We start from the raw sequence: 80,747 nt of genomic DNA on the forward strand, positions 1-80,747 counted from the left end.
CGCCGACCACGATCACCGACGAGATCGCGTTGGTCACGCTCATCAGCGGCGTATGCAGCGCCGGCGTCACCGACCACACCACGAAATAGCCGACAAACACGGCGAGCACGAAAATCGACAGCCGGAACACGAACGGATCGACGGCCTGCGCGAGATGCTCCATGGCTTCTCTCCTTACTTCGGCTGGAAGTTGGGATGGATGACGGCGCCGTCCTTGGTCAGCGCGGTGGCCTTCACCAGTTCGTCGTCCCAATTGACCGCGAGCGCCTTGTTGGCCTTGTCGACCATCGTCTCGATGAACGAGAACAGGTTGCGCGCGTAGAGCCCCGAGGCCGACGCCGCAACACGGCCTGCGACATTGGTGTAGCCGACGATCTTGATGCCATCGGTCTCGACCACTTCGCCGGGCCTCGCGCCCTCGACATTGCCGCCGCGCTCGACCGCGAGATCGACCAGCACCGAGCCAGGCTTCATCGATTTCACCATCTCGCCGGTGACGAGCATTGGTGCCGGACGGCCGGGGATCAGCGCGGTCGTGATCACGATGTCCTGCTTCTTGATGTGCTCGGCGGTCAGCGCGGCCTGCTTGGCCTGGTACTCCTTGGACATTTCCTTGGCGTAGCCGCCGGCGGTCTGCGCGTTTCTTGAATTCCTCGTCCTCGACGGCGAGGAATTTCGCGCCGAGCGATTCGACCTGTTCCTTGGTGGCCGGGCGCACGTCGGTCGCGGTGACGACGGCCCCGAGCCGCCGCGCGGTCGCGATCGCCTGCAGGCCGGCGACGCCAACGCCCATCACGAACACCTTGGCGGCCGGAACGGTGCCGGCGGCGGTCATCATCATCGGGAAGGCGCGGCCAAAGGCCTCGGCGCCCTCGATCACGGCGCGGTAGCCGGCCAGATTGGCCTGCGAGGACAAGACGTCCATCACCTGCGCGCGGGTGATGCGCGGCATCAATTCCATCGCGAAGGCGGACACGCCGGCATCGGCCATCACCTTCAGCGCGGCCTCGTTGCCGTAGGGATCCATGATCGCGATGACGAGCGCGCCGCGCTTGTATTTGGACAGTTCGGAGGCTTCCGGCCGCTTCACCTTGATGATGATGTCGGCGTCCTTGAGCGCGTCCGCGCTGACGGTGGCGCCAACCGCGGTGAACTCCGAATCGGGAAGGCCCGACTTGATGCCCGCGCCCGGCTCGACCGCGACCTCGGCGCCGAGTGCCCTGAACTTCTTCACGGTATCGGGCGAGGCCGCAACCCGCGGCTCGGACGGATCAATTTCCTTGGCAACGGCAATCTTCATGGGCCCTCCGGCGGCGCGAGCGGCGCACGCGTCTTCAAACTAGCGTTATTTTCGCCAGATTTGGATACCCGGTTTTTAGATCCGGGTTTCGACAGGAAATTCCGGCACCGCCACAGGACGGCGGCGCCGCTAGCCGATCTGAGGATCAGACCAGGAAATAGGCCATCAAGGCGAGAATGATGGCGACGCTGATGGTGCCCCATTTGACCAGCATGAGAAACCCTTCATAGGTCTGCTCATGCGCCACGTAATCGTTGCCGTCGGCGGTCGTGTAGGCCACTTCGTTATGGTCTGCCATCGCTGTCCCCAGTCAGAAATTCGCGTTCCTCCGCGAGCCATTACCGCAAACGGATAGGCAGGGCAACGGCGCGGTCCCGATCGGGCGATTTGAAGCGCAAATCGTCCCCGATCCACGTTCGAGCGACGACGCCGCGCCAGCCCCTCGGCAGGATTGCCCTCCCAAACGCAGGCATCATGGAACGATCATGCCGCCAGGCGCAAAAAACGCCGAACGAAACTGGCACGGGACCGGCTGCCGCCCGGCCCGGCCGGACGCCGATGGGCCTCAGCCCATCGCCTCCAGTTCGTCGATCATGCCGGCGATGACGGACAGGCCGCCGTCCCAGAATTTGGGGTCCTTGGCGTCGAGCCCGAACGGCCGCAGCAGCTCGGAATAGTGCTTGGTGCCGCCGGCGGCGAGCATGTCGAGATAGCGCTCCGCAAAGCCTTCGGACGCGTGCTCATAGACCGCATAGAGCGAGTTCACGAGGCAATCCCCGAACGCATAGGCATAGACGTAGAACGGCGAGTGGATGAAGTGCGGAATGTACATCCAGAACGTCTCGTAGCCCGGCTTGATCTCGATCGCCGGCCCCAGGCTCTCGCCCTGCACGCTGAGCCAGATCTGGCCGATCCGCTCGGCGGTGAGTTCGCCGTTCTTGCGCTCGGTATGAACCGCGCGCTCGAATGAATAGAACGCGATCTGCCGCACCACGGTATTGATCATGTCCTCGACCTTGCCCGCGAGCAGCGCCTGGCGCTGCTTGGCGTTCCTGGTCTGGGACAATAGCCGCTTGAAGGTCAGCATCTCGCCGAACACGCTTGCGGTTTCCGCCAGCGTCAGCGGCGTCGGCGCCATCAGCGCGCCGTTCTTCGCCGCCAGCACCTGATGGACGCCGTGACCGAGCTCGTGCGCCAGCGTCATCACGTCGCGCGGTTTGCCCTGATAGTTCATCAGCACATAGGGATGCGCCGACGGCGTGGTCGGATGCGAGAACGCGCCGGGCGCCTTGCCGGGACGGACCGGCGCATCGATCCAGCGATCGTCGAAGAAGCGCTCGGCAATCTCGGCCATCCTGGGCGAGAAGCCGCTATAGGCCGACAGCACCATGTTGCGCGCCTCGGGCCAGGCGATGGTGCCGGTCGCCGCGAACGGCAGCGGGGCGTTGCGGTCCCAGTGCGGCAGCTTCTTCTTTTTGAACCAGCCGGCCTTCAGCGCGTAATAGCGGTGCGACAGCTTCGGATAGGCCGCGCGCACCGAGGCGACCAGCGCATCGACCACCTCGCGCTCGACGCGGTTGTTGAGATGGCGGGAGTCCGCGACATCCTGGAAGCCGCGCCAGCGGTCGGAGATTTCCTTGTCCTTGGCGAGCGTGTTGGTGATCAGCGCGAAGCTGCGCTCATTGTCCTTGAAGGTCTTGGCGAGCGCCTGCGCGGCAGCCTTGCGCTTGTCCCCCGCCTTGTCCTGCAGCAGGTTCAGCGTCGGCTCGATCGCGAGCTCCTTGCCGCCAATCTTGAAACGCAGACCGGAGATGGTCTGGTCGAACAGCCGGTTCCAGGCCGCGTAGCCGCTTTGCGCCTTTTCGTGGAACAGCTGCTCGACGCGATCCTCGAGCTGGTACGGCTTGTCCTTGCGCAGATCCTCGATCCATGGCCGGTAATGGCCGAGCTCGGGTTCGGCCATCGCGCGCTCGATCACGTCGTCGTCGACGCGATTGAGCTCGAGCGAGAAGAACAACAGATGCACCGACGCGGCGGTCAGCCGCTCGGAGACATCGCCGTAGAATTTCGAAATCGCGGGATCGACGCTGTCGCCGGCATGGACCAGGCCGGCGTAAGAGCCGAGACGGCCAGCCGAATCGTCGATCGCCTCATAGCGCCTGATCGCCTCGGCCAGCCACCTTCCGCCGCCTTCCTTGGCGGTATTTTCGGCAAGCTTGCCTTTGTAGTCGGTCTCAAACGCGACGCAATCTGCGTCCATTTTCTGCAAGTCGCGTGCGACCTCAGGCGCATCGATACCGGAGTAGAGATCTGCCAGATTCCATTCCGGAAGCTTGCCGGTCTTGCTGGCTGCCTTTCTCGCCGCCGGGCCGCCTGCGGACGACTTGCGTTGCGCGGCCGTCTTGCGCAACGCGGCTTCCTTGCGGAGAGCGGCCTTGCTGAGGGCAGACTTGTTGGATGCAGTTTTGGAGCGCGAGGTCATCTTGTTCGTAACCTTAGTTCAGTCGGAAAGATGTCAGCGGCGGCGGAATGAATGCGGGTTTGCAACATTTAAGAGTGCGTTAATCGGCATCGGCGACATTGCCCCGATTCGAGACAAATAAACGTAGCGTGCGGGGAAAACCATGGCTGCCACCATTTTGATCGCCGATGACGACGCAGTACAGCGCCGTTTGGTTGAAAACATGGTGCAGAAGTGCGGCTATGAGCCCCTCGTCGTGGACAGCGGCGACGCGGCGATCGCGGCCCTGACCGCATCCGAGACGCAGGCGATTGACGCCGTCGTGCTCGACCTCGTGATGCCGGGCCTCGACGGCCTTGGAGTCCTCGCAAAAATTCGTGAAGCTGGTTTGACCGTCCCGGTCATCGTGCAGACCGCGCATGGCGGCATCGACAATGTCGTGTCGGCGATGCGCGCCGGTGCCCAGGATTTCGTCGTCAAGCCGGTCGGCTTCGAGCGGCTGCAGGTTTCCCTGCGCAACGCCCTCAACGCCTCGGCGCTGAAGGGCGAATTGCAGCGGATCCGCCACAGCCGCGAGGGCCGGCTGACCTTCTCCGACATCATCACCCGCAGCGAGGCGATGGCCGGGGTGCTGCGCACCGCGCAAAAGGCTGCGTCCTCGACGATCCCGGTGCTGATCGAGGGCGAATCCGGCGTCGGCAAGGAACTGTTCGCGCGCGCCATTCACGGCAGCAGCGAGCGCAAGGCCAGGCCGTTCGTTGCGGTGAATTGCGGCGCGATCCCGGACAATCTCGTCGAATCGATCCTGTTCGGCCACGAGAAGGGCGCCTTCACCGGCGCCACCGAGCGCCATCAGGGCAAGTTCGTCGAAGCGCATGGCGGCACGCTGTTCCTCGACGAGGTCGGCGAATTGCCGCTGGCCACGCAGGTGAAATTGCTGCGCGCGCTGCAGGAAGGCACCGTCGAGGCGGTCGGCGGCCGCAAGCCGGTCAAGGTCGATGTTCGCATCATCTCGGCGACCAACCGCAAGCTGCTCGATCTCGTGAAAGGCGGCCAGTTCCGCGAGGACCTGTTCTATCGCCTGCACGTGCTGCCGCTGACCATTCCGGCGCTGCGGCAGCGGCGCGAAGACATCCCGCATCTGCTGCGGCATTTCCTGGCGCGATTCTGCGCCGAGGAGAACCGCAACATCACCGGCATCAGCGGCGAGGCGATGGCTCACCTCTCGCAGCTCGACTGGCCGGGCAACATCCGCCAGCTCGAGAACACCGTGTATCGCGCCGTGGTGATGAGCGACGGCGACCAGCTCGGGCTCGCCGATTTCCCGCAAGGAACGGCGCATCCGGCGCCGGATGGCAAATCGCTGCAGGGCGAGCCGCTGGTGGTGTCGCCTTCCACGGCCCCCGCCATGATTTCCGGTAATGAAATACCGGTTGCCACCTCCCTGCCCACCGCCGGCGGCCTTTCCATGCTCAATGCCGCGGGCGAGGTGCGCCCCCTGGAAGATCTCGAGAACGAGATCATCCGCTTCGCGATTTCGCATTATCGCGGACAGATGTCGGAGGTCGCGCGCCGCCTCAAGATCGGCCGCTCGACGCTCTATCGCAAGCTCGACGAAGCTGCGGCCGGCGCGCGCGCAAGCGACGCCACTTAGCTCTCGAGGCCGACAGGCCGCACCAGGGAACCTTTTGAACCGTGTCGTGGCGGTGACAGACAAAGGCTGTGCCGCGTGGCAAAAACGCACAGCCCGGAGTGAAATCAGCTGCTTCGAGGTCAGTTTGTCGTGAGTTGCCCCGCATGGCGCTGGCTGCATGAGAGGGGCAAAGGTATCGTCTGCGTTCGTTGTGTGCAGGCGTGCGAGTCGATCGAGAGGCCGGCGCTTCGCGCAAGCTATGAAACCAAATTCTGATTTGAACTGTTCCAGCTTGATGAGGGGCAGTTTCACCCAGGGGGTGTGACGATGCGTGACTGTTCGAACAACCGTCGAGGATTTGACCGCGTATTGATGGCCGTCGCGGCAACCTTCCTCACGGTGTCCGCGACCGCGGCCTTCGCGCAGGACACACCGCACTCCAGCGCCTCGGAACTCGCGATCGACGCGGCGATCCCGCGCCCCGAACCGGCCAACGTGCCGCCCCCCACCGCAAGCGATTTCAAGGCCGACACCACCGCCGCGCTGCCCGATGCAGCCAAGCCGGCCGACGTGAAGCCAGCGGATGTGCACGCCACCGAAGCCAAGCCTGCTGAGACAAAGCCGGTCGACGCCAAGCCGGCAGAGCCGAGCGCGACTGCAAAGGCCGTCGAGCCGAAGCCCGCCGATGCCGTAACCGCGCCGGCGACGAAGCCCGCCGACGCGCCAAAGACCGATACCGCCGTCGCGCCGGCGGCGGCCACCCCCGCCCCTGCAACGGCCACCGCGCCTGCCGCAAGCCCCGCGCCTGCAACGGCAGCGGCGCCGACCACAGCTCCTGCTCCCGCGACCGCCGCAGCGCCGGCGGGCGAACCGGCGAAGGCGGCAAGCAACGTTGCTGCCGAGGATCAGCCGGTTGCCGACAAGCTGCGCGAACTGCTCGCCAGCAAGTCGCTGCGTAGCTTTGACCGCAAGAACGAGCGCGCAGCGGCCGAGAAATTCTATTCGGCTCGCGAATACGCGCCGGTGTTCACCAAGGCCGGCAAGCTGACCGACGCCGGCAAGGGCGTCATCGCCCGCCTGAAGGACGCGGCCGCCGACGGCCTCGATGCATCAGACTATCCGGTGCCGGATTTCGCCGCGGCGACCTCGCCGGACGCGCTGGCCGACGCCGAGCTGAAGCTCGCCGCCAGCATGCTGGACTACGCCCGCCAGGCCCAGAGCGGCCGCATGCACTGGTCGCAGGTGTCGGCGGACATTCTCTATCCGGAGCACCCGATCGATCCGGCGGAAGTGTTCGCCAATGTGACCTCCGCCAAGGACGCCTCCGCCGCGCTCGACGGCTACAACCCGCCGCAGAAGCTCTACAAGGAGCTGAAGCAGAAGCTCGCCGAGCTGCGCGGCCAGGGCGACGGTCCGGTCATCACGATCGCGGACGGTCCGACGCTGAAATATTTGCCGGCGCGCAAGAAGCAGGCCGCGGTCGAGATGGACGATCCGCGCGTGCCGGACCTGCGCAACAAGCTCGGCATCACCGAGGATGCCGACAGCACCAAGTATGACGCGACGGTCGCGCGGGCGGTGGAGAAATTCCAGAGCAGCGTCGACCTCAAGCCAACCGGCGTTCTCGACGAGCGCACGGTCAAGGCGCTGAACAATCCGAAGCGCGACCGCCAGATCGACACCGTGATCGTCAACATGGAGCGCTGGCGCTGGCTGCCGCGCCAGCTCGGCGCCGCCAGTGTCGGCAATGCCTATGTGATCCTCAACATCCCGGACTACACGCTGAAGGTGATGCAGAACGGCGCGCCGGTCTGGACCACCCGCGTCGTCACCGGAAAGCCCGGCCAGCATGCCACGCCGCTTCTGACCGAGACGATGAAATACATCACGGTCAATCCGACCTGGAACGTGCCGCCGTCGATCATCTACAACGAATATCTGCCGGCCCTGCAGCAGGATCCGACGGTGCTGCAGCGCATGGGCCTCAGGCTCGAGCGCAACCGCGACGGCTCGATCCACATTTCGCAGCCGCCGGGTGAAGCCAACGCGCTCGGCCGCATCCGCTTCAACTTCCCGAACAAGTTCCTGGTCTATCAGCACGACACGCCGGACAAGTACCTGTTCGCGAAGGACGAGCGCGCTTTCAGCCACGGCTGCATGCGCGTGCAGAATCCCGATCAGTACGCCGCCGTCCTGCTCAACATTACCGAGCCGAACCAGCACTACACGCCGGAGCGGATCCGCAGCATGTACGGTTCGAGCGAGGTCGACCTGAAATTCCCGACGCCGATTCCGGTAAACATCACCTACCAGACCGCGTTCGTGGACGATGCCGGCAAGCTGCAATTGCGCAGGGACGTTTACGGCCGCGACGCCGCCATGCTGTCGCTGCTCAGGAACGGCCGCGGCAAGGATCTCGAGACGGTAGTGGCGCACGCCCAGCCGAGCTACTCGCGTCCGCCGAGCAGCAGCCTGCCCGCCGGCGTCAATGTCGCCGGCGACAACGGCTTTGGCTCCTCCGGACCAAACTTCTTCGAGCGCCTGTTCGGAGGATTCGGACAGCCGGAGCCGCAGCCGATTCGTCGCGGGCAGGCCCAGCAGCAGCGCCGGGTGATCACCCGCTAGTCTGCATTTCGGCCCGATTGGGATAAATTTTGAAGCAAAATCAACGATCTCGCTCAAAAGGCGAGATCGTTTACGTTAACCATTTCGGGTCTCGGCCGGGGAGCAGGGCTATCTTTTGCCACAGTCGCCCAGTTAGTTAAGCCTAACTTGGGGGCGGGTCGGTAAACCTCGGTTAACCCTCCCGCTTTAAGAAAGCGTTCACCGTCTTCCGCAGGGGGTCTGCGAAAGATGCCGACCGAACGCTCGTCGACTGGGTGGGCTCATAGTGCTGGCTGTCTTCGCACGCCGCTGCAATCCGCTGTCGTTGCCTAAGGCCGGATACCAAGTCGGCCTGACTGCGCTATTGCTGTTGGCGGGCGCAGGATCGGTGCACGATGCCACCGCGCTGAACCAGACCCGCACCCTCTCCTTCCACCACACCCATTCCGGCGAAGACCTCACCGTCACCTTCAAGCGCGAGGGCCGCTACGACGAAGGCGCGCTGAAGCAGCTCAACCACTTCCTGCGCGACTGGCGTTCCCAGGATGAAACGGTGATGGACCGTCACCTCTTCGACATCCTGTGGGACGTCTATAACGACGTCGGCGGCAAGCAGCCGATCCAGATCATCTCCGCCTATCGCGCCCCTGCCACCAACGCCATGCTCCGCCGCCGCTCCTCGGGCGTCGCGCGCCACAGCCAGCACATGCTGGGGCATGCGATGGACTTCTTCATCCCGGGCGTGCCGCTGGAGCAGATCCGCTACGCCGGCCTCCGCCTGCAGCGCGGCGGCGTCGGCTTCTATCCGACCTCGGGCTCGCCGTTCGTCCATCTCGACACCGGCAGCATCCGCCACTGGCCGCGCATGACCCGCGATCAGCTGGTCAGGGTGTTCCCCGACGGCCGCACCGTCCATGTCCCGACCGACGGCACGCCGCTCAAGGGCTATGAGCTTGCCAAGGCCGATATCGAGCGCCGCGGCAATGGTGACGATGCCGCGACCATCGGCAAGCCGAGCCTGTTCGCGAAGCTGTTCGGTGGCGGCAAGTCGAGTGACGATGAAGACGAAGGCGCGGCCAGCGCGAACGACAAGCCCGCCGCCAACACCGTGGTGGCTGCCGCCGCGCCCGCCAAAGCCGCCGATCCGGTTCCGCTGCCGCGCGCCAAGCCGCAGTTCGCCGCCGCCATCCAGCTCGCCGCCGCCGACGCCCAGCTCGTGCCGATGCCGAAGGCGAAGCCGGCGGTGCAAGTGGTGCAGGTGGCCGAGAACACCGCGCCGCAATCCCCTGCCGACATCATCAATGCCCGCGGCTTCTGGGGTGACGAGGGTGAGGCGCCGAAGCAGGCGTCGGCGGCGCAGATTGCCGCGCTGAAGGCCCGCGAGGCGGTCGGCGGTAGCGATCCGCAGACCACTGCGAGCACGACAACCGAAAACTTCAACAAGGCGCTGGCCTATGCGCCCGCGGCCTCGCCGGTCGATCGGGCCAACATCGTCGCAGCGACCGCGCCGATCCCGCGCAACGTGCGCCCGACGCGCAATGGTGCGGTCCCTAGCACCGAAATCAACACCGTCGTTGCCAAGGGCGCACCGAGCCAGGGCGTGATCACCACCTCCGCGCGGATCTCGGCTGCCAAGGGCAACGATATCTGGATGCGCGTGGTGATGCTGGCGCCGAGCGCCAGCAATGCCATGCTGACCACGGTGCTTGGCGACACCGACATGACCATGATGCGGGCTCATTTCGTGAAGCCGCAGGCCGCCGTCGTCATGACCTTCTCGGAAGATCCGATGATGGGCATGACCTGCGACCGCTTCTCGGGCTCGGCGACCGCCCTCCTGACGACCCAGTCCTTCGTGCTCCGCACCGCCTCGCTGCGCTGAGCCGCGCTTCTGCCGACAAGATAGCTTTCCGCCCCTTCAGGCCGGCAGCCCTGCCTTGAGCAGGCCGGCCTCGTAGCGTGCCCGATCGGGCTCATACTTGTAGCGCTGGGTTGTCAGATGCGCGGCAACCGAGAAGGTCGGCTCGCGCTTCAGCACCTCGGCGGCGTGGGCAGAGGCCGCCACCGTGTTGCCCATCTGCGCGAAGGTCGCCGCGAGGAAGGCATGATGGGTGTGATCGGGGCGCGTGATGCGCGAGAACGCCTCGACGGCGTCGGCGTATTTCTCGGCGCAATAGCAGGCCCGGCCGAGATGGCTCCAGAAGCGCTCCGGATGGAACGGATTGAGGCGCATCGCCCGCTTGATCCAGTCGATGCCCTCCTCGGGCCGCCCGAGCCAGGTCAGGAGCTCGCCCTGCTGCACGACCACGAGGTCGTAGTTCGGGTTCAGCGCGAGCGCGCGCTCCTGGTGGAAGGCCGCCTTGTCGTGGTCGTCGCGGTTAAGGTTCAGCGCGGCGAGGATCCGGTGCACGTCACTGTCATTGTCGTCGAGCTTGAGCGCGATCTCGAGCTCTGCGGCGACCTGCGCCATGGTCGCGTCGCGGTCGGTGCACCAGTTGTAGACCCAGGTCTGGCCGAGCACGCAGGCCCGCCAGGCGTGGGCATGGGCATAGTTTGGGTCAAGCACGATGGCCCGCTCGAGCAGGCGCTGCGCCTCCGCGTTGTCGTCCCGTGCCGAGCGATGATGCAGCACCTTGGCGGCAAGCACGCACTCGTAGGCCGCCATGTTGTCGGTCGGCTTGCGCTTGACGCGGTCATGCGCGGCAGCCTCGACGCGCCCCGGCAAGGTCGCCACGATCGCGCGCGTCATCTCGTCCTGGATCGCGAAGATGTCGGCAAGCTCGCGGTCGTAGCGTTCGGCCCAAACGTGCCGGTCGGCCACGGCGTCGATCAGCTGCACGGTGACGCGGATCCGGCCGCCCGCCTTCCGCACGCTGCCTTCCAGCACATAGTCGACGGCGAATTCCTTCGCGACGTCCTGCACCTTCACGGCCTTGCCCTTGTACACGAAGCTCGAGTTGCGCGAGATCACCAGCAGATCGTGGAAGCGCGACAGCTCGGTGATGATGTCCTCGGTGAGCCCGTCGGCGAAGAATTCCTGCTCGGGATCGCCGCTCATGTTGACGAGCGGCAGCACGGCGATGGAGGGCTTCTTGGCGACGACAGGGGCGGCCACCGCGCTCGGGTGCTCCGGAACGGGCCTGGCACCGGATTCGAGATGAACGCGAAAAACCCGGATCGGGCGCGCGATATTCTTGACGGTCTGGTCGCCGAGATCCTCGAAGCTCAGATCTTCCAGGCGATCGCCGACCTGATCGCGGACCGCGCCGGAAATGCAAATGCCGCCGGGCTCGGCCAGTGTCTCCAGACGGGACGCGACGTTGACGCCGTCGCCGAAGATATCGGCGCCGTCAACGATCACGTCGCCAAGATTGATGCCGATGCGAAACTGCATCCAGCGCGCCGGCGCGACGTCGGCGTTGCGCTTGGCCATCCGGCTCTGGACCTCGGCCGCGCACAGCACCGCATCGACGACGCTGTGGAATTCGACCAGCAGGCCGTCGCCGGTGGTCTTGATGATGCGGCCGCGATTCTTGGCGATGGCCGGATCGATCAGCTCGATGCGATGGGTTTTGAGGCGCGCAAGGGTGCCCGTCTCGTCAGCCTCCATCAGGCGGCTATAGCCGACCATGTCGGCGGCGAGGACCGCAGCGAGCCGGCGCTCTGGTCCTGGCACGTCCATCTGAACGATCTGCCCGGTTACCTCACCGCCAGTGTAGCAAATCCCGTGATTTCACCCAAGCCTCGACACGAGGCCTTCCAGGAGCATCGACCTGAGCCTTGGGGGGCTTGGAGCGCCTTGGCAAACGCCAGCAGGGGTGGCCGCTGGCCGCCTCAGAGCATCCCCAGCGCCTGCATGTAGGTCTCCAGGATGGTCTCCTGCTCCTGGCGCTCGTTCGGATCCTGCTTGCGCAGACGGATGATGGCGCGCAGCGCCTTGACGTCGAAGCCGTTGCCCTTGCTCTCGGCATAAACGTCGCGGATGTCGTCCGAGATCGTCTTCTTCTCTTCTTCCAGCCGCTCGATGCGCTCGATGATGGACTTGAGCTGGTCCTTGGCAAATCGCGTTGCGGGCTCTTCCTTGACGGCGGCAGACGTGGTGGCCATCGCGCACTCCTGAACTGGCATTGAAATGTTACGCGAATACGCGCCTTGCGCACCGCTTGCTGCGGGCGACCCTCGATTTTGGCGCGCGTTCCGTCAAGGAAACATCGCGCTCATCCACAGCGCGCCCACAGGAGATGCTGGTCTTTCAGGTATAAACGTCATTCCGGGGCGATGCGGCAGCATCGAACCCGGAATCTCGAGATTCCCCGATGCGCAATTGCGCATCTGAGGTCTGGTGCTAACGCACCATCCCGGAATGACGTTGCTCGGCTTAATGCCCGCTTTGGGCTTTCTTCATCGCCGCGAGTTGCTCCGGCGTCGCGCTGCCCTGATACTTCGCCTTCCATTCCTCATACGGCATACCGTAGACCGCCTCACGGCTCTCGTCCTTGCTCACGGCAAGGCCCTTGGCGTCGGCCTCTTCCTTCATCCAGTTGGACAGGCAGTTGCGGCAGAAGCCGGCGAGGTTCATCAGGTCGATGTTTTGCACATCGGTGCGGTTGCGCAGGTGACTGACGAGACGCCGGAAGACCGCGGCCTCGAGTTCCGTTCTGGTTTTGTCGTCAATGCTCATGATCGTGATCCCGTGTGTCGCGCTCACCATATTGATATCAGGTGGGAATTGTCACAGATTTTGCCATATCGGCGCGCAAAACGGACCGGTCCGGCCACCCCGGCCATGGTCCGACAGCGTCGCAGACGGGCGCCCGCCCGTTGACAGTGCCGGCCGGGCACGCGAAATCGTCCATGATTTGATATAGCTTCGCTGCATGAGCCCAACAGATTCCCTTGCCTCAGCTCCCCGCAATATCCGTCTGACGTTGGCCGGCCTCCTGCCGGTGCTGGCGCTGGTCGCGGCCTGCCTGTGGACGAGCCCGGCGGCGGCCGATTTCCGGCTCTGCAACAACACCTCGAGCCGCGTCGGCATCGCGCTCGGCTACAAGGACGCCGAGGGCTGGACCACCGAGGGCTGGTGGAATGTGTCGTCGCGCACCTGCGAGACCTTGCTGCGCGGCAACCTTGTGGCGCGCTACTACTACATCTACGCTCTCGACTATGATCGCGGCGGCGAATGGTCCGGCCAGGCCTTCATGTGCTCGCGCGACAAGGAATTCACCATCAAGGGCACCGAAAATTGCCTGGCGCGCGGGTTCGACCGCACCGGCTTCTTCGAGGTCGACACCGGCGAGCAGCGTGCATGGACCGTCCAGCTGACCGAAGCCAACGAACAACAGCCGCAGAAAGTACCGGGAATGCCGGGCGGCGTGGGTCCAGGAAGTCCCGGGGCGATGCCGGGCCTGCCCAACCCGCCGCCGGGCGCAGCGCCGCCGGGCGCGTCTGGTCTGCCGCCAGCCGCACCACCCGGAAACAAACCATGAGACGACTGCGTCGAATCAAGATCCTCGCAACGCTCGGCCCGGCCTCCTCAGACAGCGCGATGATCCGCAAGCTGTTCGAGGCGGGCGCCGACGTCTTCCGCATCAACATGAGCCATACCCCGCATGACAAGATGCGGGAGCTGGTCAAGACCATCCGCAATGTCGAATCGAGCTACGGCCGGCCGATCGGCATCCTGGTCGACCTGCAAGGGCCGAAGCTGCGGCTTGGCTCGTTCGCGGAAGGCGCGACCCAGCTCAAGAACGGCCAGAGCTTCATTCTGGATTCCGACAAGACGCCGGGCGACAACAGCCGCGTCCAGCTTCCGCATCCGGAGATCCTCGCGGCGCTCCGCCCGGGCCATGCGCTGTTGCTCGACGACGGCAAGGTGCGGCTGATCGCCGAGGAAACCTCGCCCGAGCGCGCGGTCACGCGCGTCGTGATCGGCGGCAAGATGTCGGACCGCAAGGGCGTCAGCCTGCCCGATACCGATCTGCCGGTGTCGGCGATGACCGCAAAGGACCGCGCCGACCTGGAAGCCGCGCTGCCGGAGGGGATCGACTGGGTCGCGCTGTCCTTCGTGCAGCGCGCCGAGGACGTGATCGAGGCCAAGAAGATGATCCGCGGCCGCGCCGCCGTGATGGCCAAGATCGAGAAGCCGCAGGCGATCGACCGCCTTGCCGACATCATCGAAGCGTCGGACGCGCTGATGGTGGCGCGCGGCGATCTCGGCGTCGAACTGCCGCTGGAACGGGTACCGAGCCTGCAGAAGCAGATGATCCGGATGGCGCGCCGCGCCGGCAGGCCGGTGGTGGTCGCAACCCAGATGCTGGAATCGATGATCCAGGCGCCGGTGCCGACGCGCGCCGAAGTCTCCGACGTCGCCACCGCCGTCTACGAAGGCGCCGACGCCATCATGCTGTCGGCGGAATCCGCCGCCGGCAAATTCCCGGTGGAGGCAGTCTCCACCATGAACCGCATCGGCGAGGAGGTCGAGCGCGACCCGACCTATCGCAACGTGATCAACGCGCAGCGCGTCGATCCCGAAGCGACGGTGGGTGACGCCATTGCCGACGCCGCGCGGCAGATCGCCGAGACGCTCGACCTGTCGGCGATCATCTGCTGGACGTCATCAGGCTCGACCGCGATCCGGGTGGCGCGCGAGCGGCCTAAGGTGCCGGTGGTCGCGATCACGCCGAACCTCGTCACCGGCCGCAAGCTGTCGGTGGTGTGGGGCGTCCATTGCGTGGTCGCCGAGGACGCCCACGATCTCGACGACATGGTCGACCGCGCCGGCTCGATTGCGTTCCGCGACGGTTTTGCCAAGGCCGGCCAGCGCGTCATCATCGTCGCCGGCGTGCCGCTCCGCGCCCCCGGCACCACCAACATGCTGCGTATCGCCTCGGTCGGCCCGAAGGGCGACGCGCAGCTCTAGATTCCTGTTTGGCGCGTTTTCTTCACGCGTACCGGTGCCTATTTCGCTCGAAAACGCTCTAACCCGCCGCGCCGCGATCAGCCCTGCAATGACGCGTCGAGCGTGATCTTGGTGTTGAGCAGCTTCGACACCGGACATCCGGCCTTCGCCTTGCCGGCCAGTTCCTGGAACGTCGCGTTGTCGGCGCCCGGGATCTTCGCCGACAGCGTCAGATGCACCGCGGTGATGGCGAAGCCGTCGGCAACCTTCTCCAGGGTCACATCGGCCTTGGTCTCCATATGCTCCGCCGTGAGCTTGGCTTCTCCCAGGATCAACGACAGCGCCATCGTGAAGCAGGCGGCATGCGCCGCGCCGATCAGCTCCTCCGGGTTCGAACCCGGTTTGCCCTCGAAACGGCTGGCGAAGCCGTAGGGGTAATCCGAGAGCGCGCCGCTCTTGGTCGAGATCGCGCCCTTGCCGTCCTTGATGCCGCCCTGCCATTTGGCCGAGCCATGGTTTGTCGTCATGGGTTGCTCCGTGAGGTTGGTTGAACCCAGCCCGCAAAACTACAACGCCAATGCGACAGAAGTGTTCTTCGCGCGCGTTGGCCTCATCCTGGACTCAGGCGCCGACCAGCGCCTTCGCCGGAGTCGTCGCCTGCACCACGAGGCCACGCGCGCGTGCGTCCATCACGCCGACCGCGCGCAGCGCTAGCAGCGTCACGGTCTGCACCGCGTCACGCAGCTTGATCGGATCGTCGAGATTGGCCGGCGCCAGCGGGCCGACCAGCGCTTCGTGCAGCGCGCCGAGCAAGGCGGTGGCGGCCAGCGCCGTGTCCTGCGCCGGCAGGTGCCCGGCGCGCACCGCGGCATCGATGCGCATGGCAAGCTCGCCGGAAATATCGCGGCGGCTGGCGAGGCGCGAGGCGGTGACGTCGACGTCGACCGGCTCGGCCAAAATGCCCCAGGCGAGCTTGCGCTGCGACAGCACGTGGACCGCGATCGTCGTCACCGCGGCGGCAAGCGCCGATGACGGCCCCGGCGCAGCATCGGCGGCACGCCGAATCGCCGTGAGCTCGTCGCGCGAGACTTCCGTGATCAATTCCGAGATCAGCTCGGCCTTCGACGGGAAATAGCGGTAGACTGTTCCCGCCGCGACATTGGCCCGCACCGCGACGGGTGCGATCTGGACCGCCGCCATGCCGCCCGCCGCCGCCGCGTCCCGCGCAGCCGACAGGATGGCGCTGCGCCGCGCGGCCAGCCGTTTCACGACCTGATGAGTTCGCCGGTAAACCATGGCGTTCCGTCCCCCCGCCGTGCGCCCCGGCCGGCGCCCACCGGCAGAACACACGAGTCTTCAACGTTTTGAGCGATTGATCCCGCAATCGCCTGAAGAAGTGAACAACTATTCAGACTGGTTGACAAGCTGGAATTGTAAGGATTTTTTTGCAACCTCTGGTACCACCTCTGATTGAGCCGGCGGTGCTTCGGGCCTCTCCCCGACCGGTTCAGGGCCGCGATGGTAAATCGCCGGCTAAGGTGATCGCTCGAAATCGAGACATCTGATCTTGCGCACACTCGCGATATCGCCGCGGCATTTACCCGAATTTATCGGAAGCCGTGGTCGAGTGCGCGCCAGCATCACGCGTGGCGTTGGCTCTGGATGCCCCCGGCCGAAACAAGCAAGAAAGCGCATGTCACTCTCCATCACCAGCAGCGTGAGCAGCCGTAGCGCGGCGCGAGGACTGGTGCCGCTGTGCGCCGCCGTGGGCGCCTATCTGTTTTATCTCTCGGCCGGCGAAATCCTGCTGCGCGATTCCGACACGATGTGGCAGATCCGGGTCGGACAGTGGATCCTCGAACACGGCGCGATGCCGACATCGGACGTGTTCTCGTTCACCCGTTTCGGCGAGCCCTGGATCTCGAGCTCGTGGCTGTCGCAGGTGGTGTACGCGCTCGTATACGGCGGCGATTGGGCCGGGCCGGTGATCCTGTCGTCGATGGCGATCGGCGCGACGGTCGCAATCTTCCTGCATCTGTTGAGCCCGTATTTCGATCCGGCGCGCGCGCTTCTGATCGCGGCGCTGGCGCTGCTGTTGTCGACGATCCACTTCTTGGCGCGGCCGCATGTGTTGGCGCTGCCGGTGCTGCTGGCGTTCATCGGCGGCCTGCTCGTGGCCGCGGATCGCCGCGCCTCACCGTCATGGTGGCTGCTGCCGCTGATGACGCTGTGGGCCAATCTGCATGGCGGCTTCGTTCTCGGCCTGGCGCTGATCGGACCGATCGGACTGGAGGCGGTGTGGAACGCGGAGCCCGGCCGCCGCCGCCAGCTTGTCGTGCGATGGGGCCTGTTCGGCCTCGCCGCGCTGGCCGCGAGCTGCCTGACGCCCTATGGCTGGAACAGCCTGCTCGGCGCGACCAAGATCCTCAGCCTCGGCAAATTGCTGACGCTGATCGGGGAATGGAAGCCGGCGGATTTCAGCAAGCCCAGCTTCTTCGAAGCCACGCTGCTCGGCCTGATCGGCCTGATCTGCTATCGCAGGCTGACGCTGTCGGTGCCGCGGATCCTGCTGCTGCTCGCGCTGATCTGGATGGCGCTGAGCCATGTCCGCAACATCGAGGTATTCGCGTTCATCGCTCCGCTGGTGCTCGCCAAGCCGATCGCCGAGCAATGGGGAACGGCAGGCGCCACCGCCGCCCGCTTCGGAGAAACGCGCGCATTCCCCGTCGTCACGATCCTGGCTGTGATCGCGATGGTGATCGGCGCGTGGGTGACGACGGGGATGTTCGTCGCGCAGCATCAGTTCAAATTCCTGCCGATGTTCTCGCCCGTTGCCGCGGTCGATGTGCTGCAGCAGCACAAGGCGCAGCGCGTGTTCAGCACCGCGCCGTTTGGCGGCTACATGGTCAGCCGCGACATGAAGGTGTTCATCGACGGCCGCGCCGAGCTCTATGGCGAGCAATTCGTGCTCGACTATTACGATGCGCTCGACGCCCGCGACGTCGGCCGGCTGCTGGGCCTGCTCGACAAATACCGGATCGATGCCACGCTGCTGAGCTCGGACTCGCCCGCCGGCAACGCGCTGGATCACCTGAAGGGCTGGAAGCGGCTGTACAAGGACGACATCGCCGTGATCCATGTACGCTCGGACGAGACGAAGACCGGCGCGGCGGCGGCGGGTCAGAGCACGAACTAACCGACGCCGCACAAGTCCAAAATCGCATCGTCGTCCCGTCATCCTGAGGTGCGAGCCTTGCGGCGCAATTGCGCCGCCGGGCGAGCCTCGAAGGATGAATCGGCCACCAGTCGGGCCGTCGATCCTTCGAGACGCCGCTGCGCGGCTCCTCAGGATGACGGGTTTGATCCCCGGCGCTCACAGTTCAAGCGCGATCAGCCCCACCCTCAATTCCCTGTCTGAAGCTCGCCGAAGCGATCCCAGGTCTTGCCGTTGAAGCGCATCAGTTGCATCTGATCGACCGGCACGTGGTCGGCCGGCGAGGTGTTGACCTTGATGCCCGGCAGCAACATCGGCAATTCCAGGCCCTTGATCGCGAATGCCTGACGCAGGATGTTCTCGGTCGAGAGATCGTCGCCGCAGGCCTTCAGCACCGCCTCCAGCGCCATCGCGCTGTTGTAGGCGTTGACGTAGTTGGTGTCGTGCTGGTCGCCTTCCGGCACGTATCTGGTCATGAACTCGCGCCAGCCCTTCATGCCGGGATCGTCGCTCCATGCCGGGTCGTCCGGATCCTTCACATAGGCCGTGGAGATGATGCCGGTGCCGGCCTCGAGGCCGGCAGGCTGCATCACGGTCGAGATCCACACCGCTGTGTTGGACAGGAAAGTCATCGGCCGCCAGCCGATCTCAAAGGCCTTGCGGATCGACTGCGCCGCGAATTTCGGCGTCGCCGCGATCACGAAGACGTCGGCATTGGTGGCCTTCAGCTTGACGATCTGGGAGTCGATCGTCGGGTCCGTGATCTCATAGGTCGCAACCGTGACCAGAGACTCATACTTCTCGCCGAGCACGTCCTTGAGGCCGGCGAGATAGTCGCGGCCGTAGTCGTCGTTCTGCGAGATGACGGCGAACCTTGCATTCGGATTCTTCGCCAGCGCATAGCGCGCATAGAGCCGTGCCTCGTAGCGGAACGGCGCCTGCACGCCCATCGTCGCCTGCGGGAATTGCGTGACGTCGCCGAATTTCGAGGCGCCGGAGGCCAGGAACAGCTGCGGGATGTTCTTGCCCTGCAGGTACTTTGCGATCGCGGTGTTGTGCGCGGTGCCGATCGAGGAGAAGATCAGCGCGACCTCGTCGCTCTCGACGAGGCGGCGCGTTTGCTCCACCGTCTTCGGCGGCGCGTAGGAATCGTCCAGCGAGATGAAGTTGATCTTGCGGCCATTGATGCCGCCGCGCTCGTTCAGCATCCTGAAATAGCCGGCTTCGCCCTTGCCGAGTGCGCCGAACGCCGACACCGGCCCGCTATAGGGCATGGTCTGGCCGATCCTGATTTCGGTTGATGTGACGCCCCGCATCTCGTCGGCGAGAGAAGACGTGGGCAGCAGCAGGAACGAAATGGCGCCAAGCGCGCCGAATGCCTTGCGCATCGGCCTCCCCTTCCCTTTTTCTTGCCGCGCCTTCAGACATCGCGGCTGTGCCGTTTGACGGCTTGGCGGGAGGATGCCACGGCGTTGCAGCGGAGGCCACGGATATTCGAAAGGCGCGATTTCAGCGCTTGCCGCGGTCCCTGACCGGGATCACGAATTTCAGCCCCGACCAGACGTTATCGACCGCACAGACCTTGACGTCGACCAAGCCGTTCGCGAGCCCGGTTGCGCGGACCTCCTTCTCCGTAAGGTCGGTCGCGACACCCGAACTCTTCTTCGGCCACGATACCCAGATCATGCCGTCAGGGGCGATCGCATGACGGTAACGCCGCAGCCTGGCCGCAAGCCCCTCGGCCTTGGCGGCGAACAGGTGCACGGCATCGAGCGGTGCCCGTGCGGTCTTCGCTACCAGCACATCGGCGGGCAGCTCGCCGACAACGTCGCCATAGGGAACGGACAACCCGTCGACAAAAATACAAAAGCCCGGCTTGAGGCCGAGCTTTTGCACAACTGGTCTGCCGGAAGTGCCGGCCATCGCGGGCGAGGCTTACGCCTGCGGCTGCGGCTCCATGCCGGTGTCCGGATCGGGACGCGGGCGCGGCTTGCCGGCCGGCGGCACGGCGGATGCGCGCGGCGTCGACGGCTCCAGCACCGACTCGCGATTGGGCTTCTTGCCCTTCAAGAGGTCGATGATCTCGTCGCCGGTCAGCGTCTCGAACTCGAGCAGGCCCTTGGCGAGCGCCTCGAGATCCTCGCGCTTCTCGGTGAGGATCTTGGTCGCCTCGTTGTAGCCTTCCTCGACCAGACGCCTGATCTCGGAGTCGATTTTCTGGACGGTCGCCTCGGACGCATTCTGCGTGCGCGAGACCGACATGCCGAGGAACACCTCGTCCTGGTTCTCGCCGTAGGAGACGGTGCCGAGCTCTTCCGAGAGGCCCCAGCGCGTCACCATCATGCGGGCAAGGCGGGTCGCCTGCTCGATGTCGGAGGCGGCGCCCGAGGTCACCTTCTCGCGGCCGAAGATCAACTCTTCGGCGACGCGGCCACCCATCATGATGGCAAGGCGCGAAGTCATCTGCTCGAGCGACATCGACAGCTTGTCGCGCTCCGGCAGCTGCATCACCATGCCCAGCGCACGGCCGCGCGGAATGATGGTCGCCTTGTGGATCGGATCGGTCGCGACGACGTTGAGGCCAACGATGGCGTGGCCGCCCTCGTGATAGGCCGTCAGCAGCTTCTCTTCCTCGGTCATCACGAGCGACTTGCGCTCGGCGCCCATCATCACCTTGTCCTTGGCCTCTTCGAACTCGGCCTGCGTCACCATCCGCTTGTTGCGGCGGGCGGCGGTCAGCGCAGCCTCGTTGACGAGGTTCATCAGGTCGGCGCCCGAGAAGCCCGGGGTGCCGCGCGCGATGGTCTTGAGGTTGATATCCGGCGCCAGCGGCACCTTGCGGACGTGAACCTTGAGGATCTGCTCGCGGCCGACGACGTCCGGGTTCGGCACCACGACCTGGCGGTCGAAGCGACCGGGACGCAGCAGCGCGGGATCGAGCACGTCGGGACGGTTGGTCGCCGCGATCAGGATCACGCCCTCATTGGCCTCGAAGCCGTCCATCTCGACCAGCAACTGGTTCAGCGTCTGCTCGCGCTCGTCGTTGCCGCCGCCGAGGCCGGCGCCGCGATGACGGCCGACCGCGTCGATTTCGTCGATGAAGATGATGCAGGGCGCGTTCTTCTTGGCCTGCTCGAACATGTCGCGGACGCGGCTCGCGCCGACGCCGACGAACATCTCGACGAAGTCAGAACCGGAGATGGTGAAGAACGGCACGTTGGCTTCGCCCGCGACCGCGCGCGCGATCAGCGTCTTGCCGGTGCCGGGAGGGCCGACCAGCAACACGCCGCGCGGAATCCGTCCGCCGAGCCGCTGGAATTTGCCGGGGTCGCGGAGGAATTCGACGATCTCCTGCAGATCCTGCTTGGCCTCGTCGACACCAGCGACGTCCTCGAAGGTGACGCGGCCATGGGCCTCGGTCAGCATCTTGGCGCGCGACTTGCCAAAGCCCATCGCCTTGCCGGCGCCGCCCTGCATCTGCCGCGACAGGAAGATCCACACGCCGATCAGCGCGATGAACGGCAACCAGGAGACGAGCAGCGAGACGAACCACGGCACGTTATCGCCGGGCGCCTTCGCGGTGATCTGCACCTTGGCGTCAAAGAGGCGCTTCACGAGCGTCGGATCGCTCGGCGCGTAGGTCTGGAAGCTCGTGCCGTTGTTGAAGGTGCCGTGAATCTCCGGCCCCTGGATCACGACGTCGCGGACATGGCCCTGATCGACCTCAGTGAGAAGCTGCGAGAACGAGATGTCCGAGGACGACGAGCGCTGGCCAGGATTCTGGAAAAGCGTGAACAACGCCAGCAACAGCAGGACAATGATGACCCAGAGGGCGAAATTCCGCAGATTGGCGTTCATGGTCTTCCTTCGTGGTCGCGCGGATCGCGGCCTCTCTCTATCCTTGGGCAGGCTCTGTGGGAATCCCCAGGGAATCCATCCCGTCGATGGCATACAATTTAGGTGCCGCTGGGGTAGATGCCAAGGGAACCACGCACGACTATTTACCGCATCCTAGCGCGATTCCCGGTCAAAAAATGGCGCTGAATCCGGTGTTTTTCCGGGGTGGTTAAGCCTCTTTGCCCGATTATGACAGCGATTGAAACAATCGAACCCGGCTCAGCGGGAGCGCGCCCGGCGGGGCGGTGCCGGGCCGATCCTGATCCGGCCGGCAGCGATGCTGATGACCGCTCCGGCAAGGGTCTGTTTCAGCCTGGATTCGCGTTTTCCCAAAGTCCCATCCAAGGCCTCGTCCATCGCGGCGAGCAGGGTTTCGACCTTGCCGAGCTCGGCCGGGCCCTCATGTCCGACGCGGTCGATGGCGCGCTTGAGCAGACGGACGCGAATTTCCTCGGGCATTACTGCGAACAGTGCAGCATCGAAGCCCGTGCCAGAGTTATCCTCGCTCTTCAACGCAAGATAGTGCTCGGCGCCGTCGACCAGCACCTCCAGGGCGGCGTTGGCGCGCGCGATCCGCGCGGCAAGCCGCGCCAGGTTCCGCGCGTCGCCGCCCTCCGCCGCGAGCATCTGCATCAGCGCGCGCAGCCGCGGACGCATGAAGGTTCGATCGCGGTTGGTCGGATCGTCGGCAAAGCCGATGCGCGCCTTCTGCAGCGTCGCGATCAGCTGGGCCTTGGAGATGTCGAGCAGCGGCCGTGTCAGCAAGACGCCATCGCGCTCGGTCTCGCGCGCCATTGCCGAGAGGCCCGCAACGCCGCTGCCGCGCAGCATCCGCATCAACAGCGTCTCGGCCTGATCGTCACGGGTGTGCGCGGTCAAAATATGCGTGGCGCCATGCTTGCGTGCGGCCTGCGCGAGCAGTCGATAGCGGGCCGCGCGCGCGGCCGCCGGCACGCCGGTTCCAGGCTTTGGTCCAGTCCAACGCAACGTGTGATGCGGCAGCTCGAGACTTCGCGCCAGCCGCTTGACGTCGCGCGCCTCGCGAGCCGCTTCAGGACGCAGGCCGTGATCGACCGTGACCGCCACCAGCCGCGGTCCCTGCGCGAGCGCGCGGCGCCAGCGCGCGGCGAGCCACATCAGCGCGACTGAATCGGGACCGCCGGACACCGCAAGCAGGAGCGCCGGCGCGCCCGCAAGGCCTGCGAACAGGCGCTTGGCGTCCCTTGCCGGGATGGCGGATTGATCGTCGGGCATCGCAAAACCAGCTGCTGGCGGAGAGGCCGGAAGCGGCCTTCCCGCATCTGGTTTAGCACTTCACGCGCTTCTGCTCGCGATCAACCGCAGCCTTGACCCCGCCGGACGCGCGCGGGTACTTCCGCGTGATCTCGCCGAACGCGGCGCAGGCCGCTTCCTTCTCCTTCAGCGCCGCCAGCGACTGGCCGAGCCGCAGCAGGGCGTCGGGCGCCTTCGCGGACTTGTCGAACTTGGTGGTCACGCCGAGGAAGGTCTCCGCAGCATCGCGATATTGCTGGCGCTGGAAATAGCTTTCGCCGAGCCAGTATTGCGAGTCCGCCACCAGGGGATCGTTCGGATACTTCTGGCCGAAGTTCTTCATCGTCTCTTCGGCGAGCGCATAGTCCTTGCGCTGCATATAGCCGATGCCGAGGTCGAACTCGTCCTTCGACGTCGCCGACGGCGGCAGCGTGGTCAGGGCTGCGCTCGCGCCGGGCGCACGCTGCGGGCTGGTGTTGCCGAGATTGAGCGGCTCGCCTGCCCCACGGCCGCCGGGCGCACCAACCGCCGCCTCACCGGGCATCGGCATCCCGCCGCCGCCAAGTGCGCGCGGCGCCCCTGGGGCATTCGGGTTCTGGTTCGGATCGAAGGCATCGCCGCGGCCGCGGCGGCCGGAAGCCGCCGGCGCCGGCTCCTGCGCGATCGGCGCAGGCGCCGCGATCTGCTGCTGCTGGTCATAGCCGCCCTGCGGCGGCCTGCCATATCCTTGCTGCGGCTGGCCGTAGCCTTGCTGGGGCTGGGCGTAGCCCGGCTGCGCTTGCGGGTAGGCCTGCGGTTGCTGCGCCGGTGGCGCCGCCGCAACGGGTTGGCCCGCCGGAGCCTGTCCAGCTGGGCCGGGCGGTTGCCCGCCAAGCTGCCGCAGCCGCTCCTCGAGCTGGCGGTTACGGTATTGCAGTTCCTCGTTCTGGCCGGTCAGCTGCCGCAGCTGGTTCTCGAGCCGCTCGATCCGCATTTCAGCATCGGAATCGTCGGATTGGGCAAACACTGGCGCGGAAACGGCGAGCAACGCCGCGATCGCCGCGGCGGAGGAAAGAAAATGAATCCTGGATGACATTTTGCCCTGACGACGAGATCGACGTGAAAAGCGAGCGACATTGAAAGACGGAGTACGCCGGAATTGTGACTGGCACTTCAAATCCGGGACAGCGTCGCGGGATACCGGTTTAGTACGGACGCTGGAACAAGCAAGCGGCCAATTGCGCGCAGCTTCGTTCATCTTGATGACGGCGGGCCGGGCCTTCACGCGGCCAAAACAAAAACCGGCGCCCTGAAGGCGCCGGCTTGAAAACACTCATTCAGGTTCGCGTCAGGAGCTGGCGTTCAGCACGGTGACGGCGCGACGATTCTGCGACCAGCAGGAGATGTCGTTACAGACCGCGACCGGACGCTCCTTGCCGTAGGAAATGGTGCGCATGCGGCTCGGATCGATGCCGCGCGAGGCAAGGTAAGCGCGGACCGACTGGGCACGGCGGGCACCGAGCGCGATGTTGTATTCGCGGGTGCCGCGCTCGTCGGCATGACCTTCGATGGTGAAGGAGTAACGGTTATAGGTCTGCAGCCACTGCGCCTGCTTGTCGAGGGTCGCCGTCGCCTGCGGGCTGAGATCGGTCTGATCGCTCTCAAAGAACACGCGGTCGCCGACATTGACCACGAAATCCTGCTGGCTGCCCGGGGTCGCGGCGCCCCCAATCGCGCCATTGGCGTCCAACGGGTTCTTGTTGGCGCAGGCGCCCATCGACAGCGCCACCGCCAGAACCGCAACCAGCTTCATACCCTGGAGATAATTCATTCCCGGAGCCTCCACGCTCGCGCTCTTCGTACTACCCAATCGGTCTACAGGGCGATGGTTAAGCGAACGTTCCGTCAACCTTGACGAGACCTTGCTGAACCCCATCAAATGCCAGGCAATGGCGAAAAGCGCCCCCGATGGTTAATGGGTGGCAAATGTGGCGCGATGGTGAAGGGAAGGCAAGGTTCGCGGGAACCGGCCGCTTTTGCAGGACAATTTGGCCTGCGCGCAACAGTCGATCGACACTGACTCGATGAGAATGGCCGATTCCCTCAGGGATTCGGCACGATCGAAGCGCGCTCGAACGGCTGCACGAAGCCGTCGGGCTGCAACTGGCCTTCGCGGTCGAACAGCATGCGCCGCTCGAAGGCGCTGGAGCGCAGGAAGGGATAGCGGGCCAGCACGCGTTCCCGCACCGTCGGCAAATGCGACGCCATCAAGCCGACCGGCTTCACCAGCCCGGGATAGAGCCGCGGCTCCGACCAGGTCTCGTGCAGGAACACACGCCGGTAGAACGCCATGTGCTCGGGCCGGACCGGCGCCAGGCCGTAATCGGCGTTGAAGTGCACGCCCGCGGTCGAGCCGAGGCGCACGGTGACATAGGGCAGTTCCGGGACGTTCCGGGCCTTCTCGGGATCCGCGACGAAGCGCGTCGAGTCGATGAAGACCAGACCCTGATCAAGCTTCGGCAGCAGCACGTCGCCGAACACCTCGAGCGTCGGCGAGGTACGCCATTCCGGCGTCACCACGGTGATGCGGATCGAGCTGCAGAGTTCGCCTTGCAGATAGACACCGAACACCCAGGCATTCGGCGCATCATCGAACTGATCGACAACCCGCTCATCCGCCGAGGGCCGGATCGCGCCTTCGCGCAGATAGGCGCGATAGCGAAGCCGGTAGATCTCGTCTTTCTGTTCCGGGGTCTGAGCGAGGCGGTAATCGACTTGATCCAGAGGGTCCGCAAGCCTTCCTGTCGCGGGCTTGATGGCTTCGGCCGCGGACCTCATTTGGTACTCCCTGAACAACGCAACAACTTCAACGCGCGGCCAAAAGATTAACAGCTTCTTAATTTCCGTCAAAGCAATCGAGGCAATACAGTTAACCTCTCGCCGCAAGGGTACACTACGAATGGTGCAGCCGAAGGCTCTCACAACTATCGATTGAGGGTATTGCGCCGGGTCAAGCGATCGAGCGCGAGGGAACCACGTGCAGTTGCTCGTCGGTCCGCCGGCCGTGCGAGGCATTGAGCAGCTGGCGGATGCGGACGGAGGGAACCGGCCGGCTGAACAGGTATCCCTGTGCTTCGGTCACCGCGCCATCGGCGCTGATCAGTTCGAGCTGCTCATTGGTCTCGATGCCCTCGACCACGACCGACATGCCGAGATCCGCCGACAGTCGCGCCACCCCCCGCAGCAGGGTCAGCGGACGGTCGCTGTCGATGCCCTCGAGGAAGGAGCGGTCGATCTTGACCTTCTGCAGCGGAAAATTGTGCAGGTAGCTGAGCGACGAGTAGCCGGTGCCGAAATCGTCCAGCGAGATCCGCACGCCGAGCGAGCGCAGCTGGGACAGCAAGTCGTGGGTCAGCTCGGTGTTGTGCAGCAGCGAGGATTCGGTGATCTCGATCTCGAGCCGGTGCGCCGGCAGGCCGGAGACCTCGAGTGCGTAGCGAACCTCGCTCAGCACGTCGCGCTGGTGGAACTGCTGCGGCGAGAAGTTGACCGCGACGCTGACCGCCTCGGGCCACTTCATGCATTCCATGCAGGCCTTGCGCAGGATCCAGCGGCCGAGATCGACGATCAGGCCCATGTCCTCGGCAACGGGGATGATGTCGACGGGAGAGACCGTGCCGCGTGCCGGATGGTTCCAGCGCAGCAGCGCCTCGCAGGTGCTCACCTTGCCGGACTTCAGGTTGATCAGCGGCTGGTAGAACAGCTCGAATTCCTCGTTGGCGAGCGCCTTGCGCAGGTCGAGCTCGAGGATGCGGCGGGCCTCGACGGTTTGCGCCATCTCGTCGCGGAAGAAGCAGAAGGTGCCGCGGCCGTCGGCCTTGGCGCGGTAGAGCGCCATGTCGGCGTTCTTCAGCAGCGTGTCGGCGCCGACGCCGGGCGCGGTCATCGCGATGCCGACGCTGGCGCCGATCTCGACCAAATGGTTGTCGATCTTGTAGCGCTCGCTGAGGCGGTCGACGATGCGACGAGCCAGCGCCGCAGCGTCCTCGTGCGAGTGGATGTTCTGCTGGAACACCACGAACTCGTCGCCGCCGAACCGCGCCACGAAATCCTCCGGCCGCAGCATCTCGCGCAGCCGCTCGGCGACCGCGCAGAGCAGCTGGTCGCCGCAGGGATGACCGAGCGTATCGTTGACCTGCTTGAACTGGTCGAGGTCGACGAACAGCAATGCGGAGCGATGGTCGCCGTGCTGCATGGCGAGCAGCCGGCCGATTTCGTCGCGGAAATTGACGCGGTTGGGCAGCGCGGTCAGCTCGTCGTAGCGCGCGAGGTGGCTGATCCGGGCCTCGGCGTCCTTGCGCTCGGTGATGTCCTCGACCAGCACCACCGTGCCGCCGCCGGCCATCGGCTGGAAAGTCCAGTCGAGCGAGCGGTTCTTGGTTGGGTCGGGATCGCTGGTGACGATATCGCCGCGCTGCGAGCTCTCGATCTCGTAGAGGATCTGCTGTGCGGCCGCGGCCGAGATCGAGCCGGACAGGACACAGGCGTTGCAGATGTCGGTCGCGCTGGCGCCGCGCTGCACGAAATCGTCCGACAGCTGCATCATCTCGATGAAGCGGTGGTTCATCACCGCAACGCGGCCGTCGGCGCTGAACATGCACAGGCCGTGCGGCATGTTGTTCAGCGCGGTATCGAACTGGCCCGCCAGCGCGGCCTCGCGCTCCTTGGCGATCCAGGCGTTGACGTAGATGCGCTGCAGGCTGGAGGTCAGATGCCGGATGGCGCTGAAGAACACCAGGCTGAGCAGTGCAAGGGCGATGTGATAGGGGCCGCCGACATACATCAGCGCCAGGATCAGGGGACCGATCGACATCAACAGATGCAGGTGGAAGATCTGCGGCCGGCCGAAGGTCCGCCCTACCCCCGCCGAGGTGTAGGCGACCACCGTGGTCACGCACAGCATGTGCGCGGCGGCATCATTGGTCGTGAGCAGCACGGTGACGCCCCAGATGCCGAGCGAGATGCCGTAGGCGATGGTGCCGATCCGGTAACGCTTCTCCCAGGTCACGGACTCTTCGACGGTGAGCCGGGAATTGCGCTGCTGGTAGCGGTACATCTGCAGCGCGCGCGCCAGCCCCACCACGATGAACAGCGGCACGCATAGCCAGCACAACAGATTGCTCGTGACAGCCGCAATCACGGCGCCCGCAATGGCGGGACCGAAGGCGCCGAAAATCATGGGCGCTGGGTTCATGAACAGGGAATCGACCAGTGCCGCCGAAATCGTCGGCGACATCGACCGGTCCGGTTCACCCGTCTGACTTGCAAACTGCATTGTGAGAGCGCGCGTCCTTTTCAGCTCGCACTCTTACTGATCGCAGGTGAAGTCTTTCTGAGCGAACATCGTTAGCAAGTCCTTGCCGCGCCCAGGCGACGACCGGAATTCACTATAAAATTCAGTGCGCTAGGTGAGAAGTGTTGACCGCCGCCGAGGTTCCCGGAGCAGCTCTGCACCCGGCTCACGACAACAGCGGCGACCAGGCCGGGTCGGAGGCAAAGCCCGGGGTCGGTACCCGCAGCTCGTTGCGGCCGGAGACGTCGATGGTGAACAGCGACGGGCCGCTGTTGCCGCCGGGATCGCGGAAAAACATCACGACGCGCCCGTTCGGCGCAAAGGTCGGGCCTTCATTGTGGAAGCCCGAGGTCAGGATGCGCTCGCCCGAACCGTCGGGTTTCATGATGCCGATCGCGAACTGCCCGCCGCCCTGCTTGGTGAAGGCGATGTAGTCGCCGCGCGGCGACCAAACCGGCGTCGAATAGGTGCCGTCGCCGAACGAGATGCGCTGTGCACCGCCGCCGGTTGCCGGCATCACGTAGATCTGCGGCTTGCCACCGCGATCCGACTCGAAGCACAGCCGCGTGCCGTCGGGCGCGTAGGACGGCGAGGTGTCGATCGCCGGCGTGTCGGTCAGCCGCGTCATCGACTTCGAGCGGAGATCCATCACGAACAGGTTGGAGTTGCCGCCCTGCTGCAGGCTCATGATGACGCGCTGGCCGTCGGGCGAGAAGCGCGGCGAGAACGACATGCCCGGGAAGTTGCCGACGATCTCGCGCTGGCCGGTCTCGATGTTGAGCAGATAGACGCGCGGGTCGCCCTGCCCGAATTCCATGTAGGTGATTTCCTGGGTCGACGGCGAGAAGCGCGGCGTCAGCACGAGATCCGAGCCGCGGGTCAGGTAGCGCACATTGGCGCCGTCCTGGTCCATCAGCGCGAGCCGCTTGACGCGGCGATCCGCCGAGCCGCTCTCGTCGACGAACACGACGCGGGTATCGAAATAACCCTTCTCGCCGGTCAGCCGCTCGTAGATCTGGTCGGAGATGATGTGGGCGATGCGCCGCCAGTATTCGGCCGAGGTGTCGTACTGCTGGCCGGCGAGCTGCTGGCCGGTGTTGACGTCCCAGAGCCGGAACTCCGCCTTGACGCGCCCGTTGCCCTGGCGCGTCATGCGGCCGGTCACCAGCGCCTGCGCGTTGATGCTCTTCCAGTTGTTGAAGTTCGGCGCCGCGTCGATGTTGATCTGCTTCTCGAGATAGGCCGCCTGATCGATCGGCGCAAACAGGCCGCTGCGCTTCAGATTGTTGGTGATCACCTGCGTCACGCCGACACCGACCTCGGTGTCCCCGGGCGTACCGGCGGCGAAGTTCGGGATCGCGATCGGCAGCGGCGCGAAGTCGCCTTCCGGAATGACGACGCGCTTCTGTGCAAAGGCGCTGCGGCTTCCGGCCAGCACGCCAAGGGCAGCCATTCCGGAGATCATCTGTCGGCGGTCGAGGCGAAACGTCATTGTACGCAAATCATTCTGGTCGGTCATTGTCCGTAGACTTTGTTTGCTATTGGCCAAGCGACGCCGTCGCCCTCAGGTCTTTCGCTCTGTGAACACCGGCGCAAAATACTTCCATTCGTCGAAGAAGGCCGCCGGCAGATTGTACGGCTGGCATTCGATGATCGCCCGCAGCGCGCTCTCCTGATAGACGCGCAGATAGGGCGTCGCCGGCGTGCCTTCCGGCACCGGCATGCCCTCGAGCGAGCCGTCACGCTTCAGCTTGATCGAGAACACCGCCTCGGTCTGCTGCGCCTCGATGCCACCATAGGGCTTCTTCCAGCAGCGCTCGACCTGCTGCTTGAACATCGCGCCCCAGGTCGCGGAGTTGTCGGCAGCCTTGCCCTTCGCGGTGCCGAGCGCCGCATTGGCATTGAGCGTATCGCCGGTCGCCGCGGCCCGCGTCGGGTCACGCTTGTCGAGGAGGGCTGCGATCTTGCTCTGGTCGAACACGCGATCCTTCGGCTTCTGCTCCGGCGGCGGCTTGGCGGCCTGTGCGACCGGCTTCGGCGGCGGCTTCTTCTCTTCCTTCTTGATCGCTTCCGCGATCGGGTCGGGCTTCACCGGATCGGGTTTCTTCTCGACCGGCTTCGGCTCTTCCTTCGGCTTGTTCTCGACCTTCTTCGGCGGATCCGGCTTCTTGTCTTCCGGCTTCTCCACCTTCGGCGCCGGCTGCGGCGCGGTGTCGGTCACGACAGGGGGCTTTTTCTCCTCGACCTTGCCGACGGTGTCGTCGACCGGCTTGGCTTCAGCGACCTTGTCGACCAGCGGCTTGGGATTTTCCTTCTTGCCGTCCTTCTGACCGGCCATGACATGCGAGAGCTGGTCGGGCGAGATCACGTCGACGGCAACCGATTCCTCTTCGGGCATCACGTACGCCTTGGTCGACCACGACACGAGGCCCCACCCGATCACGAGGACGTGCAGGACAATCGATGCCGCCAGAGTCTTGTCGACCTTGACCTTCAAATCAGGCTTCCCCGTGCCTTGGCATGGTGGTTATCCGCCTTCCGGGATGATGACGATATTCGCCTTGAATCCCGCGGCCCGGACCTCCCCGAGCAGTTTCATCATATCCGTGTAACAGACGTCCTTGTCGCCACGCAGATAGACCACTTTTTCGGCATCCGACCGGGCGTCACCGATCGCCTTGATCTTGGCCGGAAAATCGGCGGCCGTGACCGGCGCGTCACCCAGATAGAGCTCGACATTCGAGTTGCAGCCGCCGCCGGTGCGCTTGACCGACAATGTCAGCGGCGGCTGGTTCGACGAGATCGACTTGCCGCCGCTCGCCACCGGCAGGTCGATGTCGATGTTCGACGTCATCAGCGGCGCCGCGACCATGAAGATGATCAGCAGCACCAGCATCACGTCGACCATCGGCGTGACGTTGATCTCGGCCATGACCGGCTTGCGGCCGCCGCGGCGGCGTCTGCCACCGCCGGACCCTGCCATGCTCATCGCCATGATCGCACACCCGCAAAAGTGACCATCATCTAACTCAACCCCGCTCGTCGATCTGACGGGACAGGATGGCGGAGAACTCGTCGGCGAAGCCCTCCAGGCGCGCGGCCTGCCGGTTCACCTCCGAAGTGAACTTATTGTAGAAAATAGTCGCCGGAATTGCGGCAATCAGGCCGATTGCAGTGGCAAACAGCGCTTCCGCGATACCGGGCGCCACCACCGCCAAAGAGGTGTTTTTGGAGGCCGCGATCGACTGGAAGCTCGACATGATGCCCCAGACGGTGCCGAACAGGCCGACAAAGGGGCCTGCCGAGCCCACGGTGGCGAGCACCAGCAGCCGGCGTTCCAGCCGCTCCACCTCCCGGGCGATCGAGACGTTCATGACCTTCTCGATCCGCGCCTGCAGGCCGGCAAAGGACCGCGACTGGCTCTCGAAGGAGCGCTTCCACTCCCGCATCGCCGCGACGAAACAGGCCGCCATCGACTGGGTCGGCTTGGCCGAGAGGGCCCGGTAGAGTTCCTCGATCGACTGGCCGGACCAGAACGCCTGCTCGAACTTGTCCATGGCCCGCTTGGTGCGGGCGTAGAGCAGGATCTTGTCGATTGCGATCGCCCAGACCCACACCGAGCAGGACAGAAGTCCCAACATCACGCATTTGACGACCCAATGGGCCTGCCAGAACAGCGCGATCAGCGACACGTCGCTCGATGCCAGTGGCAGAGTTGACTGAGCCACGTCGGCGGGATTCATCGGCAATATCCTCTCAACGCAAGTGTCCCAATTCGGCGGGCCGCCAATCGGCACCCCTTCCACGGCCGCGCGCCCGGCGCGGCAAAACTGCGCGAGAGCCTCTTACATCTGTCGCATGGGGGGCCCGTCCAAAGCCGCGCCCTGCTTCCCCTGCCAACATGTCAAAACGAGGGCTTTTCACGCGTCATTCCGACCCTAACCAAACGCTAATCATGGTTAAGGCGAGGTTACCAAAGGGAAATTTGGAGGCGGGAAATGCCGCCGGCCGGGGAGGTTGGCGGGTTCCACAGATGAACAGTTTCCGCGGGATGGAAGGTGACGAGACCCCTGCCCACGTCGTCCCGGCCTAGTGCGCAATTGCGCACGGGGGCCGGGATCCAAACCACCGCACTCAGTGATGAACGGGATCGCGGCCCCAGCGCGCGCAACATTTGAGACTTGGGGTAATGGATCCCGGCCTTCGCCGGGACGACGGGAAGGATGGTTCTCGATTCAAGTTGCCACACCACGCGGTGTCATCACCCGCATGCGGGTGATCCAGTATTCCAGAGATGGCGGTGCCGAGTGCATCTCACGTCAAATGCCTGATGATCGCGAGCCCGGCGAACAGGCCGGCGATCGAGAGAGCGACCGAGCCCGCGACATACAACACCGCAAGGCCGAGCTCGCCGCGCTCGTAGAGCAGCGCGGTGTCGAGCGAGAAGGCGGAGAAGGTGGTGTAGCCGCCGAGGATGCCGGTCATCAAAAATAGCCGCCAGGGCTGCGAGGCGTCGCCCTTGAAGGCGAGATAGCCGGCGATCAGGCCCATCACGGTCGAGCCCGTGATGTTGATGATGAAGGTGCCGTAGGGAAACGCGGTGCCGATGCAGCGCGCGCAGGTGACGTTGATCAAATGCCGCAACGTCGCGCCGAGACCGCCGCCGAAGAAGACGAGGAGATAGCTTGCCGCGTTACCCACCAATGCCCCCGCTGGTGTGTCGAGTGAGGGCGCATCTTGCCGCACACTCAAATCACCCACCCCTGAAAGGGGAGGGTCGACGCGAATGAAATGAGCGGCGGGGCGGGGTCACAGTCTCTCCATTGAGAGACTGCTCGTGCTGAGAGATGACCCTCCCCGTTTCGCATTTCGCTTCGCTGCATGCGAAACGACCCTCCCCTTCAGGGGAGGGTGAAGAAATATGCGACGGTCGAAGCCGCGCTTAGCCGGCCTTGCCGAACAGCTCGTCGACATAGTCCCAGTTGACGAGGTTTTCGACGAACGCCTTCAGATAGTCCGGACGGCGGTTGCGGTAGTCGATGTAGTAGGAGTGCTCCCAGACGTCGACGCCGAGGATCGGCACCGCGCCGTGGACCAGCGGGTTCTCGCCGTTCGGAGTCTTGGCGACCTCGAGCTTGCCGCCCTTGACCTGCAGCCAGGCCCAGCCGGAGCCGAACTGACCGGCGCCGGCAGCAGCGAAGTCGGCCTTGAACTTGTCGAAGCCGCCGAGGTCCTCGTTGATTTTCTTCTCGAGCCGGCCGGGCAGCTTGCTGCCGCCGCCATTCGGCTTCATCCACTTCCAGAAATGGATGTGGTTGTAGTGCTGACCGGCATTGTTGAAGACGGCCGCGTTCTTGCCGAACGAACCCTTCACGATCTCCTCGAGGGACTTGCCTTCGAATTCGGTCCCCTTGATCGCGTTGTTGCCGTTGGTGACGTAGGCTTGGTGATGCTTGTCGTGGTGAAACTCCAGCGTTTCCTTGGACATGTAGGGAGCAAGGGCGTCGTGGGCGTAGGGCAGATCGGGTAGCGTGAAGGTCATGGGGTAATGTCCAACAGAGGGTGGGAGACTACACTTAACGGGCCCCCCTTATAGAAGGTTCCATGGCGGAGAAACACCGCATTTTCGGATCGCCCATGACAGATCGGCACAGCCCGAACCAAGACCAAGGACCCAGACGATGAGCATCGAAATCGACATTCTCAACGGAGATGCGTCGTGGAAGCGCGCCGAGCCGCTGCTCCAGGCGGTCTGGAGCCCGGATGCCGCCGAGAAGCCGGTCTGGGCGGACATCAAATGGGCCCACGCGGATTTGCGCGTACTGCTCGATGCGCCCGACGACAGCGGGCTGGCCTGCCATGTCGGTATCTATTTCCGGACCATCACCTGGAATGGCCACAAGGTGCATGTCGGCGGCATCGGCGGAGTCTCGACCCGCGCGGACTGCCGGCGGCGCGGCTATGCGTCACTCGCGTTGGATGCTGCCGTGCACACCATTCGTGCCAACGACGCGGTGAAATTTGCAATCTTATTCTGCGAGCCGCACAATTTCGCGTTCTACCAGGCGCGCGGCTGGCATCCCTTCAGCGGCGAAGTTTATTGCGAGCAGCCTTCCGGGCAGATCCGCTTCGAGGCGATGGCGCCGTTCGTCAACGACATCGTCCGCGCGCCGCGCCAGGGCAAGATCGACCTATGCGGCCTGCCGTGGTGACCCCTGCATCGGCGGCGGTGGCGATCAACGGTGCAACCTCGTAACATGTCGATCATCATTTATTGATTGCGAGCCCGGTTCACTGGCGTTGGATTGCAGTGCGCCCCTCTCCCGCTTGCGAAGTGAGCCGTGACGCATGACCATTGATGCCTCGATCGACGACGTGCAGCCGGCCACGGCCGCGCCCGCCACGCCGGTCAATGACCTGCTGACCGCGCCGATCCTGCCGACGCTGCTTCGCCTCGCGATCCCGAACACCATCGCCATGTTCGGCTCGACGCTGGTCGCGGTGGCCGAGACCTCTTACATCGGCCGGCTCGGCACCGAGCCGCTGGCCGGCATTGCGCTGGTGTTTCCGTTCGCGATGCTGACGCAGATGATGTCGGCCGGCGCGATGGGCGGCGGCGTCTCGTCGGCGATCAGCCGCGCGCTCGGCGCCGGCGATCGCGACCGCGCCGCCGATCTGGCGCTGCATGCGGCGATCATCGGCGGATGCGCCGGACTGTTCTTCACCGTGATGATGCTGGGCTTCGGCCGCAAATTCTATGCGCTGCTCGGCGGACATGGCGGCGTGCTCGAGCAGTCGATGCATTACTCGCAGGTGCTGTTCTCCGGCGCGATCTCGATCTGGCTGGTCAACACGCTCGCCTCCGTGGTGCGCGGCACCGGCGATATGCGAATTCCCTCGATGACGCTGATCACGGTCTCGATGATCCAGATCGCGGTCGGCGGCGTGCTGGGTCTCGGGTTGTTCGGCATGCCCGGTCTCGGCATGCGCGGCGTCGCCGCCGGACAGCTCACGGCCTTCACGTGTGGTGCGATCTTCCTCGCCTGGTATCTCGCCTCTGGCCGCAGCCGGTTGAAACTCGACTTCGCCGCCTTCAGCTTCCAGCGCGCGATGTTCCTCGACATTCTCAAGGTCGGCGCGATCTCCTGCCTGTCGCCGCTGCAGAGCGTGCTGACCATCCTGATCTTCACCAAGATCCTGGCCAGCTTCGGCACCGAGACGCTGGCCGGTTACGGCATGGGCTCGCGGTTGGAGTTTTTGCTGATCCCGATCGCGTTCGCGGTCGGCGTCGCCTCGGTGCCGATAGTCGGCATGGCGATCGGCGCGGGACTCGTGACGCGCGCCCGCAAGGTGGCGTGGACCGCCGGCACCGTCGCCGGACTTGTCGTTGGCTTCGTCGGACTTGTGGTCGCGCTCAAGCCGACGCTGTGGATTGCGCTGTTCACCACCGATCCCGGCGTGACCGCCGCGGCTTCGTCCTATTTCGCGCTGGCCGGCCCGGGCTTCGGCTTCTTCGGCGTCGGCGTCTGTCTCTATTTCTCCTCGCAGGGCGCGGCCAAGGTCGGCGGACCGGTGCTGGCCGGCACCATCCGCCTGCTGCTGGTCGGCATCGGCGGCTGGTGGCTCGCTACCGTGAGCGCCCCGGCGTGGACGCTGTTTGCGCTGGTCGGCGGTGCAATGGTGGCGTTCGGCCTCGCCACCATCATTTCGATCCGGCTGACCCGCTGGGGATAAATACGACGCAGCGCCCTCGCACCGGAGCGTTGCCTAAGCATGACTGCTCCGGAAACAGGCACCAAATTTTTTGGGAGCGCGCTCACCTGATCGCGCGAATATGACATTGCAGAAATTCTTCGACTTGTTATGCAGGCCGACCTCTAAAGCGCGATGAGATTGGGTCGAATCGTCATCGCGCTTTAGCTCTTTGTTTGATCATGATCTTTTCGGAAAACCGCTTCGCACTTTTCCGGATCATGCTCTGGGGGAATGAGCCATGGCCTGCAGATTCGAATTCATGATCGCAATCATTGCGACGGTGCTTGCCGTGCCCGTCGCGCATGCGCAAGGCGCGCCTGAGCCGGTCGGCGTCTGGCAGACCCAGGCCGGCGATGCCCGCGTCAAGATCAGCAAATGCGGCGGCGGCATCTGCGGCGTGGTGGTGAGCCTGCGCGACCCGATCGATCCGATGACCGGCAAGCCCCAGGTCGACAACAAGAATCCGAATCCGTCGCTGTCCAGCCGGCCGATCATCGGGCTGCCGCTGTTTTCCGGCATGCATCCGGTCGCCGCGGGCAAATGGTCGGGCCAGATCTACAACGCCGACGACGGCGGCACCTATGCGAGCAGCATCTCGGTGACCGGCGAGAGCACGCTGCGCGTCGAAGGCTGCGTCGGCGCGCTGTGCGGCGGCGAGACCTGGACGCGGGTGGGACGGTAATTCTGAGCCGAGCGGTAACCGCGACGGGACCGTGCTCCCTCGCCCCGCTCTTGCGGGGAGAGGGTTGGGGTGAGGGGCTCTATCCGCGTAGCCATATCTGAATTGTAGTCAGCTCACCGTCGATCTCGCGAGTCGGATGAATATCTCTTGCGGCCACGCATTGCCTGCCCTCACCCGAAAGCCACGCGAGGCGTGGCGTCCGACCTCTCCCCGCAAACGAGCGGGGAGAGGTGAGAAAAATTGCTACACCGCGCGCGCCTTCAGCACCGTCGCGGCCGAGGCGTAGCCGCCGCGGGCGCCGTCGATGAAGTGGACGTGGTCGGCGCGCATCACCGACGGGGTGAAGCAGGTCATCATCGCGGCATCCTGCTCGTGCAGGCCATAACGCACGATGCCCTGCGCCGCGGCGGCGGCGAGGCGCTGCTCGATGTCGGAAGCGAGCTCCGGCGTGCAATCCAGGATCATGCGCAGGCCGTCGTCGAACTTGCGAAAGTCTGAATTCTCGACGACCTGCTGCAGATAACGTTTCGGCGCGAACTTGCCGACCGGGATGTTGAACCGCATCAGCGTATAGGCCCACAGCGTGAATGTGAGCACCACGGCGCGACGCAGCGCGAGCGGGCCGCGGCGCCGTGCGCGCGCCTCGTACTCCATTCCCTGCGGCGGCCAGTGCAGCGGCGGACCGCTGGCGGGCACCGGCCGTCCGGCATCGGGACTTTTCTCGACGCGGACGACGATATCCTCGATCACCTTGCGGAAGGACGCGGGATCGGCGTTCTTCGCCGGCAGCACCAGCACCGACAGAATGACGCCGCGCGCGGACGGCATCACCTCGAAGCGGCAGGACAGGCCGGACAAATCGGGTTGCGTGCCCTGAGGCGCCGGATCGACCGCGAACTCGGCGCGCTTCATCGCGGCATCGGCGTAAGCAAGACCGCCGCCTGAGAACATCGCATAGGACAGATTGGCCGACGGCCCGAAGCGCGCGACGCGGACATCGGCGCCCGCGGCGCGGATCGCCGCAATCGGCACCAGCGCCACCCGCAGCACCAGATCGAGGTCGTCGTGCACCCAGCGCGCGGTCGCGGCCAGGGCTTCGCGCGCCTTGTCGAGATCGGCGGGCGCGACCGCAAAACTCGCACCGTCGCCGCCGAACACGAAGGGGAATTCGCGGCCCTCCAGCGCATTGGTGACGGCGGCGACCACCGCGGCGCCGGCCATGTTGACCGCCTTGTAGCGCTGCGCCGCGATCGCCTTGGTCGATTCCACGATATCGGCGACGCCGACCGTCCAGTCATCCGGCAACGGCGCATACAGCGCGGGGTCCATCAGCCGCGCGAAGCCGCGAAACACCGGAATGCCGCCGTAGAAGATATCGCTGCCGCCAGCCATCGCAACGCCGCGCCGTTTCCGCCCTGATGCGGGATTCTCTAGCAGATACGGCGCGGGTTGGGACCGGTTTTAGAAGCGTAGATGGGGTAACGGGCCGGCCGCCCGCTCGCTACGGCGCAATTTGGAAGCGCGCTCGCGAGCGGCCTGTTGGTTGGAAGGCGGTCGTCCCTCAAACTGATGGTGTTCAACGGAGTCGGGCAAGCCCGCTCCAAGCATCATTAAGGGACGACCATGTACCACTATGCAGGAATTGACGTGTCTTTGGAATGCTCGAGCGTTTGCCTTGTCGATGGGACAGGCAAGATTTTGCGCGAGACGAAGGTTGCGAGCGAGCCGGCGGCGCTGATCGCCTGGTTCCGGTCGCTGGGTCTGGTACTGGAACGGATCGGGCTGGAGGCAGGCCCCTTGTCGCAATGGCTGTATGCGGGTCTGCGAGACGCAGGGCTTGCGGTCGAGCTGCTGGAAACGCGGCACGTTCGCGAAGCCTTCAAGTCGATGCCGGTGAAGACGGACCGCAACGATGCCCGCCGGATCGCGCAGTTGATGCGGCTCGGCTGGTTCCGGCCGGTGCACTGCAAGTCGGTCGCGGCGCAGGAGACCCGCGCCATCCTGACGGCGCGCAAGCTGCTGCAATCCAAGCTTCGCGATGTCGAGAACAGCCTGCGCGGCATACTTCGCGGTTTTGGCCTGAAGGTCGGTGCGACCACCGAGCGCACGTTCGCCGGACGCATCCGCGAGCTCGTGACCGGCCATCCCGGACTGGAGTTGGTCGCGGCGGCGCTGCTCCAAGCCCATGCGGTGCTGCTGCGGGAGTTCAAGAGCCTGGACAAGCACACCCAGAAGCTCGCCAGGACGCATCCATCCGCCAAGCTCCTGATGACAACGCCGTCCGTTGGTCCGATCGTGGCGCTCACCTATGCCGCGGCGATCGACGACCCGAAGCGCTTCCGCTCCTCGAAGGCCACGGGAGCCCACTTTGGGCTCACCCCGAAGAAGTACCAGTCCGGTGAGACCGACTACACCGGCCGCATCAGCAAGATCGGGGATGCCTCCGTGCGCGAGGCACTCTACCAGGCAGCTCACGTCATGCTGACCAAGCCGGTCAAGAATTGCTCGGCATTGAAGAGCTGGGCGATGCGGATCGCCCGGCGCGCAGGCATGCGCAAGGCCAAGGTAGCGCTGGCTCGCAAGCTCGCCGTGATCCTGCATCGCATGCTCGCCGACACCAAACCGTTCAACCCGATGACCAAGGCCATCTAGCCAGGAGCAGCAATCGGTTCCGGGCGGGCCACGACACCAGGCTCTCCCCGAGCGAAGTCCCTCCGCTGGGACGATGGATCCGGTCAGGCCGCCATCCGGGAAGTGGCTCACGACCACGCAATCCGTAGATTGGCCGGCCGGCTCCTCAATGCACCCCATCAGGCGACGGCCTTCGCGCCGATCCCGTACAGAAGCAAGTGCCCGGCGAGTGGATGACGCGAAAAGGGATTGACTAACCAAGGCCCGTTACAGAAGCCCGGATGGAGCGAAGCGAAATCCGGGGACCTCTCAAGCGGCGGGAGACCCCGGATTGCGCTTCGCTCCATCCGGGCTACGGTGACTGTCTCACGCCGCCTCGCCTGTCCTGCTCCACGGCGGAAACGGATCGCGCAGCCCGGCCCAGGCTTGCGGGTCCATGCCCGGTCTGCCGGTGACGAGGCAGGCATCGAGCCTGCGGCGGATGTAGTCCTCGTTCATGCCGGAGCCGATGAAGACCAGCTCCTGCCGGCGATCGCCGTAGAGATCGTTCCAGCTCCGCTGCATCATCAGCCGCCAGTCCGGATCATCCGGCCAGCGCACGCGCGGGATCGCGGCCCACCACGAACCGAGCCCTTCGGTGCGGACGATGGCGCCGGCCTGGCTCAGCTCGCCGCACCAATCCGGGCGCGTCGCGATCCAGAAATGGCCCTTGGCGCGGATCACGCCTTGCCAGCTCTCGCGCAGGAAGCCGTGGAAGCGCACCGGGTCGAACGGGCGCCGCGCGCGGTAGACGAAGCTTTTGATGCCGTACGCCTCGGTCTCCGGCACGTGCCCGGCGAAGCCATAGAGTTCCTTGTGCCAGAGCGGATGCTGCTGCGCGCGCTCATAGGCAAAGCGGCCGGTGTCGAGCACGCGGTCGAACGGGACTTGCGCAAAATTCGCTTCGACGAGGTCGGCCTCGGGATTGAGCGCACGCACGATGGTACGGGCGGCCTCGCGCTGCGCAGGCGTCGCGGCATCGATCTTGTTCAGCACCACGACATCGGCGAACTCGATCTGCTCGACCAGCAGATCGACCAGCGTGCGCTTGTCGCCGTCGAGCGCTTCGCCGCGCTGGCTGAGGAAATCGGTCGAGGCGTAGTCCTTCAGGAGATTGGCGGCGTCGACCACCGTGACCATGGTGTCGAGCCGCGCGATGTCGGAGAGGCTCTGGCCATCTTCATCGCGAAACTCGAAGGTCGCGGCGACCGGCAGCGGCTCGGAAATGCCGGTCGATTCGATCAGGAGATAATCGAAGCGGCCGCTCTCGGCGAGCGTGCGTACCTCCTTCAGCAGATCGTCGCGCAGGGTGCAGCAGATGCAGCCATTGCTCATCTCGACCAGTTTTTCGTCAGTCCGGGACAGGTTCGCACCGCCATCGCGAACCAGGTCGGCGTCGATGTTCACCTCGCTCATGTCGTTCACAATCACCGCAACCTTCAGACCGCTGCGGTTGTTCAGGACGTGGTTCAGCAAAGTGGTCTTTCCAGCCCCGAGGAAGCCGGACAAGACGGTGACGGGGAGTTTTTGCATCGAGATCAAACAGTTGCTGGAGGGATCGGCGGCGGCGGGACATGGGGCATTCGCTTGATGTTATGTTATAACATAACATCAATGAGGCACGGCCTGTCAAGCGCCTGGGCGGCGCAGTCAGCCTGCCAGTTTTAGGAATGCGTAGCCCGGATGGAGCGCAGCGAAATCCGGGGCCGCGCTATCCACGGATGGACCTGTCCCGGATTGCGCTTCGCTCCATCCGGGCTACGGGCTCAGGATGACGGGTTCAGAGTTCGCGCTCTACTTCCCCAATCCGCGCAGCACGAGCTGGTTCATGCGCCCAGCGAACGCGGCGGGGTCGTCGGGCATCTCGCCGTCGAGGATCTGCGCCTGCTCGAACAGCAGCAGCGACAGGTCCTTCGCCTGCGCGGTATCGGTCGCGAGCGCCGCGACCAGCGGGTGGCGCAAATTGATCTCGAGCACCGGCTTTGTGATCGCGCCGCGGTTCTGCTGGGCGAGCAGCCGCTCCAGCGCGCGGTCGCGCGCATCGCCGCCGGCAACGAGGCACGACGCGCTCGCGGTCAGCCGCTGCGAAGCCCGGACGTCGGAGACGCGCTCGCCGAGCGCGTCCTTGATCACGGCGATCGTGGTCGCCGCGTCGGCCGCGGGTTCGTCCTTCTTGTCGTCCTTGTCGTCGGCAAGCGGGATCAGGCCGAAATCGACATCGCCCTGGCTCAGCGACTTCAGCGGCTTGCCGCCGAAATCGAGCGGCGCCGAGGTCCAGAACGCATCGACCGGATCGGTCAGGAGCAGCACCTCGATGCCGCGGGCGCGCGCCGATTCCAGCTTCGGGTTCGACTTCAGCCGCTCGACGCTGTCGCCGACCAGATAATAGATCTCGGTCTGGTTCGGCTTGAAGTCGTCGACAACCTGCTTCAGCGAGCGGTTCTCGCCCGACGTCGTGGTGAAGCGCGCCAGTGCCAGCAGCTTGTCGCGGCGCTCGAAATCCTCCCACAGGCCTTCCTTGATCACCGGGCCGAACGCGTTCCAGATCTTTGCGAAGGTCTCCGGCTCCTTCTCGCCGAGCGTCTCCAACTCGCCGATCACGCGGCCGGTGACGGCCTTGCGGATCTGCGCGAGCTGCGGATTGTTCTGCAGCATCTCGCGCGAGATGTTGAGCGGCAGATCCTCACTGTCGATCACGCCGCGGATGAAGCGCAAGTAAGCCGGCAGCAGCTCGGCATCGTCGGCGATGAAGACGCGGCGGACGTAGAGCTTGACCTTACCCTTGCGCTCGACCTGGAACAGGTCGAACGGCTTTTGCGACGGCGCGAACAGCAGCACGGCGTAGGACTGCCGGCCCTCGGCACGGTAATGCAGCGTCATCGCCGGCTCGTCGAACGCGCCGGCGATCTGCTTGTAGGCCTGGGCGTAATCCTCCGGCTTGAGCTCGGATTTCGAGCGCTGCCACAGCGCGCTCGCCGAGTTGATCTGGCGCGGCTCGCCCTCTTCCGGCACCAGCAGGATCGGAAACTGGATGTTGTCGGAATATTCGCGGACGATGCGCTCGATCTCGTAGGCCTCGAGATACTTGGCGGCGTCCTTCTTCAGATGCAGCACGATCTCGGTGCCGCGCGCGACACGCTGGGCGGCCTCTTCGCCCGCCGGTGCGATCTCGAAGCCGCTGCCGCCTTCCGACGTCCACACCCACACCTCGTCCGAGCCGGCGCGGCGGCTGGTGACGACGATCTTTTCGGCGACCATGAAGGCGGCATAGAAGCCGACGCCGAACTGGCCGATAAGGTTGGCGCCGTCCTTGGCCTCGGTGAGCTTCGACAGGAACGATCTGGTGCCGGAGCGCGCGATGGTGCCGAGATTGTCGATCAGCTCCTGGCGCTCCATGCCGATGCCGGTATCAACCACGGCAAGCGTGTTGGCCGCCTTGTTCGGGACGATCCTGATCTCCGGCGGCGTGCCGTCCGTGATCAGGGACGGATTGGCGATCGCCTCGTAGCGCAGCTTGTCGCAGGCATCCGACGCGTTCGAGATCAACTCGCGCAGGAAGATATCGGTCTCGGAATAGACCGAATGCACCATCAGGTGCAGCAATTCGGCAACCTCGGCCTGGAACGGCTGGGATTCGGCAGCGGCAGTTGTGGTCATGCGGAAACTCGGACAATCGGTAAGGGGCGGGAAAGCCCTGATATAGCGCGATCGCGCCGCGTGGCAAGGTTGCCAAAAGCGGCCGGAACCGTCAGTCCGAGATCGCCGCAATATAGCGCTGCACCGAGCGGTCGAACGCCGCCCTGGCGTCGGAGGCGATGTTCTTGCCCCACCAGGCGCCGTAGATCCGATCATAGGCCAGCGGCTCGACCACCCGCGCGACGCGGCGGACCGCCGATGCATTGAGCGGGATATAGTTCGGGTAGGAATACATGAAGCTGACCGAGCGGCGGTCCATCGCCACCATCGCGATATCCCCGGTCAGAAGCGCGCCGCGCCCGTCGGCGCCCTTGCGCCAATGCAGCATGGTGGCGCCGGCGAAATGCCCGCCGCCGCGCACCAGCAGGATGTCGTCGGAGATGCGATGGCTGTCGCCCTGCCACGGCACGATCGACGGATAAGGCCGCGTCACCCATTGTGCATCGTCGCCGTGCAGATAGACCGGGGCATTGTCGAACGCCGCGCTCCAGTCGGCGACCGCGCCATAATAATGCGGATGCGAGATCGCAATCGCCTTCAGCCCGCCAAGCGATCTGACATGGGCGATCGCCTCGGCGGTTGCCAGCGGCACGCAGTCCCACATCACGCAGCCGCCGCGGTCCGGCACCAGCAGCGCGCGCTGCCCGATCGCAAAGGACGGCTCGAGCGCGATCCCGACGAGGCCAAGATCGTCGCGACAGACCAGTTTGTGCCGCTCTGCGAGCTCCTCGCGCGTCAGCCACGCCTGCCCCTTCCAGTTCACATATTGCCGCTCGTCCTCGCAGATCGGGCAAGCCGGCGGCGGCGCAGCGGTCTCAGGAAATTGCGCGCCGCATTGTTCGCAGGTCCACAGAGGCATTGGCAGCGCCCTCGTTGCGATGAAGCTGGTCTGCTGATCTAGCGCCGCGGCAGGAGGCGTTCAATGCCGCCGCCCCAGTTCCATCTGCATCTCCGCCGGTGCTATGCCGAACTTCCGGCGGAACGCGCGATGGAAATAGGACAAGTCGTTGAAGCCGACCGTATAGGCGATGTCGCTGACCTTGCGGCCGGCGCCCTCTTCGTGCAGCAGTAGCCGGCGCGCCCGCAGCAGGCGCTGCTCGAGGACGAACTCCGAGAATGTCGTTCCTGCGGACGCGAACAGGCGCTGCGCCTGGCGGGTGCTCAGCGCATTCGCCTTTGCTATGGCTTCGATCGTGAGCTTACCGTTGTCGAGATTTTTGAGAACATCGGCCTTCATCAGATCGAGCCGCGCCTTCGCCACGCCGTCGCGTGCCGACAGCTGCTTTGTCTCGGCGCTGCTGCCGAGAACGAGACCCGCCAGGTCGGCGAGATGGTGCGCCGCCGCCCGCTGGCCGGGCACGTCCAGATCGCCGGCAAGCTCGGTGCAGAGCACGGAATAGCGCTCGATCATCGCGCCCAGGGCCGGCTCGCGCCCGAGTACCCGCGCCAGCTGCGTTTCCACCAATGGTGCGACCTGGAGCAGCAGGCGCCGCGGAAACCGCGTCGTCGTAAAGCTGCCCGACCGGGTGAGGTCGGCGGTGCCGACGATATTCATTTCGGTGAGGCACATCTGGCCGCGCTGAAGCTCGATCGCCTTGCCTGCCTGCGTGACCTGCACCGTGCCGCGCGTCGCAGAGATCAGGACGAGGTCGTCGCAGCCGTCATTCAGAAGCGCGCGGGTGCGGGCGAAGCGGGCCGAGCCGCCGCGCGGCGTCGCGATGGCGACCGTATGCAGCAGCGTAAACTCGTTGTGGCAGTCGATGCGGTTGTCGTCGGTCGGTCCGACGTCGAGCCGGCAGAAGCCGCGGCAAATCCCTTCGCGCCAAGCCTCATAGGCCGGCCCTTTGGCCAGCCCATGATGGAAAATCGAGAACCGGTTGGGCACCTGTGTCTCGGACATGATCCGCGCTCCGACGCTCGATCGATCAGGGCTGACACGATCGATCGCTTGCTGTCCGCCGCGCGCATGTCGTGTGCGCACGTCGTTCCTGTCCCTACGCTTGGCGCGACGGTCCACGACTCCGGCGCGGAGCCTGATACCACTGCGCCGATTGCCGGTAAAGCTATTCACGAGATGCAACCCTATGATGCGAAGTGCGAAAGCCGGGAATAAAACGGCGCAGCAGTTTCGCGACGCGGCATTGCCGTGTCTCGACGATGCCTACGCGTTCGCCCAGGTCCTGATGCGGACCGAGGCGGACGCCGAACTGGCCGTGCAGGAATGCTATCGGCGCGCACTGCGCCGGTTCGACGGCGTTCGCGGCCCGGCCATCAGGCCGTGGCTGCTCGCGATCCTCAAAGCCGTCTGCCAAGAGAAACTCGACCGGAAACCCTCCGGCAACAATGTAACGCCGGAACGGCGCGACACCCCGACCATCCGGCAACTCATCCATGACCTGCCCGCCCCGCTCGGCGAGGTCATCGCGCTGCGAGAGATGATCGATCTCTCCTACAAGGAGATCGCCGAAGTCACCGGCATTCCCGTCACCACCGTGATGTCGCGCATCGCGGAAGCGCGCGCCCTGCTGCTCCCAGCGTGGCGCGCGGCGAACAAGGCCGCGCAGGCGAAGCCGACGGCGCCTCAAAACCGGTGGTCTACCGCGCGAACGCCTGTTGAACCGCCGACGGCTCGGTGATGCCGTTCGCGATCAGGAGCTCGAGCAATACCCGCGCCTTCTGCGGGTTGAGATCGAGCGAGACCGCGAAGCCGAGCTTGTCGTCCTCGACCTCGACGTTGCGGTTGACGAAGCCTGAGCCGACCCGGGTCGAACGCACCACCACGACGCCCTGCTTCGCCGCGGCGGCCAGCGCATCGATCGCGCCCTTCGATGAATTGCCGTCGCCGACGCCGGCCAGCACGATGCCCTTGGCGCCGCGCCTGACCGCATCCTCGACCTCAGCGGCGTCCATGTTGGCGTGCGAATAGATGATGTCGACCCGCGGCAAGGGCGGCGCATCCGGCAGCTTCAACCTGGCAGCCTTGACGGGTGCGGCCGGCTGCAGGAAGCGCAGCGAGCCGGTGTCGACATAGCCGACCGGGCCGGCTTCGAGCGAGCGGAACGTCTCGACGCTGGTGGTGTTGGTCTTCTGCACCCAGCGCGCGGCATGGATGGTGTCGTTGAGCACCACGAGCACGCCGCGGCCGCGGGATTCCGGGGCCGATGCGACCCGCATCGCCTCGTAGAGATTGGCCGGACCGTCGGCGCCGATCGCGGTCGAGGGCCGCATCGATCCGACCAGCACGATCGGGACGTCGGTGTCGAGTACGTTTTGCAGGAAGAACGCGGTCTCCTCCATCGTGTCGGTGCCATGGGTGATGACGACGCCGTCGACCTCCTTGTCGTCAATGGCCGCGCGGATGCGCTTGACGAGGTCGAACCACACGTTGTCGTTCATGTCCTGCGAGCCGATCGACGAAATCTGCTCGGCCGACATCTGGGCGAGCTTGTCGATGCCCGGGATCGCCGCGACCAGGTTGGCTGCGCTGACCTTGCCTGAGTCATAGGCGTTGCCGGCGCGTGCGCTGGCCTGCCCCGCGATGGTGCCGCCGGTACCGAGCACGAGCACGCGGGCCAGCGCGGTGCCGGAGGCCTGTTGCGCTGATACCGGCGAGGCAAGCCCGATCGTGAGGGCGGCGGCGAGGCCGAGGAAGAGCCGAACGGAATAATTGGATTGAAACGAACGTGGCATGATCTTCTCCCCAAAGCGACAGGTCGCCAGTCCACAACTCGTGGTTTTGTCCCGTAACAAGTGGACAAAGTTGCGGCGGAAGATGCGATGGTCGGAAGATGGGTTGAAGCGTTTAGTGAGCTTCAAACGTGTTGCGCAGCTCGATCTCCGTCCCGACGGTTCGCCAGATCGAACGATCGACGAACAGCACCCGATCCTCGGCGTGGGCGAGCAGTCTTGCGATATCAAGCGCGTGCAGGCGCGCATTGATGGTGTGCAGCACCGCGCTCATGCAGGGCACGGCGAGATAAAGCTCGAGGTGACGGCGCGAGTTCCAGGCCAGCGTGGCAACGCGCATGCCGCGCTCGACGCCGATCTCGGCGAGGAAGTTGGCGAGCTGGCCCGCGCGGCCGAGCAGCTCCGCATAGCTGATGACATGGACGCGGTCGCAATACCGCGTCGTCACCGTCTTGTTCGGATAGAGATCCGCGACACGTCCCTCACCAGATTGAGGGTGAGCGGGACCTGCTGCATCAAGCCTGCGAGCATGCCGTATTCTCCGGAACTTCCGCAAAACCTTGACATCTGCCGGAAGGCGGCGCAACATTTTTCGAAGATTATTCGACTTTTGGTGCCTGCGATGCATTTTGAGCTTCCCGACGACCTCCGCGTTCTGCAAGGCCGGATGCGTGAATTCGTGCGCAGCGAGCTACAGCCGCACGATGCCGCGATCGAGGCGACCGGCAAGGTGCCGGACAGCGCCATGGCCGGCCTGCGCAGGATGGGATTGTTCGGCACCAACACGCCGAAGCAATTCGGCGGCCTCGGCCTCACGATGCTGGGCAGCTGCATCGCGATCGAGGAGCTCGCGAAGGCCCACACCGCCTTCTACTATCTGAGCGGGGTCAACGTTCACATCGGCTCGAAGGCGATCGAGCTCTACGCGCAGCCGGCGGTTCGCGACCGATGGCTGCCGGAGCTCGCCAGCGGACGGGTGATCGGCGCGTTCGCGCTGACCGAACCGAATGCCGGATCCGATGCCGCCCGGATCCAGACCCGGGCGCGGCGGGACGGCGATCATTACGTGCTCGACGGCCGCAAGACCTATATCACCAATGCGCCCGCGGCCGGCGTCTTCACGGTGTTCGCCACGCTCGATCCCTCCGCCGGCGCCAAGGGCATCGCGGCCTTTGTCGTCGACGCAAAGACGCCGGGCCTTGCCATCGGCCGCCTGGTCGAGATGGCTGCCGGACGCGGCTCGGAGCACGCCGAAGTGATCTTCGAGGATTGCCGTATTCCGCGCGAGAATCTGCTGGGACAGGAGGGCGAAGGATTCGCCATCGCGATGCGGTGCCTGGATGCCGGGCGCACCCATTGGGGCGCCTATTGCGTCGGCGCGGCGAGCCAGCTGCTGGACTACGCTCTCGACCATGTCTCGGAGCGCGAGACGTTCGGACGCAAGCTGCGCGACCATCAGGGCCTCGAGTGGCAGATCGCCGACATGGCGAGTTCGCTGCATGCCGCGCGGCTTGTCGCCTATGAGGCAGCCTGGCGTTACGACCGGGGCGATGCCGCCGCCCGCACCGCCGCGGCAGCGCTCTCCAAATATACCGGCGCCGACATGGTGCAGCGCGTCGCCGACACGACCATGCAGCTGTTCGGCGGTGCCGGTTATTCAAGAGACCTGCCGATCGAGCGCATCTGGCGGGAAACGCGGGTGGTCCGCATTCTAGACGGCACCTCCGAGATCATGCGCCAGATCATTGCCCGCAACGCGTTCCGCACACATGAACGGCGGAACGCGCCGGTCTGACCCGCAGGCTTTACCGCTGTATCCCGTCGCAATAGCACTTGTGTTCCGATCCCGCTGCCTTACTGTTTTTTTTACGGGGATGAGATTCCTGCTTTGACGCGTCTTCCTTGCGCGAACCGGTATCCACTTCGCGCGAAAACGCTCTTGGAGACCACCGTGGCTTCGGGGACGACACTCAAGCTCAAGCAGCAACGCAGCCGCGACCGGCGCGAGCAGATCCTCACGGCGGCCACCAAGCTGTTTGGCGAAAAAGGCATCGACGGAACCTCGCTCACCGAGGTCGCCGCCGCGGCGAAAGTACCGCTCTCCAGCATCTATGATTATTTCGAGGACAAGCGCGCGCTGGTGCTCGATGTGCCCGAAGGCAATTTCGAGGCGCTGTATCAGAAGACCGAGCCGCTGCTGGTCAAGGGTGGCGATCCCGTCGACCAGCTCCGCATCATCTTCCTCACCAACTTCCAGTACATCAAGGACAACCCGAGCTGGGGCCGGGTGTTCTTCCTCGAGATCTGGCCGAGCGTGCTTGCCGCCGAACCGCGGATCAAGAAGGCGGTCGACAGATACGCGCTGCGCTATGTGCAGTTGATCAGGCAGGCGAGCCGCGCCGGCACCTATCGCCGCAATCTCGATCCCTACACCGCGATGTCGCTGATGATGGGCGGGATGTGCCACCTCACCGCCGTCTGGCTGCTTTACGGCCGCAAATACGATCTGGTGAAGAAGGGCAAGGCGCTGTTCACCACGCTGCATAACGGGTTTGTGCAGCGTTAGCCGCGCCGGTGCGCGGCCGGCTCTCGTAGAATGGGTAGAGCGAAGCGAAACCCATCATTCGTCAGGTCGACACGGAGCGATGGGTTTCGCTTCGCTCTACCCATCCTACGCACCGCGTGGTTCGCGGCGCGAACGATTTGATCCAAATTCATCGCTGTTTGGCCGGCTGTGGCGGCGATCCGTTTCCGGAAAACCAATACACAACCGTCGAAATCCTGTTCTAGTATGACGTCGTGGGCGACCCGCGACCGGACACGCGGGCACTCGGGATGGGAGCGTACCGATGGACGTCAAGGCTGTTCTGCCGCCGCGTGGCCGCGACTATCGCCTCGATCTGCTGCGCGGCTTCGCCAACTGGGCGATCTATCTCGATCACATCCCGAACAACGCGGTGAACTGGATCACGCAGAAGAATTTCGGCTTCAGCGACGCGGCCGATCTGTTCGTGTTCATCTCCGGCTACACCGCATCCTTCGTCTATGCGCGCATGATGCTCGAGCGCGGCACCGTGATCGGCGCCACCCGCCTGATCAAGCGCGCTTGGCAGATCTATGTCGCCCACGTCCTGCTGTTCGTGATCTATATCGCCGAGATCGGCTATCTCTCCCAGCGCTACCACGACCCGAACCTGCAGGACGAATTCAACGTCGCGGGCTTCATGCACAATCCGGCCGAGACGCTCTATCAGGGCCTGATCCTGGCGTTCAAACCGGTCAACATGGATGTGCTGCCGCTCTATATCGCGCTGATGCTGTGCTATCCGCTGGTGCTGTGGGCGATGCTGCGCAAGCTCAATCTGACGCTGCTGGCCTCGTTCCTGCTCTATCTCGCGGCGCGGCAATTCGGCTGGAACCTGCCGGCCTATCCGTCCGGCTCATGGTATTTCAATCCGTTCTGCTGGCAGTTCCTGTTCGTGTTCGGCGGCTGGTTCGCGCTCGGCGGCGCGAGCGAATCGATCGCGTTCATCCGCTCGCGCGCCTTCCTTTGGCTCGGCGGCGCCTATCTGCTGTTCGCGCTGGTCATGACCTTGGCGGGCCGCTTCCCGGAGCTCGGACAGGCGATGCCGGCCTGGCTCTATGACGCCTTCAATCCGAACGACAAGACCAACCTTGCGCCTTATCGCGTGCTGCACTTCATCGTCCTCGCCTTCTTCGTCACCCGCTTCCTGCCGCGCGAATGGCCCGGATATGAATGGCCGATCTTCCAGCCGATCATCAAATGCGGCCAGCAGTCGCTCGAAGTGTTCTGCACCGGCGTTTTCCTCGCGGTCATCGCGCATGTGCTGCTGGTCGAGGTCTCCGGCAGCATCTGGATGCAGATCGCGGTCAGCATTGTTGGCATCGTGCTGATGACCGCACTCGCCTATTACCGCTCCTGGTCGAAGAAGGTCGACAAGGCGCCCGCGAAGGTACCCGTAGCTGCGCAGACGCCCGTGGCCGCGCAGACGCCAGCGACCGCGAAGCCGGCGGAGTAAGACGGCGCGCGGCCGAAGCCGCGCGCAACGTGCAAAGTAGCCTGCTATCTCGCCAGCGGCTTGCCGGCCGTCTCCGGCGCCAGGGCGATCAGCGGCAGGCCGACTACATAGATCAGCGACAGCATCGAAATCGCCAGCGGGAAGCTGCCGGTGCGGGCGGCGAGCGCGCCGATCAGGGTCGGGCCGGCGGCGCCGAGCACGCGGCCCATGCTGAAGGCGAAGCCGGAGCCCGAGCCGCGCAGCGCCGAAGGAAACATCTCCGGCAGCCAGATCGTGAACAGGCCGAACACACCATTGGTGAAGAAGCCGAGCACCGGCAGCAGCACCATGAACAGCGTCAGGCTGTCGAGCCATTCGATCGCGACCTCATAGGAGACCACGACGGAGATCAGCCCGCCGACGAAGAACAGCACCGCGGTGTGGCGCCGGCTGCCGAGCCAGGTCGTTAGCCATGGTACAAGGAGGCAGCCGATCAGCGTGCCGACATTGGTGATCAGGCCGGCCACCGCGCCCATCTCCTGCGCGTGCGCCGGCGTCGCGCCCGCGGCGACCAGCTTGGTCGAGATCACGGTCGGGGCCCAGAAGTTCGACGACCAAAGGCCGAAGATGATGCAGGCCATCATCAGCGCCGCGGCCCAGGTGGTGCGCGCCTGGTCGCCGGCAAACAAGGCCGCGACCGACGGCTGCTCGTGCGCAGCCCTGCGCTCGGGTTCGGGAATGTTGCTGCGCAGATACGCGATCAGCAGCGCGGGCAGAATGCCGAGCAGGAACATGCCGCGCCAGCCCAGCGTGCTGCCAATCGCAAGCGTGACGGCGGCGGCGAGGAATAGCCCGGTCGGCGTCGCCGTGTGCAGCCATCCGGCGAGCCGCACCCGCGTATTCTCCGGCACGGATTCCTGCAGCAGCGGCGTGCCCGCGGCCCATTCGCCGCCGATTCCGAAGCCGGCAACAAAGCGAAACAATGCGAACATCACGATACCGGTCGCAAGCCCGCACAGCGCCGTGAACAGCGAGTAGACCAGCACCGTCCAGCACATGATCCGGACCCGTCCGTAACGGTCCGCGGCCCAGCCCCAGACCATCGAGCAGGCCCAGCCCAGCATGAAGATCGAGAACAAGAGCCCGCCATAGATGCCGATATTGGCCTTGCTCGGCTCAATGCCGCTGGCCGGCAGCAATTCGCTCAACGCGCCGACCAGGATGTAGGCGTACATCGACGAATCGAAGCCATCGAGCATCCAGCCGAACCAGGTCGCCCAAAACACTTTTCGCGGCGACACTGCGCCAGGCGCCGCGACCGACGGCGCTACGGCATCAACGATGCTCTCAGTCATGTTTCCTCGCACGTTTCTTTTGTGCGGCGGACTATGACGAGGTTTGCGCGCCGAGACACCACCGGCAAACGGGACGGAGGTATCCGGCATGAGAATAGCGACGCCGATCACATCGACGTCACCGCGAACGCCCGCTCCTTCTACGAAGGACGCACGGAACGCCGGAAAATGTAGAAAGCGATGATGACCAGCGGCACGGCAAGTGCGAGCCAGGAGGCCTGGTCCCAGATCCCGTCGCCGAGGGGCGCCGAGACCTGCCCGAACGCGATAACGGCAAAGATCAATACCGACGCCGGAAAGATTTACGCGATCTCGCTCCCGACATCAGGATCGCTCCGCCACATGCGCGCGTGAGCGGGGATAAGATCCGTGAAACCTTCGATTTTTGGCGGATGCCTTCGACAACGCGAGCCTTGCAAGCTGGGATCAATCCCGTTTGGAGCGGGAAGAATGTAGGAAATGAATGCGTCGTAGTTGAACTCAGATATTGAGTTCGACGGGCTGAGAGTTCGACGGGCTGATTGAATAAGAGCGGGTCCGAACCGGGCCGGATCGCGCAGCTGAACAGGGACTGGTTCGAAAAAATCTACATCAGACATGCAAGCTAAACACGTTGTAGTGGCTCGATCAATCTTCGTCTCGTCCGGCGAGCATCAACACCGTCCGCCTCCCGGCCGCGCCTGGGGATGATGGTGCGGTTCGCTCGACGCGGCGCGATCAGCTTGTTAAGCCGCCTCTCCGCAAGGGCAATTTGAGTCGGGACATGACCGTAGCGATCGAGATGGGACAAACGACGGCCGGCACTTCGGCGGCCATCGACCTCGAGGAGCTATTGGCGACGCGCCTCTTGGTACAAGGCAATTCGGGTTCCGGCAAATCCCATCTGCTGCGCCGGCTATTGGAACAGAGCGCCCCCTGGGTGCAGCAGACCATCATCGATCCTGAAGGTGATTTCGTCACCCTGGCCGAACGATTTGGCCACCTCGTCATCGACGCCGAGGACCACACCGAGCGCAGCCTGCAGGTCGCCGGCGAGCGCGTGCGCATCCATCGCGTCTCCACGGTGCTCAATCTCGAAGGACTCGACGCCGAGAACCAGATGCGGCGCGCCGCGGCCTTCCTCGGCGGGCTGTTCGACGTCGCCCGCGACCACTGGTATCCGATGCTGGTGGTGGTGGACGAGGCGCAGCTGTTCGCGCCGGCGGTCGCGGGCGAGGTGTCCGACGAGGCGCGCAAGCTTTCGCTCGGTGCAATGACCAATTTGATGTGCCGCGGTCGCAAGCGCGGGCTCGCCGGGATCATCGCAACCCAGCGGCTGGCGAAGCTCGCCAAGAATGTTGCGGCCGAAGCGTCGAACTTCCTGATGGGCCGTACCTTCCTCGATATCGACATGGCGCGCGCCGCCGACCTGCTCGGCATGGAACGGCGGCAGGCGGAAGCCTTCCGCGACCTCGAGCGCGGACAATTCATGGCGCTGGGACCTGCGCTCTCCCGCCGTCCGCTGGGCTTGCGCATCGGTCCGACCGACACCCAGCCGCGCAACGCAGCGCCGCGGTTGATGCCGCTGCCTGAAGCGGCACTGGAGGACGCACGCGCGATCATCCTCGCCGCTCCGCCGCCGGAAGCGGTGCGGCCGCAGCGCCGGACGCCGTCGCCGGACCTGCTCAGCCAGTTGATGGCCGCCAAGCAGCCGGCACCGGAGCCAGATCCCGAAGCTGCGGAGCCGCCGCCGAGCGCCGAGCAATTGGCCGAGCGGCGTGAACGGTTGGACCGTATCCTGCGCGCTATCCTCGCCGAGCCCGACGCAGGCTTTCGCGCCATCGGCGTGCTCTATCAGGAGTTCGTGGTCCGCTGCCGGATCGAGGGTCTCGGTGCCGTTGTGCCGGAGCTGACCGATTTCCGCCGGATGCTGACGCGGGCCCGCGCCGGGCTCGGCGCCGATGTCGCGGAGGACGACGCCTGGCAGGACGTCTCGCTGCGCGCCGCGTTGCTGCCCGAGGACATGCAGGGCGTCTTCATGATGATCGCGCGCGCCGCGAAAGAGGGCTGGCCGTGCCCGAGCGATGCCGCGATCGCCCGCGCCTACGGCACGCATTCGCTGCGCCGTGCCCGGCATCTTCTGACCTACATCGAAGAACAAGGCCTGATCGTCTGCCAGCTCGACGGTGCCGGCCGGCGGATCGTGACCCTCGTCGAGCTCGCCTGGGCCACCGCCGCGGCCGACCCGAATGTGGACGACCAGGCGGTCGAAGCAGCCTGTAACGGCTCGTCGCTGTGATCAGGTGCTGAGCAGGCGTTAAGTGTTGAGCGGCATCGCGGAAGCGCTGCAAGACTGGAAAAAGGCCCGCCAGGAGGCGGGCCTTTTCATCTTTGCCGGTTGAGGGATCTTGGTCGCGGAGGGCCCGCAACAGGCCCTCCACAGCCGCCTATCTCAAGCCCTTACGCATGCTGCGGCTGCGCAAGCTGACTGACCTGCATCGCCGGCGGATCGACAACCGAGGTACCGCCATGGCCGTCGCTCGAGGCCGTGAATGTGGAAGCCATGTAGTTGCCCAGCAGCGCAATGCTGGCGGTGACAGTGCCGTCCGTCACCGTGAGCGTTCCGCCCGAGGCGTTTCCGCTGAAGGTCGGCGTTTGAACGTTCGCGAAATTGATATTCGCGAAATCGATCGTGTCCGAACCGGACATCCCGGCGACAGTTCCGGTGAAGCTCGCGGAATTGTCGAGCTTCAGCGTCCCCGTGCTGCCCAGGAACGTAACGGCGGCGTTCGAAGCCCCCGTCAATTCCAGGGTGGTACCCGCTGCGATGGTGGCAGTGCTGGGGCTCTCTCCCGTTACGTTGAAAGGCTGCCAGACACCCCACGCACTGCCATCATAGGCCCGGATCCAGAGCTGGTCGGTGCCGGAACCGGCCTGATAGGTCGTCTGGGCAAGTTGTGCCGAAGTGACGTCGATCTCTGTATTCGCAGACTGGTTCACGCCGTTGACATTCCAACGCCCGTTCGTGTTGGAATCCCACAACGCATATTTCGTGATGGTATCGCCATCCGCGTCCGTCGCGCTGACCAGGCTCGAAGCCGCGAAGACCTGCCCCGAGACTGTCGTCACGTTCGAGACCGAGACTGTCGGCGCCTGGTTCGTTGCGGTGGCCGTGAAGCTCTTCCAGGCGCTCCACATGCTGCCGTCATTGGCCTTAACCCAGAGCGTATCCGATGGCGAGCCACCGGGGCCGAAGACGTAGCTCACCTGTGACAGGTTGGCCGCGCTCACATCGATCTCGGAGTTGGCGGCCTGGGCGACACCGTTCACAACCCAATGGCCGTTCCCGCCGGTGTCCCAGAAGGCGTACTGGGTGATCGTATCGCTGCCGACACCATCACAAACTATCAGGTGTGGGATTCGACGGCGGATGCGAGCAGTGGGCACTGGGTTGTCGGAGGAGTCGCCCAAGGCACCAATGCCGCCATCAATGTCACGGCAGCCCAGCTTTCGAGCACAAGCTTTCAAAGCGGCTCGGGTTCGGACGATCTCTGGGTGAGGGCTTACGACGGCTTTGCCTGGGGCGCGTGGAAGGAGTTTCACGTCACCGCGCCGGTTGACAGCGCTCCGTTAGTGACCGCGTCCGACTTCCACGCGACGGCCAATCAGAGCGTGGCCGCCTTAACCCTGTTTTCAGTCTCGGATGCCGACGGCGACAGTATCGCACAATATCAACTCTGGGATTCGACGCCGTCGGCAAGCAGCGGCCACTGGAGCATTGGCGGGAATACGCAGCCCACCGGCACCGCCATCAACGTCAGCGCGGCCCAAATTGCGAGCACGTCATTCCAGGGCGGTACCGTGCCTGACGACCTCTGGGTTCGCGCCAGCGATGGCATTAGCTGGAGTGCGTGGCACGAATTCCATTTCATCGTCTAGGGAGCGGCCCGCGTTGCGGAAACGCCGTGATCTGCACCCAATCGGTCGACGACACGAGGCCCGATTGTCCTCCCAAAGCAAAAATGGCCCGCGAAATGCGGGCCATTTTGTCGGAACCGGTTGGTCCGGACTTGGTTGCGGGGATAGGATTTGAACCTATGACCTTCAGGTTATGAGCCTGACGAGCTACCGGGCTGCTCCACCCCGCGTTAAACCGTTGCGTGCCTTGCAGAAAGGGTGCCTGAGCCGGCCGGCCAACGCTTTTCAACGGCGCCGATCGATCCGTCCGGGGGCTTCCTGAGAAGGCGACCCGGGCCGAGGCCATCGGGTGCGGGGCGTATGTATCAACGTGAGCCCGGTTTGGAAAGCCCCGGATGCGGGTTTTTGAGGATTTTGTGACGTCGAAATCGCCGGCTTATCCCGGCAGGATTTGCTGCCGGGAACCGGGCCTTGCCAGACCGCGCGCAAAAGCGGAGCTTGGCGCGCAACAAATCAGTCAAGAATGCGTCATCCGAGGGGGAAATGCCATGGACCGGCCATTGAAGAGCCCGGGGCTGCATGCGCTTGAGGAGGCCTTTCATCGCCAGTTCGAGCTGTCGCGCAGCGAGCCGGCGCCGACATTGCAGGCACGGCTCGACCGGCTGCGCCGCCTGCGCGCCGCGCTGACCGAGAATGAGACGCGATTCGAGGCGGCGATCTCGGCCGATTTCGGCCACCGCTCTACCGTCGAGACCGCGATCGCCGAGACCATGCTGGTGCTCGGCGAGATCAGGCACGCGGCCAGGCACCTCAAGGGCTGGATGGCGCCGCGGAAGGTCCCGACCACGGCGCAGTTCGCGCCGGCCAAGAACCGGCTGATGCCGCAGCCGCTCGGCGTGGTCGGCATCATCGCGCCGTGGAATTATCCGCTGCAGCTGACCCTGGCGCCCGCGGTCGCCGCGATCGCGGCCGGCAACCGCGCCATCATCAAGCCGAGCGAGCTGGTGCCGCGCTTTGCCGGGTTGCTGATGGAGACGATCGCAAAAAAATTCGATGTCACCGAGCTCGCGGTCACCGATATCGACGACGAAATCGCAAAGGCGTTTGCCGCGCTGCCGTTCGATCATCTGATCTTCACCGGTTCGACGCGGGTCGGCCGGCTGGTGGCCGAAGCCTGTGGCCGCAATCTGACGCCGGTGACGCTCGAGCTCGGCGGCAAGTCGCCCGTGATCGTCGACGGCTCCGCCGACATCGATGAAGCCGCGCAGCGCATCGCCTATGGCAAGCTGCTGAATGCCGGCCAGACCTGCATCGCGCCCGATTACGTGCTGGTACCGCAGGCCGCGGTGCAGCCCTTCGCGATGCGGTTGCAGGGCCACATGCAGCACATGTTCGGTACCGATCCCGATAACACTGATTACACGTCGATCGTCTCGGATCGGCACTATGCACGGCTCGAGGGGCTGGTCGCCGACGCCGCCGCGAAGGGCGCGACCATCATGCAGCCGGCAACGCCGAACGACCGCGAGTGGAAGGCGGGGCGCAAATTTCCGCCGACCGTGATCGTCGGCGCGACGCCGGACATGACGGTGATGCAGGAAGAGATCTTCGGGCCGCTGTTGCCGGTCATCGGCGTGCGCGATGCGACGGAAGCGATCGCCTTCGTCAACAGCCGCGATCGCCCGCTGGCGCTGTACTGGTTCGGCACCGAGAGCGCCGCCCGCGATGCGGTGCTGGCGCGCACGGTGTCCGGCGGCGTCACCGTCAATGACTGCCTGTTCCACTTCGCGCAGGCCTATCAACCGATGGGCGGCGTCGGCGCCTCCGGCACCGGCGCCTATCACGGCGAGTGGGGGTTCAAGACGCTGACCAAGTTCAAGCCGGTGTTCTACCGCTCGCGCTTCAACCGGCTTGCCGATCTCTATCCGCCCTATGGCGCGAAGGTCGCGCGGCTGGAGAAGCTGATGCGGATGTTGTCGTAGAAGTGCTGTCGTTCCGGGGCGCGAAGCGAACCACAGATGCGCAATTGCGCATCGGGGAACCTCGAGATTCCGGGTTCGATGCTAACGCATCGCCCCGGAATGACAAATAAGGAATGGGGGAAACGTGACTGACACATTCGATTTCGTGGTGGTGGGCGCGGGCTCCGGCGGCTGCGCGGTGGCGGGGCGGCTGTCGGAGGATCCGGCGACGTCGGTGGCGCTTCTCGATGCCGGCGGCACCAATGACAATTGGGTCGTCACCACGCCGGGCGCCCTGGTGCTGATGGTCGCGGGCACCGTCAACAACTGGGCCTTCAACACCGTGCCGCAGAAAGGCCTCAACGGCCGCATCGGCTATCAGCCGCGCGGCAAGGGGCTCGGCGGCTCCTCGGCGATCAACGCCATGGTCTACATTCGCGGCCATCGCGCCGATTACGACCACTGGGCCGCGCTCGGCAATACCGGCTGGGCGTTCGCCGACGTGCTGCCCTATTTCAAGCGCTCGGAAGACAATTCCGATTTCGACGGCGAGTATCACGGCAAGGGCGGCCCGCTCGCCGTCAACAAGCTGCGCTCCGGCAATCCGATCCAGCAGACCTTCCTGCAGGCGGCGCAAGAGGCGCAATTCCGCATCCGCGAGGATTTCAATGCCGACGACCATGAGGGCCTCGGCATCTACCAGGTAACGCAACGCAACGGCGAGCGCTGGAGCGCGGCACGCGCTTATGTGCATCCGCACATCGGCAGGCGTCCCAACCTTCGCGTCGAGACCAATGCGCACGCGACGCGCATCCTGTTCGAGGGTAAGCGCGCGGTCGGCGTCGAATACCGGCAGGGCAAGGAGCTGAAGCAAATCCACGCGCGGCGCGAAGTCCTGCTTGCCGCCGGCGCGTTCCAGTCGCCGCAGCTGTTGATGCTGTCGGGCGTCGGCGATGCCGCAGCGCTCGGCAAGCACGGCCTCGCCAGCGTGCATCATCTGCCCGGCGTCGGCCAAAACCTGCAGGACCATCCCGATTTCATCTTCGGCTACATGTCCGACAATCCGAACTTCGCCGGCATCTCGCTGAAGGGCATGCCGCGGCTCGTCCGCGCCATCATGCAATATCGGCGCGAGCGCCGCGGCCCCCTCACCTCGAACTTCGCCGAATGCGGCGGCTTCCTGAAGACGCGGCCCGATCTCGACATCCCCGACATCCAGCTGCATTTCGGCATGGCGATGGTCGACGACCACGGCCGCAAGCGCCACGGCGGCACCGGCTTCTCCTGCCATGTCTGCCTGCTGCGGCCGAAGAGCCGCGGCAGCGTCGCGCTGGCCGGCAGCGACCCGATGCAGGCGCCGCTGATCGACCCCAACTTCCTCGGCGAGGAGGCCGATCTCGAATCGATGGTCGCGGGCTACAAGACCACACGGCGGCTGATGGAGGCGCCGGCGCTGCGCGCCCTGCAGCAGAAGGATGTGTTCACGTCCAACGTCCGCACCGACGACGACATCCGCAGCATCCTGCGCGAGCGCGTCGACACCGTCTATCACCCGGTCGGCACCTGCAAGATGGGCACCGGCGATCCGCTCGCGGTGGTCGATCCGAAGCTGCGCGTGCACGGCCTCGAAGGCCTGCGCGTAGTCGACGCCTCGATCATGCCGACCCTGATAGGCGGCAACACCAATGCACCGACCATCATGATCGGCGAGAAGGCGGCCGACATGATCAGGGCGGAGATACGGGCGGGGTGACCAAATGCGTAGGGTGGGCACGGCGCAAGAGCGCCTTTGTCCCCCTATGAGGCTGCCGTCGCGGGGCCGCATGGCCAAAAATATCGAAAACAACCCCATGCAAAGGAGCCGCGGGCTGCCGGCTTCGACACGGCGACTTGACTCGTCGGGCAAATCAGCGGCATTCTTCTATTATCCAGAAACCGCGCCCGACTGCCTCGGGCCGTGCTCGTGACCTGATGCGTTGCAATCGTAGCCCGGATGAAGCGAAGCGTAATCCGGGACCTTCACGCATGCTCCCCGGATTTTGCTGCGCTTCATCCGGGCTACAAAGCTAGTTCAGCAAGAACCCGCCATCCACCGTCACCACCGTCCCGGTCATGTAGCGCGAGGCGTTCGAGGCCAGCAGCATGATCGCGCCGTCGAGATCGGACTCGGCACCGACCCGGCGCTGCGGGATGCGCTTGGCGAGCCGCTCGCCTGCCGGCGTCGACCAGAAATCATGGTTCATCTCGGTATCGATATAGCCCGGCGCCAGCGCGTTGACCCGGATGTTGTTGCCGGCGAGCTCCAGCGCCATTGCCTTGGTGCCCTGGATCATGCCGGCCTTGGAGATCGCATAGGGCGACACCGCCTTGAGCACGCCCTGTCCGAGCACGGACGCGACGTTGATGATATTGCCCGGCTGCTTGCGCGCCATCATGCGCCGCGCAAGTTCGGTCGCGAGGAAGTAGGCGCCCTTCAGATTAGCGCTGATCACGGCGTCCCAATCCGCCTCGGTCTGCTCGGTCGACAGCTTCTCGATCGCGATGCCGGCATTGTTGATCAGGACCGTGACCGGACCGAGCGCGGCTTCCGCGGCGTCGAGCGCTTGCGCGATGCCGGAAATATCCGCGACGTCCATCTGCACCGCGGCAGCGCGGCCGCCCTTAGCCTTGATCTCCTCCTCGAGGCTTTTCAGCTTCGCGGTCTGGCGCGCGGCCAGCACCACCGCGGCGCCATGTGCCGCCAGCACGCGGGCGAACTGCCGCCCGAGCCCCTGCGAGGCGCCGGTGATGAGGATGATTTCTTTACTGACATCGAATAGGTCGGACATCGACAGGTTCCCGGATTGAAGCGGACGAGTGATAGCGACAATTGTCCCTGATGTAAGCAGGCTTGATCAACCAGGGGACAGTAGGAGATTGGGGCAGGAATTCCTCATCCATGAATCTCTTCGACCTTGCCGTCATCCTCGGATCGGTGTTCGCAGTGGTGACCGGCTTCACGACCGGCCTGTTGCGCAGCGCGGTCACTATCCTGGCCTATCTCGTCGCCATGCCGCTTGCAGTCGCCGCGTTGGCGATGATCGGGCCCCACATCGCGACGCTGCCGTCGTCGCCGTTTCCGCCCAATGGCGTGCTGCTGTTCGGCCTCTTTCTCCTGATTGGCGTCATCCTCGGAAAGATGGCGCGGACGATGCTCGACGACACCATCGGCTCGGAGATCGGGATCGGCGACCGCCTCGGCGGCGCGCTGCTCGGCGCCATCAGGGTCGGCCTCGTCGTGACCACGCTGGTGCTGGTGTTCGATCAGCTGGTGCCGCTCGCCAGACAGCCGCAATTCCTCAACGGATCGCAATTGCGGCCGTTGTTCTCCGCGGCCGGACAGGCCGGATTCCGCTCGCTGCCGCCCGAGGCCACCATGGCGATCGAGCGGCTGCGGCGCGAGCAACGCATCTAGGGCGCCGGCCCACCGCACTGTTCCTGCCCGGCATGCACTTATGCATTGCACGTCCCTTATCGGCGCCGCCGAGCTTCGCTAGACTGGTGCAATCAAACCTTTACAAACCGACCGACATCACAGGGAGTGAACCGTGGATCTTGGAATCAAAGGCCGCCGTGCCATCGTCTGCGCATCGAGCAAGGGACTGGGCCGCGCCTGCGCGATCGCGCTCGCCAATGAGGGGGTGCACGTTACCCTGACGGCGCGCGGCGCCGAGGCGCTGAAGCAGACCGCCGACGAAATCCGCAAGGCGCACCCCGGCGTCACCGTCACCGAGATCGTCGGCGACATCACGACGGCGGCGGGACGCGAAGCCGTGCTCAAGGCCTGCCCCGAGCCCGACATCCTGATCAACAATGCCGGCGGCCCGCCGCCGGGCGATTTCCGCAACTGGACCCGCGACGACTGGATCAAGGCGATCGACGCCAACATGCTGACGCCGATCGAGCTGATCAAGGCGACCGTCGACGGCATGATGGCGCGCAAGTTCGGCCGCATCGTCAACATCACCTCGGCGGCGGTGAAGGCGCCGATCGAGATCCTCGGCCTGTCCAACGGCGCCCGCGCCGGCCTCACCGGCTTCGTCGCCGGCCTGTCGCGCAAGACCGTGATCAACAACGTCACCATCAACGGCCTGCTGCCGGGCCCGTTCGAGACCGACCGCCTGCGCGGCACCGCGAAGCCCGAGGCCGAGAAGCGCGGCATCTCGGCCGAGCAGGTCCTGGCCGAGCGTGCCAAGCTGAACCCCGCCGGCCGCTTCGGCGATCCCGACGAATTCGGCTATGCCTGCGCATTCCTGTGCGGCGCCAAGGCCGGCTTCATCACCGGGCAAAACCTGTTGCTCGACGGCGGTGCCTTCCCAGGCACATTGTGAGAGCTGTTTGGTACGAACGGACCGGCGCGGCGCCGACGGTGCTTACCGTCGGCGAGATGCCGACGCCCGAGGCTGGTCCCGGTGAAGTCCGGGTTCGCCTCGAGGCGTCCGGCGTCAACCCGGCCGATGTCGGCCGCCGCAGCGGCAACTATCGCGCGATGGAATTCCCGCGCGTGATCCCGAACAGCGACGGCGCCGGAATCATCGACCAGGTCGGCGAAGGCGTCACCCGCTTTGCGGTCGGTGATCGCGTCTGGCTGTTCAACGGCCAGCGCAACGGCCGCGCCTTCGGCACCGCGGCCGAATACATCACGCTGGCCGACTATCTGGTAACGCCGCTGCCGCAGGACGTGTCGTTCGCGGCAGGTGCTACGCTCGGCATCCCCTGCATGACCGCGTGGTGCGCGCTGTTTGCGGACGGCCCGATCTCGGGGCAGACGGTGCTGGTTACCGGCGGCGCCGGCGCGGTCGGCCACTACGCCGTGCAATTGGCAAAATGGGGCGGCGCGCGCGTAATTGCGACCGTCAGTTCGCAGGTCAAGGACGTCGAGGCACGGCTCGCCGGCGCGGACACCGTCGTCAACTACCGGACCGAAGATGTCGTCTCCAAGGTGATGGCCTTCACCGAGAACCGCGGTGTCGACCGCGTGATCGACGTCGATTTCGGCGGCAATCTCGCGACCACGCTGAAGATCATGGCCATGAACTCGACGATCGCGGTCTACGCCACCAACGGCAACCGCACCCCCACGCTGCCGGTGCGCGAATTAATGGAGAAATGCATCACCGTGCGCTCGCTGGTGCTGTTCGCGCTGCCGCCGCCGCTGCTCGCGGCCGCGCAGGCCGACATCACCAAATGGCTGGCGTCGGGCACCCGCGTGCACAATATCGCCGGGCAATTCGCGCTCGCCGAGACCGCCGACGCCCATCTCGCCGTCGAGAAGGGCGACAAGATCGGCACCGTGATCGTCGACTGCGCACGTTAGCACGGTTTCTCCTTCCTGCTCCCTCTCCCCGTTCTTACGGGGAGAGGGTTGGGGTGAGGGGCTGTCACCGCAAAGACGGTGAAGGCAAAGATTGCGGAGGCCCCCCTCACCCGGAATTCAAGCTACGCTTGAATTCCGACCTCTCCCCGCAAGCGCAGGGGTGTCCGGGGAAATTCAGGCATAGCGGAGCTCCATCTGGTCAGGTGAGATGGTTGATTTCCGACGGCTGGGGTTGATGGGCGGAGGTTTGTCGATGGCAGCGAGGGATCGACGCGTGAGCAGGAGCTGGCCGACGAGTTCGGCGAACCTGAGCGGGAGCATTTTGATGCAGTTGGTGTGAGCGGCGATGCGCAGCAGCAGGTAGGCAATCATCGCAGCGAGCACCTGAAGGCGGATCGCGTTGTCGTTGGCGCCGAGGAACTTGCGAATATCGAGATGCTGCTTGATCCAGCGGAACAGCAGCTCGATTTGCCATCGGCTCTTGTAGAGGGCGGCGATCTCGACGGCGCTACGGGCAAGGTCGTTGGTCAGGAGTGTGATCTTGCCGCCTTTCTCGCGTCTGATCTTGATGCGGCGGAGCGGGATTGGAAGGCGCGAATCGCCCTTGCTGGTGAGCTTCACCTCGTCATCGGCAAGGATTTCGAAGCCATCCCCGTTACGCTTGCGGATGGCGCGATGCCTGAGCGAGCGAAGACGGATGCTCGTCTTCGCCCGGGTAACGAACAAAGCCTTGCTATCATTGATCTTCTGCCACCAGTCGAAACGGCAATAGCCCTTGTCAAACACATAGGTGGTGGCGGGCTGGATTGGGGTCTGTCGGCCGATCTCGATGTCATTGACGTTCGCGGCCGTCATCTCGACGCAGGTCGGGACATCGCTCCTTGGGTCGTAGACGACATGCAGCTTCATGCCGCGGATGCGGCCGTTCCACGTCGCCCAACTGCAGACCTTGCCGAGCGGGATCGGACTGGCGTCGATCAGACGCACCATCTCCATGCCTTCACTCCGCAGCTGGCGACGCGCCATCGCCGACAGCGCCGCAAAGGTTTGCGCGAAAATGCCGATCGGACGGCGGGCATTGGCATCGGACAACGTCGAGCGCGACAGCTTGCCGGTTCCCAAGTGATAGTGATGCTGCGAATTGGCGTTGAAGCCAGTCACCACCCCGCGCAGACTGCTGTTGCCGCTAAGCTGGGCATAGATCAGCGCCACCAGATGATCCCAGCTCCTGAACGACTTGTCGTAGGCATCCCCGTCCAGACGATCCACAACCGTCTGAAACTGCCGTCGATTGATCGGTTCAAGCAGCCTTCCAAAAATGCTACCGCGATATCGCATGCTCGGCCCTCTGTGTCTCGACAACCAGAAAAGACCGATTTGCCTCGGTCCTGCCGAGCATGCACCGCGACACAGTGAATCATTCCCCGGACACCCCTGCCGCAAGCGGGGCGAGGTAAGCAAGGAGCCGCATCCTTAGTGGATCGGCGTGATGCGTTCGTCGCTCGGCCCCAGGCCAAACTCGTCGAGTCCTTCAGCCAGGAGATCGCCGAGCATCGGCTCGCCCAACAGATAGTTGGCGACATGGCCGGTGCGTCCGCGCGCCGCCTCGCGGCGCAGATCGGCCCATTCCTCGATCGTGCCGTCGCCGCGGCCGAGCCGCATCAGGGCGACGAGGTCGACCTGCTCGTCCTCGCTGAGCGCGTTGATGAAGCCGGTGATCTCGCGCGCCACCGGATCGGTGCCGTCATCCTCCAGCACATCGATCATGTCGTCGTCGGCGCCGTTCGAGCCGGAGTCGGGATCGACGAGCCCCTCCTTGACGTCGAATTCCCGCGCCTTCTCGATCAAGAAGCCGACCTTTTCAGGGGAGATTGCGAGTTCCGGCATTGCACACTCCTTCGTCCAACGAGGCGGTAACGCAGGAGGCGCCGACTTGATCCATTGCGTCGGCGTGCGGAAACCCGCATGGTCCGGCAAGAGCAACAAAAAAATAGAGGACACGCCGCATGCACTGGACCGTAGGCAAGGTCAGGATCACGAAAGTCGTCGAGCTCGAGACGGTCGGCAGCACCCGCTTCATCCTGCCGCTGGCCGGCCGGGAAGAGATCCAGAGCCTGCCCTGGCTGATCCCGCATTTCGCCAACGAGGACGGCCGGCTGAAGATGTCGATCCATTCGCTGCTGGTGGAAACGCCGGAGCACCGCATCATCGTCGACACCGGGCTCGGCAACGACAAGCAGGGCCGCAACGTGCCGACCTGGAACAACCGCAGCGATCCGTTCCTGGAAAAACTGACCACAGCCGGATTTGCCCCAGACAGCATCGACACCGTGCTGTGCACGCATCTGCATGTCGACCATGTCGGCTGGAACACCAAGCTCGTCGGCGGCAAATGGGTCCCGACCTTCGCCAAGGCGCGCTACGTGTTCGGCAAGACCGAATACGAGCACTGGCGCGACCATAGCGACGATCCCGCGCATGCCGCCGTGTTCGCCGATTCCGTGAAGCCGATCGCGGATGCCGGCAAGGCCGAACTGGTGCCGAGCGATCACCGGCTGACCGAGGAGATCACGCTGATCCCGACGCCGGGACACAGCCCCGGCCATATGAGCATCCACATCAGGTCCGGCGGCGAGGAAGGCCTCTTGACCGGCGATGTCGCGCATCATCCCTGCCAGATGTACCACCTCGACTGGTCGTCGACCGCGGACTCCGACCAGCAGCAATCGGCCGCGACGCGGCGCGAATTGTTCTCGCGCTTTGCCGATACGTCGACGCTGGTGATCGGCGGGCATTTCAATGCCGGCCACATCAAGCGCGACGGCGACGCGTTCAGGTTTATCGCGCTGGGCTGATTGGACCGAAATGGCCTTGAAATAAGGCTTGGCAGCAATGCAGCGCGCTCAGGGCGGTTGAATTTCCCGGCGCGCTGTTCCATGAAGCGTGTCGAGGTATACCAGTAACAATCCTCAGGACATCGTAGGGAGTGATCAACATGAAGCTTGTTCGTTATGGCGAAAAGGGTGCGGAAAAGCCCGGTCTGATCGACAAATCCGGCCAGCTCCGCGACCTCTCGGCCCATCTGAAGGACCTGACCGGCGATGCCTACACGCCGGAATCGCTGAAGAAGCTTGCTGCCCTCGATCCCGCCTCCCTGCCCGCCGTCGCCGGCAAGCCGCGCTTCGGCGCCCCCGTCACCGGCATCTCCAAATTCGTCGCGATCGGCCTGAATTATTCCGACCACGCCAAGGAAACCGGCAACCCGATCCCGTCCGAGCCGATCTTCTTCCTGAAGGCCAACACCGCGCTGTCCGGTCCCAACGATCCGGTCGAGAAGCCGCGCGGTTCGACCAAGCTCGACTGGGAAGTCGAGATCGCCGCCATCATCGGCACCCGCGCCAAATATGTCTCGGAGGCCGACGCGCTGAACCACGTCGCCGGCTACTGCATCTGCAACGACGTCTCCGAGCGCAACTTCCAGATCGAGCGCCTCGGACAGTGGACCAAGGGCAAGTCGCACGACACGTTCGGCCCGGTCGGCCCGTGGCTCGTCACCAAGGATGAAATCGCCGACGTGCAGAAGCTGTCGATGTGGCTCGACGTCAACGGCCAGCGCCGCCAGACCGGCACGACCTCGACCATGATCTTCACGATGGCGAAGTGCATCTCCTACGTCTCGCAGTTCATGACGCTGCTGCCCGGCGACATCGTCACGACCGGCACCCCGCCCGGCGTCGGCACCGGCATGAAACCGCCGCAATATCTCAACGTCGGCGACGTCGTGACGCTCGGCATCGAAGGCCTCGGCGAGCAGCGCCAGGAAATCGTTGGGGCGTAGTTTTCGGGGATACAGCGCAATCTCTCCCCTCGTCGTCCCGGCTCCCTTGCGCACTAGGCCGGGACGACATCGAGTATGTTGCGTCATCGAGAGTCATACATTCACGGTCTCTCAGGATGACGACTGTGTGTTCGTAAAGAGGTCATCTCCATGAAACTCACCTTCTCTCCCGCCTCCCCGTTCGCCCGCAAGGTGCGCATCGCGGCGATCGAGCTTGGCCTGATCGACAAGATCGAGCTGGTGCCGGCGACCGTCGCGCCCGGCACGGCCAACGACGAATACTCCAAGATCTCGCCGCTGAAGAAACTGCCGGTGCTGATCCTCGACCATGGCGACGTCATCCTCGATTCCTACGTCATCGTCGAATATCTCAACGAGCTCGGCGGCGGCCGGCTGATCCCGGGCTACGGCCCGCGACGCTGGAAGCTGAAGACCGATCACTCCCTGCTCAACGGCATGCTCGATTCCATGCTGCTGTGCCGCTACGAGAAAATGGTGCGGCCGCAGGGCTCGCTGTGGCAGGCCTGGCACGACGATCACTGGAACAGGGCCTGGGCCGGCATGGCGCGGTTCGAGAACCGGCCGGATGTTCTCGATGGCGCGTCGTTCGACATCGCGCAGATCGGCCTCGTCTGCGTGCTCGGCTATGCCGATTTCCGCTTCGCCGATTGCGGCTGGCGCAAGGCCTATCCCAAGCTCGATGCCTTCTACCAGAAAATGCTGGAGCGGCCGTCGGTGAAGATCTCGGCGCCGCCGGCGGCGTAACCACGGCAACAGCGGGGAGCATGTGACGCGCGAATGCCTCCCCGCCTCTCACCTCCCGGCGCAGGTCTTGTGCATCGCCGGCCGGGCTCAACCACGACCGGACAATATCTCGCCGTCATTGTCGCGATCTCTACCTTGTGATGATGGCGGCGGCAGCCCGGTACGGCGAGCCCAAGGAAGGCCTTGCGGCAATGGATATCCTTGCCAACATCATCATTCCCGCCGTGCGCGACGCGCACTAGGGACTTTTTTCGCGTTTTCTTCGCGCGAACCGGACTCCACTTCGCTCGAAAACGCCAACGCCAAGGAAGCACCATGAGCCTGAAGTTTGCCGCCGGCGATCTCACCATTCATCGCATCGTCGAGCAGGAGACGACGTTCCTGCCCGCGCACGACATGCTGCCCGGACTGACGCCGGACGTGCTCGCCGAGAACCGCGGCTGGATGAGAACGGCGGGTGCGCTCGACGACAGCGACACCTTGATCCTGGCGTTCCAGTCCTATGTCGTGAAGACGCCGCACCACACCATCCTGATCGACAGCTGCATCGGCAACGACAAGCCGCGGCCGGCGCGGCCGAAATGGAACATGAAGACCGACGACAACTATCTGCGCAGTCTGGCGTCAGCCGGCTTTTCGGTCGCTGACATCGACTATGTGATGTGCACGCATCTGCATGTCGATCACGTCGGCTGGAACACGCGGCTGGAGAACGGCCGCTGGGTGCCGACCTTTCCAAACGCGCGCTACGTGTTCGACAAGGCCGAGTTCGACTACTGGACCGAGAGCAACGCGAAGGCGGAGGTCCCGCCTTTCGTGGACAGCGTGCTGCCGGTGGTCGAGGCCAAGCGGGCCGAGCTCGTCGGCCATGACTTTGCGATCGGCGACCATGCTCGCATCCTGCCGACGCCCGGCCACACGCCGGGCCACGTCGCCTTCGCCTTCGGCCGCGGCAAGGACGCTGCGGTCTTTTCGGGCGATCTGATGCACTCGCCGATCCAGACGCATTATCCGGAGCTGTCGGCGAAGTTCGATGTCGACCAGGCGCAAGCCGCGAAGACGCGGCGCGGCTTCCTGGAGCGTTATTGCGACACCGACACGCTGTGCTGCCCCGCGCATTTCCCCTCGCCGTCGATTGGCAAGATCAGGCGGAAGGGCAGCGGGTTTGTGTGCGAAACGGTGTGACGTGAGCCAAACTCGCGATAGTCGCACCCTGCCACCCTCCCCTGGAGGGGTCGAGACGAGCGTAGCTCGCTCTCTGGGTGGCTCACATCAGGCGCAGCGCAATGTGAGACGGGGTGGGGTGATCTCTCAACGCGGGCAGCGCCCGTTACGAGAGACCTTCACCCCACCTCGGTTCGCATTTCATGCGAACCGATCCTCCCCTCCAGGGGAGGATAAGAAGAGCGTGCACCTCAATCAAACAAGCTCGGCGTGTGGTTCACGATCGCGCCTTCGATCTGCAGCATCTTCAGCTTGGTGACGACGCCGCCATTGGCCGAGAAGCCGCCCGGCTTGTTGCCCGCCGCCAGCACGCGGTGGCAAGGCACCACGATCGGGCACGGGTTGCGGCCGAGCGCCTGGCCGACATCGCGTGACAGCTCGACCCCGCCGAGCTGCTTGGCGATATCGCCATAGGTTACGGTCTTGCCCGGCGGGATCTTCCGCGCGATGTCGTAGACGCCGCGGTTGAATTCCGGCACGCCGTCGAGATCGAGCACAATGTCGGCAAGGTCGTTCGGCTTGCCGGCGAGCAGCTCGATCATGCCGTCGATCGCGTGCTGCACCTCGGCCGGCGGCGCCGCCTCGGTGACCTCGCCGTTGCGCTGGAAGATCCGCTTGCGGGTCTTCTCCTCGGTGCCCATCGGCAGCTGCACCCCGGTGACGCCGTGCTCGCCCCAGACGACGCCACAGGCGCCGATCATGGTCTCGAAGATTGCAAAATGCTGGCCGGTCATGGCTCGCTCCAGATGTTCCCTTCAGCTCTCGCGTGAGCCTGCTGTTGATCCGGAATCTAGGCTTGGAGAATGTTGCTATCCACCCGAATTCCGTGGGAACTTCGGCCAAATCAACAACATCTCCTGCCTCTCCGCGAGCCCAAAATGCACAGCCTCCACGTCAACGGTTTCGACATGCCCTATCTCGATGTCGGAGAGGGCCCGCCGCTGATCTGCGTGCACGGCTCGCTGTGCGACTTCCGGATCTGGTCGGCGGTGCTCGGCCCGCTGACGCGGCGGCACCGCGTGATCGCGGTCAGCCTGCGGCATTTCTTCCCGGCGCATTGGGACGGCATCGGCGACACCTATTCGATCGCGCAGCACGTCGACGATATGATCGGTTTCATCGAGGCCTTCGACACCGGACCGGTCGACCTGATGGGGCATTCCCGCGGCGGCCATATCTGCTTCCGTGCCGCGCAGCGCCGGCCCGACCTGTTGCGCAAGCTGATCCTCGCCGAGCCGGGCGGCGAGCTCGACGAGACCCTCGATCCAGATTTCAAGCCGGGCCCCTCGCCGCTGGCAGCACGCTTCGCGGCATGCGCGGCGGAAATCGCCAAGGGCGATATCGACGGCGGCTTGCAGATCTTCATGGACGCGCTCGAAGGCCCCGGCGCGTGGAAGCGGATTCCGGCAACCTCCAAGCAGCTGCTGCGCGACAATGCGACCACGCTGATCGGCCAGACCCGCGACCAGCGCCCGCCATTTTCGAAGGCGGACGCGGAAGCGATCAAGACACCGACGCTGTTCATCGGCGGCGCCAACACCAAGGGCATGCTGCCGAAGGTGCTGCACGCGCTCGCCGCCAATGTGAAGGGTTCGCGCACCGAGATGATCCCGGGCACTACCCATCCGATGTTCGAACAGGCCCCGCAGCGCTACTGCGAGATCGTGCTGGAGTTTCTCTCCGCGTAAGCGATGCCCCCTCTCCCCTTGTGGGAGAGGGTGGCGCGATGGCGCGCAGCAGCATCGTGCCGGGTGAGGGGTTCTCTCCGCGGAGGCAGACCCCTCACCCGCCACCGATGCGACGCATCGGTGGCGGCCTCTCCCACAAGGGGAGAGGCGAAGTAAGAAAGCTACTCTCTCACACCTTCCAGGCGCCGACCGGCTGGCGCACCGCGACGTTGAGCCGGTTCCAGACGTTGATCGCCGCGATACCCAGCACCAGGGACGCGAGCTGCTGCTCGTCGAAGTGCTTGGCCGCCTCGTCCCACACCGCGTCCGTCACCGGATCCTCGCGGTCGCTGAGCCGGGTCACCGCTTCGGTCAGCGCCAGCGCGGCGCGCTCGGCCTCGGTGAAATACGGCGCGTCGCGCCAGGCACCGACCGCGAACAGCCGCTCGTCGGTCTCGCCGGCACGCCGGGCGAGCTTCGGGTGCATGTCGACGCAGACGCTGCAGCCATTGATCTGGCTGGCGCGCAGATGCACCAGTTCCAGCAGCTTTTCCGGCAATGCCGGCTTGGTGCTCTCGCTCAGCGCCTGCAACGCCTTCATGGCCTCGGGAACAACCATCACCGGATGGTTCATGCGGGCTTTCATCATGTCATTCTCCTGATTTGTCCTTTGACGCCGCTGCGCCGATCTGTTGTCACATCGGCGCAGTTTCGTTCGTCATGGCCATGACGGAGCGGACTAAGGGAATGTGACCGATGGACGAGAAAAATTCTCTCACCGAACAGTTCGAGGCCAACCGGCCGCGCTTGCGCGCCGTGGCCTACCGCATGCTGGGCTCGACCGCCGAGGTCGACGATGCCGTGCAGGAAACCTGGCTGCGGCTCGGCCGCACCGACGCTGCTGCGGTCGACAATCTCGGGGGATGGCTGACCACGGTGATCGCGCGCATCTGTCTCGACATGCTGCGCTCGCGCAAATCGCGCCGCGAGGAGCCGATCGGCCCACAAGTGCCGGAGCCGATCGCGGACAATCCGTCCGAGCGCGAGACCGAGATGGCCGATTCCGTCGGCGCCGCGCTGCTCGTGGTGCTGGAAACGCTGGCGCCGGCCGAGCGGCTGGCTTTCGTGCTGCACGATATGTTCGCGGTGCCGTTCGAGGAGATCGCGCCGATCGTCGGCCGCACGCCGGCCGCCGCGCGGCAGCTCGCCAGCCGTGCCAGGCGTCGCGTGCAGGGTGCGCCACCCGCACCGGATGCCGATCTCATCCGGCAGCGCAGCATCGTCGAGGCCTTTCTTGCCGCATCCCGCAACGGCGATTTCGAAGGGCTGCTGGCCGTGCTGGCGCCCGACGTCGTGGTGCGCGCCGATCAGGCTGCGCAGCGGCTCGGCTCGCTGCCGGTGATCCGCGGCGCCGCAGCGGTGGCCGAAAGCTTCAAGGGACGCGCGCAGGCGGCGAGGCCCGCGCTGGTCGACGGCGGGATCGGCGTTGCCGTCATCTTCGGCGGCGCGCTGCGCATCGTGCTGCGGGTCACGATCTCAGGCGACCGGATCGCGGCGATCGATGCGACCGCCGACGCCTCGGAGATCGAGACCTTCGATGTCGAGGTGCTCGAGCGCAGCTGACACAGCTGGAGGCAGCCAAGTCGCAATGCTAGTGTCTCCCTGCATCTGCGCAGGGAGGACAATCATGAAACTGTCCATCAAATTGCTCGCGTCGGCCGGCCTGCTCGCCCTTGCCTCCTCCTCCGCCCTTGCCGCCGCAGACGAGAAGCTGCGTGCGGCCGCCGAGCAGGCCCAGCCGGCCGTGATCGAGAGCCTGCACGACATGGTGCTGATCGAATCGGGCTCCAGCGATGTCGAAGACCTGAAGAAGATGGCCGACTACACCGAGGCACGGCTGAAGGCGCTCGGCGCCAAGACCGAGCGGCGCAAGACCACGAAGGGCGCCGGCGCCGACATGGTGATCGGCAGCTTTGAGGGCACCGGCACGAAGAAGCTGATGCTGATCGCGCATATGGACACGGTGTACGAGCACGGCATCCTCGACACCCAGCCTTACAAGATCGACGGCACCAGGATCTATGGACCCGGCATTGCCGACGACAAGGGCGGCATCGCCGTCATCCTGCATGCGCTCAAGATCCTGAACGATGCGGGCTGGCGCGATTACGCCAAGCTCACGGTGTCGTTCAATCCGGATGAGGAGGTCGGCTCGATCGGCTCCGGCGAGATCATCGCAGAGCTCGCCGACCAGCACGACGTGGTGCTGTCCTGCGAGCCGACGGTGGCGCCGCCGGTCGCGAAAAATGAAAGCCTGCTGCTCGGCGCCAGCGGCACCGCCACCGGCACGATCGATGTGAAAGGCAAGGCCTCGCATGCCGGCGCGGCGCCGCAGCTCGGCCGCAACGCGCTGATCGAGCTCGCGCATCAATTGCTGCAGACCCAGGACATCGCGAAATCGATTCCGGGCACGCAGCTGAACTGGACCACCGCGAAGGCCGGCACTGTGCGCAACCAGATCCCCGATCATGCCACCGCCGGCGCCGACATCCGCCTCACCATTCCCGACGGCGTGCAAAAGCTGCAGGCCGCGCTCGACGAGAAGGTGAAGAACAGACTGATCGCGGACACCGAGGTGACCGTGAAGGTCGTCGCGGGCCGTCCGCCGTTCGTCGCCGATGATCGCGGCCGCGCGCTCGCCAGGCAGGGACAGGCGATCTACACCGAGCTCGGGCGCACGCTCGACATCGCGGAAATGACCGGCGGCGCGACCGACGCCGGCTACGCCGCGCGCAGCGGCAAGGCGGTCGTGGTCGAAAGCTTCGGCCTCGCCGGCTGGGGCTATCACGCCCGCGACGAATACATCGACACCAATTCGATCGTGCCGCGGCTCTATCTGATGACGCGAATACTGATGGAGCTGAGCAAGGCGAAGTAGCGTTTCCGAAAAACTCGTCATGCCCGGGCTTGTCCCGGGCATCCGCGTCTCTGGTCCCACATAAAAAAAGACGCGGACGGCCGGCCATCACGACGTTGGGACGGCTGTCGCAGCGCGGCCCGGTCAAAAACCGGCCCATTCTCAATCGCTTAGCGTGGTCGCAAACCGGAGCCTTGACCGCTCCCCCAACTCACAGTAACCTCATTCTCGAACACAGAATTCCGTATTCCAAAGCTGGACGGTCGGTATGATCCCGTTGGACCCGCTTCCAAACCTCATCGACCAGGTTTACGGGCGATTGCTCGAAGCGATCATCGACCGCACGCTGCTGCCTGGCCAGCGCATCACCCAGAACGAACTTGCCGATCGGCTCGGCGTCTCGCGCCAGCCGATTTCGCACGCCCTGCATCTGTTGCATCGCCAGGGCCTTGTCGCGGAGAGCGGCAAACGCGGCTTCGAGGTGACGCAGCTCGATCCGCAGCGCATCCGCGAACTCTATGAAGTCCGCGGCGCCATCGATGCGCTGGCGGCACGGCTTGCCGCTACGCGTGTAAAGGAAGATGCCGCGGCACGCGCGCAACTCGAAGCCGCGCTCGAAGCCGGACGCGCGATCGACGACGGCACGCCGCTGGCGCGCCTGATCGCACTCGACGTCGATTTCCACAGCGCGATCTATCGCCTCGCCGGCAATTCCGCGATCGAGGAGATGATCGCGCCGCAATGGCCGCATATGCGCCGCTCGATGGCGACCGTGCTCGCCGAGCTCGATTACCGCGGCAGCGCCTGGATCGAGCACGAGACCATCGCCGCGCATGTTTTTTCCGGCAATGCCGCAGCGGCAGAAGCCGCGGCGCTGGCGCATGCGCAGACGGCAGGACGGATGACCGAGGAGAAGCTGAGGGCAATCGACGTGGCGGCGTGACGTTCACGCCGTCGTTCCGGGGCAGTGCGGAGCACCGAACCACAGATGCGCAATTGCGCATCGGGGAACCTCGAGATTCCGGGTTCGATGCTCACGCATCGCCCCGGAATGACAATAACAACAGGAGGAAAGCACCATGAAACTGACCCAAGAGCAGGTCGAATTTTTCCATCGCGAAGGCTGGCTGTTCCTGCCCGAGCTGTTCAGCCAGGAAGAGGTCGACTTCCTCGCGCGCGAAGCAGTCTCGATCTATGACGCCAACCGCCCCGAGGTGTGGCGCGAGAAGAGCGGCGCGCCGCGCACGGCCTTCGCCGCGCATCTCTACAATGAGGCGTTCGGCACCCTCGGCGCGCATCCGCGCATGATCGACCCCATCGAGCAGCTGTTCGGTGAGAAGGTCTACATGCATCAGTTCAAGATCAACGCGAAAGCGGCCTTCACCGGCGACGTCTGGCAGTGGCACCAGGACTATGGCACCTGGAAGCGCGATGACGGCATGCCGGAGCCGCGCGCGATGAACATCGCGATCTTCCTCGACGAGGTGATGCCGATCAACGGCCCCTTGATGCTGGTGCCGCAGAGCCAGACCGCGGGCGATCTGAAAGCCTCGCACGATCTCGAAACCACATCCTATCCGCTGTGGACGCTGGACGAGGAAACCGTGACCCGCCTCGTGAAGCAGGGCGGCATCGTCGCGCCGACCGGCAAGCCCGGCGGCATGCTGATGTTCCACGGCAATCTGGTGCACGGATCGAGCGGCAACATCACTCCCTACCCGCGCAAGATCGTCTACCTGACGCTGAACGCGGTCTCGAATTACATCCGCACCCCGACGCGGCCCGACTACATCGCGCACCGCGACTTCACGCCGATCCAGACCGTCGCCGACGACGCGCTGCTGCGGCTCGCTCGTGCACCGCGGCAGGCGGCGGAGTAAAGTCTTCGACCGTCATTCCGGGGCGGTGCGTTAGCGTCGAACCGCAGATGCGCAGTTGCGCATCGGGGAATCTCGAGGTTCCGGGTTCGCGTTTCACGCGCCCCGGAACGACCCTTTTGTTTGGAAAGCATCATGAACCTGCATCACCTCCTCAAAACCCGCGCCGCCGCCGGCAAGCCGGTGCGCGTCGTCCTGATCGGCGCCGGAAAATTCGGCTCGATGTTCCTGTCGCAGGTGCCGCACACGCCGGGGCTTGAGGTGCCCGTGATCGTCGATCTCGACCGTGACCGGGCCCGCGAGGCGTGCCGCACGGTCGGCTGGGACGACGCGCGGATCAGCGCCACCACCTTCACCGACGACGGCGCGCGTGCGATCGCCGGCGGCGCATTCGATGTCGTGGTGGAAGCGACCGGCAATCCCGCCGTCGGCATCCGCCATGCCCGCGCGGCGATTGCCGCCGGCAAGCATGTCGTGATGGTCAATGTCGAGGCCGATGTGCTGGCGGGGCCGCTGCTCGCCGAGGAGGCACGGAAGGCCGGCGTGGTCTATTCGCTGGCCTATGGCGACCAGCCGGCGCTGACAGCCGAGATGGTCGACTGGGCCCGCGCGACAGGCTTCCGCGTCGTCGCCGCCGGCAAGGGCACAAAGTACCTGCCGGCCTATCACGACGTCACGCCGGACGGTGTGTGGCAGCATTACGGGCTCACCGCCGGCGAGGCGCAATCCGCCGGCATGAATCCGCAGATGTTCAACTCCTTCCTCGACGGCACCAAATCCGCGATCGAGATGGCGGCGATCGCCAACGCCTGCACCCTCGACGTGCCGTCGGAGGGATTGCTGTTTCCGCCCTGCGGCGTCGACGACCTGCCGCATGTGATGCGGCCGCGCGACAAGGGCGGCGTGCTGGAGAAATCCGGCATCGTCGAAGTGGTGTCGTCGCTGGAGCGCGACGGCCGTCCGGTGTTCCGCGATCTGCGCTGGGGCGTCTATGTGGTGCTGGAGGCGCCCAACGATTATGCCGCCGATTGCTTCAAGCAGTACGGCCTCAAGACCGACGCCTCCGGCCGCTATGCGGCGATGTACAAGCCGTATCATCTGATCGGACTCGAGCTGAACATCTCCGTGCTGTCGGCAGCGCTGCGCAACGAGCCGACCGGGCAGCCGCGCGGCTTCCGCGGCGACGTCGCAGCGGTGGCCAAGCGCAATCTGCGCGCCGGCGAGACGCTCGACGGCGAAGGCGGCTACACCGTGTGGGGCAAGCTGATGCCGGCCGCCGCCAGCCTCGCCGCCGGCGCATTGCCGATCGGGCTTGCCCATCGGGTGAAGCTGAAGAGCGACGTCGCCCATGGCGCTGTCGTGCGCTGGAGCGATGTCGAGGTCGACGAGAGCAACGATACGATCAAGACGCGCAAGGCGATGGAGCAGGCGTTTTCGCGGTAACGTCTTCGGTCGCTCCGCTCGCCGAAAGAGCGAGTGTGCCCTTCACCTCTCCCCGCTCTTTGCGGGGAGAGGTCGGATCGCCCCGGCGATGCGAAGCATCGTCCGGTGTGATCCGGGTGAGGGGCGAGGCAAACTGCTCAACAAGCGGCGAAGTGCTCGCCGGATGGATGCCCCTCACCCCAACCCTCTCCCCGTAAGAACGGGGAGAGGGAGAAGATGGAGCGCGGCTCAATGACTACGGCAGCAGCCGGCTCGCCTTCGCCAGCCTGAACCACTTCCGGAACATGGCTTCCGTATCCATCATCTCGGTGAAGCCGGCCTGGTTGATCTTCACCGTCGAGACGATCGACGGCGGACCAGCTTCAGTCTGTCCGTAGCGCATGCTGTAATCGGCATATTGGAAGGACAGGCCGACGAACTCCTCCAGCCCGGGCGCGATCAGATCGTGCGTCCTGCGCAATTCGTCCCACGGCGCGATCCATTTCGGATACTCCTGCGCCAGCGACAGCGGCACGTGCCGGCCCGGCGTCATCTCGAGCGCGTCCGAGACCGCCGGCCAGATATTTTGCCAGGTGAAGACGTCGCCATTGGTGACGTTGAACGCTTCATTGCGCGCAGCCTCGGCGTCACCCGACCAGGCGATCGCGCGTGCCAGCAGATCGACATCGACCGCTTGCGCGACGCGCGGCGCGCCGCCCGGATAATCCAGCGGCCTGCCCTGCGCGCGCAGCACCGCCGCGTAGACGCCGAGCGGCGGGATCAGGTCCATCGCGCCGCCCATGGCTTCGCCGATGATCAGGACCGGGCGCAAGATGCTCCAGTGCCAGCTCTTGCCCCGCTGCAGCTCGCGCAGGAAATTCTCCTGCGCCCAATAGAAATTCGGCTGCTCGTACATCTCCGAACGGCCCTCGCGTGCCGGCACCGTGAGCGGCCGGACATGCACGCCATAGGCCTTGGTGCCCTGCAGCAGCGCGACATGCTTGAGATCGGGCGCGACGGGTTCGAGCACGCCCATCAAATTGCGCAGCATCCGGTCGTTGGTTTCGATCTGGCCGGCATCGCGCCAGCCATCAACCAGGCTGGGCGCCTCATAGAGCGCGGCGTAGATCAGGTGCGTTGCGCCGCCGAGCTCCGCCGCGGCGCGACGGCAATCCTCCGCGCTGGTGAGATCGATTCGCACATGCCGCGCGCCATAGAGATCGCGTGGCAAGCGGCGCGACAGCGCAATGCGCTCGCAATCGTCGGATGCGCCGAAGTGTCGCAAGGCGGCGTTGCCCACGAGGCCGGTTGCGCCGGTAACCACGATCTTCTTGTTGGCCATGTCCTTGAACTCCCATCAACCCACCCGCCCTGCGTAGCAGATCGCGGCAGGGCCGGCAGCCATCGCGGCGGGTATCGGATGAGACCGACAGCGCCGATTGCCCTTCGCACCTGCAACGAAGGCAGGCGCTTGATTTCCTCCGGCAAACGATCATCCTGACCGGCGGAACCGGAAACTCGGATTTCCACAACAAGAGCCCGTCGAGGGCCACCGGACACATTCATCACAGAACGTCGATCGATCGGCGAAGAAAGACGGCACCAAGATCGTTCCCCTTGTCGAGGCATCGGCACACAGGAGGGATACGCATGAAACGTCGTGAATTCTTGAAGGCAGGCGGCGTCGGGCTGGCTGCGACGGCGGTCGCCGCGCCCGCGGTCGCGCAATCGATGCCGGAGGTCAGGTGGCGGCTCGCGGCGAGCTGGCCGAAGGCGCTCGATACGCTCTATGGCGGGTGTGAATTCTTCTGCAAGCGCGTCGCCGAGATCACCGACAACCGCTTCCAGATCCAGCCGTTCGCCGCCGGCGAGATCGTCCCCGGCCTGCAGGTGCTGGACGCCGTCTCCAACGGCACGGTCGAGATGGGCAACACCGCGCTGTATTATTACTGGGGCAAGAATCCCGCCTTCACCTTCGGCACGTCGCTGCCGTTCGGCCTCAACACGCGCCAGCACATTTCCTGGCTGCAATGGGGCGGCGGCACCGACCTGCTCAACAATCTGCTCGCAGAATTCAACTGCATCGGCATTCCGACCGGCTCGACCGGCGCCCAGATGGGCGGCTGGTTCAGGAAGGAGATCAAGTCGATGGCGGATTTCCAGGGCTTGAAATTCCGGGTCGGCGGCTTCGCCGGCACCATCATCGCCAAGGTCGGCGGGGTGCCGCAGCAGATCGCCGGCGGCGACATCTATCCGGCGCTGGAAAAAGGCACCATCGACGCCGCTGAATGGGTCGGGCCGTATGACGACGAGAAGCTCGGCTTCGTCAAGGTCGCGAAGTTCTACTACTACCCCGGCTGGTGGGAAGGTACCGGCCAGGGCCACAATGTGATGAACAAGGACAAGTGGAACGCGCTGCCGAAGCACTATCAGGCCGCGATCCAGGCCGCCTCCGAGGACACCTTCACCTGGGTGACCGGCAAATATGATGCGGTCAACCCGCCGGCGCTGAAGCGCCTGATCGTGGCCGGCGCGCAGTTGCGGCCATTCCCGCAGGAGGTGCTGGAAGCCTGCTACAACGCGGCCAACGAGATCTACGCGGATCTTTCCAAGAGCAATCCGCATTTCGGCAGGATGCATGCGAGCCTGGCCGCTTATCGCAACGAATCGCTGGCCTGGATGCAGGTCGCCGAGCTCTCGTTCGACAGCTTCATGATGCGGATGCGCACGCGCACCTGAACCGGACGATGGCTTTACACTGCCGTCATTGCGAGGAGCGATAGCGACGAAGCAATCCATTTCTCCGCTTGCGATGAGATGGATTGCTTCGCGGAGCCTGTCATCGGGCGCGCGTTCGCGCGACCCGTTGGCTCGCAATGACGGGGCTGGAGCAGCGCTTATTATTTCGGTCATCTTGAGCCGGGCGCGTTCCGAGACAATAAAAAAGGCCCCGGAGAATGTCTCCGGGGCTCTCTTCCTGATTCGATTCCTGATTCGATGCGACGCATTAATTGTCGTCGCTGCCGCCGAACTCTTCCATCAGCTTGTCGTAGCTCTTGGTCACGAGATCGATGTTGCCCTTGTTCTCGACCGCAGGCGGCGGCGACTTCAGGGCGTCGTTGAGGTCGGCGAGCGCGTCCTTCTTGTCCTTGGCCGACATCTTCTTGTCGGCCTGGACCTGGGCGATCTGCGCCTTCAGCACGGCCTCGGGACCGACATATTTCTTGGTCTGCGGATCGAAGCCGCCGAGCACCAGCGAGATATTGTCGACGACGTTGTTGTACTCGTCATAGCTGGCGAAGCCGTTCTTCTTGGCGATGCCCTCGAGCTGGCCGACGATCTTCGGAT

70 protein-coding genes, 1 tRNA gene and 1 pseudogene (2 of these 72 only partly in view) are annotated in these 80,747 nt (G+C 64.9%); 32 read left to right on the top strand and 40 right to left on the bottom strand.

What is annotated here, in order from left to right:
- The 4 genes and pseudogenes from ACVMDN_RS32325 to ACVMDN_RS32340 form a co-directional block, all read right to left on the bottom strand.
- Nucleotides 1-163, bottom strand: the 5' portion of a protein-coding gene (locus ACVMDN_RS32325; protein WP_016841609.1) for a proton-translocating transhydrogenase family protein. It extends 155 nt beyond the left edge of the window; 163 of the gene's 318 nt are visible here — the first part of the coding sequence; it begins with the start codon at nt 161-163; its stop codon lies off the left edge, out of view.
- A gap of 11 nt (nt 164-174) precedes the next feature.
- Nucleotides 175-1,300: pseudogene (locus tag ACVMDN_RS32330) on the bottom strand (Re/Si-specific NAD(P)(+) transhydrogenase subunit alpha).
- A 145-nt stretch (nt 1,301-1,445) separates the two neighbouring features.
- Nucleotides 1,446-1,598, bottom strand: a complete 153-nt coding sequence (locus ACVMDN_RS32335) for an aa3-type cytochrome c oxidase subunit IV (protein ID WP_057019007.1) — start codon at nt 1,596-1,598, stop codon at nt 1,446-1,448.
- 267 nt (nt 1,599-1,865) lie between these two features.
- Complete coding sequence (locus tag ACVMDN_RS32340; protein ID WP_076828038.1) at nt 1,866-3,782, bottom strand: M3 family oligoendopeptidase; 1,917 nt, start codon at nt 3,780-3,782, stop codon at nt 1,866-1,868.
- Between the two features lie 142 nt (nt 3,783-3,924).
- On the opposite strand from ACVMDN_RS32340, the gene ACVMDN_RS32345 reads away from it, so the two are divergent.
- The 3 genes from ACVMDN_RS32345 (at nt 3,925) to ACVMDN_RS32355 (ending at nt 9,880) form a co-directional block, all read left to right on the top strand.
- Nucleotides 3,925-5,415 (top strand): sigma-54-dependent transcriptional regulator, encoded by a 1,491-nt coding sequence (locus ACVMDN_RS32345; RefSeq protein WP_076828036.1) that lies wholly within the window; start codon nt 3,925-3,927, stop codon nt 5,413-5,415.
- A gap of 306 nt (nt 5,416-5,721) precedes the next feature.
- Complete coding sequence (locus ACVMDN_RS32350) at nt 5,722-8,019, top strand: L,D-transpeptidase family protein (RefSeq protein ID WP_076828034.1); 2,298 nt, start codon at nt 5,722-5,724, stop codon at nt 8,017-8,019.
- Nucleotides 8,020-8,284: 265 nt separating this feature from the next.
- Nucleotides 8,285-9,880: a DUF882 domain-containing protein gene (locus tag ACVMDN_RS32355; protein WP_076828032.1), complete on the top strand. Its 1,596-nt coding sequence runs from the start codon at nt 8,285-8,287 to the stop codon at nt 9,878-9,880.
- A gap of 36 nt (nt 9,881-9,916) precedes the next feature.
- On the opposite strand, the gene ACVMDN_RS32360 is transcribed toward ACVMDN_RS32355, so the two are convergent.
- The 3 genes from ACVMDN_RS32360 to ACVMDN_RS32370 form a co-directional block, all read right to left on the bottom strand.
- The gene (locus ACVMDN_RS32360) at nt 9,917-11,680 is read right to left on the bottom strand and encodes an adenylate/guanylate cyclase domain-containing protein (RefSeq protein ID WP_076828030.1); all 1,764 of its coding nucleotides are present in this window, start codon (nt 11,678-11,680) and stop codon (nt 9,917-9,919) included.
- A gap of 152 nt (nt 11,681-11,832) precedes the next feature.
- On the bottom strand, nt 11,833-12,105 hold the full coding sequence (locus ACVMDN_RS32365) for a DUF2312 domain-containing protein (RefSeq protein ID WP_016841616.1): 273 nt from the start codon (nt 12,103-12,105) through the stop codon (nt 11,833-11,835).
- 271 nt (nt 12,106-12,376) lie between these two features.
- A complete protein-coding gene (locus ACVMDN_RS32370) occupies nt 12,377-12,679 on the bottom strand; it encodes a DUF1244 domain-containing protein (RefSeq protein WP_050422684.1) in 303 nt (100 codons plus the stop codon).
- Nucleotides 12,680-12,875: 196 nt separating this feature from the next.
- Between ACVMDN_RS32370 and ACVMDN_RS32375 the strand changes: the two genes are divergently transcribed.
- Together ACVMDN_RS32375 and pyk are read left to right on the top strand one after the other, a co-directional pair.
- Entirely contained in the window at nt 12,876-13,484 is a 609-nt protein-coding gene (locus ACVMDN_RS32375; protein ID WP_038377731.1) for a DUF1036 domain-containing protein, read from the top strand.
- Nucleotides 13,481-14,917 (top strand): pyruvate kinase, encoded by a 1,437-nt coding sequence (pyk, locus tag ACVMDN_RS32380; RefSeq protein ID WP_076828028.1) that lies wholly within the window; start codon nt 13,481-13,483, stop codon nt 14,915-14,917. Before ACVMDN_RS32375 ends, pyk begins: the two co-directional genes overlap by 4 nt.
- A 77-nt stretch (nt 14,918-14,994) precedes the next feature.
- Here pyk and ACVMDN_RS32385 read toward each other — a convergent pair whose 3' ends face one another.
- Both ACVMDN_RS32385 and ACVMDN_RS32390 read right to left on the bottom strand, forming a co-directional pair.
- Nucleotides 14,995-15,423 carry an OsmC family protein gene (locus ACVMDN_RS32385; RefSeq protein ID WP_076828026.1) on the bottom strand — a complete coding sequence of 143 codons (429 nt, stop codon included), beginning with the start codon at nt 15,421-15,423 and terminating at the stop codon, nt 14,995-14,997.
- A 94-nt stretch (nt 15,424-15,517) separates the two neighbouring features.
- A complete protein-coding gene (locus tag ACVMDN_RS32390) occupies nt 15,518-16,192 on the bottom strand; it encodes a TetR/AcrR family transcriptional regulator (protein WP_026191806.1) in 675 nt (224 codons plus the stop codon).
- Between the two features lie 397 nt (nt 16,193-16,589).
- Between ACVMDN_RS32390 and ACVMDN_RS32395 the strand changes: the two genes are divergently transcribed.
- Complete coding sequence (locus tag ACVMDN_RS32395; protein ID WP_076828024.1) at nt 16,590-18,092, top strand: hypothetical protein; 1,503 nt, start codon at nt 16,590-16,592, stop codon at nt 18,090-18,092.
- 206 nt (nt 18,093-18,298) lie between these two features.
- On the opposite strand, the gene ACVMDN_RS32400 is transcribed toward ACVMDN_RS32395, so the two are convergent.
- The 14 genes from ACVMDN_RS32400 to ACVMDN_RS32465 all read right to left on the bottom strand — a co-directional run bounded on the left by ACVMDN_RS32400 (nt 18,299) and on the right by ACVMDN_RS32465 (nt 34,153).
- Complete coding sequence (locus tag ACVMDN_RS32400) at nt 18,299-19,498, bottom strand: ABC transporter substrate-binding protein (RefSeq protein WP_076828022.1); 1,200 nt, start codon at nt 19,496-19,498, stop codon at nt 18,299-18,301.
- 121 nt (nt 19,499-19,619) lie between these two features.
- Nucleotides 19,620-20,006 (bottom strand): DUF3052 domain-containing protein, encoded by a 387-nt coding sequence (locus ACVMDN_RS32405; protein WP_244558820.1) that lies wholly within the window; start codon nt 20,004-20,006, stop codon nt 19,620-19,622.
- Nucleotides 20,007-20,045: 39 nt separating this feature from the next.
- Nucleotides 20,046-21,968 (bottom strand): ATP-dependent zinc metalloprotease FtsH, encoded by a 1,923-nt coding sequence (gene ftsH / locus ACVMDN_RS32410; protein WP_057018122.1) that lies wholly within the window; start codon nt 21,966-21,968, stop codon nt 20,046-20,048.
- Nucleotides 21,969-22,226: 258 nt separating this feature from the next.
- Nucleotides 22,227-23,261, bottom strand: a complete 1,035-nt coding sequence (gene tilS, locus ACVMDN_RS32415) for a tRNA lysidine(34) synthetase TilS (RefSeq protein ID WP_057018121.1) — start codon at nt 23,259-23,261, stop codon at nt 22,227-22,229.
- Between the two features lie 52 nt (nt 23,262-23,313).
- Nucleotides 23,314-24,354, bottom strand: a complete 1,041-nt coding sequence (gene ybgF, locus ACVMDN_RS32420) for a tol-pal system protein YbgF (RefSeq protein WP_076828018.1) — start codon at nt 24,352-24,354, stop codon at nt 23,314-23,316.
- Nucleotides 24,355-24,606: 252 nt separating this feature from the next.
- On the bottom strand, nt 24,607-25,089 hold the full coding sequence (gene pal / locus ACVMDN_RS32425) for a peptidoglycan-associated lipoprotein Pal (RefSeq protein ID WP_016846948.1): 483 nt from the start codon (nt 25,087-25,089) through the stop codon (nt 24,607-24,609).
- Between the two features lie 272 nt (nt 25,090-25,361).
- The gene (locus ACVMDN_RS32430) at nt 25,362-26,096 is read right to left on the bottom strand and encodes an N-acyl amino acid synthase FeeM domain-containing protein (RefSeq protein ID WP_057018120.1); all 735 of its coding nucleotides are present in this window, start codon (nt 26,094-26,096) and stop codon (nt 25,362-25,364) included.
- Nucleotides 26,097-26,268: 172 nt separating this feature from the next.
- Entirely contained in the window at nt 26,269-28,593 is a 2,325-nt protein-coding gene (locus ACVMDN_RS32435) for a putative bifunctional diguanylate cyclase/phosphodiesterase (protein WP_076828017.1), read from the bottom strand.
- Between the two features lie 184 nt (nt 28,594-28,777).
- Nucleotides 28,778-30,103, bottom strand: coding sequence for a Tol-Pal system beta propeller repeat protein TolB (gene tolB, locus ACVMDN_RS32440; RefSeq protein WP_028340643.1), 1,326 nt, complete (start codon nt 30,101-30,103; stop codon nt 28,778-28,780).
- 72 nt (nt 30,104-30,175) lie between these two features.
- Nucleotides 30,176-31,108, bottom strand: coding sequence for a cell envelope integrity protein TolA (locus ACVMDN_RS32445; RefSeq protein ID WP_057018118.1), 933 nt, complete (start codon nt 31,106-31,108; stop codon nt 30,176-30,178).
- A gap of 30 nt (nt 31,109-31,138) precedes the next feature.
- Nucleotides 31,139-31,606, bottom strand: a complete 468-nt coding sequence (locus ACVMDN_RS32450) for a biopolymer transporter ExbD (RefSeq protein WP_016846953.1) — start codon at nt 31,604-31,606, stop codon at nt 31,139-31,141.
- A 34-nt stretch (nt 31,607-31,640) separates the two neighbouring features.
- Complete coding sequence (gene tolQ / locus ACVMDN_RS32455; protein WP_016846954.1) at nt 31,641-32,354, bottom strand: protein TolQ; 714 nt, start codon at nt 32,352-32,354, stop codon at nt 31,641-31,643.
- A gap of 571 nt (nt 32,355-32,925) precedes the next feature.
- Entirely contained in the window at nt 32,926-33,312 is a 387-nt protein-coding gene (gene crcB, locus ACVMDN_RS32460) for a fluoride efflux transporter CrcB (protein WP_076828042.1), read from the bottom strand.
- 241 nt (nt 33,313-33,553) lie between these two features.
- Entirely contained in the window at nt 33,554-34,153 is a 600-nt protein-coding gene (locus ACVMDN_RS32465; RefSeq protein WP_016846956.1) for a superoxide dismutase, read from the bottom strand.
- Nucleotides 34,154-34,292: 139 nt separating this feature from the next.
- Between ACVMDN_RS32465 and ACVMDN_RS32470 the strand changes: the two genes are divergently transcribed.
- The 3 genes from ACVMDN_RS32470 (at nt 34,293) to ACVMDN_RS32480 (ending at nt 37,048) form a co-directional block, all read left to right on the top strand.
- The gene (locus tag ACVMDN_RS32470) at nt 34,293-34,823 is read left to right on the top strand and encodes a GNAT family N-acetyltransferase (protein ID WP_076828015.1); all 531 of its coding nucleotides are present in this window, start codon (nt 34,293-34,295) and stop codon (nt 34,821-34,823) included.
- 136 nt (nt 34,824-34,959) lie between these two features.
- Nucleotides 34,960-36,345 (top strand): MATE family efflux transporter, encoded by a 1,386-nt coding sequence (locus tag ACVMDN_RS32475; RefSeq protein ID WP_076828013.1) that lies wholly within the window; start codon nt 34,960-34,962, stop codon nt 36,343-36,345.
- A gap of 259 nt (nt 36,346-36,604) precedes the next feature.
- Nucleotides 36,605-37,048 carry a DUF2147 domain-containing protein gene (locus tag ACVMDN_RS32480; protein ID WP_076828011.1) on the top strand — a complete coding sequence of 148 codons (444 nt, stop codon included), beginning with the start codon at nt 36,605-36,607 and terminating at the stop codon, nt 37,046-37,048.
- A gap of 243 nt (nt 37,049-37,291) precedes the next feature.
- On the opposite strand, the gene ACVMDN_RS32485 is transcribed toward ACVMDN_RS32480, so the two are convergent.
- On the bottom strand, nt 37,292-38,440 hold the full coding sequence (locus tag ACVMDN_RS32485) for a DUF3095 domain-containing protein (RefSeq protein WP_076828009.1): 1,149 nt from the start codon (nt 38,438-38,440) through the stop codon (nt 37,292-37,294).
- A gap of 231 nt (nt 38,441-38,671) precedes the next feature.
- Here ACVMDN_RS32485 and ACVMDN_RS32490 point away from each other — a divergent pair, with 231 nt between their 5' ends.
- A complete protein-coding gene (locus tag ACVMDN_RS32490; protein WP_057016162.1) occupies nt 38,672-39,700 on the top strand; it encodes an IS110 family RNA-guided transposase in 1,029 nt (342 codons plus the stop codon).
- Nucleotides 39,701-40,045: 345 nt separating this feature from the next.
- On the opposite strand, the gene zigA is transcribed toward ACVMDN_RS32490, so the two are convergent.
- From zigA to ACVMDN_RS32510, 4 genes are all read right to left on the bottom strand, one after another.
- Nucleotides 40,046-41,251 carry a zinc metallochaperone GTPase ZigA gene (zigA, locus tag ACVMDN_RS32495; protein ID WP_076828122.1) on the bottom strand — a complete coding sequence of 402 codons (1,206 nt, stop codon included), beginning with the start codon at nt 41,249-41,251 and terminating at the stop codon, nt 40,046-40,048.
- Nucleotides 41,252-41,512: 261 nt separating this feature from the next.
- Entirely contained in the window at nt 41,513-43,375 is a 1,863-nt protein-coding gene (gene htpG, locus ACVMDN_RS32500; RefSeq protein WP_076828097.1) for a molecular chaperone HtpG, read from the bottom strand.
- Nucleotides 43,376-43,466: 91 nt separating this feature from the next.
- The gene (locus ACVMDN_RS32505; protein ID WP_076828099.1) at nt 43,467-44,273 is read right to left on the bottom strand and encodes an MBL fold metallo-hydrolase; all 807 of its coding nucleotides are present in this window, start codon (nt 44,271-44,273) and stop codon (nt 43,467-43,469) included.
- Between the two features lie 60 nt (nt 44,274-44,333).
- A complete protein-coding gene (locus ACVMDN_RS32510; RefSeq protein WP_076828101.1) occupies nt 44,334-45,314 on the bottom strand; it encodes an AraC family transcriptional regulator in 981 nt (326 codons plus the stop codon).
- Nucleotides 45,315-45,597: 283 nt separating this feature from the next.
- Between ACVMDN_RS32510 and ACVMDN_RS32515 the strand changes: the two genes are divergently transcribed.
- Nucleotides 45,598-46,050, top strand: coding sequence for a sigma factor-like helix-turn-helix DNA-binding protein (locus tag ACVMDN_RS32515; protein WP_229192463.1), 453 nt, complete (start codon nt 45,598-45,600; stop codon nt 46,048-46,050).
- On the opposite strand, the gene ACVMDN_RS32520 is transcribed toward ACVMDN_RS32515, so the two are convergent.
- The gene (locus ACVMDN_RS32520) at nt 46,010-47,104 is read right to left on the bottom strand and encodes an asparaginase (RefSeq protein ID WP_194295354.1); all 1,095 of its coding nucleotides are present in this window, start codon (nt 47,102-47,104) and stop codon (nt 46,010-46,012) included. The genes ACVMDN_RS32515 and ACVMDN_RS32520 overlap by 41 nt on opposite strands.
- Nucleotides 47,105-47,216: 112 nt before the next feature.
- Nucleotides 47,217-47,729: an AMP-binding protein gene (locus ACVMDN_RS32525; RefSeq protein ID WP_083715023.1), complete on the bottom strand. Its 513-nt coding sequence runs from the start codon at nt 47,727-47,729 to the stop codon at nt 47,217-47,219.
- Here ACVMDN_RS32525 and ACVMDN_RS32530 point away from each other — a divergent pair.
- The 3 genes from ACVMDN_RS32530 (at nt 47,724) to ACVMDN_RS32540 (ending at nt 51,141) form a co-directional block, all read left to right on the top strand.
- On the top strand, nt 47,724-48,896 hold the full coding sequence (locus tag ACVMDN_RS32530) for an acyl-CoA dehydrogenase family protein (RefSeq protein WP_076828105.1): 1,173 nt from the start codon (nt 47,724-47,726) through the stop codon (nt 48,894-48,896). The genes ACVMDN_RS32525 and ACVMDN_RS32530 overlap by 6 nt on opposite strands.
- 156 nt (nt 48,897-49,052) lie before the next feature.
- A complete protein-coding gene (locus tag ACVMDN_RS32535) occupies nt 49,053-49,667 on the top strand; it encodes a TetR/AcrR family transcriptional regulator (RefSeq protein WP_076828126.1) in 615 nt (204 codons plus the stop codon).
- Nucleotides 49,668-49,950: 283 nt separating this feature from the next.
- The gene (locus tag ACVMDN_RS32540) at nt 49,951-51,141 is read left to right on the top strand and encodes an OpgC domain-containing protein (protein WP_076828107.1); all 1,191 of its coding nucleotides are present in this window, start codon (nt 49,951-49,953) and stop codon (nt 51,139-51,141) included.
- Nucleotides 51,142-51,185: 44 nt separating this feature from the next.
- Here ACVMDN_RS32540 and ACVMDN_RS32545 read toward each other — a convergent pair whose 3' ends face one another.
- Nucleotides 51,186-52,475: an MFS transporter gene (locus ACVMDN_RS32545; RefSeq protein WP_076828109.1), complete on the bottom strand. Its 1,290-nt coding sequence runs from the start codon at nt 52,473-52,475 to the stop codon at nt 51,186-51,188.
- A gap of 763 nt (nt 52,476-53,238) precedes the next feature.
- On the opposite strand from ACVMDN_RS32545, the gene ACVMDN_RS32550 reads away from it, so the two are divergent.
- Entirely contained in the window at nt 53,239-54,753 is a 1,515-nt protein-coding gene (locus ACVMDN_RS32550; protein ID WP_076828111.1) for an ATP-binding protein, read from the top strand.
- Between the two features lie 161 nt (nt 54,754-54,914).
- Here ACVMDN_RS32550 and ACVMDN_RS32555 read toward each other — a convergent pair whose 3' ends face one another.
- On the bottom strand, nt 54,915-55,784 hold the full coding sequence (locus tag ACVMDN_RS32555; RefSeq protein WP_076828113.1) for a hypothetical protein: 870 nt from the start codon (nt 55,782-55,784) through the stop codon (nt 54,915-54,917).
- Between the two features lie 6 nt (nt 55,785-55,790).
- Between ACVMDN_RS32555 and ACVMDN_RS32560 the strand changes: the two genes are divergently transcribed.
- Nucleotides 55,791-56,393 (top strand): hypothetical protein, encoded by a 603-nt coding sequence (locus ACVMDN_RS32560; protein WP_076828115.1) that lies wholly within the window; start codon nt 55,791-55,793, stop codon nt 56,391-56,393.
- Nucleotides 56,394-56,525: 132 nt separating this feature from the next.
- Here the strand turns inward: ACVMDN_RS32560 and ACVMDN_RS32565 are convergent.
- Nucleotides 56,526-56,602, bottom strand: a tRNA-Met gene (locus tag ACVMDN_RS32565).
- 318 nt (nt 56,603-56,920) lie between these two features.
- On the opposite strand from ACVMDN_RS32565, the gene ACVMDN_RS32570 reads away from it, so the two are divergent.
- Nucleotides 56,921-58,354, top strand: a complete 1,434-nt coding sequence (locus ACVMDN_RS32570; RefSeq protein ID WP_456834695.1) for a coniferyl aldehyde dehydrogenase — start codon at nt 56,921-56,923, stop codon at nt 58,352-58,354.
- Between the two features lie 124 nt (nt 58,355-58,478).
- Nucleotides 58,479-60,086, top strand: coding sequence for a GMC family oxidoreductase (locus tag ACVMDN_RS32575; protein WP_194295356.1), 1,608 nt, complete (start codon nt 58,479-58,481; stop codon nt 60,084-60,086).
- Between the two features lie 313 nt (nt 60,087-60,399).
- Here the strand turns inward: ACVMDN_RS32575 and ACVMDN_RS32580 are convergent, their stop codons facing one another.
- On the bottom strand, nt 60,400-61,161 hold the full coding sequence (locus ACVMDN_RS32580; RefSeq protein ID WP_057017838.1) for an SDR family NAD(P)-dependent oxidoreductase: 762 nt from the start codon (nt 61,159-61,161) through the stop codon (nt 60,400-60,402).
- A 110-nt stretch (nt 61,162-61,271) separates the two neighbouring features.
- Between ACVMDN_RS32580 and ACVMDN_RS32585 the strand changes: the two genes are divergently transcribed.
- From ACVMDN_RS32585 to ACVMDN_RS32595, 3 genes are all read left to right on the top strand, one after another.
- Nucleotides 61,272-61,787 carry a CvpA family protein gene (locus tag ACVMDN_RS32585; RefSeq protein WP_057017839.1) on the top strand — a complete coding sequence of 172 codons (516 nt, stop codon included), beginning with the start codon at nt 61,272-61,274 and terminating at the stop codon, nt 61,785-61,787.
- Between the two features lie 133 nt (nt 61,788-61,920).
- Nucleotides 61,921-62,703, top strand: coding sequence for an SDR family oxidoreductase (locus tag ACVMDN_RS32590; RefSeq protein WP_057017840.1), 783 nt, complete (start codon nt 61,921-61,923; stop codon nt 62,701-62,703).
- The gene (locus tag ACVMDN_RS32595; RefSeq protein ID WP_076828120.1) at nt 62,700-63,689 is read left to right on the top strand and encodes an NADPH:quinone reductase; all 990 of its coding nucleotides are present in this window, start codon (nt 62,700-62,702) and stop codon (nt 63,687-63,689) included. The genes ACVMDN_RS32590 and ACVMDN_RS32595 overlap by 4 nt, the downstream gene beginning before the upstream one ends.
- Nucleotides 63,690-63,863: 174 nt before the next feature.
- On the opposite strand, the gene ACVMDN_RS32600 is transcribed toward ACVMDN_RS32595, so the two are convergent.
- Both ACVMDN_RS32600 and ACVMDN_RS32605 read right to left on the bottom strand, forming a co-directional pair.
- Nucleotides 63,864-65,027, bottom strand: a complete 1,164-nt coding sequence (locus tag ACVMDN_RS32600) for an IS4 family transposase (protein WP_229193596.1) — start codon at nt 65,025-65,027, stop codon at nt 63,864-63,866.
- Nucleotides 65,028-65,162: 135 nt separating this feature from the next.
- Nucleotides 65,163-65,576: a DUF3775 domain-containing protein gene (locus ACVMDN_RS32605; RefSeq protein ID WP_057017842.1), complete on the bottom strand. Its 414-nt coding sequence runs from the start codon at nt 65,574-65,576 to the stop codon at nt 65,163-65,165.
- Nucleotides 65,577-65,695: 119 nt separating this feature from the next.
- Between ACVMDN_RS32605 and ACVMDN_RS32610 the strand changes: the two genes are divergently transcribed.
- The 4 genes from ACVMDN_RS32610 to ACVMDN_RS32625 all read left to right on the top strand — a co-directional run bounded on the left by ACVMDN_RS32610 (nt 65,696) and on the right by ACVMDN_RS32625 (nt 69,477).
- The gene (locus tag ACVMDN_RS32610) at nt 65,696-66,544 is read left to right on the top strand and encodes an MBL fold metallo-hydrolase (RefSeq protein WP_057017843.1); all 849 of its coding nucleotides are present in this window, start codon (nt 65,696-65,698) and stop codon (nt 66,542-66,544) included.
- A gap of 140 nt (nt 66,545-66,684) precedes the next feature.
- Nucleotides 66,685-67,527, top strand: coding sequence for a fumarylacetoacetate hydrolase family protein (locus tag ACVMDN_RS32615; RefSeq protein WP_076827518.1), 843 nt, complete (start codon nt 66,685-66,687; stop codon nt 67,525-67,527).
- A gap of 150 nt (nt 67,528-67,677) precedes the next feature.
- Nucleotides 67,678-68,292 (top strand): glutathione S-transferase family protein, encoded by a 615-nt coding sequence (locus ACVMDN_RS32620; RefSeq protein WP_057017844.1) that lies wholly within the window; start codon nt 67,678-67,680, stop codon nt 68,290-68,292.
- Between the two features lie 315 nt (nt 68,293-68,607).
- Nucleotides 68,608-69,477, top strand: coding sequence for an MBL fold metallo-hydrolase (locus ACVMDN_RS32625; RefSeq protein ID WP_076827485.1), 870 nt, complete (start codon nt 68,608-68,610; stop codon nt 69,475-69,477).
- Between the two features lie 230 nt (nt 69,478-69,707).
- Here ACVMDN_RS32625 and ACVMDN_RS32630 read toward each other — a convergent pair whose 3' ends face one another.
- The gene (locus ACVMDN_RS32630) at nt 69,708-70,250 is read right to left on the bottom strand and encodes a methylated-DNA--[protein]-cysteine S-methyltransferase (RefSeq protein WP_057017846.1); all 543 of its coding nucleotides are present in this window, start codon (nt 70,248-70,250) and stop codon (nt 69,708-69,710) included.
- Between the two features lie 144 nt (nt 70,251-70,394).
- On the opposite strand from ACVMDN_RS32630, the gene ACVMDN_RS32635 reads away from it, so the two are divergent.
- Nucleotides 70,395-71,204: an alpha/beta fold hydrolase gene (locus tag ACVMDN_RS32635; protein ID WP_076827483.1), complete on the top strand. Its 810-nt coding sequence runs from the start codon at nt 70,395-70,397 to the stop codon at nt 71,202-71,204.
- Nucleotides 71,205-71,373: 169 nt separating this feature from the next.
- Here ACVMDN_RS32635 and ACVMDN_RS32640 read toward each other — a convergent pair whose 3' ends face one another.
- A complete protein-coding gene (locus ACVMDN_RS32640) occupies nt 71,374-71,829 on the bottom strand; it encodes a carboxymuconolactone decarboxylase family protein (protein ID WP_028341912.1) in 456 nt (151 codons plus the stop codon).
- Between the two features lie 110 nt (nt 71,830-71,939).
- Between ACVMDN_RS32640 and ACVMDN_RS32645 the strand changes: the two genes are divergently transcribed.
- From ACVMDN_RS32645 to ACVMDN_RS32665, 5 genes are all read left to right on the top strand, one after another.
- Nucleotides 71,940-72,806, top strand: a complete 867-nt coding sequence (locus ACVMDN_RS32645) for a sigma-70 family RNA polymerase sigma factor (protein WP_076827482.1) — start codon at nt 71,940-71,942, stop codon at nt 72,804-72,806.
- Nucleotides 72,807-72,870: 64 nt separating this feature from the next.
- Nucleotides 72,871-74,121: a M20/M25/M40 family metallo-hydrolase gene (locus tag ACVMDN_RS32650; protein WP_076827480.1), complete on the top strand. Its 1,251-nt coding sequence runs from the start codon at nt 72,871-72,873 to the stop codon at nt 74,119-74,121.
- Between the two features lie 247 nt (nt 74,122-74,368).
- Entirely contained in the window at nt 74,369-75,043 is a 675-nt protein-coding gene (locus ACVMDN_RS32655) for a GntR family transcriptional regulator (RefSeq protein WP_141340952.1), read from the top strand.
- Nucleotides 75,044-75,179: 136 nt separating this feature from the next.
- Entirely contained in the window at nt 75,180-75,980 is an 801-nt protein-coding gene (locus ACVMDN_RS32660) for a phytanoyl-CoA dioxygenase family protein (protein WP_050425629.1), read from the top strand.
- Nucleotides 75,981-76,112: 132 nt separating this feature from the next.
- Nucleotides 76,113-77,420, top strand: a complete 1,308-nt coding sequence (locus tag ACVMDN_RS32665) for an NAD(P)H-dependent oxidoreductase (protein WP_076827516.1) — start codon at nt 76,113-76,115, stop codon at nt 77,418-77,420.
- A gap of 235 nt (nt 77,421-77,655) precedes the next feature.
- On the opposite strand, the gene ACVMDN_RS32670 is transcribed toward ACVMDN_RS32665, so the two are convergent.
- Nucleotides 77,656-78,741, bottom strand: coding sequence for an NAD-dependent epimerase/dehydratase family protein (locus ACVMDN_RS32670; RefSeq protein ID WP_076827476.1), 1,086 nt, complete (start codon nt 78,739-78,741; stop codon nt 77,656-77,658).
- Nucleotides 78,742-79,049: 308 nt separating this feature from the next.
- Here ACVMDN_RS32670 and ACVMDN_RS32675 point away from each other — a divergent pair, with 308 nt between their 5' ends.
- Entirely contained in the window at nt 79,050-80,138 is a 1,089-nt protein-coding gene (locus tag ACVMDN_RS32675; RefSeq protein WP_076827474.1) for a TRAP transporter substrate-binding protein, read from the top strand.
- Between the two features lie 268 nt (nt 80,139-80,406).
- Here the strand turns inward: ACVMDN_RS32675 and ACVMDN_RS32680 are convergent, their stop codons facing one another.
- Nucleotides 80,407-80,747 carry the 3' portion of a hypothetical protein gene (locus tag ACVMDN_RS32680; protein ID WP_076827472.1) on the bottom strand. 295 nt of this gene lie beyond the right edge of the window, so only the last 341 of its 636 coding nucleotides appear in the window; the start codon falls outside the window, past its right edge — the gene reads right to left on this strand; its stop codon occupies nt 80,407-80,409.

This window comes from Bradyrhizobium sp. USDA 4510 (genome assembly GCF_054059095.1).

Bases quoted from the DNA above. Each gene is read 5' to 3' on its own strand.
- ACVMDN_RS32335 (WP_057019007.1), bottom strand. From the start codon at position 1,598: ATGGCAGACCATAACGAAGTGGCCTACACGACCGCCGACGGCAACGAT.
- ACVMDN_RS32340 (WP_076828038.1), bottom strand. From the start codon at position 3,782: ATGACCTCGCGCTCCAAAACTGCATCCAACAAGTCTGCCCTCAGCAAG.
- ACVMDN_RS32345 (WP_076828036.1), top strand. From the start codon at position 3,925: ATGGCTGCCACCATTTTGATCGCCGATGACGACGCAGTACAGCGCCGT.
- ACVMDN_RS32350 (WP_076828034.1), top strand. From the start codon at position 5,722: ATGCGTGACTGTTCGAACAACCGTCGAGGATTTGACCGCGTATTGATG.
- ACVMDN_RS32360 (WP_076828030.1), bottom strand. From the start codon at position 11,680: ATGGACGTGCCAGGACCAGAGCGCCGGCTCGCTGCGGTCCTCGCCGCC.
- ACVMDN_RS32365 (WP_016841616.1), bottom strand. From the start codon at position 12,105: ATGGCCACCACGTCTGCCGCCGTCAAGGAAGAGCCCGCAACGCGATTT.
- ACVMDN_RS32370 (WP_050422684.1), bottom strand. From the start codon at position 12,679: ATGAGCATTGACGACAAAACCAGAACGGAACTCGAGGCCGCGGTCTTC.
- ACVMDN_RS32375 (WP_038377731.1), top strand. From the start codon at position 12,876: ATGAGCCCAACAGATTCCCTTGCCTCAGCTCCCCGCAATATCCGTCTG.
- pyk (WP_076828028.1), top strand. From the start codon at position 13,481: ATGAGACGACTGCGTCGAATCAAGATCCTCGCAACGCTCGGCCCGGCC.
- ACVMDN_RS32385 (WP_076828026.1), bottom strand. From the start codon at position 15,423: ATGACGACAAACCATGGCTCGGCCAAATGGCAGGGCGGCATCAAGGAC.
- ACVMDN_RS32390 (WP_026191806.1), bottom strand. From the start codon at position 16,192: ATGGTTTACCGGCGAACTCATCAGGTCGTGAAACGGCTGGCCGCGCGG.
- ACVMDN_RS32395 (WP_076828024.1), top strand. From the start codon at position 16,590: ATGTCACTCTCCATCACCAGCAGCGTGAGCAGCCGTAGCGCGGCGCGA.
- ACVMDN_RS32400 (WP_076828022.1), bottom strand. From the start codon at position 19,498: ATGCGCAAGGCATTCGGCGCGCTTGGCGCCATTTCGTTCCTGCTGCTG.
- ftsH (WP_057018122.1), bottom strand. From the start codon at position 21,968: ATGAACGCCAATCTGCGGAATTTCGCCCTCTGGGTCATCATTGTCCTG.
- tilS (WP_057018121.1), bottom strand. From the start codon at position 23,261: ATGCCCGACGATCAATCCGCCATCCCGGCAAGGGACGCCAAGCGCCTG.
- ybgF (WP_076828018.1), bottom strand. From the start codon at position 24,354: ATGTCATCCAGGATTCATTTTCTTTCCTCCGCCGCGGCGATCGCGGCG.
- pal (WP_016846948.1), bottom strand. From the start codon at position 25,089: ATGAATTATCTCCAGGGTATGAAGCTGGTTGCGGTTCTGGCGGTGGCG.
- ACVMDN_RS32430 (WP_057018120.1), bottom strand. From the start codon at position 26,096: ATGAGGTCCGCGGCCGAAGCCATCAAGCCCGCGACAGGAAGGCTTGCG.
- ACVMDN_RS32435 (WP_076828017.1), bottom strand. From the start codon at position 28,593: ATGCAGTTTGCAAGTCAGACGGGTGAACCGGACCGGTCGATGTCGCCG.
- tolB (WP_028340643.1), bottom strand. From the start codon at position 30,103: ATGACGTTTCGCCTCGACCGCCGACAGATGATCTCCGGAATGGCTGCC.
- ACVMDN_RS32450 (WP_016846953.1), bottom strand. From the start codon at position 31,606: ATGGCGATGAGCATGGCAGGGTCCGGCGGTGGCAGACGCCGCCGCGGC.
- tolQ (WP_016846954.1), bottom strand. From the start codon at position 32,354: ATGAATCCCGCCGACGTGGCTCAGTCAACTCTGCCACTGGCATCGAGC.
- ACVMDN_RS32465 (WP_016846956.1), bottom strand. From the start codon at position 34,153: ATGACCTTCACGCTACCCGATCTGCCCTACGCCCACGACGCCCTTGCT.
- ACVMDN_RS32470 (WP_076828015.1), top strand. From the start codon at position 34,293: ATGAGCATCGAAATCGACATTCTCAACGGAGATGCGTCGTGGAAGCGC.
- ACVMDN_RS32475 (WP_076828013.1), top strand. From the start codon at position 34,960: ATGACCATTGATGCCTCGATCGACGACGTGCAGCCGGCCACGGCCGCG.
- ACVMDN_RS32480 (WP_076828011.1), top strand. From the start codon at position 36,605: ATGGCCTGCAGATTCGAATTCATGATCGCAATCATTGCGACGGTGCTT.
- ACVMDN_RS32485 (WP_076828009.1), bottom strand. From the start codon at position 38,440: ATGGCTGGCGGCAGCGATATCTTCTACGGCGGCATTCCGGTGTTTCGC.
- ACVMDN_RS32490 (WP_057016162.1), top strand. From the start codon at position 38,672: ATGTACCACTATGCAGGAATTGACGTGTCTTTGGAATGCTCGAGCGTT.
- zigA (WP_076828122.1), bottom strand. From the start codon at position 41,251: ATGCAAAAACTCCCCGTCACCGTCTTGTCCGGCTTCCTCGGGGCTGGA.
- htpG (WP_076828097.1), bottom strand. From the start codon at position 43,375: ATGACCACAACTGCCGCTGCCGAATCCCAGCCGTTCCAGGCCGAGGTT.
- ACVMDN_RS32505 (WP_076828099.1), bottom strand. From the start codon at position 44,273: ATGCCTCTGTGGACCTGCGAACAATGCGGCGCGCAATTTCCTGAGACC.
- ACVMDN_RS32510 (WP_076828101.1), bottom strand. From the start codon at position 45,314: ATGTCCGAGACACAGGTGCCCAACCGGTTCTCGATTTTCCATCATGGG.
- ACVMDN_RS32515 (WP_229192463.1), top strand. From the start codon at position 45,598: ATGCGGACCGAGGCGGACGCCGAACTGGCCGTGCAGGAATGCTATCGG.
- ACVMDN_RS32520 (WP_194295354.1), bottom strand. From the start codon at position 47,104: ATGCCACGTTCGTTTCAATCCAATTATTCCGTTCGGCTCTTCCTCGGC.
- ACVMDN_RS32530 (WP_076828105.1), top strand. From the start codon at position 47,724: ATGCATTTTGAGCTTCCCGACGACCTCCGCGTTCTGCAAGGCCGGATG.
- ACVMDN_RS32525 (WP_083715023.1), bottom strand. From the start codon at position 47,729: ATGCATCGCAGGCACCAAAAGTCGAATAATCTTCGAAAAATGTTGCGC.
- ACVMDN_RS32540 (WP_076828107.1), top strand. From the start codon at position 49,951: ATGGACGTCAAGGCTGTTCTGCCGCCGCGTGGCCGCGACTATCGCCTC.
- ACVMDN_RS32545 (WP_076828109.1), bottom strand. From the start codon at position 52,475: ATGACTGAGAGCATCGTTGATGCCGTAGCGCCGTCGGTCGCGGCGCCT.
- ACVMDN_RS32550 (WP_076828111.1), top strand. From the start codon at position 53,239: ATGACCGTAGCGATCGAGATGGGACAAACGACGGCCGGCACTTCGGCG.
- ACVMDN_RS32560 (WP_076828115.1), top strand. From the start codon at position 55,791: ATGGCCGTTCCCGCCGGTGTCCCAGAAGGCGTACTGGGTGATCGTATC.
- ACVMDN_RS32570 (WP_456834695.1), top strand. From the start codon at position 56,921: ATGGACCGGCCATTGAAGAGCCCGGGGCTGCATGCGCTTGAGGAGGCC.
- ACVMDN_RS32580 (WP_057017838.1), bottom strand. From the start codon at position 61,161: ATGTCCGACCTATTCGATGTCAGTAAAGAAATCATCCTCATCACCGGC.
- ACVMDN_RS32585 (WP_057017839.1), top strand. From the start codon at position 61,272: ATGAATCTCTTCGACCTTGCCGTCATCCTCGGATCGGTGTTCGCAGTG.
- ACVMDN_RS32600 (WP_229193596.1), bottom strand. From the start codon at position 65,027: ATGCGATATCGCGGTAGCATTTTTGGAAGGCTGCTTGAACCGATCAAT.
- ACVMDN_RS32605 (WP_057017842.1), bottom strand. From the start codon at position 65,576: ATGCCGGAACTCGCAATCTCCCCTGAAAAGGTCGGCTTCTTGATCGAG.
- ACVMDN_RS32610 (WP_057017843.1), top strand. From the start codon at position 65,696: ATGCACTGGACCGTAGGCAAGGTCAGGATCACGAAAGTCGTCGAGCTC.
- ACVMDN_RS32615 (WP_076827518.1), top strand. From the start codon at position 66,685: ATGAAGCTTGTTCGTTATGGCGAAAAGGGTGCGGAAAAGCCCGGTCTG.
- ACVMDN_RS32620 (WP_057017844.1), top strand. From the start codon at position 67,678: ATGAAACTCACCTTCTCTCCCGCCTCCCCGTTCGCCCGCAAGGTGCGC.
- ACVMDN_RS32625 (WP_076827485.1), top strand. From the start codon at position 68,608: ATGAGCCTGAAGTTTGCCGCCGGCGATCTCACCATTCATCGCATCGTC.
- ACVMDN_RS32630 (WP_057017846.1), bottom strand. From the start codon at position 70,250: ATGACCGGCCAGCATTTTGCAATCTTCGAGACCATGATCGGCGCCTGT.
- ACVMDN_RS32635 (WP_076827483.1), top strand. From the start codon at position 70,395: ATGCACAGCCTCCACGTCAACGGTTTCGACATGCCCTATCTCGATGTC.
- ACVMDN_RS32640 (WP_028341912.1), bottom strand. From the start codon at position 71,829: ATGAAAGCCCGCATGAACCATCCGGTGATGGTTGTTCCCGAGGCCATG.
- ACVMDN_RS32645 (WP_076827482.1), top strand. From the start codon at position 71,940: ATGGACGAGAAAAATTCTCTCACCGAACAGTTCGAGGCCAACCGGCCG.
- ACVMDN_RS32650 (WP_076827480.1), top strand. From the start codon at position 72,871: ATGAAACTGTCCATCAAATTGCTCGCGTCGGCCGGCCTGCTCGCCCTT.
- ACVMDN_RS32655 (WP_141340952.1), top strand. From the start codon at position 74,369: ATGATCCCGTTGGACCCGCTTCCAAACCTCATCGACCAGGTTTACGGG.
- ACVMDN_RS32660 (WP_050425629.1), top strand. From the start codon at position 75,180: ATGAAACTGACCCAAGAGCAGGTCGAATTTTTCCATCGCGAAGGCTGG.
- ACVMDN_RS32665 (WP_076827516.1), top strand. From the start codon at position 76,113: ATGAACCTGCATCACCTCCTCAAAACCCGCGCCGCCGCCGGCAAGCCG.
- ACVMDN_RS32670 (WP_076827476.1), bottom strand. From the start codon at position 78,741: ATGGCCAACAAGAAGATCGTGGTTACCGGCGCAACCGGCCTCGTGGGC.
- ACVMDN_RS32675 (WP_076827474.1), top strand. From the start codon at position 79,050: ATGAAACGTCGTGAATTCTTGAAGGCAGGCGGCGTCGGGCTGGCTGCG.